The 105,910-nt window shown below is 63.0% G+C and carries 93 protein-coding genes and 2 pseudogenes; 43 read left to right on the top strand and 52 right to left on the bottom strand.

All coding sequences use genetic code 11. The features are described 5' to 3' along the window. The coding region (locus HDG32_RS29535; protein WP_184072713.1) for a LysR family transcriptional regulator at window positions 1-319 on the bottom strand (319 nt) is incomplete at its 3' end. Window positions 320-462: 143 nt separating this feature from the next. Between HDG32_RS29535 and HDG32_RS29530 the strand changes: the two genes are divergently transcribed. Further along, window positions 463-1,293, top strand: a complete 831-nt coding sequence (locus HDG32_RS29530) for a TerC family protein (protein ID WP_184072711.1) — start codon at window positions 463-465, stop codon at window positions 1,291-1,293. Between the two features lie 98 nt (window positions 1,294-1,391). Then, window positions 1,392-1,709 (top strand): zf-TFIIB domain-containing protein, encoded by a 318-nt coding sequence (locus HDG32_RS29525; RefSeq protein ID WP_184072709.1) that lies wholly within the window; start codon window positions 1,392-1,394, stop codon window positions 1,707-1,709. A 799-nt stretch (window positions 1,710-2,508) separates the two neighbouring features. On the opposite strand, the gene nhaR is transcribed toward HDG32_RS29525, so the two are convergent. Continuing rightward, on the bottom strand, window positions 2,509-3,405 hold the full coding sequence (gene nhaR, locus HDG32_RS29520; RefSeq protein WP_184072707.1) for a transcriptional activator NhaR: 897 nt from the start codon (window positions 3,403-3,405) through the stop codon (window positions 2,509-2,511). A gap of 146 nt (window positions 3,406-3,551) precedes the next feature. Between nhaR and HDG32_RS29515 the strand changes: the two genes are divergently transcribed. Both HDG32_RS29515 and HDG32_RS29510 read left to right on the top strand, forming a co-directional pair. Beyond that, window positions 3,552-4,043: a CBS domain-containing protein gene (locus tag HDG32_RS29515; RefSeq protein WP_184072705.1), complete on the top strand. Its 492-nt coding sequence runs from the start codon at window positions 3,552-3,554 to the stop codon at window positions 4,041-4,043. 82 nt (window positions 4,044-4,125) lie between these two features. Then, window positions 4,126-5,091, top strand: coding sequence for a Tim44 domain-containing protein (locus HDG32_RS29510; protein WP_184072722.1), 966 nt, complete (start codon window positions 4,126-4,128; stop codon window positions 5,089-5,091). A gap of 444 nt (window positions 5,092-5,535) precedes the next feature. Here the strand turns inward: HDG32_RS29510 and HDG32_RS29505 are convergent, their stop codons facing one another. The 4 genes from HDG32_RS29505 to HDG32_RS29490 are packed head-to-tail and all read right to left on the bottom strand — an operon-like array spanning window position 5,536 to window position 11,745. Further along, complete coding sequence (locus HDG32_RS29505) at window positions 5,536-8,235, bottom strand: CoA-binding protein (RefSeq protein WP_184072703.1); 2,700 nt, start codon at window positions 8,233-8,235, stop codon at window positions 5,536-5,538. Window positions 8,236-8,262: 27 nt separating this feature from the next. Further along, a complete protein-coding gene (locus HDG32_RS29500; protein WP_184072701.1) occupies window positions 8,263-9,549 on the bottom strand; it encodes an ATP citrate lyase citrate-binding domain-containing protein in 1,287 nt (428 codons plus the stop codon). Between the two features lie 7 nt (window positions 9,550-9,556). Then, window positions 9,557-10,444 (bottom strand): amidohydrolase, encoded by an 888-nt coding sequence (locus tag HDG32_RS29495; RefSeq protein ID WP_184072699.1) that lies wholly within the window; start codon window positions 10,442-10,444, stop codon window positions 9,557-9,559. After that, window positions 10,441-11,745 carry an MFS transporter gene (locus HDG32_RS29490; RefSeq protein ID WP_184072697.1) on the bottom strand — a complete coding sequence of 435 codons (1,305 nt, stop codon included), beginning with the start codon at window positions 11,743-11,745 and terminating at the stop codon, window positions 10,441-10,443. Before HDG32_RS29490 ends, HDG32_RS29495 begins: the two co-directional genes overlap by 4 nt. Before the next feature lie 143 nt (window positions 11,746-11,888). Here HDG32_RS29490 and HDG32_RS29485 point away from each other — a divergent pair, with 143 nt between their 5' ends. Continuing rightward, window positions 11,889-12,632 (top strand): GntR family transcriptional regulator, encoded by a 744-nt coding sequence (locus HDG32_RS29485; protein ID WP_184072695.1) that lies wholly within the window; start codon window positions 11,889-11,891, stop codon window positions 12,630-12,632. 308 nt (window positions 12,633-12,940) lie between these two features. Further along, complete coding sequence (locus tag HDG32_RS29480) at window positions 12,941-14,248, top strand: MFS transporter (RefSeq protein ID WP_184072693.1); 1,308 nt, start codon at window positions 12,941-12,943, stop codon at window positions 14,246-14,248. A 901-nt stretch (window positions 14,249-15,149) separates the two neighbouring features. Here the strand turns inward: HDG32_RS29480 and HDG32_RS29475 are convergent. Further along, the gene (locus HDG32_RS29475; RefSeq protein ID WP_184072691.1) at window positions 15,150-15,326 is read right to left on the bottom strand and encodes a hypothetical protein; all 177 of its coding nucleotides are present in this window, start codon (window positions 15,324-15,326) and stop codon (window positions 15,150-15,152) included. 159 nt (window positions 15,327-15,485) lie between these two features. On the opposite strand from HDG32_RS29475, the gene HDG32_RS29470 reads away from it, so the two are divergent. Further along, on the top strand, window positions 15,486-16,037 hold the full coding sequence (locus tag HDG32_RS29470) for a glycine zipper family protein (protein ID WP_184072689.1): 552 nt from the start codon (window positions 15,486-15,488) through the stop codon (window positions 16,035-16,037). Between the two features lie 121 nt (window positions 16,038-16,158). Here HDG32_RS29470 and HDG32_RS29465 read toward each other — a convergent pair whose 3' ends face one another. The 3 genes from HDG32_RS29465 to HDG32_RS29455 all read right to left on the bottom strand — a co-directional run bounded on the left by HDG32_RS29465 (window position 16,159) and on the right by HDG32_RS29455 (window position 18,758). Further along, window positions 16,159-17,709, bottom strand: a complete 1,551-nt coding sequence (locus HDG32_RS29465; protein ID WP_184072687.1) for an NYN domain-containing protein — start codon at window positions 17,707-17,709, stop codon at window positions 16,159-16,161. 164 nt (window positions 17,710-17,873) lie between these two features. Next, the gene (gene clpP / locus HDG32_RS29460) at window positions 17,874-18,521 is read right to left on the bottom strand and encodes an ATP-dependent Clp endopeptidase proteolytic subunit ClpP (protein ID WP_018421618.1); all 648 of its coding nucleotides are present in this window, start codon (window positions 18,519-18,521) and stop codon (window positions 17,874-17,876) included. 90 nt (window positions 18,522-18,611) lie between these two features. Further along, the gene (locus tag HDG32_RS29455) at window positions 18,612-18,758 is read right to left on the bottom strand and encodes a hypothetical protein (RefSeq protein ID WP_184072685.1); all 147 of its coding nucleotides are present in this window, start codon (window positions 18,756-18,758) and stop codon (window positions 18,612-18,614) included. 24 nt (window positions 18,759-18,782) lie between these two features. Between HDG32_RS29455 and HDG32_RS29450 the strand changes: the two genes are divergently transcribed. Continuing rightward, the gene (locus tag HDG32_RS29450) at window positions 18,783-19,838 is read left to right on the top strand and encodes a sigma-70 family RNA polymerase sigma factor (protein WP_184072683.1); all 1,056 of its coding nucleotides are present in this window, start codon (window positions 18,783-18,785) and stop codon (window positions 19,836-19,838) included. Here the strand turns inward: HDG32_RS29450 and HDG32_RS29445 are convergent. From HDG32_RS29445 to HDG32_RS29435, 3 genes are all read right to left on the bottom strand, one after another. Continuing rightward, window positions 19,794-21,068 (bottom strand): EAL domain-containing protein, encoded by a 1,275-nt coding sequence (locus HDG32_RS29445; RefSeq protein WP_184023079.1) that lies wholly within the window; start codon window positions 21,066-21,068, stop codon window positions 19,794-19,796. The two genes, HDG32_RS29450 and HDG32_RS29445, sit on opposite strands and share 45 nt — an antisense overlap. A gap of 320 nt (window positions 21,069-21,388) precedes the next feature. Further along, the gene (mdtD, locus tag HDG32_RS29440) at window positions 21,389-22,849 is read right to left on the bottom strand and encodes a multidrug transporter subunit MdtD (protein WP_184072681.1); all 1,461 of its coding nucleotides are present in this window, start codon (window positions 22,847-22,849) and stop codon (window positions 21,389-21,391) included. Between the two features lie 129 nt (window positions 22,850-22,978). Then, window positions 22,979-24,397 (bottom strand): PLP-dependent aminotransferase family protein, encoded by a 1,419-nt coding sequence (locus HDG32_RS29435; RefSeq protein ID WP_184072679.1) that lies wholly within the window; start codon window positions 24,395-24,397, stop codon window positions 22,979-22,981. A 182-nt stretch (window positions 24,398-24,579) separates the two neighbouring features. Here HDG32_RS29435 and HDG32_RS29430 point away from each other — a divergent pair, with 182 nt between their 5' ends. Continuing rightward, window positions 24,580-24,885: a DUF2917 domain-containing protein gene (locus HDG32_RS29430; protein ID WP_184023083.1), complete on the top strand. Its 306-nt coding sequence runs from the start codon at window positions 24,580-24,582 to the stop codon at window positions 24,883-24,885. 35 nt (window positions 24,886-24,920) lie between these two features. Here the strand turns inward: HDG32_RS29430 and HDG32_RS29425 are convergent, their stop codons facing one another. After that, the gene (locus HDG32_RS29425) at window positions 24,921-26,162 is read right to left on the bottom strand and encodes a citrate synthase family protein (protein ID WP_184072677.1); all 1,242 of its coding nucleotides are present in this window, start codon (window positions 26,160-26,162) and stop codon (window positions 24,921-24,923) included. A 126-nt stretch (window positions 26,163-26,288) separates the two neighbouring features. Between HDG32_RS29425 and HDG32_RS29420 the strand changes: the two genes are divergently transcribed. Next, window positions 26,289-27,698 carry a CoA transferase gene (locus HDG32_RS29420; protein ID WP_184072721.1) on the top strand — a complete coding sequence of 470 codons (1,410 nt, stop codon included), beginning with the start codon at window positions 26,289-26,291 and terminating at the stop codon, window positions 27,696-27,698. Window positions 27,699-27,764: 66 nt separating this feature from the next. Here the strand turns inward: HDG32_RS29420 and HDG32_RS29415 are convergent, their stop codons facing one another. Further along, the gene (locus tag HDG32_RS29415; RefSeq protein ID WP_013090333.1) at window positions 27,765-28,511 is read right to left on the bottom strand and encodes a GntR family transcriptional regulator; all 747 of its coding nucleotides are present in this window, start codon (window positions 28,509-28,511) and stop codon (window positions 27,765-27,767) included. 195 nt (window positions 28,512-28,706) lie between these two features. Here HDG32_RS29415 and HDG32_RS29410 point away from each other — a divergent pair, with 195 nt between their 5' ends. Then, entirely contained in the window at window positions 28,707-29,552 is an 846-nt protein-coding gene (locus tag HDG32_RS29410; RefSeq protein WP_184072674.1) for an aldo/keto reductase, read from the top strand. 93 nt (window positions 29,553-29,645) lie between these two features. On the opposite strand, the gene HDG32_RS29405 is transcribed toward HDG32_RS29410, so the two are convergent. The 12 genes from HDG32_RS29405 to HDG32_RS29350 all read right to left on the bottom strand — a co-directional run bounded on the left by HDG32_RS29405 (window position 29,646) and on the right by HDG32_RS29350 (window position 43,986). Then, window positions 29,646-30,107 (bottom strand): Rap1a/Tai family immunity protein, encoded by a 462-nt coding sequence (locus HDG32_RS29405; RefSeq protein ID WP_184023091.1) that lies wholly within the window; start codon window positions 30,105-30,107, stop codon window positions 29,646-29,648. Window positions 30,108-30,435: 328 nt separating this feature from the next. Beyond that, complete coding sequence (locus HDG32_RS29400) at window positions 30,436-31,233, bottom strand: hypothetical protein (protein WP_184072672.1); 798 nt, start codon at window positions 31,231-31,233, stop codon at window positions 30,436-30,438. 420 nt (window positions 31,234-31,653) lie between these two features. Continuing rightward, entirely contained in the window at window positions 31,654-33,843 is a 2,190-nt protein-coding gene (locus HDG32_RS29395; RefSeq protein ID WP_184072670.1) for an ABC transporter ATP-binding protein, read from the bottom strand. Next, on the bottom strand, window positions 33,840-34,736 hold the full coding sequence (locus HDG32_RS29390) for an ABC transporter permease (RefSeq protein WP_184051565.1): 897 nt from the start codon (window positions 34,734-34,736) through the stop codon (window positions 33,840-33,842). Before HDG32_RS29390 ends, HDG32_RS29395 begins: the two co-directional genes overlap by 4 nt. Further along, on the bottom strand, window positions 34,733-35,761 hold the full coding sequence (locus HDG32_RS29385; protein WP_184072667.1) for an ABC transporter permease: 1,029 nt from the start codon (window positions 35,759-35,761) through the stop codon (window positions 34,733-34,735). The genes HDG32_RS29390 and HDG32_RS29385 overlap by 4 nt, the downstream gene beginning before the upstream one ends. 41 nt (window positions 35,762-35,802) lie before the next feature. Next, complete coding sequence (locus HDG32_RS29380; RefSeq protein ID WP_184072665.1) at window positions 35,803-37,476, bottom strand: ABC transporter substrate-binding protein; 1,674 nt, start codon at window positions 37,474-37,476, stop codon at window positions 35,803-35,805. Between the two features lie 388 nt (window positions 37,477-37,864). Beyond that, the gene (locus tag HDG32_RS29375) at window positions 37,865-38,884 is read right to left on the bottom strand and encodes a HoxN/HupN/NixA family nickel/cobalt transporter (protein WP_184072663.1); all 1,020 of its coding nucleotides are present in this window, start codon (window positions 38,882-38,884) and stop codon (window positions 37,865-37,867) included. Window positions 38,885-38,922: 38 nt separating this feature from the next. Then, window positions 38,923-39,450, bottom strand: coding sequence for a cupin domain-containing protein (locus HDG32_RS29370; RefSeq protein ID WP_090801585.1), 528 nt, complete (start codon window positions 39,448-39,450; stop codon window positions 38,923-38,925). A 202-nt stretch (window positions 39,451-39,652) separates the two neighbouring features. Beyond that, complete coding sequence (gene fusA, locus HDG32_RS29365; protein ID WP_184072661.1) at window positions 39,653-41,758, bottom strand: elongation factor G; 2,106 nt, start codon at window positions 41,756-41,758, stop codon at window positions 39,653-39,655. 317 nt (window positions 41,759-42,075) lie between these two features. Next, window positions 42,076-42,591: a DUF192 domain-containing protein gene (locus HDG32_RS29360; protein ID WP_184072659.1), complete on the bottom strand. Its 516-nt coding sequence runs from the start codon at window positions 42,589-42,591 to the stop codon at window positions 42,076-42,078. A 144-nt stretch (window positions 42,592-42,735) separates the two neighbouring features. Beyond that, a complete protein-coding gene (locus tag HDG32_RS29355; RefSeq protein WP_090801582.1) occupies window positions 42,736-42,921 on the bottom strand; it encodes a hypothetical protein in 186 nt (61 codons plus the stop codon). Window positions 42,922-43,416: 495 nt separating this feature from the next. Then, window positions 43,417-43,986, bottom strand: coding sequence for a pseudouridine synthase (locus tag HDG32_RS29350; protein ID WP_184072657.1), 570 nt, complete (start codon window positions 43,984-43,986; stop codon window positions 43,417-43,419). Window positions 43,987-44,247: 261 nt separating this feature from the next. Here HDG32_RS29350 and icd point away from each other — a divergent pair, with 261 nt between their 5' ends. Further along, window positions 44,248-45,504, top strand: coding sequence for an NADP-dependent isocitrate dehydrogenase (gene icd / locus HDG32_RS29345; RefSeq protein ID WP_090801579.1), 1,257 nt, complete (start codon window positions 44,248-44,250; stop codon window positions 45,502-45,504). Window positions 45,505-45,686: 182 nt separating this feature from the next. On the opposite strand, the gene HDG32_RS29340 is transcribed toward icd, so the two are convergent. Further along, the gene (locus HDG32_RS29340) at window positions 45,687-45,893 is read right to left on the bottom strand and encodes a cold-shock protein (protein WP_007180614.1); all 207 of its coding nucleotides are present in this window, start codon (window positions 45,891-45,893) and stop codon (window positions 45,687-45,689) included. A 555-nt stretch (window positions 45,894-46,448) separates the two neighbouring features. Between HDG32_RS29340 and clpS the strand changes: the two genes are divergently transcribed. Continuing rightward, window positions 46,449-46,763: an ATP-dependent Clp protease adapter ClpS gene (gene clpS, locus HDG32_RS29335; protein ID WP_008919570.1), complete on the top strand. Its 315-nt coding sequence runs from the start codon at window positions 46,449-46,451 to the stop codon at window positions 46,761-46,763. Beyond that, window positions 46,760-49,057 carry an ATP-dependent Clp protease ATP-binding subunit ClpA gene (clpA, locus tag HDG32_RS29330; RefSeq protein WP_090801577.1) on the top strand — a complete coding sequence of 766 codons (2,298 nt, stop codon included), beginning with the start codon at window positions 46,760-46,762 and terminating at the stop codon, window positions 49,055-49,057. The genes clpS and clpA overlap by 4 nt, the downstream gene beginning before the upstream one ends. 142 nt (window positions 49,058-49,199) lie before the next feature. Here clpA and dut read toward each other — a convergent pair whose 3' ends face one another. The 6 genes from dut to HDG32_RS29300 all read right to left on the bottom strand — a co-directional run bounded on the left by dut (window position 49,200) and on the right by HDG32_RS29300 (window position 56,660). Beyond that, entirely contained in the window at window positions 49,200-49,646 is a 447-nt protein-coding gene (dut, locus tag HDG32_RS29325; RefSeq protein ID WP_018421593.1) for a dUTP diphosphatase, read from the bottom strand. Window positions 49,647-49,712: 66 nt separating this feature from the next. Next, the gene (locus HDG32_RS29320; protein WP_184072655.1) at window positions 49,713-50,729 is read right to left on the bottom strand and encodes an LLM class flavin-dependent oxidoreductase; all 1,017 of its coding nucleotides are present in this window, start codon (window positions 50,727-50,729) and stop codon (window positions 49,713-49,715) included. 81 nt (window positions 50,730-50,810) lie between these two features. After that, window positions 50,811-52,028 carry a bifunctional phosphopantothenoylcysteine decarboxylase/phosphopantothenate--cysteine ligase CoaBC gene (gene coaBC, locus HDG32_RS29315; protein WP_184072653.1) on the bottom strand — a complete coding sequence of 406 codons (1,218 nt, stop codon included), beginning with the start codon at window positions 52,026-52,028 and terminating at the stop codon, window positions 50,811-50,813. Between the two features lie 124 nt (window positions 52,029-52,152). Then, window positions 52,153-52,659: a signal peptidase II gene (gene lspA, locus HDG32_RS29310; RefSeq protein WP_090801573.1), complete on the bottom strand. Its 507-nt coding sequence runs from the start codon at window positions 52,657-52,659 to the stop codon at window positions 52,153-52,155. Beyond that, window positions 52,659-55,496: an isoleucine--tRNA ligase gene (gene ileS, locus HDG32_RS29305; protein ID WP_184072651.1), complete on the bottom strand. Its 2,838-nt coding sequence runs from the start codon at window positions 55,494-55,496 to the stop codon at window positions 52,659-52,661. The genes lspA and ileS overlap by 1 nt, the downstream gene beginning before the upstream one ends. A 168-nt stretch (window positions 55,497-55,664) precedes the next feature. Next, the gene (locus tag HDG32_RS29300; RefSeq protein ID WP_184051586.1) at window positions 55,665-56,660 is read right to left on the bottom strand and encodes a bifunctional riboflavin kinase/FAD synthetase; all 996 of its coding nucleotides are present in this window, start codon (window positions 56,658-56,660) and stop codon (window positions 55,665-55,667) included. A gap of 138 nt (window positions 56,661-56,798) precedes the next feature. Between HDG32_RS29300 and purN the strand changes: the two genes are divergently transcribed. From purN to nadC, 6 genes and pseudogenes are all read left to right on the top strand, one after another. Then, on the top strand, window positions 56,799-57,452 hold the full coding sequence (gene purN, locus HDG32_RS29295) for a phosphoribosylglycinamide formyltransferase (RefSeq protein ID WP_090801571.1): 654 nt from the start codon (window positions 56,799-56,801) through the stop codon (window positions 57,450-57,452). After that, window positions 57,449-58,708: an RsmB/NOP family class I SAM-dependent RNA methyltransferase gene (locus tag HDG32_RS29290; RefSeq protein ID WP_184023137.1), complete on the top strand. Its 1,260-nt coding sequence runs from the start codon at window positions 57,449-57,451 to the stop codon at window positions 58,706-58,708. The genes purN and HDG32_RS29290 overlap by 4 nt, the downstream gene beginning before the upstream one ends. Window positions 58,709-58,798: 90 nt before the next feature. Next, window positions 58,799-60,160, top strand: a pseudogene (locus HDG32_RS29285) (mechanosensitive ion channel family protein). Window positions 60,161-60,360: 200 nt separating this feature from the next. Continuing rightward, entirely contained in the window at window positions 60,361-61,557 is a 1,197-nt protein-coding gene (locus tag HDG32_RS29280; protein ID WP_184072649.1) for an acyl-CoA desaturase, read from the top strand. Between the two features lie 130 nt (window positions 61,558-61,687). Continuing rightward, entirely contained in the window at window positions 61,688-62,827 is a 1,140-nt protein-coding gene (nadA, locus tag HDG32_RS29275) for a quinolinate synthase NadA (protein WP_184072719.1), read from the top strand. Then, the gene (nadC, locus tag HDG32_RS29270; RefSeq protein ID WP_184072648.1) at window positions 62,827-63,750 is read left to right on the top strand and encodes a carboxylating nicotinate-nucleotide diphosphorylase; all 924 of its coding nucleotides are present in this window, start codon (window positions 62,827-62,829) and stop codon (window positions 63,748-63,750) included. The genes nadA and nadC overlap by 1 nt, the downstream gene beginning before the upstream one ends. Before the next feature lie 124 nt (window positions 63,751-63,874). Here the strand turns inward: nadC and nadB are convergent, their stop codons facing one another. From nadB to radC, 4 genes are all read right to left on the bottom strand, one after another. Continuing rightward, entirely contained in the window at window positions 63,875-65,473 is a 1,599-nt protein-coding gene (gene nadB / locus HDG32_RS29265) for an L-aspartate oxidase (RefSeq protein WP_184072646.1), read from the bottom strand. Window positions 65,474-65,699: 226 nt separating this feature from the next. Beyond that, the gene (rpmG, locus tag HDG32_RS29260) at window positions 65,700-65,867 is read right to left on the bottom strand and encodes a 50S ribosomal protein L33 (RefSeq protein ID WP_008919555.1); all 168 of its coding nucleotides are present in this window, start codon (window positions 65,865-65,867) and stop codon (window positions 65,700-65,702) included. A 10-nt stretch (window positions 65,868-65,877) separates the two neighbouring features. Beyond that, window positions 65,878-66,111, bottom strand: a complete 234-nt coding sequence (rpmB, locus tag HDG32_RS29255; RefSeq protein WP_007180631.1) for a 50S ribosomal protein L28 — start codon at window positions 66,109-66,111, stop codon at window positions 65,878-65,880. Between the two features lie 210 nt (window positions 66,112-66,321). Further along, on the bottom strand, window positions 66,322-67,236 hold the full coding sequence (radC, locus tag HDG32_RS29250; protein WP_184072717.1) for a RadC family protein: 915 nt from the start codon (window positions 67,234-67,236) through the stop codon (window positions 66,322-66,324). Window positions 67,237-67,442: 206 nt separating this feature from the next. On the opposite strand from radC, the gene HDG32_RS29245 reads away from it, so the two are divergent. The 7 genes from HDG32_RS29245 to HDG32_RS29215 all read left to right on the top strand — a co-directional run bounded on the left by HDG32_RS29245 (window position 67,443) and on the right by HDG32_RS29215 (window position 74,515). Next, window positions 67,443-67,898: a peptidylprolyl isomerase gene (locus tag HDG32_RS29245; protein WP_184072644.1), complete on the top strand. Its 456-nt coding sequence runs from the start codon at window positions 67,443-67,445 to the stop codon at window positions 67,896-67,898. A gap of 2 nt (window positions 67,899-67,900) precedes the next feature. Continuing rightward, entirely contained in the window at window positions 67,901-68,860 is a 960-nt protein-coding gene (gene ispH, locus HDG32_RS29240) for a 4-hydroxy-3-methylbut-2-enyl diphosphate reductase (protein WP_184006365.1), read from the top strand. Between the two features lie 543 nt (window positions 68,861-69,403). After that, on the top strand, window positions 69,404-70,606 hold the full coding sequence (locus HDG32_RS29235) for a branched-chain amino acid ABC transporter substrate-binding protein (protein WP_184072715.1): 1,203 nt from the start codon (window positions 69,404-69,406) through the stop codon (window positions 70,604-70,606). Between the two features lie 228 nt (window positions 70,607-70,834). Next, complete coding sequence (locus tag HDG32_RS29230; protein WP_184023147.1) at window positions 70,835-71,785, top strand: branched-chain amino acid ABC transporter permease; 951 nt, start codon at window positions 70,835-70,837, stop codon at window positions 71,783-71,785. Between the two features lie 26 nt (window positions 71,786-71,811). Continuing rightward, the gene (locus HDG32_RS29225) at window positions 71,812-72,981 is read left to right on the top strand and encodes an ABC transporter permease subunit (protein WP_184072642.1); all 1,170 of its coding nucleotides are present in this window, start codon (window positions 71,812-71,814) and stop codon (window positions 72,979-72,981) included. A 20-nt stretch (window positions 72,982-73,001) separates the two neighbouring features. Then, entirely contained in the window at window positions 73,002-73,793 is a 792-nt protein-coding gene (locus HDG32_RS29220; protein ID WP_184023151.1) for an ABC transporter ATP-binding protein, read from the top strand. 17 nt (window positions 73,794-73,810) lie between these two features. Beyond that, window positions 73,811-74,515 (top strand): ABC transporter ATP-binding protein, encoded by a 705-nt coding sequence (locus tag HDG32_RS29215; protein WP_026225995.1) that lies wholly within the window; start codon window positions 73,811-73,813, stop codon window positions 74,513-74,515. Between the two features lie 107 nt (window positions 74,516-74,622). Here the strand turns inward: HDG32_RS29215 and HDG32_RS29210 are convergent, their stop codons facing one another. From HDG32_RS29210 to HDG32_RS29195, 4 genes are all read right to left on the bottom strand, one after another. Further along, window positions 74,623-74,916, bottom strand: coding sequence for a GYD domain-containing protein (locus HDG32_RS29210; RefSeq protein WP_018421572.1), 294 nt, complete (start codon window positions 74,914-74,916; stop codon window positions 74,623-74,625). 263 nt (window positions 74,917-75,179) lie between these two features. Beyond that, complete coding sequence (locus tag HDG32_RS29205) at window positions 75,180-75,653, bottom strand: GNAT family acetyltransferase (protein ID WP_184072640.1); 474 nt, start codon at window positions 75,651-75,653, stop codon at window positions 75,180-75,182. Between the two features lie 19 nt (window positions 75,654-75,672). Beyond that, window positions 75,673-76,857, bottom strand: a complete 1,185-nt coding sequence (locus tag HDG32_RS29200) for an acetylornithine transaminase (protein WP_184072638.1) — start codon at window positions 76,855-76,857, stop codon at window positions 75,673-75,675. Between the two features lie 314 nt (window positions 76,858-77,171). Further along, window positions 77,172-78,203 (bottom strand): CDP-6-deoxy-delta-3,4-glucoseen reductase, encoded by a 1,032-nt coding sequence (locus HDG32_RS29195; RefSeq protein WP_184072636.1) that lies wholly within the window; start codon window positions 78,201-78,203, stop codon window positions 77,172-77,174. Between the two features lie 94 nt (window positions 78,204-78,297). Here HDG32_RS29195 and HDG32_RS29190 point away from each other — a divergent pair, with 94 nt between their 5' ends. Further along, the gene (locus HDG32_RS29190; RefSeq protein ID WP_184072634.1) at window positions 78,298-79,329 is read left to right on the top strand and encodes an SDR family NAD(P)-dependent oxidoreductase; all 1,032 of its coding nucleotides are present in this window, start codon (window positions 78,298-78,300) and stop codon (window positions 79,327-79,329) included. Window positions 79,330-79,441: 112 nt separating this feature from the next. Here the strand turns inward: HDG32_RS29190 and HDG32_RS29185 are convergent, their stop codons facing one another. Together HDG32_RS29185 and HDG32_RS29180 are read right to left on the bottom strand one after the other, a co-directional pair. Continuing rightward, window positions 79,442-79,630, bottom strand: coding sequence for a hypothetical protein (locus HDG32_RS29185; RefSeq protein WP_184072632.1), 189 nt, complete (start codon window positions 79,628-79,630; stop codon window positions 79,442-79,444). Window positions 79,631-79,797: 167 nt separating this feature from the next. Next, on the bottom strand, window positions 79,798-80,508 hold the full coding sequence (locus HDG32_RS29180; RefSeq protein WP_184072630.1) for a pseudouridine synthase: 711 nt from the start codon (window positions 80,506-80,508) through the stop codon (window positions 79,798-79,800). Window positions 80,509-80,601: 93 nt separating this feature from the next. On the opposite strand from HDG32_RS29180, the gene HDG32_RS29175 reads away from it, so the two are divergent. From HDG32_RS29175 to HDG32_RS29135, 9 genes are all read left to right on the top strand, one after another. Next, window positions 80,602-81,870 carry an MFS transporter gene (locus HDG32_RS29175; protein ID WP_184072628.1) on the top strand — a complete coding sequence of 423 codons (1,269 nt, stop codon included), beginning with the start codon at window positions 80,602-80,604 and terminating at the stop codon, window positions 81,868-81,870. Window positions 81,871-82,086: 216 nt separating this feature from the next. After that, entirely contained in the window at window positions 82,087-83,178 is a 1,092-nt protein-coding gene (locus tag HDG32_RS29170) for a MurR/RpiR family transcriptional regulator (RefSeq protein WP_184072626.1), read from the top strand. Continuing rightward, complete coding sequence (locus tag HDG32_RS29165) at window positions 83,175-84,164, top strand: isoaspartyl peptidase/L-asparaginase family protein (protein WP_184072624.1); 990 nt, start codon at window positions 83,175-83,177, stop codon at window positions 84,162-84,164. The genes HDG32_RS29170 and HDG32_RS29165 overlap by 4 nt, the downstream gene beginning before the upstream one ends. A gap of 70 nt (window positions 84,165-84,234) precedes the next feature. Then, window positions 84,235-86,157, top strand: a complete 1,923-nt coding sequence (locus tag HDG32_RS29160) for a dipeptide ABC transporter ATP-binding protein (protein ID WP_184072622.1) — start codon at window positions 84,235-84,237, stop codon at window positions 86,155-86,157. A 123-nt stretch (window positions 86,158-86,280) separates the two neighbouring features. Then, window positions 86,281-87,843 (top strand): glutathione ABC transporter substrate-binding protein GsiB, encoded by a 1,563-nt coding sequence (gsiB, locus tag HDG32_RS29155; RefSeq protein ID WP_184072620.1) that lies wholly within the window; start codon window positions 86,281-86,283, stop codon window positions 87,841-87,843. 127 nt (window positions 87,844-87,970) lie between these two features. Further along, window positions 87,971-88,891 carry a glutathione ABC transporter permease GsiC gene (gene gsiC / locus HDG32_RS29150; RefSeq protein WP_090801536.1) on the top strand — a complete coding sequence of 307 codons (921 nt, stop codon included), beginning with the start codon at window positions 87,971-87,973 and terminating at the stop codon, window positions 88,889-88,891. 7 nt (window positions 88,892-88,898) lie between these two features. Then, on the top strand, window positions 88,899-89,804 hold the full coding sequence (gene gsiD, locus HDG32_RS29145) for a glutathione ABC transporter permease GsiD (RefSeq protein ID WP_184072618.1): 906 nt from the start codon (window positions 88,899-88,901) through the stop codon (window positions 89,802-89,804). Further along, the gene (locus tag HDG32_RS29140; protein WP_184072617.1) at window positions 89,801-90,916 is read left to right on the top strand and encodes a P1 family peptidase; all 1,116 of its coding nucleotides are present in this window, start codon (window positions 89,801-89,803) and stop codon (window positions 90,914-90,916) included. Before gsiD ends, HDG32_RS29140 begins: the two co-directional genes overlap by 4 nt. Beyond that, window positions 90,913-91,746 (top strand): M55 family metallopeptidase, encoded by an 834-nt coding sequence (locus HDG32_RS29135; protein ID WP_184072615.1) that lies wholly within the window; start codon window positions 90,913-90,915, stop codon window positions 91,744-91,746. The genes HDG32_RS29140 and HDG32_RS29135 overlap by 4 nt, the downstream gene beginning before the upstream one ends. Before the next feature lie 24 nt (window positions 91,747-91,770). Here the strand turns inward: HDG32_RS29135 and HDG32_RS29130 are convergent, their stop codons facing one another. Further along, on the bottom strand, window positions 91,771-92,664 hold the full coding sequence (locus HDG32_RS29130; protein ID WP_184072613.1) for an alpha/beta fold hydrolase: 894 nt from the start codon (window positions 92,662-92,664) through the stop codon (window positions 91,771-91,773). A gap of 129 nt (window positions 92,665-92,793) precedes the next feature. Here HDG32_RS29130 and HDG32_RS29125 point away from each other — a divergent pair. Together HDG32_RS29125 and HDG32_RS29120 are read left to right on the top strand one after the other, a co-directional pair. After that, window positions 92,794-93,247 (top strand): annotated as a pseudogene (locus HDG32_RS29125) (aromatic amino acid transporter AroP); the annotation flags it as partial. A 298-nt stretch (window positions 93,248-93,545) separates the two neighbouring features. Beyond that, a complete protein-coding gene (locus tag HDG32_RS29120; RefSeq protein WP_184072611.1) occupies window positions 93,546-94,808 on the top strand; it encodes a glycosyltransferase family 87 protein in 1,263 nt (420 codons plus the stop codon). A gap of 338 nt (window positions 94,809-95,146) precedes the next feature. On the opposite strand, the gene HDG32_RS29115 is transcribed toward HDG32_RS29120, so the two are convergent. The 5 genes from HDG32_RS29115 to HDG32_RS29095 form a co-directional block, all read right to left on the bottom strand. Further along, the gene (locus HDG32_RS29115) at window positions 95,147-95,497 is read right to left on the bottom strand and encodes a VOC family protein (RefSeq protein ID WP_018421036.1); all 351 of its coding nucleotides are present in this window, start codon (window positions 95,495-95,497) and stop codon (window positions 95,147-95,149) included. Window positions 95,498-95,625: 128 nt separating this feature from the next. Then, window positions 95,626-96,135, bottom strand: a complete 510-nt coding sequence (locus tag HDG32_RS29110; protein ID WP_184072609.1) for a GNAT family N-acetyltransferase — start codon at window positions 96,133-96,135, stop codon at window positions 95,626-95,628. Window positions 96,136-96,376: 241 nt separating this feature from the next. Next, the gene (locus tag HDG32_RS29105; RefSeq protein ID WP_184072607.1) at window positions 96,377-96,886 is read right to left on the bottom strand and encodes a GNAT family N-acetyltransferase; all 510 of its coding nucleotides are present in this window, start codon (window positions 96,884-96,886) and stop codon (window positions 96,377-96,379) included. 100 nt (window positions 96,887-96,986) lie between these two features. Then, window positions 96,987-97,559 carry a GNAT family N-acetyltransferase gene (locus HDG32_RS29100; protein ID WP_018421033.1) on the bottom strand — a complete coding sequence of 191 codons (573 nt, stop codon included), beginning with the start codon at window positions 97,557-97,559 and terminating at the stop codon, window positions 96,987-96,989. A gap of 200 nt (window positions 97,560-97,759) precedes the next feature. Continuing rightward, window positions 97,760-98,140 carry a VOC family protein gene (locus HDG32_RS29095; RefSeq protein WP_184072605.1) on the bottom strand — a complete coding sequence of 127 codons (381 nt, stop codon included), beginning with the start codon at window positions 98,138-98,140 and terminating at the stop codon, window positions 97,760-97,762. 280 nt (window positions 98,141-98,420) lie between these two features. Between HDG32_RS29095 and HDG32_RS29090 the strand changes: the two genes are divergently transcribed. Then, window positions 98,421-98,972, top strand: a complete 552-nt coding sequence (locus HDG32_RS29090) for a GNAT family N-acetyltransferase (protein WP_184072603.1) — start codon at window positions 98,421-98,423, stop codon at window positions 98,970-98,972. Window positions 98,973-99,218: 246 nt separating this feature from the next. After that, window positions 99,219-99,860 (top strand): type B chloramphenicol O-acetyltransferase, encoded by a 642-nt coding sequence (gene catB, locus HDG32_RS29085; RefSeq protein ID WP_090801522.1) that lies wholly within the window; start codon window positions 99,219-99,221, stop codon window positions 99,858-99,860. A 97-nt stretch (window positions 99,861-99,957) separates the two neighbouring features. Here the strand turns inward: catB and HDG32_RS29080 are convergent, their stop codons facing one another. Further along, window positions 99,958-100,491 (bottom strand): GNAT family N-acetyltransferase, encoded by a 534-nt coding sequence (locus tag HDG32_RS29080; RefSeq protein ID WP_184023198.1) that lies wholly within the window; start codon window positions 100,489-100,491, stop codon window positions 99,958-99,960. Window positions 100,492-101,023: 532 nt separating this feature from the next. Here HDG32_RS29080 and HDG32_RS29075 point away from each other — a divergent pair. After that, a complete protein-coding gene (locus HDG32_RS29075) occupies window positions 101,024-102,787 on the top strand; it encodes a serine hydrolase (protein ID WP_184072601.1) in 1,764 nt (587 codons plus the stop codon). Window positions 102,788-103,038: 251 nt separating this feature from the next. Then, the gene (locus HDG32_RS29070; RefSeq protein WP_184072599.1) at window positions 103,039-104,040 is read left to right on the top strand and encodes a hypothetical protein; all 1,002 of its coding nucleotides are present in this window, start codon (window positions 103,039-103,041) and stop codon (window positions 104,038-104,040) included. A gap of 200 nt (window positions 104,041-104,240) precedes the next feature. Here HDG32_RS29070 and HDG32_RS29065 read toward each other — a convergent pair whose 3' ends face one another. Next, window positions 104,241-105,095, bottom strand: coding sequence for a PA4780 family RIO1-like protein kinase (locus HDG32_RS29065; RefSeq protein WP_184051664.1), 855 nt, complete (start codon window positions 105,093-105,095; stop codon window positions 104,241-104,243). Window positions 105,096-105,910 lie beyond the last annotated feature (815 nt).

Genomic DNA, 105,910 nt, shown 5'->3' with positions numbered 1-105,910 from the left:
CGGCCAGCTTCGAAATGCCATCCGTCAAGCCGACCGCGAAGCGCGCGACGGTCCCGCTGGCCGCTTCGCGCACTTCGTCGTGCAACGCGCGCCCGATCTGGAAGATTTCCTCCGCTCGCGCATACGCCGCCTGTCCCGCTTCCGTCATAGCGACGCCGCGTCCGGCGGGCTTCAGCAGTTGATGTCCGAGCGATTTTTCCAGTTCGCGCACCTGCGCGCTGATGGTTTGCACCGCCATGTCGAGCCGTTCGGCGGCGCGCGCAAACCCGCCTTCCTTCACGACGACCCAGAAATAGTGCAAGTGCCGGTAGTTGAGCATGTGTGGCCTCACTTCGAAAAAACCGAACCAACCGTCAGCTTATCACTGGTTTTTTCGAATGCGGCGCCAGGCGATCATGCTTTCCACAGGCTGTGACCCAGTAATCAGCCGTTTTCGTCTCAACCGGACAACGACGCTCGCAAATGGAATCCTTACTGACCCTGGCCGCCGATCCTGCTGCATGGGCTGCACTCGTGACGCTCGTCGTGATGGAGATCGTGCTTGGCATCGACAACCTGATCTTCATTTCGATTCTGAGCAACAAGCTCCCCGAAGCGCAACGCGCGCGCACGCAGCGTATCGGCATCATGCTGGCGCTGCTGATGCGGCTCGGCCTGCTGGGCACCGTCGCGTGGATCGCGCGTCTCACCGAGCCTGTGTTTTCCGTGTTCGATCACGCGTTTTCGTGGCGCGACCTGATCCTGCTCGCGGGCGGTCTGTTCCTTGTGTGGAAGGCCACGCGTGAAATGCACCATCACGTGAGCCGTGACACCGAGGCGCACACGAATCCTGCGATGGGCGTCGGCGGCCTGACGGTGACGGCTGCCATCGGCCAGATTCTGCTGCTCGACCTCGTGTTTTCCGTCGACAGCATCATCACCGCGGTCGGAATGACGGATCACCTGCCCATCATGTTCATTGCAGTGATCGCTGCTGTCACGGCGATGTTGTTCGCGGCTCGCCCGCTGTCGAAGTTCATCGAGCGCAATCCGACCATCGTCACGCTTGCGCTGAGCTTCCTGCTGGTGATCGCGATGACGCTGATTGCCGAAGGTTTTGGTTCGCACGTGCCGAAGGGCTACATCTATACGGCCATGGCGTTCGCAGGCTTCGTCGAAGGCATGAACATGATGGCGCGGCGCAGAAAGGACAAGCGCGAGCACGAGGCGGCAGTTTTGGAAGCGGAGCGTGAAGCCGGCTCCGAAGCAAGGTCTGAAAAGACGCAGACCAGCGGTTCGGCTTTCTCGAACTGAACGAAGCGGACTGAAGCGGACTGACAGAAGTATCGGGGCGGTTGAACGCCGCCCCGACCGGCAGCACAAAGGTTGAACGTTACGAAAGGAGCAACGCAATGAAGTGCCCCGTTTGCAAGACCCCCGATCTGCTGATGACCGAGCGTCAGAACATCGAGATCGACTATTGCCCGACATGCCGTGGCGTATGGCTCGATCGCGGCGAGTTGGACAAACTGCTGACCCAGATGCAGGACACGCCCGAACCGGACAACAGAAGCAATCAGGTCGAGCGCGACGAGCGCTACGGCGACCGCGACGGCCACCATGACCAGCAGCGGGGACGGCGCAACGATTCTTACCACGGCGATCAGCGCAAGCACAACGATCCGCGCCGCAAGAAGAAGTCACTGTTCGATATGTTCGACTTTGACTGACCTGCATGCGTCCTGCGCTCGAACTGTTCTGGCGGGAATTCCACAACCGGCGCCGTCTCGCAATTGCGTTGTGGCGCTATCTGAAGGACGGGGTGATACCCGAGGGGGCGCAACTGAAGTCAGTGATCCGCAAAGGCGTTCCGACAATATCAGCATGGAAAGCGCGGGACACGACGTATGGGCGGTTTGAAGTGAACATGCCCGTGGGGTGCCCGGGTTACTCACGTAACCGATTCTTGAGATGGGGCGTGCTCCCGAAAAGAAATTCCGGTGCAACGCGCAACAGATGAGGCTGGCTAGCCGCCAGCGGATAGAAGGTGGTGACTGCGACACGAAGTTGCTTGCAGGAGCTGTTCCCGCTTCAACATGAGGGAACCGCCCGTGTCACCGGGCGCGTCTAGGAGTCTGAATAAAGAGCGACTCTGACAACGTAACGAAGCATCGCAAGATGCGGGGTATCAATCGCGAGAGGCGTACCCTTCACATCGGAAACGGCCATAGCCTTCATCTGCCCGGCCGTTTGATCAGGCGAGCCGTCGGCCGCAAACTTTGGATAGATCGCGTATGGACGTCGACTCGATATAAAACGCATGCGTGCTTCTCGCGGACATTAGCAATCTGTTCATCGCTCTAATGGAATAGCGATAGTAGCTATTGTCATCATCGAATTGAACACGCGTGCGTTCGCATCGAGACCTTCGAGGTGATCGCCGCGTTCCCGCTACGTAAGGGGCCGCAAGCGCGCTCAAACCCGGGTGTTGCCGGCATCGCGAGGTCATCCTACACAGAAACGGCCCCGCTAAACGTTGAACAGTTCGCTACGCGCCGCGTCCATGATCATCGCGACAGCCGGGTGGCTGATGTGGCGCTCGATAGAGATTGCAAAAAATTCCTCGACGATCGAATTGATCTGCCCGACTATCGTCAGGTTGTGCTCTGTCTGCAACTGGCTTTCGAGCACGGTTGGCGCGAACAGCAGGCCGCGGCCTTCGCGGCCGAATGCCATGGTCATCGCTCCGTCGTCGAACTCGCCGACGATGCGCGGCGAAATGGCGTGCGAGGCGAGCCAGTGATCCAGCTTGCGCCGCACGGCGGATTCCGTGCCGGGCAGTAGCACAGGCAGCTTGTCGAGCGACATCGGGAAGCGTTTTTTGCTGCTTTGAATCAGCGCCTGGGTTGCGAAGCAGCTTAGCGTCGAACGTCCGAGGCGGTGATTGAACGCCTTGATGTTGACGTCGACGGGAATGGGGGCGTCCGCGATGATCAGATCGAGGCGGTGCACGGCCAGTTGCGCGAGCAGCGCGTGCAGTTTGCCTTCGTGGCAGATCATGCGCAGCGACGCCGACGCGCTCAGCGCGGGTTCCAGCAGCCGGTACGCAATCGCCTTGGGGACCGAATCCGCGATCCCGACGCGAAACCGCGTTTGCGCACCGGATTCGCTTTCGCGCCGCACAGCGCTTTCGAGTTCCGAACCTAACGAAAATATCTCGTCGGCGTAGTCGAGCGCGAGGCGCCCCGCATCGGTCAGTTCGAGCGTGCGGCCGGTTTTCCTGAACAGCTTCTTATCCAGCGCCTCTTCGAGAAGCTTGATCTGGCCACTGAGCGTTTGCGGCGTGATGTGCAACTGCTCGCCCGCGCGCACGATGCCGCCCGCGCGAGCCGCGACCCAAAAGTAATAGAGATGCTTGAAATTCACGAACCCTCCACCGATTACGGAAAGATATGTTTTTCTCGAAGTATCAACAATAAAAATACGAATTTTATGTTGGCGTGGGTTCAGTTAGATTGAGACCTCGCCCCGAAGCGTCGGCGGGCGTTTCATGAAGCTGACAGAGGTGACATATGGCATCGGTTGCAGAATTGCTGCGTGCGAAAGCTTCCCGGACAGTGTGGTCGATCGAGGCATCCGCTTCGGTTTGCAACGCGATATCGATCATGGCTCACAGGGAGGTTGGAGCGTTCATCGCCGTGCACGACGGGCGCATAGCCGGCATCGTGACGGAGCGCGATTACGCCCGGAAGATCGTTCTGATGGAACGCTCGTCAACGAATACGCCTGTGCGCGACATCATGTCGACGGCGGTGCGTTATGTCAGCCCGAAGCAGACGACGGACGAGTGCATGGCGATCATGACAGAACATCGGATTCGCCATCTGCCTGTGCTCAGCGCAGGGCAGGTGACAGGAATGGTGTCGATCGGCGACCTGATCAAGAACCTGATTTCCGAGCAGGAACACACCATCCGGCAACTGGTGCACTACATCCACGGCAACGGTTTTCACGCCGCTTTTGATGGATCGAAGGCACAACCGGCGGCGAGCTTGCGTAGCTAAAAATATTACTGTTCGTAATGTATTCGTGCGCGCAAATGGAGCGCGTTGCGGGCAGTTTCGCGACTCATCGAAAGAGGTTTTTATGTACACGCAAATCATCAACAAATTACGACGTGCTGCCGGTGCAGTCACGCGCGGGACGGCCGCGCTCGGTCTGGCGGGGCTGCTGGCGCTGGGCGCCGTGGCGTCGACCGACGCCGAGGCGAAGCGCGTAGGCGGGAGTCAAAGCATCGGGCGGCAGTCGCAGACGGCGTCGCCGTCTGGACCAGCGCAGCAAAGCCAACAGGCACAGCCGGCACAACAGGCCGCGCAGGCGCCAGCTGCGGCAGCGGGTAACCGCTGGATGGGCCCGCTGGCTGGTCTCGCTGCGGGCCTTGGGATTGCAGCATTACTGTCGTCGTTTGGCCTGGGCGAAGGGCTGGCGCAGATGCTGTCGAATGCGTTGCTGATCGGGGCGGTGATTTTCGCCGGCGTGATGCTATTCCGCTTTATCGCCAACCGGCGTCGTCCGGATCTTGCCTATGGACACGGTCCCGTGAACCGCCAGCAAACGAACGGCTCACGGTTTCTGAATCAGATCCCGCAAGCGCGGCCTGAAGCGAACTTGCGGGGCTGGCCGAACGCGGCGATGGGTTCGACCGGAGCAGCGGACACGGAGAGGACAACGGGACGACCACTCGAGCAGGATCAGGCGGCGTTTCTTGTATCGGCAAAGACCTTGTTCATGCGCCTTCAAGGCGCATGGGACCGGAACGAGCAGGGTGACCTGTTCGAATTGACGACACCGGAGATGTTCGCGCAAATCAAGCGGGATCTCGAAGCTCGGGGTCGCCAGGTGAGTCATACGGAAGTCACGCAACTTGACGCGGAAGTGCTTGGCACAGAACGCAATGCGGATGAAACGCTGGTTAGCGTTCGCTTTTACGGTCAAATGCGGGAAGACGATGCGCCGACTGCCCAGCCGTTCCAGGAAGTCTGGAACATGGTCAGCGACGCACGTGGCAACCAGGCGTGGCGACTGGCCGCCATTCAGCAAATTGACGGATGAGAGCGTAGTTGAAACCGGCAGCGGCCTGCTGCCGGTTACTCGTGAGGGTGGCGCGCGCCGCGGAACTACCTGAGACCAACCTTTCGCCAGCGACCGTGCGTGAGAAAGTCGAGCGCCACTTGCGGAGTGGCAAACGCTGGGCGCATGAGGCGATGGTCGGCCAGATTCGGTCATTCGCTAACAAGACCTGGATCGTCAACAATCGACGAGCCGAGACGATGGTCTTGACGCAGCTTCCTTTCCGCCAGGCAGAAGACGTCAATGATGAAATTGCTGACTGTTCGCGTTAAACCTCCCGTTCGGATTTGCGCATGTCCTTGGTCCGGGTACCGCACACATCAGAGGCAGTGAACCGGTTTGACCGCCGCAACTTAGGGACATCAGACAGATGTGAGCGTAAGCCCGGCAGCGTAGAAGGACGTCTAGCGCTGCCGGGTCATCCCCCTACGCGACGAAACGGCACTCCGACGCGGGTGTCCGCGTATCCATGTTCCTTCCGCGGTTCATATGGTCGTCGATTTCAGCCGCGCAACCGAGCATGCGGGGGTATAGAAATATAGTGAAGGCGGCCGTCTCCAAGGCGTTGCGGGAATAGGTTCCGTCACGATATGGCTGCCAGAGCATCTTGAGCAGCAACGCGGCAATCACCGCGTCGACGTTGACGCAGTAGACGTTTCGCGAAACCCCGGCGTCGAACAGACTTTGCACCAACGTCCGATAGAAGTCGTGGAAGATGTTATATTCGCCGCGCTCGGCGAACAACTGCCGAACGAACACTTCACGTGGATCGTGGTTGACCGGCTTGTCCTTAAACACCGGATGATTCACGCCGGGAATCTTCTGAATGTCGAGGCTGCCGCTCGTTTTCTTGCTCGATTTGTATTTGGCGTAACTTTCGACGTACGTCATCGCCAGTGCTTTCAGATCGAGCCCGTGAGCCGGGTCGCCCGGGTCAGTCAGTCCACTATCCCTGAACTGGTCGAGCAAAAATGCAATTCCCTCGAATCCATTTCCGCCGTGTGTATAACCGCTGTGCGTCAGGAAGCCGATTAACGCCTTGTTGAGCTGGACGCGTTCGGGGTCTTCGGGACCGTCAGCAGAGACCGCACCTTTTGCACCCTGCGCGGAAATCGTTCCGGGTCCATTTGACAGCAGCAGACCGACCAGCAATTGGAAGGGAAACAAGTCGCTCGTGCCTGGCGACAATCCAAACAACGCGCTGAAGGCGGTTTCACCAAGCGACCGCTGCTCCAGGATTGCTTTCGTTTCGACGCCGCAGAAGCTGTCCGGGCAGTGCTGATCCGACGGCACCGACGCTCCGATTAAAGAACCGAACAGCTGTATCCACCAGGGAAGGCTCTCGGCCGAAAGGCGCGAAATGCGTTTGCGCATTAGCGGTCCCCATGCGAGCGTCGCGCAAATGGCCGCCAGTACGGCGTCAGTAGTCGGTTCGCCAGGCAGGCTTTCGATATATCGCACGAACGTCGACTTGACGTCGCGGGCGTTGAGTCCGTCCAGGATTGCGCGAGCCCGCAAATCAGGTTCGCTGCCGACGAACAGGCTTAAGTCGCTGACTTGGGCGCGAGAAAAGTCGAAATTTTCGTCCGTCGCGTTCTCGAGCCTCACCGCAGCGAAGGCGTCGATTAGAGCGCGGACCGCCTGGCGGGGCCCGACTTGCCCGCGCGGCCCGATAATGCTCGCAGCGGCGGCAAGAACAGTGTTCGGTGCATTACCGGCATCCCGTGCAGCCTGCGCCGCCGCGAGTGCAGGATGTCCATACAGGTTCAGGAACGCACTCACAGCGACGTTGATTAGCGCTCGGTCGTTCATCCCGCCGGGTTCGTGGAGCAGCGCGAGGCTTACGTTTGTCTCAAGGGGGTACTGCGCCGCATCAAGCATCGAAACGCCGTACAGACTGGTCACCTGCGACTTCGGGTCCATCTGCGACGCGCCAGAAGCATCCTTCATCGACTGTCGCGGTGGTACAGCTCCAACCTGTTTGTCGAGCGCGGCAATCTGGGCATCGTATGGGGCCGCGGCCTGCACGACAGGCAAATCGAGCGCCTGCGGCAGGCTCAATCCGCGGTGACTGCTAAACCACGGTTTTAATGCGAGGTTACCTTCCGGCTCGAAATCTGGCCTGCAGGCGTTTTCACGCATCACAGCCGTGAGTGCTGCGGGTATGTGCGCGATGTTCGTGACAAGCGCACCCTTTGCCGACACGGCCGGATTGTCCGGTGTGAACACACTTGACACCCCGAATTTATCGAGAAACCATTGTTCTTTCGATGCGGCGTCGTCCGCGCCTCCGGACATAGCACCCGCGTGTCCGACAGCACGGGTCAGCTTTGACTTCCAGCGACCCACGACGCACGCAACCACCGGCTTCGTAAAGTTGGCGTCGAGCTCGTAGTAGCCGCCCGGTTCAACATAAAGAACGGCGGCCTTGCTTCGCGCGTCGTTTGCCAGCGCCGCAGCGAACTCGGGCGCCGCGAATTGAATGTAGACGTCTTTGCCACTTGAAATGGCTGTTGTCGTACCCCATCCGGCCATCCGCAGGTAGGTTGCAATGGTCGTTGTGAAGTTGCCCGAGTTCGAGAACAATGCAATTGAGCCGCGTCGCAATGCCTCTTCAGGATTGTCGCCGCCCAGCGCTCCGCCGATACGCACCTGGTTCCACGTGTCAGCTACGCCGAGGCTGTTGCCGCCAAAAATGTCGATGCCGTTGGACTGACCCATCGCGCGGATTTCGCGGGAGTCACTGACGGCCAGCTTTTCGGTGACGATGAAAATCTTCTTCAGTTCCGGGTTGACGCGGATAAGCTCGGCCACGCCATCTCGTGCAGCGGAAGGAGGGAGGTAGATGACGCCGCAGTTGAACCTGTGGCCATCGTTCAGTCCTTCGAGAACGTTGTTGTAGACCGGCACGCTTCCAAGTGCCGTTTCCAGTACCTGGCCGTGCTTTCCCGGAGCCGTGCCAAACACCACATTGCCACCGGAATAGGCATGACCGACGGGCGTGACATCGCTCGACTCGCCGCCCAGAATATTGAGCACGCAAACGCGGTCGTCCTTTGTTGCAACTTGGGATAACGAACTAATTCCTACGAAGTATTTAAAATCGCCAATGCCCTGCTTGTACATAATGATTCTCCTCAGTCGATGAGATGCTCAGGCAGCCTGTTTGACCGCAATTCCCAGCTTCGCGGCAATCTGCTCACGGCCGCCTGCTTTCATCCATTGGTCAACCTGCTTCGCATGCAGGACGACCTCGCTCATGTCCGAGTCAAACCCGAAGAAGGTGTACGGCAATCCCAGTGAATCGAGCGTGTCGCGCAATGCTCCCATTCCGCGAACCAGATTCGGACCGCCACGGCCGACCACCACATAGAGCGGCGTCGGGCCGTGCTGACTGAAGTGCTCGCGTAACGCGTCGGCCATTGCGCGAAATGTTTCGAAAATATCCGTGTTGTTCGACTTTCCACCAATGATGAACAGCACATTGCTCTGCTCAATCCAGTGCTTGAAGCAGATGCGGGCGACTTCCTTCATCTTTTCGTAGGGTGGGTTGCCGCCGAAGTCTGACGAGATGATGGCGTCGTCTCCGAGCATTTGCGTGACAAGGGAGTTCGCGCCGCCACCGAACGTCGGAGCGAGAATGCTGCCCTTCGCGTTAATGACGTAGACGTCGCTCTGCCCTTGATATGTGCGAAGCTGGTTGATTTCCTGTTCGAAGTCTGAATAGTCGACTGCGAAGAGATGCGCGGGCAGGTCAAGGCGCTGCCAGCGCGGGTCATCACGGTCGAAGCCGCATTTGAAGTCACAGGCGACGGGTGTCAGCCGTCCCTTGCTATCCTCACGCATCCGGATTGGATTGAGTTCGAGAGTCGTCATTCCGAACCCGTGGTAGAGCTCCCACAACTTGGGGAGGTGCTGCACAAGCGGCGAGATAATCTGTTTGGGTGCGCCCAGCGTCGAAAGCGCGTTCGCCACGACGAACGCCTTGAGCCCGGTGAGCGGGTCAAACGGAATCTGCACAACTTGCGACTTGTCCAGTTCCTCGATGTCGACGCCACCGTGATGTGTGAGCGTCATCGTCGGTGCGCGGAAGTGTGTCGAGTCGGTAATCGAGAAATAGACCTCGTACTCGGCCGGCACACCCGCCTCAAAGGTCACACCGTTGGCTTTCGACACAGTATTGGCAACGTGATGTTCGACGAAGTAAAGACGCTCCTTCTCCTTCAAGGCGGTCGTCAGGTCAGTCGCGCGGCCAATCAGACCGGCCTTGCCCTTCTTGCCAACACCGCCCTTGAAAACCGGCTTGATGAAAATCATCCCGTGTTTTTTCAGCATCGCTCGAATCTGCTCTTCGCTGGCGTCCGGACCCAGAATTTCGGGTGTCGGAAAGCCCACGAACTGCAGCAATCTGGCGCCGTGCAACATACCGGTGACTTGCATGATGACCTCAGGAAGTGAGTTGGGAAGTCGGTGTCGTCCGGACAATATCCCTCACGGGGTCTTTGTCGAACCCGTAAAACGAGTGCGGGGTTGAGCACAGGATTGCCTCGACAATCGCGGGCGCAAGATGTAAGTCCAGCAACGCGGTGAGCGTCCGGCTGTAGTTCGTCGCATGTTCAAACTGCGTGTGTGGCCAGTCGCTGCCCCACATCAGACGTTCGGCGCCAAATGCGTCTATGAGTTGGTCCGTGGCATCGCGCATGAAACTCGAGTCCGGCTCCGAGCACCGATAGGCGCCCGAAATCTTGACCCACACCCGGCCGGATGGGCCAAACTCCAACAGGTCGTGAAACCCCGGGTCGCGTGTGCCGCTGTCCGGGTCAGGGCGGCCAAAATGGTCAACGACGACTGGCAAGCCCTCATCCAGCAAAGTGTTGACGAGCGGCGCCAGGTCCGAGGCCTCCCTGTGCAACTCAACATGCCAGCCTAGTTTTGATAACTGCCGCCAAAGCGTTACATATGGCGCCGAGCCCAGCTTGGGGAGCGTCTGCCCGACAAGGTTCAGACGCACGCCCGTCACACCCTGGCAGTTCAGCCGCTGCAGGTCGTCTTCTGAAATTTCGGGGGACACGACTGCTACACCTCGCAGCCGGCTAATGTCGCTGGTCAGCGCCTTTAAAAGATGGCTGTTATCGGTGCCGAGAAAGCTGGGCTGCACAAGGACGGCATTGCCAATATCGTTCTCGTCCAGAAGCTTCAGGTAGGCGTCCAGCGTTGCGTCATAGTCGGGTGCGTAGCGCCGTCCGTCCGCCAGCGGCAGAGTCCGGGCAAACACGTGCGCGTGCGTGTCAACGCGCGGCAGCCGTGGCCGCGCGATGGATGGTGCCTGAGTCATCGCTGGCTCCGGGGATGGTCAAGCGCTAATTCGGCGTCGGCGACCGGTCGCGAAGCCTGTTCGACGCCGGACGGCCGCAACCGCTTGCCGCGCGTTTCGGGAAGCAGCAACACGGCAACCATCGCCAGCCCATACGCAATCGCGGCATCGATGCCAATCGCTGCTCCCAGCGACATCGAATGACTCATGTACCCGACCAGCACAGGGAAACCCGCCGAGGCGATGCGACCGAAGTTGTAGCAAAAGCCGACGCCTGTCCCGCGCATGTCCGCAGGATAGAGTTCGTTGAAAAGTGCGCCCAGGCTGGCCGGGATGCCGGCGGCGAAAAAGCCTAGCGGGAAGCCCAGAACAAGCATCTGCGCGTTGCTCAATGGAAGCATCACGTAGGCGAGCACGGTGACGATGCAAGAAAATGCAAAGAATGCGATGTTGCGCCGGCGTCCGATACGGTCGAGCAAGTAAGCGCTCGCCATACAGCCGCACCAGAAAGCCACGATAACAACCGCAAGATACCCACCGGTGTTGAGGACCGACAGATGTCTTTCCTTGGAGAGGAAGGTCGGCAGCCAGGTCATGATGGCGTAGTATCCGCCGTGTGCGCCTGTGCCCAGAATCGCCCCGATGACGGTGGTCTTGATGACGCGCGGCTGGAATACTTGCGCGATTTGCCCCCACACAGAAACAGCGGGTTCAGCGCGAGACGGCTCAACGCGCACGGGTTCGCGGAGATTGCGGCGGACGTAGAGGACGAGAAGCGCGGGCAGCAGGCCAACACCGAACATGACACGCCACGCCGTGTCTGACGGCAACCACGAAAAAGCTGCGGCATACAACAGCACTGCGCCGGCCCAGCCGACAGCCCAGGCGCTCTGTACCGCGCCCATGGCCTTGCCGCGGTGTTCCGTCCGGATGGTCTCAGCCATCAACACGGCGCCTGCAGCCCACTCTCCGCCGAACCCGAACCCTTGCAGGGCCTTCAGGACCAGTAGTTGAGGAAAACTCTGGGCGAAGGCGCAGAGGAACGTGAAGCTGGCAAACCAGAGAATCGTAATCTGCAGCGTCCGCACCCGACCAATCCTGTCGGACAAGGCGCCCGCCAACCAGCCGCCCATCGCCGATGACACCAGTGTCACGCCGCTGATTGCGCCCGCCTGCGTGTGGTCGATGCCGTACGCTGCGATGATTGCGGGGATTGCCAGGGTAAACATCTGCACATCGAGGGCATCGAGGCCCCAACCCGCGAAACATCCCCAGAAGGTGTTTCGTTCGAGAGGTGTGCCTTGCTTGTACCAGGTGAACATCGCCGTCTCCAAGGTAAATTCATATATTCATGTATATGACTATATGTTTAGTTTAGGCGCCTCGACGAAGAAGTCATTGGGGATTTACCCTTGTTCCTGCAGATGTTGTACAGTGACTATTCCTGTGAACAACTATATGAATCATGGATATGCAGTCGTTCTCGGCCAAGCCAGACGGTCGATTGCCCCGGTACCAGCAGCTACGCGATGACCTGGTGCGCCGCATCGCGGAGGGCGAGTGGGCGCCAGAAAAGGCAATCGACACAGAGGCGGAGCTCAGCCTGTTTTATAACGTGTCGACCGGCACACTTCGGAAAGCCATTGATTTGCTGGTGGCCGACGGGGTGCTCACCCGCACCCAGGGAAAGGGGACCTTTGTCCGGCGCCCGCGCTTTGATTCGTCGTTGTTCCGCTTCTTCCGATTCAAGTCAGCTGACGGGAAGCCGGTCCGACCGACGGCGAAGGTGCTCAGCCGCGAGGTCGTCAAGCCAAACGAGACGATTCGCTCAACCTTGCGGATGAAGGCGACGGAGAAGGCTGTTCATCTCTCGCGGGTACGACTGATTGACCGACAACCGGTTTTGTCGGAAGAAATATGGCTTCCACGAAGCCGTTTCGAAGCGCTGGCGACTCTGCCCCTTGGTGGCTTCGAAGATTTGCTTTATCCGCTCTACGAGCGGCTTTGCCGCCAAATCGTCGCATCCGCAACCGAGATTCTGAACGTCGAACAGGCGACGGACGCTGATGCAGCGCTCTTGCATATCGACGTTGGCAGCCCGGTAATCCTTGTGCACCGTGTGGCATCCGATTTCGCCGGGACGCCTATTGAATGGCGCACCACGCGTGGTGCTGCTGCAGCGTTCCAGTATCAGGTCGATATTCGCTGACAACGCGACTCCCTCGCCGCGTTCGGTGCCGTCATAGGACCGACAACGCGAACTGACTCTCTGTCACCCGGCAAGTCGCATTTTTCCCGCGACTTTCAGGGCTCTACACCTCGTTCGCCGAATACATCACTGGTCGCCAGCTGCGGCCGCGTGCTCGCTTGCGTGCGCTCGTCCGGGTTATACCTCATTGCAGCCCGACCTCAAACATACAAACATATACATGACTATATCAATCTGCTTGTTTTCGTGTGACTGACCGTTTTCGAAACGCCAGTCGAGCGGCAGCGGGCATGGAACTTGGAGCGAACATGTCTACGTCCGTAACACGTGAGCAGCAGGTAATGAAGAAAATGGCATGGCGGCTGATGCCGCTGCTGATTGTCATGTTTCTCATCGCATTCATCGACCGGCAGAACGTGGGCTTCGCGAAACTGGAAATGGTTCAGGCACTCGGCATGACGGAAGCCGCGTATGGCCTTGGAGCGTCGCTGTTTTTCATTGGCTACCTCCTGTTTGAGGTGCCCAGCACACTGGCGCTTCATCGTTTTGGGGCCCGGACGTGGCTCGCTCGCATCATGATTACGTGGGGCGTCGTTACAGTGCTAATGGCGTTCACCAGGTCCCTGCCAGCTTTTTACTCGTTTCGGTTTGCGCTGGGCGTTGCTGAAGCCGGCTTTTATCCAGGCGTCATTTACTACCTGACGCAGTGGTTTCCTCAAAGCTACCGGACACGTGTGCTTGGCCTTTTTACCCTCGGCAGTTCGCTGGCAAACATGCTTGGCGCGCTGGTCGGAGGGCTGCTCCTTTCCTTGGGCGGAACACTGGGACTGGCGGGTTGGCAATGGGTCTTCCTTGCCACCGGTCTTCCGGCAATACTGATTGCCTTCGTAGCGCTTAAATATCTACCGAGCTCCGTCAAGGAAGCGAACTTCCTTTCCCAGGACGAGAAGGACATTGTGGTCGCAGCGCTTGTGCGCGATGCGTCCCCGGAAGCAAAGGCGTCCCGGCCATGGGCGGCATTGCTTGACCCGAAGGTTCTCATGTTCGCAGCGACCTACATGCTGATGTCGACGTCGCTGTACGGTGTTACGTACTGGTTGCCTACGCTGGTCAAGAGCTGGGGCGTTTCGTCGAGCGTCAACGGCCTGCTCAACATGATTCCGTGGGCACTCGCGACACTTCTTCTGCTTTGGCTTCCCGGGAAGCTCAAACGTGAACAGGTGGTGTTAAAAGCAATGGTCGTGGTCGCAGGCATCGGCGTTGTATGTTTTGCCTCCAGCCTCGTATTGCCGACGGTCTCGTTGCGCTTCATCGCCCTGTGTGTGGGTGGCGCCTGTATTCCTCTGCTGTACCCTTGTTTCTGGTCGCTTCCCCCGCGCTTCTTTTCCGGCGCTCGAGCCGCGGCAAGTGTCGCCGCCATCAACTGCATCGGCAATCTCGGAGGGTTCTTCGCACAGAACCTGATGCCGTACGTCGGCAAAGTTAGTAATAGCCATGTCGCACCCATGCTTGTTCCGACTGCATGCCTGTTAGCTCTCGCAGTCGGCACCGCGATTGCGTGGACAGTCGGTGGGCATCGCAAGGCGGCGCTTGCATCGTCAACGGTTCGGCTTTGATGAGAGCGCTGACACGCCTGGGCTCTTTGCACAGATGCAACGTGCACTTATTCGAGCCGCACTTTTCGACTGGTTGCAGGCTGAGTGCGGTTCAACATCGCGAACGGTTAAAGCCATCCGGGCTGGCTGGAGGCAGTTCCGTAGCAAGGCTCAAATCGAGCGCGCGTCGCCCTTTGTGCTTCTTCGGATATATGACGGGTTGTACGCCTGTAACCCCATCGTTTGTACGAGGTGAACGACCGCTTACGAGCTAGCTGAATGTCTCTTCGGGGTCGACTAGCGACGATGAGGCGCAGAACTTGACAAGGTTCGCAGTTCAAGGGAGCTAGAGCGGCGAACGATAGATCGAAAACCTTTTGATCGCGCCAACGCTTTCTTGCGCTCGAGATGAGCGCAGTTACCCAACCACTGCTGCCGGCGTCGACGAACAATAAAGTCAAGAAATGTCCTTTCATGACGATTTCAACGCAGTCTAAACGCCCTAATAACGCGGGGGTCGTATGCAACTGGGTATGAATGGAGCGATTCCGATACGAAATTTGGTATAGCAGTCCGACGATTTGCCGCCCGTCTGCGACAACATGATACTTTTGCTTTCCAAACTTTATTGTCGCGGCACATGCCGGTTGCAGATCGCCGTCTGATGTCGTGATCCTGGCGGTCGCGATTGAAGATGGTAGCCAGAGACGAAAGCCCTCGATCGCGAGGGCTTTTTCTTTCTGGAGGCGATTGGAAGGGGAGGGATTGTATTGCTTACCACCGAGGGATGCCCTTCTTACGCGCTTCTGAAAGAAGTTTGTCACAGTTGGTAACTGCGGTTTGGCGGGGCGCGCGGCGCTAAGTCAAATTGCCCTGCGGCTAATCGTCGGGGCCAGAATTCCTGGATATCTGCCGATGCCGATCACCCCGATCCCCGCCCGTCGACTTCGCCGAACTGGCCGGGGGCGGGCACTGGCGGCGGATCGTTCATGTACTGGAAGTTCTGCGCGTTCGCGGCGCTCGGGAAGGTCGTCGTGCTCGGTTGCTGGAGTACGACGTTCGGCGCAGCCGGCGTCGTGTCAATTGATTGCCAACTCATCTACAAGCATTACTTGATATAACGTACCAATCGCCGCGGTGACTCGCAGCAAGGTCGAGGCCAGCCAGCCGGGCAAAAAACTTTCTGTAACTGAGCCGTAACCACGGAATTTCGCGATTAGCCTAACGTTTGAATTCCAATCCTCCGAAGTGCACCGCCATGATTTCCAGCAATAAAACGATCAGCCTGGCGATTCCCGCCGCCGTTATCGCGCTCGCGTTAGGCGGTTGCGCAGTGGCGCCACCGAGCGGCCCGAGCATAGCCGCGATGCCGCGCAGCGGCGAGCCGCTCAGCCAGTTCCAGCAGAACGACTACGCGTGCCGCGACTACGCAAATCAATCGACGAATCCGTCCGGCGCTGCGCAGGCGGCCACCACGAACAGCGTGAACAGCGCGGCGCTCGGCACGCTCGGCGGCGCGGCGATCGGCGCGCTGTTCGGCGCCGCGGCGGGCAACGCCGGCGCGGGCGCGGCGATCGGCGCCGGCAGCGGTCTGCTGATCGGGGGCGCGAACGGCGCGAATGGCGCCCAGTATTCGGCGACCGGCATGCAGGCGCGCTACGACACCGCCTACGCCCAGTGCATGACCTCGAAGGGCGAGACAATCGTTCAGCCGCAGCCTTACTATTCGACGCAGCCGGTGTACGTCGCGCCCCGTCCTTATTACGCGCCGCCTCCGCCCGTCATGTACGCGCCTTATCCGGCTTACTGAGCGGTGATAGCTGAGGCCGGCCGGCTTGCTTGTCTTGCATTGTCGGCCGGTACTGCATTTCAAGTCCGAAGGACGGTTGGGCGGTAGCTTTTAGTGACGATCGTCGAATCCGTGCCGCTCCTTATTCCGCGCTGTCGGTCGATGCCGCTTTGCGCGGGCGACGGCTCCGGGACGCCGTTTTACGGGCTGCCTTCCTGGCGGCCTCAGACCCTTCTTCCGAGTTGATTGCTGGAGCAGGGGGCGCGGCCGGCGCTGCGATCTCAGGTACTTCCTCGATCGTGCCTGGCGTGCTTTTCTTCACTTTCTTCGCGGCCGTTTTGCGCGATGCGCGCTTTTTGGCGCTTTGACGCAGCGCCGATTGGTCGCTGTCGGTGGAATGGTCGGTTCCTTGGCCGAAAACGACTTGTTCAGCGGCTGTATCCGCTTCCGCTGTTACAGCGCGAGCTTTGGACTCTTCAGCTATCGGTTCAGTGACGAACTCATGTGGGAGCGACGCGTGTTCACGCCGTTCCTGCCGCTCGACCTCTTCGGCGGGTTCCGCGTGTTCGGTGAGAGCCGGATCGGTAGCCGCATGCTCTTCATCAGCCATTTCGTGGTGACCGCGCTTGCCGTGCGCGGCCTCCTGCTGACCCCGCCCCGGCTTGCGGTTGTTGCGCTCCTTGCGCCGCGACTTGTGCTTGCCGCCCGACTCGGACGCGGCCGCTTGCGCAGCCTGCGCTTCATACGAATGTTCGGCCGCCTGTTCAGCCGATACCGCTTCAGCCGACCCCGTTTCGGCAGGCTCCGCCGCGGTTTCGCCGATGGTTTCACTTGCCGCTTCACTCGCGACGTTCACGGCTGAGCTTCGATAGACGTACGCGCCTGACTTTTCATCGCGGCCGAATTCGAGCAGCCCGCGCGCCTGCGCTTCTTCAAGCAGATTGCCGAAAGCACGAAACCCGTAATACGTCTCGTTGAAATCCGGCTTGCGCCGTTTGATCGCGTTCTTCAGCACGGACGCCCAGATCTTGCCGCTGTCGCCACGTTCGGAAGCGAGCGCGTCGAAGGTCTGCACCGCAATTTCAACGGCCTTGCTGCGGCGCTTTTCCAGATCCTCCTTGGGCGGGGCTTTCTCTTCGTCAGGCGCACGTTTGGCTGCCTGCTGCGCGCTTTGCTGCTGGCGCGACGATTCACGCCTCACGACTGTGCGCTGACTTTCGCGTACGAGATCGTCGTAAAAAAAGAACTCGTCGCAATTCGCAATCAGCAGATCCGAGGTGGACTGTTGCACACCGACGCCGATCACCTGTTTGGCGTTCTCGCGCAGCTTCGACACGAGCGGCGAGAAATCCGAATCACCACTGATGATGACGAACGTATTGACGTGCGATTTCGTATAACAGAGATCGAGCGCATCGACGACGAGCCGGATGTCGGCGGAATTCTTGCCCGATTGGCGCACGTGCGGAATTTCGATCAACTCGAAATTGGCCTCGTGCATCGCGCCTTTGAAGCTCTTGTAACGATCCCAGTCGCAATACGCTTTCTTGACGACGATGCTGCCCTTCAGCAGCAGGCGCTCGAGCACCAGCTTGATGTCGAACTTGTCGTACTTCGCGTCGCGCACGCCAAGCGCGACATTCTCGAAGTCGCAGAACAGCGCCATGCTGACGTTTTCGTTGGATGACGCCATGTGTATCTCCATTGAAGCGGTCGTCGAAGTCGACGAATCGCGACATGATAGCGATTCCAGCGAAGGTGAGCAGCTTTTGTGGTGCGCTCGCACCGATCGGTAGGTGGGAATTTGCAGCCAGCGGTCCAACCGGTGGTCCAGCGGGCGGCTCGATGTCAGTTCCGTTACAGGGTGTCGCGACGGCCTGCGTTGTTCCATGTCGCGCGAGCTTCCAGCACGTCATCGATCAATCCGTATTCCCTCGCTTCGAGCGCCGACATGAAGTTGTCGCGGTCGGTATCGCGCGCGATTTCTTCGATGCTGCGTCCGGTCCGCTCGGCCATCATCGCATTGAGACGCGCTCGTACATACAGCACCTCCTTGGCCTGGATTTCGATGTCCGCCGCGGTGCCCTGACCGCCGCCCGACGGCTGGTGAATCATGATGCGCGCATTGGGTAGCGCATACCGTTTGCCGCGTTGACCCGCGGTGAGCAGAAAAGTGCCCATGCTCGCGGCAAAACCCGTGCACAAGGTCGAGACCTCCGGCTTGATGAACTGCATGGTGTCGTAAATCGCGAGGCCGTCATACACGGAGCCGCCGGGCGAGTTGATGTAAAAAGAAATATCCTTGTCGGGGTTCTCCGATTCGAGAAACAGCAATTGCGCGACGATCAGACTGGCTGACTGCTCGTTCACGGGCCCGACAAGAAAGACGATGCGCTCGCGCAGCAGGCGGGAGTAGATGTCATAGGCACGTTCGCCCCGGCCGGATTGTTCGATCACCGTGGGCACAAGGCCGAGGCCGGAGACAGACGGGTAACTGGAAGGCATGGATTCCTCGTTCAGGATGGATGGCGCGGGCATTCCGGGATGCGCAGGCCGCCGCGGATCAGAAGCCGCGTGACATGCGCCGGTTGTTGCTCATTTGACGAAGCAGCCGCTGGCGTTGTGACAGCGAATTTTTTTGCGCCGCGCTGTCACATCACCGGTTGCCCATGCGTCAAGCTCAGAAATACCGAGTATGACGCGCGCCTGAGCCATGCCACCGGTATGCAGCCGCTTTTTCACCACGCACCATCGGGAGGTCTACGCATGACGGAACAGGGAATCGACAAGGCATCCAGTTTCGAGGCCGCGCGCGCCCGTCTGCTGGCACTCGCATATCGGATGCTCGGCAGTCGCGCGGAGGCCGAAGACGTGGTGCAGGATGTCTGGCTCAAATGGCACCTGGCCGATACGCAGGCGGTGCAAACGCCGGTCGCGTGGCTCACCACGCTCACCACGCGCACGGCGATCGACCGTCTGCGTCATGCACGGCGCGAGCGTGCGTCACAGGCTAGCGGCTGGTTGCCGGAGCCGTGGCTCGACGAGGTCGCACCATCGGCGGAGGAGTTGGCGTTGCGAGCGGCAGATATGTCGTACGGCGTGATGCTGCTTCTCGAACATCTGAAGCCAGACGAACGCGCGGCGCTCGTCCTGCATGAAGCGTTCGAGTGTGGTTATGCGGAAATCGCCTCGATTCTCGAGCGCACACCGGCCGCTTGCCGGCAAATGGTTCATCGCGCCAAGGAGCGTCTGAGACGTGCGGGGGCGCCGTTGGAGCGACCCGATCCGGCGGTGCATGGGCGAATCGTCGAGCGTTTGCGCGCGGCGCTCGAAGCGCAAGACCGGGCGGGCTTGCTACAGCTTTTCAGCGATGCGCCGCAACTGATCAGCGACGTACCTTTGTACGCTCCGCCCCCTCCGTTCCCCACAGCCAACCCGGCCCTTCGAGCACAAGGGCCAATGCCTGAAACCGAAGCGCAATGCGACCGCGAACCGGGTTCAGGTCCGAAGTGGATGGCTGTAGTCACATCGCTCGCGCAACAGGCGAGCCATGCCGAGGTGGTGTCGATGGCGGGTGCGGTGTGCATCGCACTGTTCTGCGACGGCGACATCGTCGGGTTAATCGACGTGGTGACGGATGGCAAAACGGACCTTTCGGCGAAAATCGTCTCGCTGCGCATCCTGACCAGCGCCGCGCATCTGCAGGCGACCAACCGGATGCTGGGCCGTGATGCGGTCACGGAACTGCTTGCCCGCATCAAGGACCATACGGGGGCGTCAGTTACGGTGAGCCGCGACTTCCCAGTTGATGTCGACGCATAGCACCTGCGTACCATGCGACGTGTGCGCGGCAATCGAGGCGGTCACGCACAGATGCGCTTCGTTGATCGACAGATACGGCGGCGTCAGATGAACCCGCCCCGGTTGACGCATCGCCTGAATGAAGTACGGGCGGCGCTCCCAACTCGCGCCTTCGGAATGCAGCAGCGGGCTGAAGCGCTTTGCGCGTTGCGATGTGCGGCCCGGCGGCAGCACGTTGTCGCCGATCTGCCGCCCCGAACCGTCCAAAACAAAGCAGCGCGCCGTTTCTCCGAGCGCGAGCAGAGGTGCGGTCGCCTGCGTGATCGATTCCCCGGCAACCAACTGCGCGGCGGCTGCCTCGAGCGCCGTGACATACGGCGCGAGCCGCGCGGATTGCGCTTTCTCTCGAGCGGCAACGCGTTCGCGCAGCGAAGCGGAGAGCGAATCCATCAGGCCAGCGGCAACTTGCGGCTTGACGGGTTCGACGCTCGGACCCGCGAAAAATGCGCCCTGGACGAAGTCGACATTGCATTCGAGCGCGATCAGCGCATCACGTTCGGTGCTCAGACCGCCCATCAGCACCAGTTGCCCAGACTCGTGCAACAGAGAGACGAGGCCCGGCAACACGCGCTCGATATGCGAGTGTTCACTCGCTTGCGCGAGGATGCAGCGGTCGAGCGTGACGATGTCCGGCCGCAGATTCCACACCCGGTCGATGTTCGAATGCTTGGCGCCAAAGCCGTCGAGCGCGATCAGGAAACCGGACTTGCGCAGCGAATCGACGATTTCGGCGAAGCGCGTGGTTTCGCCGCCAGCCTGTTCGGATACTTCGAGCACCACGCGCTGCGGCGGCAGGCCGAGCGCCTTCAGGCTGGCAAGCAGCGCGTCGCCGTAACTGGTGTCCATCAGTGCGGCCGGATGCAGGCTGAGGAAGAGCCATTCGTCGTGGCTGTCGAATGCGTTGAAGTTGCCGAGGTGCAGCGATTCGGCCAGCCGTCCGAGTTCCAGCAGATCGCCGCGTCGCGCGGCCTGCGTAAAGACTTCGTGCGAGGGCACTTGCCGCTCATGCTCGTCGTGCACGCGCAGCGACGCGTGATACCCGATCGCGCGCCGGTGCGATACCGAAAAGACCGGCTGAAACACGCTGAAAACGGTGTAGCCGCCATAGAGAACGGTACGCCGGGAGCCTTCGTCGCCGGCCATCGGGCGTGGTGGCTGGAAGCCGGGAGGATCGAGTTCGATCATGCTCATCGTGTCAGTCGTGTGGAAATGGCGGCGCTTGCTGGGCCAGGCAGGAGTTCGCGCGCGCAGACCAAGAGTTTACAGGATAGACGAGCAAGAACTATGCGCGTGTTTGAACACAGCTCGAGCGTCCACCAGCAATGCTCCGAGGAAATCATTGTGCGCCCGCCGCGGTACGAAGGCGACAACGCGCACTTCGCTGGTGCGGGACGCGCCCTGTTGCGGGTCGGCGACGCCGTGCAAGGGTGCTGCGTGCGGCGCGCGCGGAGCGATGCCCGGAAATCCGTTCGCGAGTGCACGAGGATGCGTCGTCCTGGCTCGTGCGGCTTTCAAGTACGTTCCGAAGGATCGGTCTTTTTCGCGGGCGTGCGAATCTCCGGCGACAACTGCGCAAAGATCCATGACGAGCATGCGGTGATGATGCCGACACAGAGGAACGTCGCATGAAACGCGGGCAGCGAATTGGCGCCGGTCACGCGTTGCATGATGCCGGTAAAGGTTGTCAGCAACGCACCGGCCACCGTCACGCCGAGACTCATCGAAAGCATCTGCACGAGCGAAAACAGGCTATTGCCGCTGCTGGCGCCGCCGGTGCCGAGGTCCTTCAACGTCAACGTATTCATCGCGGTGAACTGCATCGAGTTCACGCCGCCGAAGATCGCCAGTTGCACGAGCCGCAGCCACAGCGGCTGATGCGTGCTCGTGAGCGCGAAACTCGCCATCATCAGGCCGACCAGAATCGTGTTCGCCATCAGCACGCGCCGGTAGCTGTACTTCAGAATCAGCTTCGTCACGAGGCGCTTCGTCGCCATGCCCGTGGCCGCCACGGGCAGCATCATCAGCCCAGCTTCGAATGCGCTATACCCGAGGCTCACCTGCAACAGCAGAGGAATCAGGTAGGGCATCGAGCCGCTGCCGATCCGCGCGAACAGATTACCGAGCAGCCCAACGCTAAACGTGTGGATCTTGAACAGATCGAGCGGGAAGATCGGCGCGGGCTCGCGCACCGCGTGCAGCCCATATGCAACGAAGCACGCCATGCTCAGAATCAGCAGCACCAGCACCGTCGCATGTTGAATGCCGAACTCGGTGCGGCCATCGAGCGCGAACGAAATCGCCACCATGCCCACCACCAGCAACAGGTAGCCGCCAAGGTCGAATTTGCCCGTGTGTTCGTTGCGGCTATCCGGCATGAAGATAAACGTCGCGATGCAGCCCACGATGCCCACCGGCACGTTGATCAGAAAGATCCAGTGCCACGACGCGATCTTGACGAGCCAGCCACCGAGCGTCGGTCCGATCAACGGTCCGATCAGCCCCGGAATCGCCACGAACGACAACGCCGGCAGATAGCGCTCAGCCGGAAAGGTTCGCAGCACCGCGAGCCGCCCAACCGGCAGAAGCATCGCGCCGCCCACGCCTTGAAGAACGCGAAAGAGCACCAGTTGGTTCAGCGTATGCGCGTTTGCGCACAGCAACGAGCCCACCGCGAACACGAGGATCGCACTGAAGAACACGCGCCGCGTGCCGAGTCTGTCGGCGAGCCAGCCGGACACGGGGATCATCACCGCCATCGTCAGCGAGTAGGCGATCACCACCGATTGCATGCGCAGCGGCAACTCGCCGAGGCTTGTCGCCATCGCGGGCAGCGCGGTGTTGACGATCGTCGAATCGAGCGTCTGCATGAAGAAGCCGGTGGCGACCAGCCACAGCATCACGGTCAGCGAGCGGGGCGAAGGACCCGAGGGGATATCGGGAGCGAGGGCGGGCGGAGGCGGCGTCGTGGACATATGAGGTGGCTGGGCGCGCTCGGTCGGGCTGGGACTCGCTATTCTAGGGAAAAGCGGGTCCCGGCGCAGCGGGCGGCGCAGCGTTGCGCGGGTGTCGGCGCTGCGTCACGGCCGCGCTCCGCGCCGTGTTCACGCATCAGGCGGCAACTGCGCCGCCGCATGAAAAAACGCCTGCGCCCGTGGCTCGTTGCCAAACGCCACATGAATTCTGATCCACGGGCTCACCTCCCGGTTCGGCCTGAAGTACTGTCCAGGCAGCACCGTCACTCCGAGGGGCACGCCGCATTCAACGAGCCGCTCGGCGTCCGCGACATGCGGCACGCGTGCCCACACGAACTTGCCACCCGCTGGTTCTTCGAAGATCTCCCAGCCGGCATCTTCGAGTGTCTGGACGGTCGAGCCGAGCGCGCCGCGCATCTGGCGGCGCAGTCGCTCCAGATATTTGCGATATGCGCCGCGCTCCAGCATCGACACCGCCACCGCTTCGGCAAAGCGCGAACAGCCGATGCTCGTCAGCATCTTGATGTCGACCAGGTCCTTGATGATCGCGTGACTCGCAACCACGCAGCCGACCCGTAGCGAAGACGACAGCGTTTTCGACAATCCGCCGATGTAGATCACCTGTTCGAGTTGGTCGAGGGTGGCCAGGCGGTCGGTGAGCTCGGTCTGAAAATCCGCGTAGATATCGTCCTCGATGATCTGGAAGCCATGCTCTCGCGCCATTTGCAGCAAACGGAATGCGACCTGCGGTGCGACCGTGGTGCCGGTCGGATTGTGGAACACGGTGTTGATGAGCAGCAATCTGGGCCGGTGCAGCTTCAGTTGCGCCTGCATCGCGTCGAGGTCGGGACCATTGCCGGTGCGTGGAATGCCGATCAGCTTCATGCCGTGCAGGCGCAACAGGCCGTACAGGTTGTAGTAACCGGGGTCCTCGACAAAGATCGTGTCGCCTGGCTTGAGCATGTAGCGCACCAGCAGATCGAACGCCTGGCTCGCGCCATTGGTGATCAGAATCTGCGATGCGTCTGCCTGGATGCCCAACTGGCCAATGCGGCCGCGCAACTGTTCGCGCAAGACCGGGTTGCCGAGCGGCGTCGCGTACTCGACCATGCTAGCCGGATCGGTTCGCGACACGTGGCGGATCGCCTGCGCAATGCCATCGATGTCGCGCCAGCTTTCGGGGATGAAACCGGTGCTGAGCTTCAGCGTCTCGCCCGGAAAGTTGAATTGCTCGAGCAGATGGTCCGACTCGACATCGGCGCGGCGCGGGTCCGAAGTGCCCTGGCAGCGCATGTCTGTCGGTTGGCGATCGGCGACGTAAAAGCCGGAGCCGTGGCGCGAGTCGACATAGCCGAGCGACACCAACCGGTCGTATGCCTCGATCACCGGAAAGCGGCTTACGTCGAAGTCGGCGGCGAACTGGCGGATCGACGGCAGCTTTGAGCCAGGATGCGCATTGCGCGAGCGGATCCACGCCGAGACGCCCGCGACGATCTGCTCGGTCAGCGGCACGCCGTTGTCCCGATCGAGCCGGATTTCGAGTTTCATGCGCTTGCCTCTGTCGCCGGCCTGCGAACGCGAAAGTTTTAAACCTGCGCCGCGCGAGCCATGCCAACTGTTCGGTTTTTTGACTGAACAGTTCCGATGAAAGTGTTCGGAACTGTGCATGGGTCTCCGATCATCGCACGTCAATAATCGGTACAACAGAAAGTTCATCGAGGAGAACGGCGATGCGAGAAGTGCGAGTTTTCGAGCTGGAACATGGCGAGCCCGTCACGGCCTGGCGGGTTGCGCGTCCGACGATTTTCAAGGTGATCAGCGGCAACGTCTGGCTGACCGTCGAGGGCGAGCATGAGGATCACTGGCTGGCGGCGGGGCAGTCGATCGAGTTGGCGCGTGGATCGGTGGCATGGATCAGCGCCGGGCGGGCCGGGGCGCGTTTTGCGCTGGCGAGCGGCTCGGAACGCAGGTTGCCGACGCTGCTATTCGGCTGGCCGATGCCGGCTTGGCTGGCGCGTCGGCCGGGCGTGGTCTGATGCAGGGCGAACGGCGAGCCGCCTCTTCCTGGTCCCTAAGCAGCACCTCCCGCCTCATACTCCCCGATATACCGCGCCCGCGGCCGGATCAACCGGCCATCGCGCGCCTGCTCCATCGCGTGCGCGATCCAGCCGACCACCCGCCCGAGCGCGAACAGCGTGAACGCGGCCCCGCTCGGCAAGCCGAGCACGCGCTCGATCGCGGCAAGCGCGAAATCCACCGTCGGCTCCGCGCCGGTCGTGTCGCGCACCGCTCGCGCGACCTGCAGCACCTCGTTGAGCGGCGAGCGGGCTGGCGCGCAGTCGGCGAGCATCGTCAGCAACAACCGCGCGCGCGGATCACCGTCCGGATAGAGCGGATGACCGAAGCCCGACAGCACCGGACCTTGCGCGCCGTGCTCGTAGCGCGCGAGACGGTTCGCCAGATAACGGTCCAGCTCGGGCGAGCGCGACGCCTCATCGAGCAGCGCGGCGATGCGCACGGTTTCGCCGCCGTGACGCGGCCCGGAAAGCGCCGCGAGCCCGCCCGCGACCGCACCGAACAGGTGCGTGCCCGTCGACGTGATACAACGGACCGTGAACGTCGACGCGTTCAGCTCGTGATCCGCGCAGGCGACCAGGGCCGCGCGCAGCAGTCCGCTTTGCTGACGGCTGCGCACCCGCCAGGCCGTCGCGATCTGCCGATGCAGCGGTTCGTTCGACGGCGCCGCCGGCAGCATCGCGGCGGCCAGCAGCCGCATCACGGCGCACGCGGTGTCGAGCTGCGCATCGCGGCCGAGCGCCCACACGCGCGGCATCTGCGCGGCGGCGGCCGGCAGCAGCACCAGCGCGCGATCGAGCGGCGTGCTGTCACTCCACAGCTTGAGCCACGCGGCCCATTGCGCGGGGGCGAGCGGCACGACGGGCGCATCGGCGATGCGCCGCGCGCTGCATTCCCACAACAGCGCCGCGACGTCTTCGAGTGACGCACTGCGCGCGAGCTCGATCGCATCGTGCCCGCGATACAGCAGCCGACCGTCCGCGACCAGCGTGATCGACGATTCGAGCACCGGTACGCCCCAGTCGAGCACCTTCTGTGCGACCTTGCCGGCGCGTTTGCCGTCCGCCTTGCGACGCGCGAGGCGGCGCACCTCGGCGGCATCGTAGAGCCGATGCCTGCCTTGCGCATCCGGCGACGAGCCGAGCATGCCTCGGCTCACATACGCGTACAGCGTCGGCACGCTGACGCCGAGCGTTGCGGCCGCTTCGGCGGCGCTCAGGTAAATCGGGGCTGGCATAAAAGTGCGTATAAACCGAAGAAATCAATATATGTTGATTATCATAATCAAGATTGATTGCGGCAAGGCGCAAATTTAGACTCGGTGTACCTGCTTCCTATCCGCGCGGCCAGCGCGCCCGATCCCATGACGCCCGAACTCGCCCTCAAGCACATCTGGACCCTCGCCGGCGGCGATCCGGTCGCGCTGCACGCCGTGTCGCTCGCCGGCGCGGATCCCGGCTTGCCGTCGGTCTACCGTGTCGGCAGCCTCGCGGCGTCGACCATCGCCGCGACGGGCCTCGCCGCCGCCGAATACTGGCGCTTGCGCAGCGCTCGCCTGCAACAGGTGTCGGTGCAGATGCGTCGCGCGCTGGCGGCGTTTCGCAGCGAACGCTATTTGCGGATCGACGATGGGCCGCCGCCCGCGCTGCGCGATCCGGTCACCGGCTTCTATGAAACGGGCGACGGCCGCTGGATTCAGCTGCATACGAATTTCGCGCATCACCTGAAGGGCGTGCTCGAGGTGCTCGGTTGTGACAATGGGCGGCCCTCGGTGGCGGCCGCGATTCGTGGCTGGGAGGGCGCGACGCTCGATCAAACGCTCGCCGACGCGGGCCTGTGCGCCGCCTTGATTCGCACGCCCGACGAATGGGCCGCACTCGAGCAGGCCAAAGCGATCGCGCGCTTGCCGCTGTTCGAGATCGAGCGCATCGGCGACGCCCCGGCCGAGCCGCCGCGCCTCGCCGCCACTGACGCCGAGCCTGGTATCGACCGCCCGCTCGCGGGTGTGCGGGTGCTGGATCTGTCGCGGATCATCGCGGGACCGGTGGCCGGCCGCGCGCTCGCGCATCATGGCGCGGACGTGTTGACGATCAACGGGCCCCATCTGCCGAACATCGCGCCGCTCGTGATCGACAACGGCCGCGGCAAGCGTTCGGCAATCGTCGATCTGCGCGAGGCGGCAGGCTGCGACACGTTGCGCGGACTCGCGCGCGATGCCGACGTGTTCCTGCAGGCCTATCGTCCGGGCGCGCTCAAGGCGCGCGGCTTCGGGCCGGACGAGCTGGCGCGGCTGCGGCCCGGCATCGTCTATGTCTCGGTGTGCGCGTACGGGCACACAGGGCCGTGGGCGCAGCGACGCGGCTTCGATAGTCTGGTGCAGTCGGCGAGCGGCATCGCGTGGACCGAGCGCGCGGCGGCGGGTTCGGCCGAGCCGCGGCATCTGCCGTGTCAGGCGCTCGATCACGCGACCGGCTATCTGGCGGCGTTCGGCGCGATGGTCGCGCTCGCGCGGCGCGCTCGCGAGGGCGGCAGCTGGCATGTGAAGGTGTCTCTTGCGCAGACGGGGCGTTGGCTGCAGTCGTTCGGGCTGCTGGCCGATGGGCAGCAGGCGCCCGAGGTGTCGCTCGACGATGTGCGCGATTGCGTCGCGAGCGTGCAATCGGAGTTCGGGCGTGTGCTTGGCGTGCTGCCGGCGGAGGAACTGGAGCAGACGCCTGCGTTTTATGCGCTGCCGCCGGCGCGCATCGGCGCGCACGAAGCCCGCTGGACGTGACGGTTGGAGCGGGCGGCGCGTTCAGGTTGGGAACGCGGCGTACCTAATTGCCCACCGTGTCGCAGCTTACTTTCGCAACTCCGCCACGAAGTCGTAGTAATCGTTGCGGCAGTACGTGTCCGTCAGTTCGATCGCGCGTTGATCCGCCGTATAACCCACGCGCGTGATCAACAGCAACGCCTCGTTCGGCGCGATGCTCATCTGCTGCGCGATCTCGTCGCTCGCGTTCACCGCGCGGAAGTGCTGCAACGCGCGCACGATCGTCAGTCCGCGATTCTCCAGATACGTGTACAGCGAGTCGCCGATTGCCTGTGGATCGGGAATCACCGCGGCCGGGAACGTCGAATTCTCGACCGCCATCACGATGCCGTCGGCGAGCCGCAGCCGCCGCAGCCGCGTGACCGCTGCGGCCGGCGACAGCCCCAGCTGGATCACCTCGTCGCGATTGGCCGGCGAGATTTCGCGCGACAGCCACTTCGAACTCGGCGTGAAGCCGCGCCGCCGCAGCATTTCGCTGAAGCTCGACAGACGCGACAACGGATCTTCGTAGCGCGGCGTGATGAAGCTGCCCGCGCCTTGGGTGCGGCGGATCAAACCCTGCTCCACGAGCAGCGCGATCGCCTTGCGCGACGTGATGCGCGACACGCCGAGCGCCTCCGACAGCACGCGCTCCGAAGGCAGCGCCTCGCCGGCGTTCCAGCGGTTTTCGTGGATCGCGCTGCCGAGCTTGCGGGCAAGTTGCAGATAGAGCGGCGTGTCGTTTTCCGGGTCCGGGCGCAGGTCGCGCCAGCGGTCTTCCGAGGCAGAGGTCATGGGGCTCACGCAAGATGGGCAAGCGGCAATTTTAAAACATCGGCGCGTCCCGTTATAGCGGGCTTTTGCCAGGCGCGCCGTTGCGAGGCCGCGGAACCGCTAAACTCATCGCCAGGTTTTTCGTAGCATGCGTTGCGTGATGAGGCGGCGGGCCAGCGCATCGCATCTGGATCGAGCCACTTTCGAGGAGTCAGCATGACGAGCGAGATCGCAAGCGTGAGCCTGCCGGGCGGCGAGCGCATGCCGGCACTGGGGCAGGGCACGTGGGAAATGGGCGAGCAGCGGGCACGACGCGCGGCGGAAATCGATGCGCTGCGCTGCGGCATCGAACTCGGCATGACGCTGATCGATACCGCCGAAATGTACGGCGACGGCGCGACCGAGTCGCTGCTCGGCGAAGCGCTCGCGGGTTTGCGCGACAAGGTGTTTCTGGTCAGCAAGGTGTATCCGCACAACGCCAGCCGGCCCGGCGTGATCGCCGCGTGCGAGCAGAGCCTGAAGCGTCTGAAAACGGACCGGCTCGATCTGTATCTGCTGCACTGGCGTGGCTCGGTGCCGCTCGCGGACACCGTCGACGGCTTCGAGGCGCTGCGGCGCGCGGGCAAGATCCGTCACTGGGGCGTCAGCAACTTCGATACCGACGACATGGACGAACTCGTCGCGACGCCAGGCGGCGACGCGTGCGCGACCAACCAGATTCTGTACAACGTGGCGCGGCGCGGGCCGGAGTTCGATCTGTTGCCGTGGCTCGCCGCGCGCGGCATGCCGGCGATGGCGTACAGCCCGGTCGATCATGCGCGGCTGCCGAAACGCTCGCCGCTCGACGATATCGCCGACGCGCGCGGCGTCTCGGTGTTTCAGGTGGCGCTCGCGTGGGTGCTGGGCAAGCCCAATGTGTGCGCGATTCCGAAGGCGGCGCGCGTCGAGCATGTGCGGGACAACCATCGCGCGTCGCAACTGGTGCTGGAAGCCGGCGAACTCGCCGCGCTCGACGCGTACTTCAAGCCGCCGCGCGGCAAGCGTGCGCTGGAGATGTTGTAAGCGCCGGCGCGGCCGCCGTCCGTTGCGCAACGGCGGCGCGCGAGGCTCGAAGCGCTGTGGGCGTCGATGACGCCGCTCGCGCTGACGCGGCGCTCAGGTGCAGGGATGGTGCTGATGCACGGAGCCGAGCACGGCGACTTCGGCGGGGGTGTGCTGCAGCGCGTCGTCCGGCACCTGGGCGGCATCGGCGAGGAAGTCGTCGACGATCGACGACACCGCCACGTCGCGCAGGCATAGTGACACGCGCTGCGTTTCGTTGGCGGGGAGGGTTGCTCGTTGCGAGAGGAACAGCACGCCGTATTGATAACCGTGGATGATGCCGCGGATCGCGCCGACGCATTGCCCTTGCGCGACGTTGTCGTGGCGCTGTTTGCAGCTCTGGACGAGCGAGTAGGCCGAGAAGCTCGGGTCGACCGGTGGTGCCGCTTGCGACAAGGTTTGCGCCATTGGCTGCGCGGGTGTTTGCGCATTGGCGAGCGATGCGAGGCCCAGGGCGGCAGCGGTCAGCACGGCGGCTGCCGTGCGGGTCGCGGAGGGGGGGACGCTTCTATGCATGTTGTGGGCCCTCATATCGAACGATGAATTTGATATGAGGCGGTCGTCTCGGATTGGTTCCATAACACTCGCACGCAATGGAAGTTGTGTTCCCGCCGCTCGCGGTGCGGTTCGCGCGATGGCGCGAGGCGCGGCGCGCGCGCTCTCCGAGCCATTCCGTCAGCGCGCGCCGAAGGCGGGCGGGCCGCTCCGACCGGCCTCCGGCGGTGACGCCCGACCGGGGGATCGGGACATCACCGCCGTTGCCAGCGGATAGCGGACAGTATGCCGGGACATGTCGTCGGCGGGTAGGGCGCGGGGGCTCCCTACCCGGGGCAACGGGCGACGCCTAGTGCCCGTTCCCGCCACCGTTGCCGCTGCCGCCGCTGCCGCCACCCTTGCCTCCGTGACCGCCGCCGAAGCCTCCGCCAAAGCCTCCGCCGAACCCGCCACCGAAGCCACCACCGAAGCCACCACCATTCGCACCGCCGAAACCACCGCCAGGGCCACCGCCAAAGCCACCACCTGGGCCACCGCTGGAGCCTCCGCAACCGCAGCCGCCGCTCCCGCTGCCGCCGCTGCTTCCGCCGCCTCCGCCGCCTCCGCCGCCTCCGCCACCTCCGCCACCTCCGCCACCTCCGCCACCTCCGCCACCTCCGCCACCTCCGCCACCACCGCCACCACCACCGCTATTTCCCTTACCGCCCGTGCCCGCACCGCCACTCCCACTTCCGCTCCCTGAACCCGCCGCCCCGGCGCCGCTGTTGCCGCTTGCGCCAGCACCGCTATTGCTCGAACCCGCCGCGCCGCCATTACCGCTGCCGTTGCCACTGCCGCCGCCGAACCGCCCGCAGCCCGGACCGCCGAGCCCGCCGCAGCCGGCCGGCGCGAACACCGAGGCGGCGTCGTCGGCGGCTGTGGCCGTGCCAGCCTCGGCGCCGGTTGCCGCGCCGTCGTTCTGCGCGAGCAGCAGCGGCGTTGAATCGCCGGGTTGCGCCCGCGACGCGTCGGCCACCACAATCGAGCGAGGGATCACGTCCGTCGACGCCCCGTACGCGGTCCCGCCCGCCAACACCGCGACCCCCGCGAGGACCACCGCGCCGCGCATCGTTGCACAGTAGTACTGATCTGATTTTCCGGTCTTCATCGCGGGTCTCCAGAGCGAAGGACGGTACCTCGCTGCCGCCTTCGCGAGCTGCCCCAGCGCCGGCCGACCTGTCTGCACGTGGGGCTTGTCGAACCCCCGGTCCGTTGTGTCGAAGTTGTCCGTGCGTCGCTGCCGTGCTGATCGCGCGAGGTCGCGCCATCGCGTGGTGACGCTCGTCGTGCGGATATGCGCGGCGTTGCTCGCCCGGTTTGGCTTCGAATCTTTGGCCGCTAATTTAGCGATATCCATGCCACGCGTCGCAAAGCCTTGAAGCGACACGGGCGATATCGGGATGTGCGATGCGCACGCCGGAAAAACGCCTCAAAACGTTGCGACGATGAAACGCGCGGACGCAAAAGCGTGTTCCGACGCGGGATTCGTTAAGAGGGGCGGTGTGCGTCGATGAGGTTCGAGTCGACGCTAGCTGGCGTTTTCCGACGCATCGTCGGAGTTGCCGCCATTCGTCGGGTCGCTCGCGTTGTCGTCGCGCGGCTCGCTTTGCAGCTCGCGAAGTGTGGCGACCGGAATATGGCAGCGAATCCGGTGCGCGGAAGACGAATCGGCGGCGCCGTCCGCGTCGAGAAACGGCGGGTCCTGCTGCTCGCAGATCGCGCCGAGCTTGCGCGGACAGCGCGTGTGAAACACGCAGCCCGACGGCATCGCGCCGGGCCCGAGCAACTCGCCGGTGAGACGGATACGCGTACGTTGATGCACCTCGCCGCACGCGCCGTCGCCCGGCAGCGTCGGCACGGCGGACAGCAGCGCCTCGGTATAGGGATGCTGCGGTCCATCGAACACGGCCGCCGCCGGGCCGATTTCGAGCAGCCGGCCGAGGTAGAGCACCGCGATGCGATCCGACACATAGCGGACCACGTGCAGATCGTGCGAGATGAATACGTAGCTGACGCCGCGCTCGCGCTGCAGATCGGCGAGCAGGTTCAGAATCGCGGCCTGCACCGACACGTCGAGCGATGAAGTCGGCTCATCGCACACGACGACGCGTGGTTCGCCGGCGAACGCGCGCGCAATCGCGACGCGCTGCTTGAGCCCACCCGAAAGCTGGCGTGAACGTGCGTCCAGATAGCGCTCGGGCAGCCGCACGGCGTCCGTCAGCGTGGCGAGCCGTGCGTCGATCTCGGGCCCGCGCAGCGCGGTGAAGCGCGCGAGCGCACGGCCGATCAGCCGCTTGACGGAATGCGCGCGATTGAGCGCCGAGTCCGGATTCTGGAACACGATCTGCAGCGATTTCAGCTGCTCGTCGCTGCGTCGCGTGACGCGCGCGGCGAGCGGGGCGCCGTCGAGTTCGAGCGCGCTGCCGGCATCGGGTGCGAGCAGGCCGAGCAGCAGCCGCGCGAGCGTTGTCTTGCCGCTGCCCGATTCGCCGACGAGGCCGAGCGTCTCGCCGCTCGCGAGTTCGAGCGACACGTCGTCGACCGCGCGCAGCGGCGCGCCCGATACGTGGAATGTTTTCGACAGGTTCCGGGCGCGCAAGACCGGCGCAGAAGGCGCGCGCGGCGCCGCGTTGGATGATGCGGCCGCCACCGGCGCCGCGCTCGATGTCGCACGCGGCAGTTCGATCGCACGCTCGTGATAGTGGCAGCGCGCCATCTGATCGCCATGCCGGGCGCCGAGGCGATAGGGCGGCGGCGCGTCGCGGCGGCAGCGCTCGTCGGCGAGACGGCAGCGCTCCGCATAGATGCAGCCCTGCGTGACCGAGCCCGGCAGAGGCAGGCCGCCCGCGATCGTATCGAGCCGCTCGCTGTCCTTGCTGCGTCCGGCCGTCGGCAGGCAGCGCAGCAATCCGACCGTGTACGGATGACGCGGCCGCGCGAACACGTCCTGGGTCGCGCCTTCCTCGACCAGCTTGCCCGCGTACAGCACGCCGACGCGTTCGCACATGCGGCCGATCACCGCGAGGTTGTGGCTGATGAACAGCACCGCGGTGCCGAGTTCCTCGCGCAACCGTGCGACGAGGTCGAGCACTTCCGCTTCGACGGTCGCATCGAGGCCGGTAGTCGGTTCGTCGAGAATCAGCAGCGCGGGGTTCGACGCGAGCGCCATCGCGATCACGACGCGCTGCTGCATGCCGCCCGACAATTGATGCGGATAGCTGTTCATCACGCGCTCGGGCGCCGCGATGCGGACGCGTTTGAGTATCTCGAGCGTGCGTTGCAGCGCCTCGTCGCGCGCGACGCCGGCCGCCTCGAATGCTTCGGAAACCTGACGGGCGATCGTCAGCGATGGATTCAGTGCGCGCCCCGGGTCCTGGTAGACCATCGAGACGGTCGTCGCACGCATGCTGCGCAGCGCGTCGGCACCCAGCTTCTGCACGTCCTCTCCGGCGATTACGATCTTGCCGGCCTTCACCTTGCCATTGCGCGGCAGATAGCGCAGCGTCGCCATTGCCACGGTCGACTTGCCGCAACCGGATTCGCCGACGAGCCCATACGCCTCGCCGCGTCGCACGCGAAACGATACGTCCTGCAGCACTTCGCGATCGCGTCCGCGGATCCGGTAGGTGACCGTCAGGCCGACCACGGTCAGCGCATCGGTGCGATCGCTTTTCGACACGTCGAACGCGGCGAACGAGGAGGGCGGTGGGCCGTTCATTGGTCAAGCACTCCCTGCACGCCGTCGGCGATCAGATTGACGCCGACCACCAGTGACGCGATCGCGCCCGCCGCGAACACGACGGTCCACCACGCGCCGCCCGCCATCAACGTGTACGACTCGGACAGCGCGAGCCCCCAGTCGGCCGACGGCGGCTGGATGCCGAAGCCGAGGAACGACAGCGTCGCGACCGCGAAGATCGCATAGCCGAGCCGCACCGTTGCTTCGACGACGATCGGCGGCAGCACGTTCGGCAGGATCTCCGCGAACATGATGTACGGCGCGCGTTCGCCGCGCAGCTGCGCGGCGGCCACATAGTCGAGATGCCGCTCTGCGAACACGGCGGCGCGCACGGTGCGGGCTGTTATCGGCGTGAAGGTGGTGCCGATCACGAGAATCACCGTGAAGTTCGACGCACCGACCGCGGCGAGCGCGAGCAGCGCGACGATCACGAGCGGCAGCGCGAGCACCGCGTCGATCATGCGGCCGATCACGTCGTCGACCCAGCCGTCGAAGTAGCCGACCACCAGGCCGAGCGCGGTGCCCGCCGCGGTGCCGAGCAGTGTCGCGAGCGGCGCGATCGTCAGGATGTCGCGCGCGCCGACGATCACGCGCGAGAATACGTCGCGGCCGAGCTGATCGGTGCCGAACCAGTGCGTGCGATCGGGCGGCGTCAGCGAATTGAGCGGATCGGACGCGTACGGATCGAGATGCACGAACCACGGCCCGGCGATCGCGCAGACGATCCACCACGCGACGATCAGCGCGCCCACGATGAAGGTCGGCGAACCGAGGAGCAGGAGGAGGCGCGGGAAACGCGGCTCGGAGCCCGGTGCGCCTGGCGCGGGCGAGCCTGGTGGCGTCGATGAAGCCGGCGGCACGGTCGTATTCATTCGGCGGTCCTCACCCGCAGTCGCGGATTGAGCAGCACGTGCAGCGCATCTGCGACCAGATTCGCGAGCGTATAGACGACGCCGATCGTCAGTACGCCCGCTTCGAGCATTGGAAAGTCCTTCGCCTTGGCGGCGTTGTAGATCAGCGAGCCGATGCCCTGATAGTGGAACAGCGTCTCGACCACCACGAGTCCGCCGATCATGTAGCCGAGTTGGGTGGCGGCGACGGTGATCGTCGGCAGCAGTGCATTGCGCAGCACGTGCCGCCAGATCACGACGTGGCGCGGCAGGCCCTTGAGGATGGCGGTGCGCGTGTAGTCGGCGTCGAGCGCTTCGACGGTGCCCGCGCGTGCCATTCGCGCGATGTAGCCGAAGAACACGAGGACGAGCGGCAGCACCGGCAGCACCAGATGCCGCAGCTGTTCGAGCACGCTCGCATCGGGCGGAGCTGAGGCCTCGATCGGCAGCCAGCGCAGCCACACGCCGAACACGAGAATCAGCACGATCGACGACACGAACTCCGGCACCACGGTCGCCGACAAACCGGCGATGCTGATCGTGCGATCGAGCCAGCGCCCCGCATGCATCGCCGACCACACGCCGCCCGCGATGCCGAGCGGCACGACGACGATGAACGCGAGCAGACCGAGCTTCGCCGAATGCCCGAGCGCATCGGCGATGAACGGCCTGACCGGTTCGCGATACGCGTACGACAGCCCCATGTTGCCGCGCACGAAATGCGTGATCCAGTCGATGTATTGCGTGAGCAGCGGCCGGTCGGCGCCGAGCTGATGATCGAGCGCGGCGACCGCGCGCGCATCGGCGAGCGGCCCGAGCACCGCGCGGCCGATATCGCCGGGCAGCAGCTGGCCGCCCGCGAACACGATCACCGACAGCAGCCACAGCGTGATCAGCGAAAGACCCGCGCGCGTCGCGAGAAAACGCGCGACGCGGCCCGCGTTGCCGTTCGTCGCGCGCGGCGGACGCGATGTATTCGAGGCGGGAGAGGGCGCCGGAGCCGACATCGTGAGTTCTCCTGCGAAAAGCGAGACGGACAGCGCGCTGCTTACGCGCTGAGCGTCGCGCGATCGAAATACAGTTGCGCGAGCGCAGTGAAGCGCACGCCGTTCACGCCCTTGCGCATCGCGATCAACTGATCGTAGAAGAACGGAATGATCAGCGGCGTTTCGTCGAGCAATAGCGTCTGGATCTGCCCGGAGATTTTCTTTTGCGTGGCGAGATCGAGCGCCGCGACGAACTGCGCGACCAGTTGATCGTATTGCGGATTCTTGAAGTGCGCGGCGTTCCATGTGCCGTTGCTCGTCAGCGTCGCGTTGAGGAACACGTTCGGCACGCCGCGATGGCCGTAATCGGTGATGCCGAGCGGCGAGTCGAGCCAGTCGGATTTGCCCGGCGTGCCCGCGCCGTAGTAGAGCGATTGGCTCTCGACCTTCAGATTGATGCGCACGCCGATCGCCTTCGCGGCGTTCTGCACGACGACCGCGAGGTCGGGGATCTCCATGTATTTTTCAGTGGTCAGCGTGACGTCGAAACCGTTCGGCACGCCGGCCTGCGCGAGCAGCTGCTTCGCCTTCGCGACGTCGATCTTGCGTTGCGGCACGCCCGCATCCGACGATGGAAACACCGGCGCGAACGGGCTGTCGTTGCCGAGTTGTGCGCGACCCTTGAAGAGACCACGCACGATCACGTCGCGATCGAGCGACAACGCGAGTGCCTGACGCACGCGCTTGTCCTTGAAGAGCGGGCTGTCGTTGCGCATGTGAATCTGGCGGTGCGCGCTCGACTTGACGCCGACCGCCTTGTAGTCCGGATTGTTCAGGATGGCCGCGCCGCCCTGCACGGTGAACGTGCCCATCACGTCGGCCTGATGGCCTTGCAACGCGAGCAGTTGAGCCTGCTCGTCGGCGTAGAACGAAAACTGTACGCGTTGCGGTAACGCTTTCTCGCCCCAGTAGTCGGGATTGCGCACGAACGACGCGCCAACCTTCGGCTGATACTTTTCGAATTTGAACGGACCCGTGCCGATGAAACTCTTTTCGTAGTTGCCCGCGAAGTTCGCGGGCAGGATCACCGCGTTGTAATTATCCGAGGAAACGTAGTAAGGGAAATTGCCGGTCGGCGCGTCGAGATGAAACTCCACCGTGTGTTCATCGACGACCTTCGCGCCGCCTTTCGACAGCACGCCCTTTAGTACCGATAGCGCGGCCGAGCCGCTCGCGGGATCGGCGAGACGGTCGAAGGTCGCGACTACATCTTTCGCGCCGAAGCTCTGGCCGTCGTGGAATTTCACGTTGGGGCGCAACTTGAAGGTCCACACGTCGCCCTTGTCGTTCGGCTTCCACGACAGCGCGAGCGCGGGCTTCAGCATCAGCTTCTCGCCGTCGTCGTCGATCAGGAATTCGCCGGTCTGGTTCAGCAGCGCGAGACTCGCGGCGTCAGTCACCGTCAGCGGATCGACGGCGCCCGCCGGCGTCAGATGCGCGACGCGGATCGTCTGGTTCGACGTGGGCGGTGCACCTTGCGCCCGCGCTCGCGGCGCGCCGAGCAGGCCGCCACCCGCAAGCGACAGACCGATCACGCTCGCATGTCGTAGCAGCTCGCGGCGCGTGATGCGGCCGGCGACAAACTCGTCGAGAGCGTGGTTGCCGTAGGCGTCGGCTGTGAGGCGGGCTGCGTCCAATGCGTCAGGTGCGAGAAATCGGTCCGCTGGCGTTTTCATCGATGGCGTGTCCAACCCGTTCTGTTGCTGGTTCGGAGGCGTCGCGCGAGCCGCGCGACGGCGCGAGGGGCAGCGCGCCTTCCGATGGGCGATGGGATGTGGCGGGGCCGCTATCGCGAAAGGGCAACGCTGTGCAGAGCGGTCTCAGTGTAAGCGATTGCTCGCGGCTCTGGCGCACCGGGGGCGCGCCGCGCTAGTCGATCGGCCGATAAATGACGCGCGGTGTGTCGTCGTCACAACGGTTACCGGACGCGTGCTCGCGAGGGGCGGCCGCGATTGTGGACGGATTGGCGGAGCAACACGGCGCGAAATGCGGTTTCGAACTCAACAAGGTGGAACTCTCAAAGAAACCTACGGTGTAGATCGGTTTTCCGGTAGGCCAGGTCACTTATCGTGCCGCCGTATCCGGCCGTCTCCAGCGATGAAACAGCACCGAGCCGATCCAGCACGCCATGAAGGCCGCGACGATCGCATAGCCGAGTGCGCCGAAATGATCGTTGATTCCGACGATCGCATCCGACACTCCGCCGCTCCGGCCGAAGCGATCCGACAGCAGCCCCAGCGCCTCGACGCCGCCAATCACGATCGCGACCATCGCCGACACGAACGTGATGCTCGCGTTGTAGTAAAGCTTGCGCTTCGGGTCGTCCATCGCCCAGCCGTACGCGTGCACCATCAGCACGTTGTCGGTCGAATCGACAAGCGTCATGCCGGCCGTGAAGAGCGCCGGGAACACGAGGATCGAATAGAGCGGCAGGCCAGTGCTGGCCTGCGACGCAGCGATCGCGAGCAGGCCGACCTCGGTCGCGGTGTCGAAGCCGAGCCCGAACAGCACGCCGACCGGATACATGTGCCAGCTTTTCGTGACCAGCCGAAACAGCGGCCGCAATGCGCGCGACAGCAGCCCGGCTGGGGCGAGCGCATCGGCTGACGCTGTGGTCGCAGCGTCGCCGCGTTGCGTGTGCCGGTAGCGGCGCCACACGTCGCGCAGGACCACGAGATTGACCGCCGCGAGCACCAGCAGGAACGACGCGGAAACCAGTGTCCCGAGCGTGCCACCAACTTCCTTGAAGCTCTCGAAGCGCCCATTCAGCGAATGCGTGGTCCAGGCGATGCCGATCGTCGCCGCGATCACGATCGTCGAATGGCCGAGCGAAAACGCGAGCCCGATCCCGACCGGTCGCATGCCGGTTTGCATCAGCTTGCGCGTAACGGCGTCGATCGCCGCGATGTGGTCGGCGTCGACCGCATGACGCAGACCGAAGCCATACGCGAGCAGCGCGGTGCCGAGCAGCAGCGGGTAGTGGCGAAACGCGATTAGCGCCCACAGCCATGCGCCGAGGTTGGCGGCGAGCAGCACCGCGTAGAGCGCGACGAGGCGAGGGCGCAGCGAGGCGTTAGGCGTCATGTGGCACGAGCGGATGAATGGATGGGTTGATGAGCGGCTTAGTGATCGTGCGGATGCTTGTGGATCGGATCGACCCAGTAGACGGTTTCCGGCTGCTCCACCGCGTCGATGTTCAAATTGACGACGACCGCTTCATTGTCGCTGCGCACGAGCACGCATTCGAGCGGCTCGTCGGTGCTCGCGTTGATCTCCTGATGCGGCACATAGGGCGGCACGAAGATGAAGTCGCCGGGACCGGCCTCGGCGGTGAATTCCAGATGCTCGCCCCAGCGCATGCGCGCCTGGCCGCGCACAACGTAGATCACGCTTTCGAGCGCGCCATGATGATGCGCGCCGGTCTTCGCATTCGGATGGATCGTCACGGTGCCGGCCCAGATTTTCTGCGCGCCGACGCGCGCCGCGTTGATCGCGGCCGCGCGGTTCATGCCCGGCGTTTGCGCGGTGTTGGTGTCGAGCTGATCGCCGCGGATGACCTTCACGCCGTGTTCGCGCCAGTCGATCTGCTGGCTGGCTTCGGCGGCGTCGTGCTCGGCCCGGTAATGCGGATGTTCGTGATCGTGGCTCATCGTGTCTCCTCCTCGGCTGGCGTGCCGCGTTCGAGTCGTTCGCTTCGGTCTTACGATTCAGGGGCGTGCCACATGGCTGATCAACATTCTGGCACGTTCAAAAAACGGGTGCGTGGCTCGACGATGCAAACGGCGCCATAAAAAAAGCCCGCTCACAGGGAGCGGGCTTCGGCTTGTCGCGCTCAACGCCGCCGCGTCAGCGTCATTGCTTCTTCGCGTTGATCACGGCCTCGGCGACATTGCTCGGCGTCTCGGCGTAATGCTTGAACTCCATCGTGTAGGTCGCGCGGCCCTGGGTGGCCGAGCGCAGCGACGTCGAATAGCCGAACATCTCGGCGAGCGGCACCTCCGCGCGCACCAGCTTGCCGCCGCCGCCCGCGATGTCTTCCATGCCCTGCACCATGCCGCGTCGGCTCGACAGGTCGCCCATCACGTTGCCCATGAAGTCCTCGGGCGTTTCCACCTCCACGGCCATCATCGGTTCGAGCAGGATGGGCTTCGCCTTGCGCATCGCTTCCTTGAACGCTATCGAGCCGGCCATGCGGAACGCGTTTTCGTTCGAGTCGACGTCGTGGTACGAACCGAAAGTCAGCGTGACCTTCACATCGACGACCGGATAGCCCGCGAGCACGCCGGCTTTCAGCGTTTCCACGATGCCCTTGTCGACCGCGGGGATGAATTCGCGCGGAATCACGCCGCCCTTGATCGCGTCTACGAATTCGTAGCCCTTGCCCTGCTCGGACGGCTCCAGCGTAATCACCGCGTGGCCATACTGACCGCGGCCGCCCGACTGCTTGACGAACTTGCCTTCGACGTCCTCGACCTTGTTGCGCACGGTTTCGCGATACGCGACCTGCGGCTTGCCGACGGTCGCTTCCACGCCGAACTCGCGCTTCATCCGGTCGACCAGAATTTCGAGGTGCAGCTCGCCCATGCCGGAGATGATCGTCTGTCCGGATTCCTCATCGGTCTGCACGCGGAACGACGGGTCTTCCTGCGCGAGACGGTTCAGCGCGATGCCCATCTTTTCCTGGTCGGCCTTGGTCTTCGGTTCGACGGCCTGCGAGATCACCGGGTCCGGGAAGATCATCTTTTCAAGGATGATCACATGATCAGGATCGCAGAGCGTGTCGCCGGTGGTCGCTTCCTTCAGGCCGACGGCCGCGGCGATGTCGCCCGCGTAGACCTCCTTGATTTCCTTGCGCTCGTTCGCGTGCATCTGCAGGATCCGGCCGAGGCGTTCCTTCTTTTCCTTGACCGCGTTGTAGACCGTGTCACCCGAGTTGACGACGCCCGAGTACACGCGGAAGAAGATCAGCTGACCGACGAACGGGTCGGTCATGATCTTGAAGGCGAGCGCCGAGAACGGATCGTCGTCGTTGGGATGACGCTCGATTTCCTTGTCGTGCTCGTCGTGACCGGTGATCGCGGGCACGTCGACCGGCGACGGCAGATAGTCGATCACCGCGTCGAGCATCGCCTGCACGCCCTTGTTCTTGAACGCGCTGCCGCACAACATCGGCACGATCTCGTTGGCGATCGTGCGCGCGCGGATGCCGTGCTTGATTTCGGCTTCGCTCAGCGGTTCGCCGCCGAGGTACTTCTCGAGCAGTTCCTCGTTCGCCTCGGCCGCGGCCTCGACCATCTTGTCGTGCCATTCCTTCGCGGTGGCCGCGAGTTCAGCCGGGATGTCGCGGTACTCGAACTTGATGCCCTGGCTGTCGTCGTCCCAGTAGATCGCCTTCATCTTGACGAGGTCGACCACGCCCTGGAAGTGCTCTTCCGCGCCGATCGGAATCTGGATCGGCACGGCGACCCCCTTCAGACGATCGCCGATCTGCCGCTGCACGCGGAAGAAGTCCGCGCCGACGCGGTCCATCTTGTTGACGAACGCGATGCGCGGCACCTTGTACTTGTTCGCCTGGCGCCACACGGTTTCCGATTGCGGCTGCACGCCGCCGACCGAGTCGTACACCATGCAGGCGCCGTCGAGCACGCGCATCGAGCGCTCGACTTCGATCGTGAAGTCGACGTGCCCGGGGGTGTCGATGATGTTGATCCGATGCTCGGGATAGTTGCCGGCCATGCCTTTCCAGAACGCGGTCGTGGCCGCCGACGTGATCGTGATGCCGCGCTCCTGCTCCTGTTCCATCCAGTCCATCGTCGCCGCACCGTCGTGAACCTCGCCGATCTTGTGGGTCACGCCGGTGTAGAACAGGATCCGTTCGGTGGTGGTGGTTTTGCCGGCATCGATGTGAGCGCTGATGCCGATATTCCGGTAGCGCTCGATGGGAGTCTTGCGGGGCACGTGAATCTCCTTGTAATGGCGCGCCTGAAACGCATGTCGGGCGACCGCGTGGGCCGCCCGGGGAGTCTGAGTGGTGCTTTATCTGGCGTTACCTTATCGAGATTACAAGGATAGCGCGTCGATTGGTCTTTTGCATGAATCCTGCCAGCCGGCGCGAAGGCTGGTGGCGCGGGGCTGAGCGGGCGAAAAAAAGCCGGCGCCTCGGGTTGAGACGCCGGCTTTTCGCGGGACAGCGTGGCGGGACGGTGCCCCCGCTCAGAGGCCGCCCCGGGGCCATTTACGGGGCTGCACGAACACGCGGCCCGGCGGTGAGGGTCTTACTGCGTGACACCCGGCACCGGCGGTAAGCCCTGGACCTGCATGCCCGGCTTGATGCCCTTCGCCGAGAACCAGCCCTTGGGCATTTCCAGCGCGAACACGCCGTTGTGCGTCGGGCAGTGGTTGTTGGTGGTCTCGGCCTGCATTTCGTCGATGTCGGTGATCGTGCCGTCGGCGCGCATGAATGCGATCGACAGGGGGATCAGCGTGTTCTTCATCCAGAAGCAGTGGCCCGCGTTCTCGTTGAACACGAACAGCATCCCTTCGTTCGGCGCTAGCTTCGTGCGATACATCAAGCCCTGTTCGCGGTCCGCGTCGTTGGCGGCGACGGCCGCGTCGATCACGAACATGCCAGCGGTCAGCTTGACGCGCGGAAACTCGCTCGGCTGCTTGGCGCCCGGCGGCATCTGCTGCGCCTGGGCGGGAGCCGTGGTGACGACGAACGACAGCGCCGCGAGCGGCAGTGCTACGGCAATGGCGAAACGCGCCATCGACGAGCGCATGGAAAATCGCACGGCAAGACTCCTTGCTGAAATTGACTCGCGCATGTTACGCGAGCGCGTCAAAAACAAAAAGGCAGATCGCCTTGCGGTGATCTGCCTTACAACGCCGTAAGAACGGCAATGAAGCTAGTTCTTTACTGCGTTTTTACAAGCAACTTACTCCGAAGCTGCCGAAGCGGCCGCTGCTGCCTTCTTGTGCGACTTCTTGTGAGCGTGCTTGGTGGTCTTCTTTGCCGACGAAGCTGCTGCCGGAGCTGCCGGAGCTGCTTCCGGTGCCGATGCTTGTGCGAATGCTGCCGTTGCGAAGAGGCCAGCGACCAGAGCGGCGATCAGTTTGTTCATTTTGTGAATCCTCAGCTTGAGTTAATTAACCAAATGACCCGGCATATGTAGAGTCATGTCGGTAAACGTGCCATCCACCTTTCGGTTGACAGCCGCATCGAACAAATTTTTCGACGCGTCTGCTAGCGTTCGGACTTTCGTACTCGCCGCGAAAACGGCGTATGCAAATGTCTTTAAGGCTGAATGCCGGATAGCTTCGGCGGCATCTGCGTCGGATAACGCGTGGAGTTGTACGGCGGTTGACGCGAATTGCGCGGATATTTTGATCGTGATGACACGCGATCAAACCGCGTGGCGCAGGCTCGCGGCGAGCCCACTTGTGTCACGCATTTCGGGCCTGCGTTTCACGCATTATTTTGCGTGCTGCTACAACGAGTTAGCTTGATTGTCACAGCCGTGAAACGGGTTTGGAGTGAGCACGTGCAGGCTGATTCGCGCGTGCGTGAGTTCGGCACGCGGTGTTGCGGCGATGAACGAACAATCGTCAAATCATGTTCAGGCGACGCCATCCCATGGCGCGTTCGTTCGCAACTCCGTGCTCTGTCCAGGTTGCAGTCCGAGTGAAAAAATGTCAAGCGCACCGATGCCGACGCGAACGAGACGCAGCGTCGGAAAACCCACCGCCGCCGTCATGCGACGCACCTGACGGTTCTTGCCTTCGGTGATCGACAGCTCGATCCATGTGGTCGGGATCGCGGCGCGATAGCGGATCGGCGGCGTGCGCGCCCACAGCGAGCTGGACGGTTCAACATAGCTCGCCTGACATGGGCGTGTCACGTAGTCGCCGAGATCGACGCCGCGCGCGAGCTTTTTCAACGCGGCGTCGTCGAGCGCGCCTTCGACTTGCGCCCAATAGCGTTTGACGAGCTTGTGACGCGGCTCGGCGATGCGCGCCTGCAGCGCGCCGTCGTCGGTGAGCAGCAGCAGGCCTTCGCTATCGGAGTCGAGCCGGCCGGCCGGATAGACGCCGGGTAGCCTGACCCAGTCGGCAAGCGACGTCCGCGTCTCGTGTGGCGAAAATTGACAGATGGTGCCGAACGGCTTGTTGAGGGCGAGAAGGCGCATAGGAGAGCGATACGGCAGAGCGATACGGCGCGATGATAATGCATAAACCGGGACGCAGATTCTTCTATCTTATAGAGGAGCGTGGCGCGTTCGAGAGGCCGTCTATGTTGGAAAACCCGGAGCGAGGGGCGGCCGCGTCGCGCGTGGGACGTGGGCTAGAATAGCGGCCAGGCCGCTCGCGGCGGTTCGGCATTGCGCGGCGAGGGCGTCTCTTTCGCAGTCTCCCATCAGCTTTTGCACAGCTTTCACTGGAGTCCGATCATGCCGTATCAGCACATCAAGATTCCGACAGGTGGCGATAAGATCACCGTCAACGCCGACTTCTCGCTCAACGTTTCCGACGAGCCGATCATCCCGTACATCGAAGGCGACGGCACCGGTCTGGACATCACGCCGGTCATGCTCAAGGTCGTGGATGCGGCGGTCGAAAAGGCGTACGGCGGCAAGAAGAAAATCCACTGGATGGAAATCTACGCGGGCGAGAAGGCGACCCGGGTGTACGGCCCGGACGTATGGCTGCCGGACGAAACGCTGCAGGCGGTCAAGGAATACATCGTGTCGATCAAGGGGCCGCTCACCACGCCAGTCGGGGGCGGCATCCGCTCGCTGAACGTCGCGTTGCGCCAGGAACTGGACCTCTATGTGTGCCTGCGCCCGGTGCGATATTTGAAGGGCGTGCCCTCGCCGGTGCGCGAGCCCGAGAAGACCAACATGGTGATCTTCCGCGAGAACTCGGAAGACATCTACGCGGGCATCGAATGGCCGGCTGAATCCGAACAGGCGAAGAAGATCATCAAGTTCTTGCGCGAAGAAATGGGCGTGAAGAAGATCCGCTTTCCGGATTCGTCGGGTATCGGCATCAAGCCGGTGTCGCGCGAAGGTACCGAGCGTCTGGTGCGCAAGGCGATCCAGTACGCGATCGACAATGAACGCCGCTCGGTCACGCTGGTGCACAAGGGCAACATCATGAAGTACACCGAAGGCGCGTTTCGCGACTACGGCTACGCGCTCGCGCAGAAGGAGTTCAACGCGGAACTGATCGACGGCGGCCCCTGGATGAAAGTCAGGAATCCGAAGACCGGCGGCGATGTCGTCGTGAAGGACGTGATTGCCGACGCGTTCCTGCAGCAGATCCTGCTGCGCCCGGCCGAATACGACGTGATCGCCACGCTGAACCTGAACGGCGACTACATCTCGGACGCGCTCGCCGCGCAGGTCGGCGGAATCGGAATCGCGCCGGGCGCGAACCTGTCGGATTCGGTTGCGATGTTCGAAGCGACGCACGGCACGGCGCCGAAATACGCGGGCAAGGATTACGTGAATCCCGGCTCGGAAATCCTGTCAGCGGAAATGATGCTGCGCCACCTGGGCTGGTTCGAGGCGGCGGATCTGATAATCAGCTCGATGGAAAAATCGATCCTGCAAAAGCGCGTTACTTACGATTTTGCCCGCCTGATGGAAGGCGCGACCCAGGTGTCGTGCTCGGCATTTGGGCAAGTGATGATCGAAAATATGTAATTGACGCGCCGGGATTATGCGGTTCGCATAAAAACCCCGGCGCCAGCAAACGGCCAGGGTATTTTTTTACCCGGAATTTTCGCGCGGCTTTCCGGCCGGAAAATCCGTTGCAATAGAAAGCTGCCGCAAAAAAGAAACCCGGCGCGGAGCCGGGTTTCAAAAAGGACGGGTATCGAAACGTTTCAGGCTGGCGCCTGAATGTTCGATGCCTGCTTGCCTTTCGGGCCTTGCACGACTTCGAAGGTGACCTTCTGGCCTTCCTTCAGCGTCTTGAAGCCATTCATCTGGATGGCCGAGAAGTGTGCAAACAGATCCTCGCCGCCCTCGTCGGGCGTGATGAATCCGAAACCCTTTGCGTCGTTAAACCATTTGACCGTACCAGTTGCCATTCCAACTTCCCCTGTAACTCATGTCACTACCACGAGCCCTCGAAAAGCCACGACCACGCGAGGCAGTCGTTCCCTCCTCACAAGCTCACCATCGGCATTTTTTCGAGATTATGGCTTGGTGAAAAAAGTGCCAGCTTGATTGTTGGGGCTCTTTATTCGAGTGTCAAGAAAATTTTGAGACGTCGTTGTCGCGTTGCAAACAGGCCGCTTTCCAGGGTTTTTACCGCTTCCGTATGTGCGGTGGCGCAAGCGGCGTGGCTTGAAAAGTCGCATAATCCACTCACATGCTGACTGTGCCCGCGGCGCCGACGCCCAGCGCGGCGAGCGCTCGCAGCCAGTACCGGCAGGTTGTGCGATACTCGATCCGACCGCGGTGCAGCACGCGCCGCGCATGACAGGATCGGGGCCGGCACCGCAATCGGCCCGTCGAAAACGCGCAGGCCAGGCCGAACATGACAGCGTCGTGACCGCCGGGTGGCAGCGAACGGGCTCATCGGCCGGGCGGCCGGGTTCTGACAGGATTGCGGGCCTGTCCTAGTTGTTTAGAATGGGTGTATGGCGATTATCCCGGACAAGCAGGACGGCACCGTACTGGAGCGGCAGGAGCAGAAACTCAAGCCGCCGTCCATGTACAAGGTGGTGCTGCTGAATGACGACTTCACGCCGATGGAATTTGTCGTGATGATCGTGCAGGAATATTTCAATAAGGATCGTGAAACCGCAACGCAGGTCATGTTGAAGGTGCATCGCGAGGGCAGGGGAGTTTGTGGGGTCTATACGCGGGACATCGCGTCGACCAAAGTCGAGCAAGTCGTTACCCACGCACGGCAGGCCGGGCATCCGCTGCAGTGTGTGATGGAGGAAGCATGATTGCCCAGGAACTGGAAGTCAGCCTGCATATGGCGTTCATGGAAGCGCGCCAGGCAAGGCACGAGTTCATAACGGTCGAACATCTTTTGCTCGCGCTGTTGGATAACCCGACGGCGGCAGAGGTACTGCGCGCATGCGCGGCCAATATCGAGGATCTGCGCCAGAACCTGCGCAACTTCATTCATGACAACACGCCGACCGTGCCGGGCACGGACGACGTCGACACGCAGCCCACGCTCGGTTTCCAGCGGGTGATCCAGCGCGCGATCATGCATGTGCAGTCCACCTCGAACGGCAAGAAGGAAGTGACCGGCGCGAACGTGCTGGTCGCGATCTTCGGCGAGAAGGACTCGCATGCGGTGTACTACCTGCAGCAGCAGGGCGTCACGCGTCTGGACGTAGTCAATTTCATCTCGCACGGCATCGCCAAGACGAGCAGTTCGGACGCCGCGAAGGCGAGCGATGCGAATGCCGAGTCCGACGAAGCCGCCGCGCAGAAGGAAACGCCGCTCGCCCAGTTCACGCAGAACCTGAACCAGATGGCGAAGGACGGCCGCATCGATCCGCTGATCGGACGTGAGTCGGAAGTCGAGCGTGTGGTGCAGGTGCTGTGTCGCCGCCGCAAGAACAATCCGCTGCTGGTCGGCGAGGCCGGTGTCGGCAAGACCGCGATCGCCGAAGGGCTCGCATGGCGCATCACGCGCGGCGAAGTGCCGGACATCCTGGCCGATGCCCAGGTGTATTCGCTCGACATGGGCGCGCTGCTCGCGGGCACCAAGTATCGCGGCGACTTCGAGCAGCGTCTGAAGACGGTGCTGAAGGAACTGAAAGAGCGTCCGCACGCCATTCTCTTCATCGACGAAATCCATACGCTGATCGGCGCGGGCGCCGCGTCGGGCGGCACGCTGGACGCGTCGAACCTGCTGAAACCGGCGCTCTCGTCGGGCACGCTGAAGTGCATCGGCGCAACCACCTTCACCGAATATCGCGGCATCTTCGAAAAGGACGCGGCGCTGTCGCGTCGTTTCCAGAAGATCGACGTGACCGAGCCGACCGTCGAGCAGACGGTCGCGATCCTGCGCGGGCTGAAATCGCGCTTCGAAGAGCACCACGGCGTCAAGTATTCGTCGGGTGCGCTGTCGGCGGCGGCTGAGCTGTCGGCGCGCTTCATCACCGATCGTCATTTGCCGGACAAGGCGATCGACGTGATCGACGAAGCGGGCGCGGCGCAGCGCATTCTGCCGAAGTCGAAGCAGAAGAAGACGATCGGCAAGAACGAGATCGAGGAAATCATCTCGAAGATCGCGCGCGTGCCGGCGCAAAGCGTGTCGCAGGACGATCGCAGCAAGCTGCAGACGCTCGACCGCGATCTGAAGAGCGTCGTGTTTGGTCAAGATCCGGCTATCGACGCACTGTCGGCCGCGATCAAGATGGCGCGCGCGGGCCTCGGCAAGCTCGACAAGCCGATCGGCGCATTCCTGTTCTCGGGTCCGACCGGCGTCGGCAAGACCGAGGTCGCGAAGCAGCTCGCGTTCACGCTCGGCATCGAGCTGATCCGCTTCGACATGTCGGAGTACATGGAGCGTCACGCGGTGAGCCGGCTGATTGGCGCGCCGCCGGGCTACGTCGGTTTCGACCAGGGTGGCCTGCTGACCGAGGCGATCACGAAGAAGCCGCATTGCGTGCTGCTGCTCGATGAAATCGAAAAGGCGCATCCGGACATCTTCAACGTGCTGCTGCAGGTGATGGACCACGGCACGCTGACGGACAACAACGGGCGTAAGGCGGACTTCCGCAACGTCATCATCATCATGACGACGAACGCGGGCGCCGAGGCGATGGGCAAGTCGGTGATCGGCTTCACGAACCGCCGCGAGGCGGGCGACGAGATGGTCGACATCAAGCGCATGTTCACGCCGGAGTTTCGCAACCGTCTGGACGCGACGATCAGCTTCCGTTCGCTCGATGAGGAAATCATCATGCGCGTGGTCGACAAATTCCTGATGCAGCTGGAAGATCAGCTGCACGAGAAGAAGGTCGATGCGCTGTTCACCGATGCGCTGCGCAAGCATCTGGCGAAGCACGGTTTCGATCCGCTGATGGGCGCGCGGCCAATGCAGCGCCTGATCCAGGACACGATCCGTCGTGCGCTCGCCGACGAGCTGCTGTTCGGCAAGCTGATGAACGGCGGCCGCGTGACGGTCGACGTCGATGCCGACGACAAGGTGCAGTTGACCTTCGACGAGCATCCGGCGCCGCGCAATCCGAATCCGGAGGCGGTGGAAGTCGAGTGATGTCAGTCAGGTCGGCGTTGCGTTGAGCTGGCCTGACACCAAAGGCAGAACGGCGCGGGTTTTATCCCGCGCCGTTTTTTATGCTCTGGTTTTTTCTCACGGCGTGCGCTGAAGGCGCCAGCCGCCGCGTCGCAGCAATCGATCAATGCTTGCCGGTGCTACCAAACCCGCCCGCGCCGCGCACGCTTTCCTCGAAGTCATCGACGATATTGAACCCGGCCTGCACGACGGGCACGATCACCAGTTGCGCGAGGCGTTCCATCGGATTCAGCACGAATGTCGTCTCGCCGCGATTCCACGTCGAAATCATCAGTTGGCCCTGGTAATCGGAATCGATCAGGCCGACCAGATTGCCGAGCACGATCCCATGCTTATGGCCGAGACCCGAGCGCGGCAGAATCAACGCCGCATAACCGGGGTCGCCGACGTGGATCGCGAGTCCGGTCGGCACCAGCGCGGTTTCGCCGGGTTTCAGCGTCAGCGGTTCGTCGAGGCAGGCGCGCAGATCGAGGCCGGCGCTACCGGTCGTCGCGTAAGCGGGGAGCTGTTCGCGCATGCGCTGATCGAGAATCTTCAGGTCGAGTTTCATTCAGGTTCGATAGTTGGGGGTGAGGTTGGTGAAGGGGCACGCGGCTGACTGGCAACGCCTTTGCGATCAAGCCGCCTGGTTCGAGCCGAGCTGAAACGCGTCGGCGAGCAGTTCGTAGGAGCGCAAGCGCGCACGATAGCTGCCGGCGACGGTCAGCACCATCAGCTCGTCGGCCTGGAACTGCTGCTGTAAATCCGTGAGCCGTTCGGTCACGCGCTCAGGCGTGCCGATGATGCTGCGCGGCTTTTCGCGGTCGATCACGAGCTGTTCGCGCTCGCCATATTCCTGCGCGATGCCTTGCTCGATCGAGGGTATCGGTTCGTTCAGACCATACGCCATCTGCACGCGACGCAGATCGACGGCTTTTTCGAGGTCCGCGGCTTCCTGCTCGGTATCCGCGCAGATCACGAAGACCGCGGCCGCCAGATACGGCCGCGACGCGTCGTTGCCAGGCTGGAAGCGCTCGCGATACGCCAGCGCGACCTGTTTGCCGAAATGCGCGTTGATGAAATGCGCGAACGAAAAGCGGATGCCGAGCTGCGCCGCGAGCAAACCGCCGAAGTCGCTCGAGCCGAGCATCCACAGCTGCGGGCGCGTATCGATCTGCGGCTGCAGCAGCACGCCCTGCGCGAGATGATCGTCGGGCAGGGCGCCGTGCATGAGGCCGAGCAACTCGGCGACCTGCTGCGGAAAATGCTCGCCGCGATTGTAAGCGCCGGCGGCGACCGCCTGCGCGGTGCGCATGTCGCCGCCCGGCGCGCGTCCGACGCCGAGATCGACGCGATTCGGAAACAGCGCCTCGAGCATCATGAACTGCTCGGCGACCTTGAACGGGCTGTAGTACGGCAGCATGATGCCGCCCGAGCCGATGCGAATGCGTTTGGTCACGCTGCCGAGGCGCGCCAGCATCACTTCAGGGCAGGGATTCGACACGCCGCGCAGGCCGTGGTGCTCGGCGCACCAGTAGCGCGTGTAGCCGAGGTCGTCGGCGAGTTGCGCGAGTTCGACGGTCGCGGCGATCGCGTCCGCCACCGAATGGCCGGCGATCACCGGTGTTTGATCGAGCACGGAGAGTAGCGTCATGGCAGTAGTGCTCCAGGTGATTCCGGTCGGCTAACCGGGCAAAGATGGCCGGGCCACACGGGCCCACTGCCGCTCGCTCGTTCAGCCAACCGGACTGATGCCGGGCGGCAGACGCTTCGCGATTTCCGCGATCAGCGCGCGCGCCAGCGTCTGCTTGTCGGCGCGTGGCAGCTTCGTCGCGCGGCCTGCTTCGAACAGAATCACTTCGTTGTCGTCGAGCCCGAACGTTTGCGGCCCCAGATTGCCGATCAGCAGCGGCACGTTCTTGCGGGCGCGCTTTTCCTCGCCGTGGACTTCGAGGTTGTCGCTTTCGGCGGCGAAGCCGACCGCGAACGGCGGCTTCGGCAGCCCGGCGACCGCGGCGAGGATGTCTGGATTCTCGACGAATGAAAAGCTCGGCAGCGCGTGCTCGGCGGTCTTCTTGATCTTCTGACCGCTGACGTGATCGACGCGCCAGTCGGCCACCGCCGCGACGCCGATGAAAATGTCCGCCTCCGTGACCGCGCGCATCACCGCGTCGTGCATCTGCTGCGCGGTCTGCACGTCCTCGCGCAAGACGCCCCACGGCGTTTCCAACGCGACCGGACCGGCCACCAGATGCACGTCGGCGCCGGCCTGCTGCGCGGCGCGCGCGAGCGCGAAGCCCATCTTGCCGCTCGAACGATTGGTGATGCCGCGCACCGGGTCGAGCGGTTCGAAGGTCGGCCCGGCGGTCAGCAGCACGCGCCGGCCGGACAGGATTTTCGGCGCGAAGAACGACGCGACCGCCTCGTAGGTCGCGGCCGCTTCGAGCATGCGCCCATCGCCGATTTCGCCGCAGGCCTGCGGGCCCGAATCGGGGCCGAGCACCTCGACGCCGTCCGCGCGCAGTTGCGCGACGTTGCGTTGCGTGGCCGGGTTCTGCCACATCTGCCGGTTCATCGCCGGCACGACGAGCAGCGGGCAGTCGCGTGCGATGCACAGCGTCGACAGCAGATCGTCGGCCATGCCGTGCGCGAGCTTGGCGAGGAAGTCGGTCGACGCCGGCGCGATCACGATCACATCGGCTTCGCGCGATAGATCGATGTGCGCCATGTTGTTCGGCACGCGACCGTCCCACTGGCTCGTGAAGACCGGCCGCCCCGACAGCGCCTGCATCGTGACGGGGGTGATGAACTGGGTGGCCGCTTCGGTCATGACGACCTGCACGGTCGCGCCTGCCTTGGTCAGCAGACGCGTGAGTTCGGCGATCTTGTAGCAGGCGATGCCGCCCGTCATGCCGAGGACGAGGTGTTTGCCTGCGAGTTCTGCGGTTGCCAACGAAAGCCTCCGACAAAGCGTGATCGCGCGGCGGCGCGAGGGCGTTGCCCGTCGTCGCCGCGCGCTTCAAACCGGACCTGAGGCACGGCTCGCGCAGCCGCGACCGTGCCTCACGTCGGCGACGTTAGCGTGTGCCGCGTACCCGCCGCAGCTCGTCGATCACGAGCAGGATCGCGCCGATCGTGATCGCGCTGTCGGCGAGATTGAACGCCGGCCAGTGCCAGCCGCCCACGTGGAAATCGAGGAAGTCGATCACGTGGCCGTACGCGAGCCGGTCGATCACATTGCCGAGCGCGCCGCCGAGAATCAGCGCGAGCGCCGTGCAGAACATTTTCTGCCCGCTATGCCGCTTGAGCAGATAGCAGATCACGAGCGCCGCGACCACGCCGAGCGCGGTGAATGCCCAGCGCTGCCAGCCGCCCGCCATCGCGAGGAAGCTGAACGCGGCGCCGCGGTTGAACACGAGAATCAGGTTGAAGAACGGCGTGACCTCGTGCGGCACACCGTAGGCGAACACCTTGCGCACGGCGATTTTCGTCAGCTGGTCGAACAGGATGACGATCAGCGCAATGCCGAGCCAGGGTGCGAGCGAACTGCTTCCGGTGCGCGTTTTCGACATGGTTCTCGCCATTATGCCGCGCTCCTCGATTCGCCACTGCCGAACAGGTTGCTGAAGCAGCGGCCGCACAGCGACGGATGCTCGGCGTTCGCGCCGACGTCCGCCCGATAGTGCCAGCAGCGCTCGCACTTCAGGTACTTCGACGCGATCACTTCGACGCCTTCATCGGCTTCGCTGTCAACCTTGACGACGTTCGCCGCCGACGTGATCAGCACGAACTTCAGGTCGTCGCCGAGGCTCGCGAGTGCGTCGTAACGCGCCCCGCTCGCGCGGATTTCGACTTCCGCCTGCAGCGACGAGCCGATCAGGTTCGCGACCCGCGCCTCTTCGAGCGCCTTGGTCACGTCGCCGCGCACCGCGCGCAGCAGCGTCCACTTGTCGAGCAGCGCGCCCGCGTCCGGCACGGCCGGGTACGCGTGGTACGTCTCGGTGAAGATCGTCTCGCTGTTGGGCTGGAACACCTTCCACGCTTCTTCCGCGGTGAACGACAGGAACGGCGCCATCACGCGCAGGAGGCCGTGCGCGATGTGGTAGAGCGCGGTCTGCGCCGAGCGGCGGGCGACCGAATCCGCCGCGGTCGTGTAGAGGCGGTCCTTCAGCACGTCGAGGTAGAAGCCGCCCAGGTCTTCCGAGCAGAACGTCTGCAACTTGGCGACGACCGGGTGGAACTCGTACTTCTCGTAGTGCGCGAGGATGTCGTTCTGCAGATTCGCCGACAGCGTCACCGCGTAACGGTCGATTTCGAGCCAGTCTTCGACCGGACGCGCGTGCTGCGCGAAGTCGAAGTCCGACAGGTTCGCGAGCAGGAAGCGCAGCGTATTGCGGATGCGGCGATAGCCTTCCGTCACGCGCTTCAGGATTTCCTCGGAGATCGCGAGCTCGCCCGAGTAGTCGGTCGACGCGATCCACAGGCGGATGATTTCCGCGCCGAGGCGGTTTGCGACTTCATGCGGATCGATGCCGTTGCCGAGCGACTTGCTCATCTTGCGGCCTTCGCCGTCGACGGTGAAGCCGTGCGTGAGCAGCGCGTTGTAGGGCGGGCGGCCGTCCAGCATCGACGCGGTCAACAGCGACGAATGGAACCAGCCGCGATGCTGGTCCGAGCCTTCGAGGTACAGGTCGGCCGGAAACTGCAGCTCGTCCTTGTGCGAGCCGCGCAGCACGTGCCAGTGCGTGGTGCCCGAATCGAACCACACGTCGAGCGTGTCGCGGTTCTTTTCGTACAGGTTGGCGTCGTCGCCGATCAGCTCTCGCGGATCGACCGTCTGCCATGCCTCGATGCCTTCCTTCTCGACGCGCTGCGCGACCTGTTCGAGCAACTCCAGCGTGCGCGGATGCAGCTCGCCGGTTTCCTTGTGCACGAAGAACGCCATCGGCACGCCCCACTGGCGCTGCCGCGACAGCGTCCAGTCCGGGCGGTTCGCGATCATGCTGAAGAGGCGCTGCTTGCCCCACGACGGATAGAACGCCGTGTTCTCGATGCCTTCGAGTGCGGTCTCGCGCAGCGTCTTGTCGCCGTCGTTGGGCTTCACGTCCATGCCGGCGAACCACTGCGAAGTGGCGCGGTAGATGATCGGCGTCTTGTGGCGCCAGCAGTGCATGTAGCTGTGCGTGTACTTCTCGGTGCGCAGCAGCGAGCCGGCGCCTTGCAGCGCCTCGACGATCTGCGGATTGGCAGCCCAGATCGACAGGCCGCCGAACAGCGCGAGCGATTCGATGTAGCGGCCGTCGCCCATCACCGGGTTGATGATGTCCGAGTCGGCCATGCCGTGCGCCTTGCACGACACGAAGTCTTCCACGCCGTACGCCGGCGACGAGTGCACGATGCCGGTGCCGGTTTCGGTCGTCACGTAGTCGCCGAGGTAGACCGGCGCGGTGCGCTTGTAGCCCGGATGCGCGGACGCGAGCGGGTGGTTGAAGCGCAGGTTCACGAGCTTTTCGCCCGGCGTCGTCGCGACGACCGTGCCTTCGAGGCCGTACAGCTTCAGGCACGCCTCGACGCGTTCCTCGGCGAGGATCAGGAGGCCGCGCGGCGTGTCGACGAGCGCGTAGACGAGTTCCGGATGCAGGTTCAGCGCCTGGTTGGCGGGGATGGTCCACGGCGTGGTGGTCCAGATCACGATGCCGCCTTCGTTGCGCGGCAGCGCGGCGAGGCCGAACGCCTGCGCGGTCTTTTCCGGCTCGGCGAAGCTGAACAGCACGTCGATGGTCGGATCGGTCTTGTCCTTGTACTCGACTTCCGCTTCGGCGAGCGCCGAGCCGCAGTCGAAACACCAGTTGACCGGCTTCAGGCCGCGGAATACGTAGCCTTTTTCCATGATTTTCGCGAGCGCGCGGATTTCGCCGGCTTCATTCGCGAAGTTCATCGTCTTGTACGGATTGTCCCAGTCGCCGAGCACGCCCAGACGGCGGAAGCCCGCCTTCTGCTTCTCGATCTGCTCGGTCGCGTAGGCGCGCGCCTTCTGCATCACTTCGGCCGCCGGCAGCGACTTGCCGAACTGCTTTTCGATCTGGATTTCGATCGGCATGCCGTGACAGTCCCAGCCCGGCACGTAGACCGCGTCGAAGCCCGCCAGATTGCGCGCCTTGACGATCATGTCCTTCAGGATTTTGTTCACCGCGTGACCGAGGTGGATGTCGCCGTTCGCATACGGCGGGCCGTCGTGCAGGATGAACTTCGTGCGGCCCCTGGAGGCGGCGCGGATCTTGTCGTACACCTTGCGTTCCTGCCAGTCCTTGACCCATTGCGGCTCGCGCTTGGGCAGGTCGCCGCGCATCGGGAACGGTGTGTCGAGCAGGTTGACCGGGTAGCGGGACTGCGGTTTCGAATCAGCTTTCTTGTTGCTCATGATGTGGGTGGCGGTGAATTCGTTTCTATGCGTAGCGGCGCGCGGATTGCGCGCTGCGCGAGGAGCGTGGGACGCGCCCGGCAGGCGGCTCCGCGTGAAGCCCGGACGCCCTTCGATGCGCGCGGCGACGGTTCGTGCGGCACGGCGCGCCGGCCCGAACCGCGGTGGTTATCTAATTCGGTCGGTGGCCGAGGTGGCGAAACCGGTGGAACGGCTGCCCGGCGTGCCGGCGCCGACCGCAGCGAACCATGCGCGCGCATTGGCGACGTCGCGCGCGATCGCGGCGGTCAGCGTTTCGAGATCGACGAACTTCTCCTCGTCGCGCAGCTTCTTCAGAAATTCGACGCGCACGAGTTTGCCATACGCGTCGCCGTGCCAATCGAGCAGGTGCACTTCGAGCAGCACACGGCCGGAATCGTCGACGGTGGGGCGCAGGCCGAGGCTCGCGACGCCCGGCAGCGGTTGCTCGGCGATGCCGTGCACCTGTACGACGAAGATGCCGGCCAGTGCCGGACGCTTGTGCGCGATCGGCAGATTGAGCGTCGGAAAGCCGAGATCGCGGCCGAGCTTCATGCCATGGGTGACGTGGCCGCTGATCAGATAGTCGCGGCCGAGCGCTGCGCGCGCCGAGTCGAGGTCGCCCGCGACCAGCGCCGCGCGCACGCCCGAGCTCGAGATGCGCGCGCCCGACGGATCGGCGACCGTCGCCATCTGTTCGACTTCGAAACCGTACTGCTTGCCGGCCGTCCGCAGCGACGCGAAATCGCCGGCGCGCTTCGCGCCGTAGCGGAAATCGTCGCCGATCATGATCCAGCGCGCGTGCAAGCCGTTGACGATGATCCGCTCGACGAACGCATCTGGCGACTGGCTCGCGAACGTGTGATTGAAGTGCTCGACGACGACCCGGTCGACCCCGTTGGTGCGCAGCGCCTCGAGCTTGTCACGCAGCATCGCGATGCGCGGCGGCGCGCCGGCCGGGTTGAAGAACTCGCGCGGGTGCGGCTCGAAGGTCATCACGCAGACGGGCAGGCCACGCGCGTTCGCGGCCGCGCGCACGTGGGCGAGCAGAGCTTGGTGGCCGCGGTGGACACCGTCGAAGTTGCCGATGGTCAGCGCGCACGGCGCGCGGCTCTCGGCATTGGGAAGGCCGCGGAAGACTCTCACGATAGTGGGTTGCAGGCGTTGCTGCGATTGCAATAGGGGCGCGGGCGGGGTGCCGCAAAACAATCGATTATAAACGCTTGGCGCAACAGACGGCTGCGCGGTCGCGGTCCGGCGATTGCCGAATGATAAAATCCGCGCATGAAAAAACTCGTCATCCTGATTTCCGGGCGGGGTAGCAACATGGAAGCCATCGTGCGCGCCTGCGCGAGCGAGGGCTGGCCGGCGCGGGTCGCCGCCGTGATTGCTAACCGTCCCGATGCCGCGGGGCTCGCGTTCGCGGCGTCGCATGGCATCGCCACGGCGGTGGTCGACCACCGCCAGTTTCCGGATCGCGACAGCTTCGACGCGGCACTCGCCGAGCAGATCGACGCCATCGCGCCGGACCTCGTCGTGCTCGCGGGCTTCATGCGCGTGCTGACCGAGCGCTTCGTCGACCACTACGCAGCGCGCATGCTGAACGTGCACCCGTCATTGCTGCCGAGCTTTCCGGGTCTGAAGACCCATCAGCAGGCGCTCGACGCCGGCGTGCGGTTCCACGGCGCGTCGGTGCATTTTGTCACATCAAAGCTGGATCACGGGCCGATCGTTTTGCAGTCGGCGGTGCCTGTCGAGGCGGGCGATACCGCACAGACGCTCGCCGCACGCGTGCTCGCCACCGAGCACATCATTTATCCACGCGCGGTGCGCTGGTTCGTCGAAGGGCGTCTCGCTCTGGACGGCTCGCGCGTCACGCTTACGCCGTCGGAGCCGCAATGGCTCTTTGCCGGTCACACCGCCGGAGAGGGCGCATGAGATTGCATGGTTTCCTGATTGGACAAACTGAAACGCTGCTGGCCGAAGTGCTGCGGCTGAACGGCCCCGCCGACGCCACCACGAGCCGCTTCTTCCGCGCGCATCCGAAGCTCGGGCACGCCGAGCGCGGCGTGATCGCCGAGGCGGTGTTCGCCGTGCTGCGCCGCCGGATGGAGTTCGCGCATCTGGCCGAAAGCGGCACTGGCAGCCCCGCGCGCCGCATGGCGCTGCTGGGCCTGATGCAGACGGCCGGACGCTCGGCGCTCAAGCCGTTCGTCACCGAGGCCGAGGCGACTTGGCTCGAACACGTGGCGAAGATCGACCCGGAAAGCCTGCCGCTGCGGATTCGCCTGAACCTGCCCGACTGGATCAGCCAGGCGCTCAGCTCGCGCTTCGAGGCCGCCGAGCTCGCGCAGCTGGCCGCCGCGCTGAACTACCCGGCGCCGCTCGATCTGCGCGCGAACCCGATCAAGGCGAGCCGCGACGACGTGCTGGGTGCGCTGTCGAAGGCGGGCATCGAGGCGGGCGCGACGCCGTTCGCGCCGCTCGGGGTGCGCGTGGTCGGCAAGCCGGCGCTCACCAAGCTCGACGCGTTCCAGCAGGGCTGGCTCGAAGTGCAGGACGAGGGCAGCCAGCTGCTGTGCTCGGTGGTCGCACCTCGGCGCGGCGAGATGATCGTCGATTTCTGTGCTGGCGCGGGCGGCAAGACGCTGGCGCTCGGCGCGGCAATGCGCTCGACCGGCCGGCTCTACGCGTTCGATATCTCCGAGCGGCGTCTCGCGAAGCTGAAGCCGCGTCTCGCGCGCAGCGGCCTGTCGAACGTGAACCCGGTGCTGATCGACAGCGAACACGACGCGAAGATCAAGCGTCTGGCTGGCAAGATCGACCGCGTGCTCGTCGATGCACCGTGCAGCGGCCTCGGCACGCTGCGCCGCAACCCGGATCTGAAGTGGCGCCAGTCGCCGGAGTCGATCGCCGAGCTGGCGCCGAAGCAGGCGTCGATTCTCACGAGCGCGGCGCGTCTCGTGAAGAAGGGCGGCCGGCTCGTCTATGCTACGTGCTCGATTCTCGAAGCCGAAAACGAGGCGGTGGTGCAGCGGTTCCTCGCCGATCACCCTGATTTCGCGCTGGTGCCGGTGCGCGACGTCCTTGCCGAGCAGCGTATCGAGCTGGAGATGGGCGACTACCTGTCGCTGTGGCCGCACCGCCACGCGACCGACGGCTTTTTCGCCGCCGTGCTCGAGCGCCAGAGCTAGGCAAGCGGCTGCAGGCCGGCGCGCGGATTGGCGGATGAATCCGCGCGCGCCGGCCATTCCGGCGACATCCATGCATACGACTTTACCCACATGCTCAGCGACATCGCGCGCGACTTCGGTCAGCGCGTGATGCTGTGGCAGGTCGCGATCCTGCTTGCGACGCTGCTCGTCGCGTGGCTGCTCGCGCGGACGCTGCGCCGCCGCATCAAGCGGCCGCAATCGACGCGCTACGAGAGCCTGCGTTTCGGCATGGAAAGCCTCGACCGGGCGGCTTTTCCGCTGATCGGCGCGGCACTGGTGTGGCTCGCGCGGGCGATCGCCGGCCAGTTCATGGACACCGCGCTGCTCGATCTGGCGCTGGTGCCGCTCGCCGGCATTGGGCTGATCTACATCGCGTTCTTCTTCGGCGGGTGTTCAAGCGCGAAGGTGGCGAGCATCCGTGGCTGTTTCTCGTCGAGAAGATCGTGTCGGTGGTCGTGTGGATCGGCATGGTACTCATGCTGTTGGGCATTCAGAACGCCGTGATCGCGTGGATGGACAGCGTGAGCTTTGGCGTCGGTAATGCGCATATGACGCTGCTGTCGCTGATCACGGGGCTGTTGTGGGTCGCCGTCACGTTGATCGTCGCGATGTGGCTCGGCTCGTCGTTCGAAGATCGCCTGATGCGCACGAAGACGCTCGACGGGAATCTGAAGGTCGTGGTCGCGCGCGTCGGCCGAGCGGCCTTCGTGCTGGCGGCGATCCTGATCAGCCTGTCGATCGTCGGCATCGACATCACGGTGCTCGGCGTGTTCGGCGGCGCGCTTGGCGTCGGGCTCGGCTTCGGCATGCAGAAGATCGCGAGCAACTATGTATCGGGCTTCATCATCCTTCTCGATCGCTCGTTGCGGATCGGCGACACGATCAACGTGAGCGGCCTGCAGGGCCGCGTCACGCAGATCCGCACACGCTATACCGTGGTGCGCGAACTCGACGGCATCGAGACGCTGATTCCGAACGAAAAGCTGATCACCGACGTCGTGCAGAACCAGTCGTCGTATCTGACCCGCGGCTACGCGCGGGCGGCCGTGCAGATCGCCTACACATCCGACGTCGAGCCGGCGATGACGCTGCTCGCCCAGGCCGCCGCCGACGTGCCGCGGGTGCTGCGCGAACTGGCGCCGACGCCATTTCTGGTCGGCTTTGGCCGGGACGGCATCAATCTCGGGTTGGGTTTCTGGATCGAAGATGCGGTGAGCGGCACGTGGCGTGCTCTCAACCGTCAACTGCAATATCTGGCGTCTCTTTTCCGAGCACGGCATCACTATTGCGCTCCCGCAACGCGAGGTGCGCATCGTCGGTCAGGCAAGCGGCCCAATGCCGCACCCGGTGGCGATGACCGATCCGATTTCCGACACCACGTCCGATCCCGCGCTCAGGCCCGCCAACCGTGCCGCCAACGACGGCCGTTAAGCCCCATTTCGCGCCGCGGCAAGGCATGCGCCAGTGCCCAGGCAATCGCTATCGACTTGATTGCGCACAAAAAATCCCTATTTGTTACAAACACTTGGAACCGTTCAAGTAGAATATCGTCCTATCCCGCTGTATGCTTTCACTTTCATGACACGCGCGCCGCGTGTGCTTCGTATCTCTCGTTCTGCAGGTAACTTACCTTGTTGAATTCTTTGCTCGATTTCCTTGCCCACGGGCTGCTGCGTTTCTCGTGGTGGCAACTCGTCGTGTACACGCTGATCGTGACGCACATCACGATTATCGGCGTGACCGTCTATCTGCATCGCTGCCAGGCGCATCGCGCGCTGGATCTGCACCCGATCGCCAGTCATTTTTTCCGCTTCTGGCTGTGGATGACCACCGGCATGCTGACCGGCCAGTGGGCCGCGATTCACCGCAAGCACCACGCGAAATGCGAGACCGAAGAGGATCCGCACAGCCCGCAGACGCGCGGCATCTGGAAGGTACTGCTCCAAGGCGCCGAGCTCTATCGCACCGAAGCGAAAAACGAAGAAACGATGCGCAAGTTCAGTCACGGTACACCGAACGACTGGATGGAGCGCAACGTCTACACGAAGTACCCGATTCTTGGCGTGAGCCTCATGATGGTGATCAACGTCGCGCTGTTCGGCGTCGTCGGCCTGACCATCTGGGCCGTGCAGATGGTGTGGATCCCTTTCTGGGCCGCGGGCGTGGTCAACGGCCTCGCGCACTTCTGGGGCTATCGCAACTTCAATTCGTCGGATGCGAGCACCAACATTTTCCCGTGGGGCATCATCATCGGTGGCGAAGAGCTGCATAACAATCACCACACGTATGCGACGTCGGCGAAGCTGTCGAACAAGTGGTACGAGTTCGACATTGGCTGGATGTACATCCGCATCATGCAGGCGTTTCGTCTGGCCAAAGTGAAGAAGGTCGCACCGACGCCGCGCCTGACCACCGGCAAGCTCGTGCTCGATCAGGACACGCTGCAGGCCGTGCTCGCGAACCGCTACGAAGTGATGGCGCGTTACGCGAAAGCGATCAAGCGCGCATACCGCCAGGAGCTCGCGCATCTGAAGGAAGTCGGCGCGCGCGAAAAGTATCAGGTGATGCGTGGTGCGCGCAGCTGGTTCCACAAGGAAGAGGCGGGCCTGAACGAGCCGCAGAAGCTCCAGCTGCCGCAGATTTTCGCGAACAGCCAGAAGCTGAAGACCTACATCGACATGCGCAACGAACTGGCGGCAATGTGGGAGCGCTCCAACGCGTCGCGCGAGCAATTGCTGGTGCAATTGCAGGACTGGTGCCATCGCGCAGAGCAGAGCGGTATCAAGGCGCTGCAAGACTTCGCGATGCGACTGCGTCGCTATGCCTGAAATCCATTAAAATTTTAGGACGTCACAAAACCCCGCGTTGGCGGGGTTTTGCATTTTTGGGCCGTGGAAATGCATTGCGCGTGTAGCGCGATCGGCAAGCCGCGGCGGCCAGGTGAGGGCAGAGGAGATGATGAAGCAGCAGGCGATCAGGACCGTCGAATTCGATCGGCCTCAGGCGCAGGGCACGACCTGCGGGATCGGGCAGGCGTGGGCGAAGGTGCCCGAGACGCCGTCGGCGGAAGAAAAGCGGGTGCTGAAGGCGCGCATTCGCGAATTACTCAAGCGCGAGAAAGCGGTGCTGGTCGCGCACTATTATGTCGACGCCGAATTGCAGGAACTCGCCGACGAAACCGGCGGTTGCGTGGCCGATTCGCTGGAAATGGCGCGCTTCGGCCGCGATCATGAGGCGCAGACGCTGGTGGTTGCGGGCGTGCGCTTCATGGGCGAGACCGCAAAAATCCTCAGTCCAGACAAGCGCATTCTGATGCCGGATCTGGATGCGACCTGTTCGCTCGACCTCGGTTGTCCGGTCGACGAGTTCTCGGCGTTCTGCGACGCACACCCGGACCGCACGGTGGTCGTGTACGCGAACACGAGCGCGGCCGTGAAGGCGCGCGCGGACTGGATGGTGACGTCGTCGATCGGGTTGGAGATCGTCGCCGATCTGCATGCGCGCGGCGAGAAGATCATCTGGGCGCCGGACCGTCATCTCGGCAGCTTCATCCAGGGCAAGACCGGCGCGGACATGCTGATGTGGCAGGGCTCGTGCCTCGTGCACGACGAATTCAAGGGCATCGAACTCGATCTGCTGCGCGCCGATTATCCGCACGCGAAGGTGCTCGTGCATCCGGAGTCGCCGGCCAACGTGGTCGCCCAGGCGGACGTGGTCGGCTCGACCACGCAGTTGATCGACGCCGCGCAGAAGCTCGACGCGACGCACTTCATCGTCGCGACCGACCTCGGCATCCTGCACAAGATGCAACTCGCCGCGCCCGGCAAGACGCTGATTGCCGCGCCGACGGCCGGCAACAGCGCGACCTGCAAGAGCTGCGCGCATTGCCCGTGGATGGCGATGAACGGACTCGCCAATCTGGCCGATGTGCTCGAGCGCGGCCACAACGAAATCTTCGTCGAGCGTGGGATCGGCGAGCGTGCGCGTCTGCCTATCGATCGCATGCTCGATTTCGCGGCGCGTCACAAGAAGCGCGTGCAGGCGAGCGGCGATCTCGCGCGCGACGCGCAACTGTATTCGAATGTGGGGGCAGCGTAATGAAGGTGGTGGAGAAGGCGCCTGAGCAGGTAGTGGCGCGCGAAGGGGCCGACGCAGTGTCGCCGCTTTTCGCGGCGATTCACGCGCAATATGGCGTGGCGTTCGACGCGGCGCTCGCACGCAATGTCGCCGAGGCACTCGCCGAAGATATCGGCACCGGCGATCAGACCGGCCGCCTCGTGCCTGCCGATGACGTTCGCGACGCGCGCATCATCGTGCGCGAGGAAGCGGTACTGTGCGGCGTGCCGTGGTTCGACGCGGTGATGCGCGCGGTCGATCCTCGCATCGTAGTTCAATGGCGTTACCGCGAGGGCGACCGCATGAGCGCCGACACGACGGTCTGCGATCTTCGCGGGCCGGTGCGCGCGCTGCTGACCGCCGAGCGCAACGCGATGAATTTCCTGCAGCTGCTGTCGGGCGTGGCGAGCGCGACGCGCCGCTATGTCGACGCGATTGCTCACACGCACGCGCGCGTTCTCGATACGCGCAAGACGCTCCCGGGCTTGCGGCTCGCGCAGAAGTACGCGGTGCGCATCGGCGGCGGTGCGAACCAGCGGCTCGCGCTGTACGACGGCATTCTGATCAAGGAAAACCATATCGCCGCGGCCGGCGGCTTGGGCGCGGCGATGGACGCGGCGCTCGCGTTGAATGCGGGCGTGCCGATCCAGATCGAAGTCGAAACGCTCGAACAACTGGAAACTGCGCTCGCGCATGGCGCGCAGTCGATCCTGCTCGACAACTTCTCGTTCGACATGATGCGCGACGCGGTTCGCATCACGGCCGGGCGCGCGGTGCTCGAAGTGTCCGGCGGCGTGAATTTCGAGACCGTGCGCACGATCGCGGAGACTGGCGTGGACCGCGTGTCGATTGGCGCACTGACCAAAGACGTGCGCGCGACCGACTACTCGATGCGGATCGTTTGAGCGCCGCGCGTTTTAGCGCGACAGTCGACGCTCGTGACGACTCAACAAGGCCATTGCCGGAGCTTACCGGCAATGGCCTTGTCGTTTGTGGCGTCGTTTCAGCGTGTATTTCGGCCCAAGGCTGTCAGGGATTCGGCCTGCGTACATACTTCGGCGTGAGCACCGTCGGTAGCGCCTTGGGTAATGTGGACGGCCAGTCGCGGCTGAAATGCAGGCCGCGGCTTTCGCGCCGCGAGCGCGCGCTGTCCACGATCAGCGACGCCACATCGACCAGATTGCGCAGTTCCAGCAGATCGCGGCTCACCTTGAAGTTCGCGTAGTACTCGTGGATCTCGTCGCGCAGCAACGCGAGCCGATGCTTCGCGCGCTCGAGTCGCTTGTCGGTGCGCACGATACCGACGTAGTTCCACATCAGCCGGCGCAGTTCGTCCCAGTTGTGCGCGACCACGACCTCCTCGTCCGGATCGGACACGCGGCTTTCGTCCCAGGCCGGCAGCGGCGCGTGAACGGCGGCAGCGAAGCCTTCCTCTTCGATCGCCTTGGCGGCGGAGCGGCCGGTCACGAGGCATTCGAGCAGCGAATTGCTGGCAAGTCGGTTCGCGCCGTGCAGGCCGGTGCAGGACGTTTCGCCGACTGCGTAGAGACCCGCGAGATCGGTGCGGCCCGCCAGATCGGTGACGACGCCGCCGCACGTGTAATGCGCGGCCGGTACCACTGGAATCGGCTCTTTCGTGATGTCGATGCCGAACTCGCGGCAGCGTGCCAGGATCGTCGGGAAATGCTCGTGCAGGAACGCGGCCGGCTGGTGGCTGATGTCGAGGTACACGCAATCGATGCCGCGTTTCTTGATCTCGAAGTCGATCGCCCGCGCGACGATGTCGCGCGGCGCAAGCTCCGCGCGCTCGTCGTGATTGGGCATGAAGCGCGTGCCATCCGGCAGTTTCAGAATGCCGCCTTCGCCGCGCACTGCTTCCGAAATCAGGAACGACTTCGCGTACGGGTGAAACAGGCACGTCGGGTGGAACTGAATGAATTCCATGTTCGACACGCGGCAGCCGGCGCGCCATGCCATCGCGATGCCGTCGCCGGTCGCGGTGTCGGGGTTGGTCGTGTACAGGTAGACCTTGCCGGCGCCGCCGGTCGCGAGCACCGTATGCGGCGCTTCGATCGTAACGGTGCGGCCGCTTTGCAGATCGAGCGCATACAGACCATGGCAGCGGCGGCCGGGCAGGCCGAGGCGTTCGGACGTGATCAGGTCGATTGCGTGATGGTCTTCGAACAGCGTGATGTTCGGATGCTGGCGCACCTGCTCGCTGAGCGTGGCGACGACCGCATGGCCGGTCGCGTCGGCCGCGTGAATGATCCGGCGATGGCTATGGCCGCCTTCGCGCGTCAAATGAAAGCCCAGTTCGGCGGCCTCGTCTTTCGTGAACGGCACGCCCTGTCCGATCAGCCATTCGATCGCGGCGCGCCCATGCTCGACGATAAAGCGTGTCGCCGCCTCGTCGCACAGGCCGCCGCCTGCGGTCAGCGTATCGCGCACGTGATTCTCGACGCTGTCCGCCGAATCGAGCACCGCGGCGATGCCGCCTTGCGCCCAGTCGCTCGCGCCTTCGGTCAGCGATCGCTTGGCGATCACAGCAACGCGCCGTGTCTGCGCGAGATTGAGCGCGACGCTCAAACCAGCCAGACCGCTACCGACAATCGCCACATCGAATTCCATTGCCCATATCTCCGTCTTTCGTTTTGCGATGACGGCGCGCGAACCGCACGCCGCGAAAACGACAAAGGATACGCGCCGCATCGCCCTGGCGAAAGCTGGCCAAACGGAATAGGGCGATTCGCGCGCGCCTTGCGGAGCTATCGCGAGGTCCGCGCAAAAACAAAAAAGCCTCGCACGAATGCGAGGCCTTTCATGTTTTTGCCTTCGTCAGGCTGGAGAGCCAAGATTACTTGATCTTGGTTTCCTTGTAGTCAACGTGCTTGCGGATGACCGGATCAAATTTCTTGATCAGCATCTTTTCCGGCATGTTGCGTTTGTTCTTCGTGGTCGTGTAGAAGTGACCCGTGCCTGCGGTCGATTCCAGCTTGATCTTGTCGCGTGCGCCTTTCGCCATGATTTACTCCTTAGGCTTCACCGCGTGCGCGCAAATCTGCGAGCACAGCGTCGATACCGTTCTTGTCGATCAGGCGCAGACCGGCGTTCGAAACGCGCAGACGCACCCAACGGTTTTCGCTTTCCACCCAGATACGGCGGTTTTGCAGGTTCGGCAGGAACCGGCGCTTGGTCTTGTTGTTCGCGTGGGAAACGTTGTTGCCGCTCATCGGCGCTTTCCCAGTTACTTGGCATACGCGTGCCATGAGAGCACTCCTAATACGCTAATTCTGAGTTCGAACGCCGTGAAAGTTTCCCGAAAAGAGCCGCGCTGAAAGTGTGCGAAGTTGCGCCGAATTTGCATCGAGACACTTCGCTACCACAGCTGCCTGACCTTTGCGGAACGCCTTGATGGCTTCGGAACAGGGGGTTGGAAATAGGCAAACCGGAATTCTAGCAGAAAAAAAGCCGCAAAATCAAACCTTATTTGCGATGCGGGACGCTGCGCCGTACGGCGGCCATTCCGCCTCCCGCGCTCGGGCGGGCTTGCGCGCGAGCCCCGGCCAGCCGGCGCGGGCGAACGAATATACGGTGTCCGCGCCGATCACCAGATGATCGATCAACTGCACATCGACGAGCGCGAGCGCGTCGCGCAGCGTCTGCGTGAGGCGGCAGTCGCTGGCACTCGGCTCGACGGCGCCGGACGGATGATTATGCGCGACGATCAGGCTGGCCGCGTTCGCGGCGAGCGCCCGCCGCACGATCTCGCGCGGATACACGGCCATGCGCGTGAGCGAGCCGCGCGCGCTTTCCTCGCAGCGGATCAGCCGATGCCGGGCGTCGAGAAACAGCGACACGAACACCTCCTGCGGCTGTCCGCCGATCAGAAGGCGCAGATAACTTTCGACCGCTTCGGGCGAATTCATTAGCGGGCGCTTGCGCATCTTGTCGACCAGCGAGCGACGCGCCATTTCCATGATCGCGAGTAATTGCGCTTTTTTCGCGGGGCCGATGCCGCGAATGCCGTCGAAGTCCGCATAAGTCGCGTCGAGCATCGCGCGCAGGGAGCCGAAGCGATCCAGCAGCGCCCGCGCGACGCTGAACACGTCGTGACCGGGCAGGCCAGAGCCGAGCACGAGCGCGATCATTTCGGTGTCCGACAGCACGTCGGGGCCCTGCTCGATCAGTCGCTCGCGCGGCATGTCGCGCCGGAGCCATTTACCCCGAAACAGTTGCCGCCGGCAGCGGGCGGTGGAGTCGGCGGCTTCTGACGGGGCCTCGGCCGACCGATTCGCGGCGGCTTTCACGCCACCTCCGGCGCGTGCCGGCGCCTTCGGTCGTCGCAGCGTTGGCGCAGGTGTTTCGTCGATTGTGCTGGCGAAATCAGCCATATATATAGAGTCCTCCGCGTAAGGTTGACGGCGCACGCGGCGCAATGCGCCGCCGGGCCGTGCCGCCCTCGCGCGCGACGGACTCAAGCCGGCGCCCGCTAGGTGGCTTACAATAGACACTTTGCGCACGGCACGCCGACGGTTTGCCACACGCGTCGACTGCCCCGCGGCGCACGCGTGCAGCGCTTCGACTGAGCGAGCATTGCATGAGCATCATCGATATTTCCGAGGTGAAACCCGGTTCACACGTCACGCTGCATTACCGGCTTTCCCTTGCCGATGGCGCCGAAGTGATCAACACGTTCAACGACAAGCCGGCCACGCTGCTGCTCGGCGCCGGTCAACTGGCGCCGCCGCTGGAAGATATTTTGCTGGGTTTGAAGGTGGGCCGCCATTCGACCTTTCAGCTAGCGCCGGGCCAGGCGTTCGGCCCACGCAATCCGGATCTGATCCAGCGCGTGTCCCTCGCCACGCTGCGGGAGAACAGCATGATCGGCGAGGATTTTTCCCCGGGTGACCTGATCGAATTCAACGCGCCGGGCGGCGGGCGCTATGCCGGCGTACTGAAGGAAGTTGGCGAAACGTCGGCCCTATTCGATTTCAATCACCCGCTTGCCGGCCAGGCGCTGGCGTTTGAAGTGAAAATCATCGGGATTCTGTAAACATGAGCATCACGGATACGACTCTTGCCGAAGCGGAGATCCTGCTGGCCCAGCCACGCGGGTTCTGCGCCGGCGTCGACCGGGCGATCGAGATCGTCGAGCGGGCCATCAAGCTGTATGGCTCGCCGATCTACGTGCGTCACGAAATCGTCCATAACGCCTATGTGGTCGAAGACCTGCGCAAGAAGGGAGCGATCTTCATCGAGAACCTGGACGAAGTGCCGGCGGGCAACACGGTGATCTTCAGCGCGCATGGCGTGTCGAAGGCCGTGCGCTCGGAGGCGGAGTCGCGCGGGCTGCGGGTGTACGACGCCACCTGTCCGCTCGTGACCAAGGTGCATATCGAAGTCGCGAAGATGCGCCAGGACGGTTTCGACATCGTGATGATCGGCCACAAGGGCCATCCGGAAGTCGAAGGCACGATGGGCCAGGCGGCCGAGGGCATGCATCTGGTCGAGGACATCGAGGATGTGCAGGCGTTGCAGCTCGCCGATCCGGAGCGGATCGCCTTCGTCACGCAAACCACGCTGTCGGTCGACGACGCCGCCGAAATCATCGGCGCGCTGAAGGCCAAGTACCCGTCCATCCGTGAGCCGAAGAAGCAGGACATCTGCTACGCCACGCAGAATCGCCAGGACGCAGTGAAGTTCATGGCGCCGCAGTGCGACGTCGTGATCGTCGTCGGCAGTCCGAACAGCTCGAATTCGAACCGCTTGCGCGAGCTCGCCGAGAAGCTCGGCGTGCCAGCCTATATGGTCGATTCGCCCGATCAGATCGATCCGGTTTGGGTCGAGGGCAAGCGCCGCATTGGCGTGACCGCCGGTGCGTCGGCGCCGGAGGTACTGGCGCAGGCGGTGATCGCGCGTTTGCGCGAACTGGGTGTGCGCAACGTGCGCGCGCTCGAGGGCATCGAGGAAAACATCGCGTTTCCGCTGCCACGCGGGCTCGGTCTGCCAGCCTGACAATCCGTTAGCTACACTGAAAGGAAAGCGCGCCCGTGGGCGCGCTTTTTTTATGCCCGTGCCCGACGAACCTCTGATTAAATTAAGTGCCACATCGAATGACCGGTCAACTTTCGGTGGTCTCGCGCACAAATTATTTTGAATGGTGATCGGGGCTTTTATCGATTTTGGCGCGATGCGTCCCCGTTTTAAGCTCGCCAAAGCTTTAAGACGGATTGAGAATGCACTGAATTGGTGCAATTTGCCGAGCGCGCGCTAAATGGTCATACCCGACGCAAAGCCCGGCCTATCCGGGATTCGCGCCGATCGCCCGCAACACTTGATGCCAGCGGGTTCGGCGCCGGTGCAACTGGTGCACGAAAACGGATCGCAACCAGGTTGCGCCTTTTGACGGATTTCGCTCTCAAAATCAGGTTGCAATGCAGGAAAACCCCACCGGTTCAACAATATTGCCACCCGCATAATTGGAGTTACAATGCGCGCGTTCTCAAGGCCTTGAGGTCCTGGACAGTGGATTTTGCAAGGCGCAGGAGACCTTACTTGATGCGAGTCAAATTTGCTTACGCCGTGTCCATCGCGGCCACGGTTGCGATGCTGACCGCGTGCGGCAAGAAACAGGATGGCGAAGCGGGAACGGGCACATCGGGGGCCTCGGCCGCGGCGGTTGCCGCCGCGAGCGAAGCGACTATCGTGAAGATCGGTCATGCGGCTCCGTTGACGGGCGGCATCGCGCACCTGGGCAAGGACAACGAAAATGGGGCGCGCCTCGCGGTCGAAGAAATCAATGCGCAGGGTTTGACGATCGACGGTCGCAAGATCCAGCTGCAACTCGACGCGCAGGACGATGCAGCGGACCCGAAAACCGGCACCGCCGTCGCGCAGAAGCTGGTCGACGATCACGTGGTCGCGGTGATCGGACACCTGAACTCCGGGGTCTCGATTCCGGCGTCGAAGATCTATAGCGACGCGAGCATCGTCGAGATCTCGCCGTCGTCGACGAATCCGGCCTATACGCAGCAAGGGTTCAAGACGACCTATCGGGTGGTCGCGACCGACGCGCAGCAGGGTCCGGCGCTCGCCAATTACGCGACGAAGGCGCTGGGCGCCAAACGCATCGCGGTCGTGGACGATGCGACCGCCTACGGCAAAGGTCTCGCGGACGAGTTCACGAAGACCGCCGAGGCGAGCGGCGCGAAGATCGTCGCGCGGGAGGCGACGAGCGACAAGGCCACGGATTTCCGGGCCATTCTCACGAAGATCAAGAGTGTTCAGCCGGACGCCATCATGTTCGGCGGCATGGACGCGACGGGCGGGCCGTTTACGAAGCAGGCGGCGGCGCTCGGTATCAGGGCAAAAATCCTTGGCGGCGACGGTGTGTGTACCGACAAGGTAGGTGAGCTGGCGGGTACCGCCGTGCAAAACCTGGTCTGTTCGGAAGCAGGACTCGCGCTTTCGAAAATGACCAATGGAGCGGACTTCGAAAAGAAGTACGAGGACCGCTTCCACACGCCGGTGCAGATTTACGCGCCGTTCACGTATGACGCTGCGTACGTGATCGTCGATGCAATGAAGCGCGCTAATTCTATCGAGGCGCCCAAGGTGCTGGCTGCGATGCCTTCGACCGATTACAACGGGGTAATCGGCCACATCGCGTTCGACGACAAGGGTGATTTGAAAGAGGGCGCCATTACGCTTTACGACTTCAAGGACGGCAAGAAAGCAGTGCTCGACGTCGTAAAGATGTGATGACGGGAAGTTCGGCCTGACGGCACCGACACCATCCAACGGTGCCGTTTTTGCATCCGCCCGAGGTGAGCTCGCGACCGCGTCACGGTCGTCAGGGCAAGCCGGCAACGGATAACCCTTACCGGTCTTTTACATCAGTACCCGCAGTGCCGTTGAGATTCGTAGCGCATCACCGCCCACCGGCAGATGAAAAACGCGAATCCAGTCGCACGGGCTAAGGAGCATTAAATGGATATCTTCATCCAGCAGATCCTGAATGGACTGGTGCTTGGCAGTGTCTACGCCATCATCGCACTGGGCTATACGATGGTTTACGGCATTCTGGGCATCATCAACTTCGCCCACGGCGACGTGTTGATGGTGGGCGCGATGGTTGCGCTTTCCGCCATAGGTGTGCTGCAGAACCACTTCCCCGGCCTCGGCAATGTGCTGACGCTCGTGATCGCGTTGATCATCGCGGCGGCGGTCTGCGCGGTGGTCGGCTACACGATCGAGCGGGTCGCCTACCGGCCGTTGCGGCGTGCGCCGCGTCTCGCGCCGCTGATCACCGCGATCGGTGTATCGATTCTGCTGCAGACGCTCGCGATGATGATCTGGTCGCGCAATCCGCTGCCGTTCCCGCAGTTGTTGCCTACCGACCCGCTCAACGTGATCAAGGCCACCGACACGACGCCCGGCGCCGTGATCTCGATGACTGAAATCGTGATCATCGTGGCGGCGTTCCTCGTGATGGGCGGCCTCCTGCTGCTCGTGCACAAGACCAGGCTCGGCCGTGCGATGCGCGCGATCGCCGAGAACCCGAACGTCGCGAGTCTGATGGGTGTGAACCCGAACTTCGTGATTTCGGCGACCTTCATGATCGGCTCGGCGCTGGCTGCGCTCGCCGGCGTGATGATCGCGTCCGAATACGGCAACGCGCACTTCTACATGGGCTTCATCCCTGGCCTGAAGGCCTTTACCGCGGCGGTGCTCGGCGGTATCGGCAATCTCGGCGGCGCGATGGTCGGCGGCGTGCTCCTCGGCCTGATCGAGCAGTTGGGTGCCGGCTATATCGGCGACCTCACGGGCGGCGTGTTCGGCAGTAACTACCAGGACGTGTTCGCGTTCATCGTGCTGATCGTCGTGCTGGTGTTCCGTCCGTCGGGCCTGCTCGGCGAACGTGTCGCGGATCGCGCCTGATCCCGGGCCACAAGGAGTCAACAATCATGACCTCAATTCAACCGATCGAGCCGTCCACGACGCTCATCCCCGAGAAGAACCGCACGAAGACGCTGACTATCGGTATTCTCACGGCGATCTTCGTGATCGCGGCGCCGATGGTCATCGGTGCCGCGGGCGGCAACTACTGGGTCCGCGTGCTCGACTTCGCGATGCTGTACGTGATGCTCGCGCTGGGCCTGAACGTGGTGGTCGGCTTTGCCGGCCTGCTGGACCTGGGCTACATCGCGTTCTACGCGATCGGCGCCTACACGGCCGCGCTGCTGAGCTCACCGCACCTCGCGACGCAATTCGCGTGGATCGCGCATCTCGCGCCGAACGGCATCCACGTGCCGATCTGGATCATCGCGCCGATCGCGATGGCGCTCGCCGCGATGTTCGGGATTCTGCTCGGTGCGCCGACACTGCGTCTGCGTGGCGACTACCTCGCGATCGTGACCCTCGGCTTCGGGGAAATCGTGCGGATCTTCATGAACAACCTCGACCGTCCGGTGAACATCACCAACGGCCCGAAGGGGATCACCGGGATCGATCCGGTGTCCATCGGCGGCTTCAGCCTCGCGCAGACACACTCGCTGTTCGGCATGCAGTTTCCGTCGGTGTACCTGTACTACTACCTGTTCGTGCTGTGCGCGCTGTTCGTGATCTGGACCTGTACGCGTCTGCAGCATTCGCGGATCGGCCGCGCGTGGGCCGCAATCCGCGAAGACGAAATCGCGGCCAAGGCGATGGGCATCAATACCCGTAACGTGAAGCTGCTTGCGTTCGCGATGGGCGCGTCGTTCGGCGGCCTGTCGGGCGCCATGTTCGGCTCGTTCCAGGGTTTCGTGTCGCCGGAATCGTTCACGTTCTGGGAATCGGTCGTGGTGCTCGCCTGCGTGGTGCTCGGCGGCATGGGCCACATTCCGGGCGTGATCCTCGGCGCGGTGCTGCTCGCGGTGTTCCCCGAGTTCCTGCGCTCGACGATGGGTCCGCTGCAGAACATGATCTTCGGCCATGAAATCGTCGATACCGAAGTGATCCGTCAGTTGCTGTACGGCCTCGCGATGGTCGTGATCATGCTGTACCGCTCGGAAGGCCTGTGGCCCGCGCCGAAGCACGAAGACAGGATTGCGAAGCTGGCGAAGCGTGGCGGCAAGAAGCCGGTGCGCGCATAAGGTCCGGTGGAGAAAAAGACATGAGCGATAACGTAAGCAACAACGCGACGACCCGGCTGTCGGTGAAGGGCGTCAACAAGCGCTTCGGCGGCCTTCAGGCGCTTTCCGAGGTCGGCCTGCAGATCCGCGCGGGCGAGATCTACGGCCTGATCGGCCCGAACGGCGCCGGCAAGACCACCTTCTTCAATGTGATCACGGGTCTGTACACGCCGGATTCAGGCGAGTTCAAGCTCGACGGCGAGAGCTACACGCCGACCGCGGTCTATCAGGTCGCGAAGGCGGGCATTGCGCGCACGTTCCAGAACATCCGTCTGTTCGGCGGCATGACCGCGCTCGAAAACGTGATGGTCGGCCGTCATGTGCGCACGAAGCACGGTCTGCTCGGCGCGGTGTTCCAGACGCCGGCCGAACGCCAGGAAGAGCGCGAGATCAAGGAGCGCGCGCTCGAACTGCTCGACTACGTCGGCATTACGCAGTACGCGGACTATACGTCGCGCAACCTGTCGTATGGCCACCAGCGGCGGCTCGAAATCGCGCGTGCGCTGGCGACCGATCCGAAGCTGCTCGCGCTCGACGAACCGGCGGCCGGCATGAACGCCACCGAGAAGGTCGAGCTGACCAGGCTGCTCGACAAGATCCGTGCGGACGGCAAGACGATTCTGCTGATCGAACACGACGTGAAGCTCGTGATGGGTCTGTGCAATCAGATGACGGTGCTCGACTACGGCAAGGTGATTGCGCAAGGTTTGCCGCAGGACGTGCAGAAGGATGCGAAGGTGATCGAAGCTTATCTGGGTGCGGGGGTCCACTGATGTCCACGACGCAAGCAATGTTGAAAATCAAGGGCCTGCAGGTCAACTACGGTGGCATCCAGGCGGTCAAGGGTGTCGACCTCGAGGTCGGGCAGGGCGAACTCGTCACGCTGATCGGCGCGAACGGCGCGGGCAAAACCACGACGATGAAGGCGATCACCGGCCTGAAGGCGTATGCGGCCGGCGACATCGAGTACATGGGTCAGTCGATCAAGGGGTTGCCCGCGCATGAGCTTCTGAAGCGCGGTCTCGCGATGGTGCCGGAAGGGCGCGGCATTTTCGCGCGCATGTCGATCGTCGAGAACATGCAGATGGGTGCGTATCTGCGCAACGATGACGATGGCATCAAGTCGGACGTCGAGCGCATGTTCGGCTTCTTTCCGCGTCTGAAGGAGCGTGCATCGCAATACGCGGGCACGCTGTCGGGCGGCGAGCAGCAGATGCTCGCGATGGCACGCGCGATCATCTCGCGGCCCAAACTGCTGCTGCTCGACGAACCGTCGATGGGTCTGTCGCCGATCATGGTCGAGAAGATCTTCGAAGTGGTGCGCCTGATTTCCTCTGAAGGCATGACCGTGCTGCTCGTCGAGCAGAACGCGCGGCTCGCGCTGCAGGCGGCGAATCGCGGCTACGTGATGGACTCCGGTCTGATCACGATGTCGGGCGACGCGAAGCAGATGCTTGACGATCCGAAGGTTCGGGCCGCCTATCTGGGTGAATGAGTGGGTGAATAGTTGGACGTATGCCCTTTGCGCACACGTCCGGCTTGCAACGCGCCCAGCGATGCAATGTCGCGGGGCGCGTTTTATTTTTCTGGTTGGGACGTGAATTAAGGGAGTCGCCCGATAACCGAACTGATTTCGTCTTTTGTGAACGCACGCAGCGTTTGCGAGCGGACATTGCCGGCCGAGCCGAGTGCGAAGCCGAAGGCGAGGAAGCTCTGCTCGTCTGCCGCTTCGACGACCGAGACAACGTCGTATGCCCCTAACGTCCAGTAGATCTGCTTCATCTCGCAGCCAAAAGATTTCGCCATTTCCGCCGCCTGCCCGGCTCGCTCTGCACTGTTCTTGATCGTGCGGATACCCTGATCCGTAAATTGCAGGAGCACCACATAAGTCGCCATGAAGATTCCCCTTAGGATTCCAACGCGTTGGGACTCAGACGCATGAGCCGCCCCCGGGGGGGAAGGGTCGCGATTCGCCGCAAACCTGTCTTTCCAGCGCCGGCGTCGTCTCGTGCGTAAACGATTCTAGGCAATCCAACTGCTCGCCATCTGCTATTTGTCCGAATCCGCCGATACGTGCGCTGCTTGCGGGAGAACCATTGAAAAAGTCGCATGCGTCAAGCAACGCATGCGGCTTTCTTTAATCAGGCGTACGACGCGAATCAACTGGCCGGGGCCGCGTCGGCGTATTGGCCGAGCCGCTTGCCGAGGCTGATCACCGCATCGGTGCGATACCCGAGCGCATCGTAGAACGCCCGTATCTCAGCCGTTGCCGACGACAGTATCTGCAGGTTCAGCTTCGGACAACCAAGCTTCGTCAACTCGCTCTCGACGTGCGCGACGAGCCGCGTGCCGATGCCATGACGTCGCAGCGATGCGTCGACCGCGAGCGAATACAACCAGCCGCGGTGTCCATCATAGCCGCCCATTACGGTGCCGACGATGCGTCCATCGAGCACCGCGACGAAGAACAGCTCCGGTTGCGTCGCGAGCTTGTTGGCGATCGACTGACGCGGGTTGCGCTGCGGTCGCGTCACGTCGCGATACTCGGGAAACACGTCCTGCCATAGCGCAATCACGGCTTCGGTATCGGTCGCGTCGAAGCGGCGGATCGACAGCGTCGTGTTCGTCGTCATCGGTGCGCTCCGTGGTTGATTACAGCGAGTCGAGAACCGAGCGCAGCATCGCCAGCATCTGGTCGATTTCTCCGGTCGTCACGTTAAGCGCCGGCATGAAGCGCAGCAGGTTCGGACGCGCGGCGTTCAGCAGCACGCCGTCGGGTTGCATGTCGCGCGCCTTCTCGACAATCTGGTTGCCGATGTCCTTGCCGAGCAGCAGCGCGCGCAGCAGACCCTCGCCGCGCTCGCCCTTGAAGCCGCGCTCCTCGGACAGCTCGAGCAGCTTCGTGCGCAGATATTCGCCGCGCGAGCGCACGCCTTCGAGGAAGCCCGGCGCCGTCAGCTGCGAGATCACCGAGTAGCCGACCGCGGTCATCAGCGGATTGCCGTTGTAGGTGCCGCCCTGATCGCCCGCTTCGAACACGGCGATTTCCGCCTTCGACAGCAGCGCCGCGAGCGGCACGCCGCCGCCGATGCCTTTGCCGAGCGTCATGATGTCCGGCTCGATACCCGACAGCTGATACGCGAACAGCGTGCCGGCGCGACCACAGCCGCTTTGCACTTCGTCGACAATCATCAAGATGTTGTGTTTTTTCGTCAGCTCGCGCAGTTGCTGCATGAACTCGCGGGTTGCGGGGATCACGCCGCCTTCGCCCTGGATCGGCTCGAGCATCACCGCGACGGTCTTCGCGTTGATCAGCTTTTCCACCGACGCGATGTCGTTCAGGTCCGCCTTCGGGAAGCCCGGCACCTGCGGCGCGTAGATCGTGTCCCAGCCCGGCTTGCCGCTGGCCGACATCGTCGCGAGCGTGCGGCCGTGGAAGCTGTGGTCGAACGTGATGATCTCGAACGCGCCGTCCTTGAACTTTCTGCCCCACTTGCGCGCGAGCTTGATCGCGCCTTCGTTCGCCTCGGCGCCGCTGTTCGCGAAGAACACCTTGTCGAAGCAGCTGTGCTGCGTGAGCAGGTCCGCTAGCTTCGCCATCGGCTCGTTGTAGAACGCGGGCGACGGGTTGATCAGCAGCTTGGCCTGCTGGTTCAGCGCTTCGATCATGCCGTCGTTGCAGTGGCCGAGACAATTGACCGCCCAGCCCTGAATGAAATCCAGGTAGCGCTTGCCATTGTTGTCGTAAATCCACGAGCCTTTGCCGTGCGTGAAAACGATTTCAGGCCGGTTCGTGATGTACATCAGCGAATCGATTGGATACTCATTGAAATTCATGACGGCAGGCTCCAGGCAAAAGGGTAAGAGCAGGGTGAAGAAACGGTGACGGTTTGGCCAATAAAAACGGCGGCCGGAAAAACAGAAAAGCCACGGCATGCCGTGGCTTTCATGATTCGAACAGCTTGCGCCCAGATTTTGTGTGGCGCGAGTCCGTGACGAAGCCAGCGGCGTCCCTAAGGGAGCGGCGAGCGGCGACGTCGGAATTCGGACTGGATGCGGTTCATGCGCGAAAGAATACGATAAGAAAAGCGCTGGTGTAAACCATGAATTTGCACTGGCGCTGCATTGGGGGGGAATTTGCCGCCGTGCAATCAGACCGCGTTCGCGAGATCGGCCGCGCTGGTGAACGAGTCCGCGTAGAACTCGTCTTCCGGCAGCTGGTGATGCTGCGTGAAGTCGCGCAGCGCCGATTCGACCATCACCGGCGCGCCGCATGCATACACCTGGTAGGCCGACAGATCGGGCAGATCCTCGATCACCGCCCGATGCACGAAGCCCGTGCGGCCCGTCCATGCGTCGCCCGCATCGGGCTCGGAGAGCACCGGCACGAACTTGAAGTTCGGAATCTCGCGCGCCCATTGCTCGGCGAGTTCGAGCAGATACAGGTCTTTCTTGCGGCGCGCGCCCCAGTAGAGCGTCATGGGGCGCGTCATGCTCTTGAACACCGCATGCTCGACGATCGCCTTCAGCGGCGCGAAACCGGTGCCCGACGCGAGCAGCACGATCGGCTTGTCCGAGTCTTCGCGCAGGAAGAACGTGCCGAGCGGCGCTTCGAAGCGCAGGATGTCGCGCTCCTTCATCGTGTTGAACACATGGTCGGTGAACGCACCGCCGGGCATGTGGCGGATGTGCAGTTCGACCGGGCCTTCGACGTGCGGCGCGCTCGCCATCGAATAGCTGCGGCGCTTGCCGTCCTTCAGGGTGAATTCGAGGTACTGGCCGGCCAGATATTGCAGACGTTCGTTGGCGGGCAGTTGCAGCTTCACGACGATCACGTCGTCGGCCTTGCGCTCGATCGCGTTCACGCGGCACGGCAGCTTCTTGACCTGCACATCGCCGACGCCGGCCACTTCGCGGATGTCGACTTCGAGATCGGAGCACGCGGTCGCGCAGCACAGGAGCGCCATGCCGCGCGTCTTTTCGTCGTTCGACAGCGCCGACGACGAGTGCGCGCGCTGTTCGACCTCGCCGCTCACGACCGTGCCTTTGCACGAACCGCACGCGCCGTTCTTGCAGCCGTACGGCAGGCCGATGCCTTGACGCAGCGCTGCGGAGAGCACCGGTTCGTCCTGTTCTACCTGAAACTGCCGGCCGGTTTGCCGGAGCGTGACGTTAAATGCCATAAAGTGTTCGGAATCGAAAATTCGGAATCGTAATGGGACCCGCCGGATCAACCGCGCGGTACCTGTTGCGTGTGACCGCTACAATGCGCCCACCATGAAAGCGACACGAAACTTCCGCCGGCCGCGCGTGCTGATCGTAGGATGCGGCGACGTCGGCATGCGCTGCGTGCCCCTGTTGCGGCCGCGCGCGCGTATCTTCGCGTTGACGAGCCATGCCGCGCGCTGCGATGGGTTGCGCGCCGCGGGCGCGACGCCGCTGGTCGGCGATCTCGACGCGCGCGGCAGCCTCAAACGGCTCGCGCGCCTCGCGCCGACGGTGCTGCATCTCGCGCCGCCGCAGAAGTCCGGCGACGACGATCGACGCACTCGCGCGCTGCTTGCGACGTTAGGTGCCGCGGGCCGCATGAACGCTTGCGCGGCGAGGTCGTCCGTCGCGCCGATCGCGCGGTTGCGCCGTGCGCGCGCTTCAGGTCTGGACGCTGAAACACCCGATATTGTACCCGACGGGGTGCGCCGGACCGGCGCTTCGCGCGCACCGGTGCGCATCGTTTACGCGAGCACGACGGGCGTCTACGGCGATTGCGGCGGCGCGTGGATCGACGAAACGCGCGCGCCGCGGCCCGCGAATGCGCGCGCCAAACGTCGCGCGTCGGCCGAGCGGCAGTTGCGGCGCGCGACGGCGCGCGGCAGCGTCGCCACGAGCATCGCGCGGATCCCGGGCATCTATGCACGCAACCGTCTGCCGCTCGCGCGGCTCGAAAGAGGCACGCCGGCGCTCGTCGATGCCGACGACGTCTACACGAATCACATCCACGCCGACGACCTCGCCGCGATCCTCGTGCGTCTCGCCACGCATGGCCGGCCCGCGCGCGCACTGCACGCGTCCGACGATTCGTCGCTGAAAATGGGGGAGTATTTCGATGCGGTCGCCGATGCGTTCGGGCTCGCGCGCCCGCCGCGCATCACGAGAGAGCAGGCGGAGCAGCAGATCGATCCGATGCTGCTGTCGTTCATGCGCGAGTCGCGCCGGCTCGTGAACCGGCGTCTGAAGGAGGAATTGCGGGTACGTCTGCGCTATCCGAGCGTCGAGGATTTTTTGCGCGAGGCGAACGGGAAACGCGGCTAGGCCGGCAGCAGAAACAAAATACCGCCCCGCGAGGGCCGGGTTGCCCCGCAAAGCGTATCCGCCGCACCGCATCAATGCGCCGCGCAAAACGAGCTGCGCGGTCCAACCGGCATCAGCTCAGCGCAGGCAGCACTTCCAGCAACAGGAAGCACAGCATGCCGCCGATCAATGCGCCGATCAGATTCGGATGGTACTTGTGCCGCAGCCGCATGATGACCAGCAATCCGCCGACCAGCAGCAGCGCAAGGCAGATGAACACGATCATTGCGTGCGAAAACGCCATCGTGCCGTCGATTTGCATGACGCCCCTCCTTGAAACCTTTGTAGTCGTTTGTTTAGACGAGTATAGGGCGACATGTAAGCAACGGCATGCTGCAACGCAACGGCCTATGTTCGGTGCACCGCAATGCGCGCGGGCTTTCTCCGGCGCATCAAGGGCTTAGGCGGGCGCTCGTTGGGGCTAGTCGTTTACCCGGCCCGCAGCGCGGCAAGCCCCGCTGCGTCGAGCCATTGCCATGCGCCGGGCGCGAGCGCCGCGGGAAGCGCGAGCCCACCGATCCGTTCGCGATGCAGCGCCTCGCAGCGGTTGCCCGAGGCCGCGATCATCCGCTTGACCTGGTGGTATTTGCCTTCGAGCACGGTGAGCGCGAGCGTGTGAGTGTCGCGCGCCTGGGCGTCGAGCGCGGCGCTCGGTTTCGTTTCGCCGTGCAGCAGCACGCCGTCGCGCAGCGCGGCGAGCTGCGCGTCGTCGAGCGGATGGCGCGTGGTCGCGACGTAGAGCTTCGGCACCTTGCGTTTCGGCGACGTGAACTGATGCACGAACTTGCCGTCGTCGGAGAGCAGCAGGAGGCCCGTGGTGTCCTGATCGAGACGGCCGACGCACTGCACGCCGCGCTCGGCGAACTGCGGCGGCAGCAGGCTGAACACGCTCAGATGATGCTGCGGATCGCGCGAGCATTCGTAGCCGATGGGCTTGTTCAGCAGCAGATACGCGTGCTCGCGATACGGCCATTCGACGTTGTCGACGCTAAAGCGCAACGCGCCGCCATCAATAGCGAAATCGGCGTCGGCATCGGTGCAAATCGCACCGTCGACGCTGACGCGGCCGTCGCCGATCAGCGCACGGCATTGGCGGCGCGAACCGAAACCTTGAGTAAAGAGAATGCTTTCGAGATTCATGGCGAGCGAAGAATAACACCGCAAGAAGCGGAGCGCCCCGCAAGTCCCAAGCGCCGACGATGAATGCCTCACGTCAAACTCGGGAGTGCATCGATGTCCGCCACGTCTTCCCCTTCGTCGTCTTCGCCGTCCAATGCGCGACGTCTGCCCCGCGCATTCCAGCGCCTCGCCTGGTCGAACCTGTGCGCGCAATCGGCCGAGCAGATCAGCCTCGCCGCCGCACCGCTCGTCGCGGTGTTCGCGCTCGGCGCCGACGCGCGCGATACCGGTCTGCTGCAAACCGCGCAGACGCTGCCGTTCCTGTTGCTGTCGATGCCGCTCGGCGTCTGGGCCGACCGCCGCTCGCGCCGCGTGCTGATGACGCTCGCCGAGAGCGTGCGGGTCTGCGCGATGCTGTGCGTGCTGCTGCTGGTGCTCACGCATGCGCTGAACCTGCCGCTGCTCGCCGCGCTCGGCTTCGTCGCCGCGACGGGTACGGTCGCCTACAACGTTGCGGCGCCGTCGCTGGTGTCGTCGATCGTGCCGCGCGACGCCTATGCGAGCGCGAACGGCCGGCTCGAACTCGCGCGCAGCGTCGCGTATTCGGCGGGGCCGGCGCTGGGCGGCGTGCTGGTCGGCTGGATCGGCGCGGGCTGGGCGTATGGCGGCGCGGCGATGTTGTCGGCGTTCGCGGTCGCGTTGCTGGCGGGATTGCGCGAGCCGCCGCGCGCGGCCGCGCCGCGGCGGCACTTCATGCTGGAGCTGCGCGACGGCACGCGCTTCGTGCTGCGCGATCCGTTGCTGCTGCCGATGCTGCTGACCGCCGTGTTCTTCAATCTCGGCTTCTTCATCCTGCAGGCGGTCTATGTGCCTTACGCGGTGCATCGGCTGGGGCTCAATGCCTCGGCGGTCGGCGTGACGCTCGGCGCGTACGGGGTCGGCATGGTCTGCGGCGCGCTCGCCGCGCCCGCGGTCGTGCGGCGTCTCGCATTCGGCCGTCTGTTGATCGTCGGACCGTCGTGCGGCCTGCTCGCGTCGCTCGTGATGGTGGCGACGCTGATCGTCCCATCGTTCTGGCTCGCGCTCGCGAGCTTCTTCCTGCTCGGCGCGGGACCAATCCTGTGGGTCGTCGGCTCGACCACGCTGCGTCAGGCGATCACGCCCGAACGGATGATCGGCCGCGTGTCCGCGCTGATCAGCACCGCCACCTACGGCGCGCGGCCGGTGGGCGCGCTGCTCGGCGCCGCGCTCAGCGCGCGCTGGAGCATCGACGTGTGTCTGGTCGCGGCGTCGCTCGCGTTCGTCGTGCAGGCGCTGATCATCGTGATGTCGCCGGCGGCGCGGCTCCTGGGCATTCCCGAACAGAGCGCGGCGGCGTGCTGAGCGGCGGAGCGCGGCACGCGGTGAAGCCACCCATCGCCCCGATGAAAATGGATTTTCACCGGGGTGCGGCATGGCGTGGATGCTGAACTCCATTGTCTGAAGACCTTCGGTCGGTGAAAACCCTCGAAATAATGAAAATGAATTTTTTTCGGCGCGAGTTTCATGTAAATATAATTTCATCTCCTTCACCCGGAACAATCGCGCTTTTCCGTTCGCATGATCCATCACCCGTCCGCTGTGTCGAACCCCGCCGAGCAGGCCATTGCCACGCGCATCACCGCTGCGATGCCGACGCTCACGCCGATCCACCAGCGCATGGGCGAGTACGTGCTGGCCCATCTGTTCCGCGCGGCGACGATGCGTATCGACGAGCTCGCGAGCGTGGTCGGCGCGTCGGTCGCGAGCGCGAATCGCTTTGCGCGCGCGCTCGGCTTCGACGGTTATCCGCAGTTTCGCGAGGCGCTCGTGCGTGGCTTCGAGGCGACGCTCGCGCCGGTCGAGCGGCTGCGCAGCGCGCAGGAAACGCTCGCGGCCGGTGACGATCTGATCGACGCGTCGCTCGAGCAGGCCGCCAACAATCTGCATGCGACGCGTACGTCGATCGATCGCGCGACCGCCGACGCCGCCGTCGACGCAATCATCGCCGCGCGTCGCGTATTCGTGATCGGCTTCGGCGCCAGCGCGTTTCTCGCGAGCCTGATGGAGCACGGGCTGCTGCCGTATCACGACAACGTGCATTCGCTGGCACTGAGCGGCGGGCCGTCGCATGCGGCGCGGCACCTCGTGGGTTCGGGCCCGGGCGATCTCGTGATCGGCATCGCGTTTCCGCGCTATGTCGAGGACACGATCGAACTCGCGCGCCGCGCCTCCGAACGCGGCGCGCGCGTGCTCGCGCTCACCGACGGTCCGCGCTCGCCGCTCGTGCGGTTCGCGGACCTGGCGCTGTATGTCCGCACCGACCGGCGTCTCGCGTCGAATGCCGATTCGGCCGTGCTCGCGGTCATCGAGGCCTTGTGCGACGCGGTCGCGTATAGCGCGCAACGCTCGGTCAAGGCGGCCGCCGAGGTCAGCGAGTTCGTGCTGCCGTGGCTGTTCGATCCGCAGTCGGGCGCGGCCGGCGCCGCGCAGGAGCCGGCGCGCGCCCTGAGCAAAGCCGCGCGCGCGAGGGCTGCAAGGCTAAAACACAGCGACGGCGCAAAGGCCGACAGCACCCAAGCCAGAAGCACGAAAGCCAGGGATGCCGAAGCAAAAGCCATCACAGCACCCCGCACTCCCCGAACCACCCGCACTCCACGATCCAAACGATGAACTCCAACGCAGTCATTGCCATTCACGGCGGGGCCGGGACGATCCTGCGCACGTCGATGTCGGCCAGCGCCGAAACCGGATATCACGCGGCGCTCAACGCGGTGCTGAGCGCTGGCCAGCGCGTGCTCGCCGACGGCGGCAGCGCGCTCGACGCGGTCAGCGAAGCGGTGCGGCTGCTCGAAGACTGCGGGCTCTTCAATGCGGGCCACGGCGCGGTCTACACGGCAGCCGGCACGCACGAGCTCGACGCCGCGATCATGGACGGCCGCACGCTCGACGCGGGCGCGATCTGTTGCGTGAAGCGCGTGCGCAATCCGATTCTCGCCGCGCGCCGCGTGCTCGAACGCAGCGACCACGTGCTGTTCACCGGTGACGGCGCGGAAGCGTTCGCGGCCGCGCAGGGGCTCGAGTTCGTCGACAACAGCTACTTCGATACCGACGCGCGCTATCGCCAATGGCAACTGGCGCGTAAGCAGCAGCGTCCGATGCTCGATCACGACGCCGCGACGCTCGCGTCCACGGCTTCGAGCAACGACGACCCGACGCCGCACGAGCCGATCGATCCGAATCGCAAGTTCGGCACCGTCGGCGCAGTCGCGCTCGACCGCCACGGGCATCTCGCCGCGGCGACCTCGACGGGCGGCGTGACCAACAAGCAGGTGGGCCGCGTCGGCGATACGCCGCTGATCGGCGCGGGCTGCTACGCGGACGACGCGACCTGCGCGGTATCGACCACCGGCGCGGGCGAAATGTTCATGCGCATGGTCGCCGCCTACGACGTCGCCGCGCAGATGGCCTATCGCCAGGTCTCGCTCGAAGAAGCCGCGCACGACGTCGTGATGAACCGCTTGCCGAAGATCGACGGACGCGGTGGCCTCGTCGCCGTCGACGCGCGGGGCAATGTCACGCTGCCGTTCAATACCGAGGGTATGTACCGCGGTTTCGCGCGGCTCGGCGAAACGCCGGTGACGGCGATCTATCGCTAGCCGCTGGCGCGTGTCGCCGCCTGCCTGAGGCCCCGTTAGCCGCGTTCGAATTCAAAGCAAAGGAACCACCGTGCCGACTTCCTCGCACACCGCCAGCCCGCTTATCGAGACCCTGCCGCCGCAGCGCGTGCTCGCGGTCGACGATCTGACGGTCGCGTTCCGCCGCGGCGATTCGACCTTCAACGCGGTGCGCAATCTGTCGTTCACGGTCGAGCGCGGCGAGACGCTCGCGATCGTCGGCGAATCGGGCTCGGGCAAGTCGGTCACGTCGCTGGCGCTGATGCGGCTGATCGAGCATGGCGGCGGCCGTCTTGCCGGCGGCAGCATCGCATTCCGGGGGCGCGACGGCAGCGTGCTCGATCTCGCGAAGGCGTCGTCCGGCACGATGCGCACAGTTCGCGGCGCCGACATCGCGATGATCTTCCAGGAGCCGATGACCTCGCTCAATCCGGTCTTCACGGTCGGCGATCAGATCAGCGAGGCGATCGCGCTGCACCAGAGCAAGAGCCGCGAGGCCGCGCGCGCCGAAACCTTGCGTCTGCTCGAGATCGTGCGGATTCCCGAGGCAAGGCGCGTCGCGGCGCGTTACCCGCATCAGCTGTCGGGCGGCATGCGCCAGCGCGTGATGATCGCGATGGCGTTGTCGTGCAAGCCCGCGCTGCTGATCGCCGATGAACCGACCACCGCGCTCGACGTGACGATCCAGGCGCAGATCCTGCAACTGATTCGCGGCTTGCAGGACGAGATGAACATGGGCGTGATCTTCATCACGCACGACATGGGCGTGGTTGCCGAAGTGGCCGACCGCGTGCTCGTCATGTATCGCGGCGAGAAGGTCGAGGAGGGCGGGTCGGACGCGCTGTTCGCCGCGCCGTCGCATCCGTACACGAAGGCGCTGCTCGCGGCGGTGCCGCGGCTCGGCTCGATGCAGGGCACCGATCAGCCCGCGCGCTTTCCGATCCTGAGCGTCGAGCAGGCCGGCGCGAACGGCGCCGATGCCGCGGTGCAGCCGGCGGCGGCTGTCGCCGAAGAAGCGCAGCCGCTGGTGCGCGACGACACGCCGCCGATCCTGCGCGTGCGCGATCTGGTCACGCGCTTTGCGGTCCGTAGCGGCCTGTTCGGCCGTATGACGGGCCGTGTGCATGCGGTCGAAAAAGTCAGCTTCGATCTGCGGCCCGGCGAAACGCTCGCGCTGGTCGGCGAGTCGGGCTGCGGCAAGTCGACCACGGGCCGCTCGCTGCTGAGGCTCGTCGAAAGTCAGAGTGGCTCGATCGAATTCGCTGGCAAGGAAATCAGCTCGCTGACCGGGCCCGCGTTGCAGGCGCTGCGCCGCGATATCCAGTTTATTTTCCAGGATCCGTTCGCGTCGTTGAATCCGCGCTTGACCGTCGGCTTCTCGATCATGGAGCCGCTGCTCGTGCATGGCGTCGCGCAGGGTGGGCAAGCGCAGGCGCGCGTCGCGTGGCTGCTCGAGAAAGTCGGTTTGCCGGCCGAGGCTGCGCGCCGCTATCCGCATGAGTTTTCGGGCGGGCAGCGTCAGCGTATCGCGATTGCTCGCGCGCTCGCGCTGAATCCGAAGGTCGTGATCGCCGACGAATCGGTGTCCGCGCTCGACGTCTCCGTGCAGGCGCAGATCGTCAATCTGATGCTCGACCTGCAGCGCGAGCTCGGCGTCGCGTATCTGTTCATTTCGCACGACATGGCGGTGGTCGAGCGGGTCAGCCATCGCGTCGCGGTGATGTATCTCGGCCAGATCGTCGAGATCGGTCCGCGTCGCGCGGTGTTCGAGGCGCCCCAGCATCCGTACACGAAGAAGCTGATGAGCGCGGTGCCGGTCGCCGATCCCGCGCGCCGTCACGCGCAACGCATGCTCGCCGCCGACGATATTCCGAGCCCGATCCGCGCGCTGCACGACGAGCCGGTCGTCGCGCCGCTCGTCGCGGTGGGCCCGGATCATTTCGTCGCGCAGCATCGCGTCGGCGGCGCTTATTGAGCGAAGCGCCGCATCGCGTTAAAGCAAAAAGACCCGAAGCAAAACCCGCAGCACCCGCAGCCGAAGCACAAGCCAACCATAACGACCCTGTCACACCCTTAACTCGCAGCCTGGAGCAACCTCATGAACCTGCTGTTCCCGTCCTCTCCGTTTCGTTTGCGCGCGCTCGTCAGCGGCGGCGCGGTGGTGTTCGCGACGCTCGCGGGCAATCTGGCGCACGCCGAAACGACGGCCGTGATGGCCGTCGCGTCGACCTTCACGTCGCTCGATCCGTACGACGCGAACGACACGCTGTCGCAGGCGGTCGCGAAATCGTTCTATCAGGGGCTGTTCGGCTTCGACAAGGACATGAAGCTCGTCAACGTGCTCGCCGACAGCTATGAGGCGAGCCCCGACGCGCGCGTCTATACGATCAAGCTGCGCCATGGCGTGAAGTTCCAGGACGGCACCGACTTCAATGCGGCCGCCGTGAAGGCGAACTTCGACCGCGTGACCGATCCGGCCAACAAGCTGAAGCGCTACAACATGTTCAGCCGCATCGAGAAAACGGAAGTGGTCGATCCGTACACGGTGCGCGTCACGCTGAAAACGCCGTTCTCGGCGTTCATCAACGTGCTCGCGCATCCGTCTGCGGTGATGATCTCGCCGGACGCGCTGAAGAAGTACGGCAAGGACATCGCGTTTCATCCGGTCGGCACGGGCCCGTTCGAACTCGTGAAGTGGGACCCGGCCGGCGACCTGACCGTGAAGAAGTTCGCCGGCTACTGGAAGAAGGGTTATCCGAAGATCGATGCGATCGACTGGAAGCCGGTCGTCGACAACAACACGCGCGCCGCGCTGATGCGCACCGGCGAAGCGGACTTCGCGTTCCAGGTGCCGTTCGAGCAGGCCGCGCAACTGCAGTCGAGCCCGAAGGTCGATCTGATCGCGGCGCCGTCGATCATCCAGCGCTACATCAGCCTGAACATGAATCAGAAGCCCTTCGACAACCCGAAGGTGCGTGAGGCGCTGAATTACGCGGTCAACAAGGAAGCGCTGACGAAGGTCGCGTTCGCCGGTTACGCGACGCCGGCCGACGGCGTGGTGCCGCAGGGCGTCGACTATGCGGTCAAGCTCGGACCCTGGCCGTACGATCCCGCGAAGGCGCGCGAACTGCTGAAGGAAGCGGGCTATCCGAACGGCTTCGAAACGACGCTGTGGTCCGCGTATAACTACTCGACCGCGCAGAAGGTGATCCAGTTCGTGCAGCAGCAGCTCGCGCAGGTCGGCATCAAGGCCAGCGTCGAGGCGCTCGAAGCGGGTCAGCGCGTCGCCAAGGTCGAAAGCGCGCAGGACCCGGCGACCGCGCCGGTGCGGATGTACTACGCGGGCTGGTCGTCGTCGACCGGCGAGGCGGACTGGGCGATCAGCCCGCTGCTCGCGGGCTACTCGATTCCGCCGAAGATGGTCAATACGTCGTATTACAAGAACGACGCGGTCGACAACGATCTGAAGCAGGCGCTCGAAACGACCGACCGCACGCAGAAGGCCGCGCTCTACACCGACGCGCAGAAGCGCATCTGGGCCGACGCGCCGTGGATCTTCCTCGTCAAGGAGAAGGTCGTGTATGCGCGCAGCAAGCGTCTGTCGGGCGCTTACGTCGCGCCGGACGGCTCGTTCAACTTCGACGAGATCGCGATTAAGTGATGAGCTGACGAGGCGGCATGCGCAGGCGGCGGTTCAGCCAGCCCGCCGCCGCGCCGCCGCCGCACACGAGTCCTCGTTGCCCGCCTGATTTGCCGCTCATTTGCCGCTCATTTGCCGGACTGGTTTCATGCTGAACTTCCTCGTCAAACGTCTGCTAGGCCTGCTGCCGACGCTCTTCATCGTCGCCGTGCTGGTGTTCCTGTTCGTGCATCTGCTGCCGGGCGATCCGGCGCGGCTCGCTGCCGGTCCTGAGGCGGACGAGGCGACCGTGGCCCTCGTGCGCTCCGACCTCGGGCTCGACAAGCCGCTGCCGCAGCAGTTCGTCCGTTTTTTCTGGCGGATGGCGCATGGCGACTTCGGCGTTTCGACGCGCAGCAAGCGGCCGGTGAGCCAGGAGATCGCGGAACGCTTCTTCCCGACGTTGTGGCTGACGATCGCGAGCATGGTGTGGGCGGTCGTGATCGGCATGGCGATCGGCATCGCCTCTGCGGTGTGGCGCAACCGCTGGCCGGACCGCCTGGGCATGACGCTCGCGGTGTCGGGCATTTCGTTTCCGGCGTTCGCGCTCGGCATGCTGCTGATGCAGATTTTCTCGGTGCAGCTCGGCTGGCTGCCGATCGTCGGCGATGGTTCGTGGCGCAGCTACGTGCTGCCGTCGCTGACGCTCGGCGCGGCGGTCGCGGCCGTGATGGCGCGCTTCACGCGGGCCTCGTTCGTCGAAGTGCTGCACGAGGACTTCGTGCGCACCGCGCGTGCGAAGGGCGTGCCCGAGCGGCTCGTGATCATCAAGCACTGCCTGCGCAACGCGCTGATTCCCGTCGTCACGATGATGGGTCTGCAGTTCGGCTTCCTGCTCGGCGGCTCGATCGTCGTCGAGGTGGTGTTCAACTGGCCGGGCCTCGGCCGTTTGCTCGTCGATGCCGTGTCGATGCGCGACTATCCGATCATTCAGGCCGAGGTGCTGTTGTTCTCGCTCGAATTCATCATCATCAACCTGATCGTCGACGTGCTGTACGCGGTGATCAACCCGACCATCCGTTTCAAGTGAGGCCCGCATGAGCACCACTGCCACCGGGCCGAATGCGGCCACTCCCGTTGCCTCCGAACGCGCGATCCGCACACCGTGGAGCGAATTCTGGCGCAAGTTCCGCAAGCAGCATGTCGCGCTGGCCGCCGGCGTGTTCGTGCTGCTCCTGATCGTGGTCGCGATCATCGCGCCGCATATCGTGCGGTACGACCCCGAGAACTTCTTCGACTACGACGCGCTGAACGCGGGGCCGTCGGCCGCGCACTGGTTCGGCGTCGATTCGCTGGGCCGCGATATCTTCAGCCGCATCCTCGTCGGCTCGCGCATTTCGCTCGAGGCAGGCTTTCTGTCCGTTGCGATCGGCGCGGTGATCGGCACGTTCTTCGGTCTGCTTGCCGGTTACTACGAGGGCTGGTGGGATCGCATCACGATGCGCGTGGCCGACGTGCTGTTCGCGTTCCCCGGCATTCTGCTCGCGATCGGCGTGGTCGCGATTCTCGGCAACGGCATGATCAACGTGATCTGCGCCGTGGCGATCTTCAGCATTCCGGCATTCGCGCGGCTCGTGCGCGGCAATACGCTGATGCTCAAGCAGCTCACCTATATCGAGGCGGCGCGCAGCATCGGCGCGTCGGACTGGACGATCATGGCGCGGCACATTCTGCCGGGCACGATTTCGTCGGTCGTCGTGTACCTGACGATGCGCATCGGCACGTCGATCATCACGGCGGCGAGCCTGTCGTTTCTCGGCTTGGGCGCGCAGCCGCCGACGCCCGAGTGGGGCGCGATGCTCAACGAAGCTCGCGCCGACATGGTGACCGCGCCACATATCGCGCTGTTTCCGAGCCTCGCTATCTTCCTGACCGTGCTCGCGTTCAATCTGCTCGGCGACGGTCTGCGCGATGCGCTCGATCCGAAGCTGGATCGGCCATGAGCATGAGCAACCATCATTCGGCTGAGCGCGCGCCGCATCTCGGCACGTTGCCGGCCGGAGCGCTCGGCACGATCGCCGACGTGGACGGCGTCAGCGTCGGTCATTGCACGCTTGCCGAAGGCGCGCTGCAAACCGGCGTGACCGTGATCCGGCCGCATCGCGGCGATCCGTTCGTCGACAAGGTGCCGGCCGCCGCGTCGGTGATCAACGGCTTCGGCAAGAGTGTCGGGCTCGTGCAGCTCGACGAACTCGGCACGCTGGAGACGCCGATCGCGCTGACCAACACCTTCGGCGTCGGTACGGTCGCGCAGGCACAGATCCGCGCGGCGATTCGCGCGAATCCGCTCATCGGCCGCGAATGGTCGACGCTCAATCCGCTCGTGTTCGAGTGCAACGATGGCTATGTGAACGACATTCAGGCGCTTGCCGTGACCGAACAGCACTTCAACGAAGCATTCGACGCGGCAAGTGCCGATGTCGCGAGCGGTGCGCTCGGCGCGGGGCGCGGCATGTCGTGTTTCGATCTGAAGGGCGGCATCGGCACTGCGTCGCGCGTGTTCAGTGCGGCGGGCCCTGACTACACCGTTGGCGCGCTCGTGCTTGCCAACTTCGGCCGTCTGCCGATGCTGACGATCGACGGCGCGCCGCTCGGCCGCATGCTGGCCGAACGCGCGGCCGTCGCTGAGGCGGCGAATGCTGCCAGTGCCGCTGCTCACGCGACCCCCGAGCAACCCGAGCAAGGCTCGATCATCATGATCGTCGCGACCGATGCGCCACTCGACGCGCGCCAGCTGAAACGCCTGTCGTTGCGCGCGGCGGCCGGTCTCGCGCGCACCGGCTCGGTGTACGGCCACGGCAGCGGCGATATCGCGCTGGCGTTTTCGACCGCGTACACGGTGCCGCACGGCGCGGACTTCGTCGCGCTGCCGCCGCTGGTCGCGGATCACTGTATGGACCCGCTGTTTCGCGCCTGCGCCGACAGCGTCGAGCAGGCGATCGTCGATGCATTGTGGAGCGCCGAGTCGGTCACCGGTCGCGACGGCCATCGGCGGCTGTCGCTGCGCGACAGCGTGCCGGACCTTGCCCACCTGCTGCGGAATTCCGCGCGATGAAAGTCCTGATCTCCACCGACATCGAAGGCATCGCCGGCGTGTTCCATGCCGAGCAGACGCGCGCGGGCAACGGCGAATACGAAGCCGCGCGACGCTGGATGACGCTCGAAGCCAACGCGGCCGTCGAAGGCGCGTTCGCGGGCGGCGCGACCGACGTGTGGGTCAATGATTCGCACGGCGGCTTTCGCAACCTGCTGCCCGATCTGCTCGATCCGCGCGCCCAGCTCGTACTCGGCAAGCCGCGCACGCTCGGCATGATGGCCGGGCTCGAATACGGTGCGGCGCTGGTCTTCATGCTCGGCTATCACGCGAAGGCGCAAACGCGCGGCATCCTCGCGCACACGATCAACAGCTTCGCGTTCGCGCGCGTGGCGTTCAACGGCGTGGAGCTGGGCGAAGCGGGGCTGTACGGTGCGCTCGCCGAAGAATATGGCGCGCGCGTGGTGCTTTTATCGGGTGACGACGTGTTCGCCGAGGAAACCGCGTCGCATTTTCCCGGCGCGCGTTTCGTCGTCACGAAGACCGCAACCGGGCAAGCAAGCGGCGTCACGCAGTCGCCCGCGAGCGTGCGCGAGGCGCTGCGGGTCGCCGCGCGCGACGTGGTCCGTCAGCATGTCGAAGCGGGCCGCGCGCCTGCCGCGACGCGCGCGGAGCCGCGAACGATCGACTGCGAACTGCGCGTGCAAACGAGCGGGCTCGCCGATCTGTTCTGCCAATGGCCGACGCTTACGCGCGTCGATGGCGTGAGGTTGCGCTTCAGTGCGGCGTCGGCCGAGCATGCGGTGCGGATGCTGAACTGTCTGTCGGCGATGTCGTTCATGCTGCGCTGAGCCGCGCGGCGTCGAGCCGCCGGCTTACTGCTGCTGCCGGCTCAACTCGCGCGCCGCGTGATCGATCGCCTCCGCCACCGCCCCGGCGTGCGACACCGGCGCGAGATGGCTCGACGCGACCGGCACCACCTTCGCGCCGATGCGCGCGGCGATCATTCTCTGCAGATCGGGCGACACCGCGTGGTCTTTCGTCGTCAGCACGTACCACGACGGTTTGTCCTTCCAGCCGACCTGATCGACCGGTTCGTCGAATGCGCTCGCGGCGATCGGCACCTGCGCGGCGGCGAGCACGCGTGTGACGGTCTCGGGCACGTCGGCGGCGAGATCGGCGTGATAGCGCGCGCGGTCGATCCACAAAAACCCGTTCGCGTCCTTGCTGATGCTCTGGCCGGCCGGCATCGGCCCGCCGGCCTTCATCACGTCCATCGCCGATTCGTGCAGTTGCGGCGCAAGCGCGGCGACATACACGAGCCCGGCGACGTTCGGCGCATTCGCGGCGACCTCGGTGATCACGACGCCGCCCCACGAGTGCCCGACCAGCAGCACCGGACCGTTCTCGCGATCGAGCACGCGGCGGGTCGCGGCGACGTCGTCGGCGAGCGAGGTCAGCGGGTTCTGCACCGAGCTCACGTGATAACCCTTTTGCTGCAGCTTCGCGACCACGCCGTTCCAGCTCGATCCGTCGACAAACGCGCCATGCACGAGCACGATGTTGCGCACCGGGCCGCCGAGCGCGGCGGCAGGCGGCTTGCTGGCAGTAGCGGGGGCAGGCGCTGGCGCAGGCTGGCCGCTTGCCTGCGACGCGGCGTCATCGGCCGTTTGCTGGGCGGCGGGCACCGTCTGCGCGAGCGCGGACGTACTGACGCCCGCGAAGCAGAGGCACAACACGGCGGCGCAAAGCAGACGTTTGGGCAACATATTGAAGCTCCGCGGCATGAAAAGTGGACTTCGGCAACATACCCAGGCGCCATCCCCGTGACAATCACAATCCGCGCGCTTAAGTGCGGCGCAGAACGAAGCGGGCGGCTCCGAATGTCAGAGGAATAGGGCCTCGCCGAACAGGGCAACGCGCCGCGCGCGCTGCTGAAGCTCGACCGGCGAGGCGTGCCGTAATCTGGCGATCGGTCTGTCGGCGCTCGCGACGTTCGCGTGCGTGATCATCAACTACGTGATCCCGCCGGAAGCGCTCGGACTGCTGATGTCGCTCGTGGTCGCGGCGCTGGTGCTGAACTGGGCGCTGATCAGCCTCACGCATCTGAAGTCGCGCAAGGCGATGGTAGCCGCGGGCGAAACGCTGGTGTTCCGCTCGTTCTGGCTCCCGGTCAGCAACTGGATCTGCCTGGCATTCATGGCGCTGATCCTCGTGATTCTGGCGCTGACGCCGGGCTTGTCGATCTCGGTGTGGCTGGTGCCGGCATGGCTCGTGCTGATGTGGGGCGGCTACGTGATCAAGCGACGCCGTGAGGTTGCGCGCGCTGGCATGGGGGCCGCGAGCCGATAAGCGCCGATCGGCGCGACGTGCGTGGCATTCCGCAGCGAACACGGCGATTCGCCGCCAACGAACGATCTTCACGAGCCGAAGTTCCCGACATAGGTCGGTCTCGTGTGGGCGAGCGCACAGATCGATTTTTGCGAATCGGTAATCTCTGTCCGGTCGTCCGGCACGAAGCCGGCATGGCTGGCCATGCCGGCTATCCCCGGACCGTACCGGCGACACGGTCTGCTGGTACGCCCCCGCTAGCGCGGGTCTCATGGGCGCAGCACCTCCCACGTTGATTGACGTACCGCGGAGAGACACCATGTTCAACGCAGGCGCCGTACGAACCAGGTCGAACTTCGGCGCGGGTGCCGCGCTCCTTTTGCTGATTGCGGTAGCCTGCCTCGCGCTGCGTATCCTGCACGTCGTCGCGAAGTTTCGTGGCAACGTCCCTGACGCCTTCGGCGATTTCAATTTCTACCTGTACGCCTTCAACGTCGTGCTGCATGACCCGGCGCGCCTGTACGACCACGACGCGCTCATCGCGTTTTTGCAGGGCATCGGCGCGCGCTCGACGGGCGACGACATCTTCTACGCCTACCCGCCGCAGTTCGCGCTGGTGTTTGCGCCGCTCGCGCTGCTGACGCCGCTCGCCGCGAAAATCGTCTGGGTGAGTGCGTCGATCTTGTTGTTCTCGGTGGCTTTGTATCTCGTCGTCACGATGGCGTACCGCGGCACGGAGCGCAGCGTGAACCTGCTGCTGGTGGCGGTCGCGCTGCTGAGCTTTCCGCTCGTCGAAGATACCTACGACGGCCAATCGAACGAACTGCTGTTCTTCCTGTTGATTGCGACTTTCGCGCTGATCGAGCGTGGCAAAGGTTATGCCGCTGGACTCTTTCTTGGCTTTGCGATCGCGATCAAGCTCACGCCCCTGGCCGTCGCCGGCCTGCTGTTGCTGCGTCGCGAATGGCGGACGTTCGTGATGGCGAGCGTCGTTGCGATTGCGTTGACGTTGATCACCGGAGCGCGCCTCGGCTTCGACGTTTTGTGGCACTACTTCGTGTCGGACATGCCGCGCCTGAACGGCATGGCACTGGCGATGAGCGGTGGCGGCGCGCCGATGAACAATGCCGTGAGGGGCGCGCTGCAGACGCTATCGGCGACGATCGGCATGCCGGTGTCCGGTACGTTGCTGTCGATTGCTTCGCATGCGTTGGTGCTGGCTGCTTGCCTGCTGTCCGCGTATCTGGTGTTTCGCCGCCATCGGGACAGCCGCATCGACTACGCGCTCGCTTCGATGACGATGCTCGTGGCTTATCCGATCCTCGAGCCGATCCACATGGTGCTCGCGTTGATCCCGTTGCTGATTTTGCTGGGGACCGCCTTCGAAGCGCGCGGCGGGCAGTTGTCGGCGCTCGGTCCGAGACTGGAGATGCTGCTGGCCGCGATCGTCGTAGTCTTGCTGTTCTTTGCGGCGCGATTCGTGTCCTACACGGTCGCGGCGCTGCTCATTTACGGGCTCTGTGTCGCAAGGTACTTTCCACCGTCGGTGAGGCGGCGAGGGCGTGCTTACCAGCCTGGATGAATGATCCCGGTGTGGCTAAAGGGTTTTTGATGGGAGATGCGACTGGCGACGTCTTCCGGACGATTGGGAATCGGGAAGACTGTTTGATGGCAGGGCCGGAATGAAAAACCCCCTGCTATCGCTTTGCTTGAGCGGGTTTGAGGAATTTTGCCGGTACGGATACCACCAAAAATACCACCAGGCGTGCGTATTTGCCAGAATGAGCGAGCGAAAGCTTATCGGCGAACCGGGCATATTACAGTCGGCCGAGTTCGACCCACAAGAGCCCGTTGACGCCCTTAGGAACGGACACTCGCGACGGGCAACGCGGGCCTAGATTTTCGGGGTAGAACAACCGATTAGTCGTGACATGCGCAAAGTTCGAACTCATGGCCATCAGGGCTAACCAACACAATGCTCTTCATGGCTTCATTGTTTAGCCCGTCGAGAGCGACTGTTGCTCCAAAAGCCTTGGCGCGATCCAGAAATATATGCAAGGCGGATACGTCAAATTCGAACACAGGAACGCATCCGCTCCCGACGAACTCATCGCCAAAATCATTTAGCAGCAACCCGAAGCGGACTTCACCGAGCGAGAATTCGGTCCACTTATCCGACCTGCGGTTCGGCGCGCGTTCCAACAGGTTTTCCCAGAAAGCAGAACTGCGTTCCATGTCCGACACTTTCAAATAGGTGGTTCTAATCCGCATTGAATGCTCCAAGAACGTTTTCGGAAAGACGCAACAGATAATAGAGGTTTCAAAAGTTTCACGTGAACAATTAATTGTCCACGATCTATGCACGAATATAGACTGACCGTTCGTGGCCGAGCATCGCCTCATGCGACTGGCATATCCCCAGCAATAGGCAGTTGCTTTCCCATCTCGAACGCACGAAGCTCGTAGCCAAGTTCCTGATACAAATCGACCGCCTGTTCATTAAACGCCCAAACGGTCAGCCTCATGTCGTTGGCACCGTTTTTTCGTGCCCACTTTTCAGCAAGTTTCATCAGCGTGCTCCCAACGCCGCGTCCCCGCAGTCGTTCCAAAACAGCGACTGAGCCAATGCGGCCAACGGTCAACGGTTGCAACAGTGGACTTGTCGGCTGCATCACTTGAACGGTGATAAAGCCGACCGCCGTGCTGCCATGCTCGGCGAGAAACATGGCTCGATCTTCTCCCTGAAGGCTAGTTAGCCAGTGCGGCTTGTCTCGAGCGAACTCTTCAGTGGCGTTTGCATAGACGTCAGGACGTGCCTGATGGTGGATCGCGTTCAAGATTTGACCCAACTCGCAAATTTTCAAAATGTCGTCCACGGTTGCGCGGCGATAGCTTATCGAGTCGGTCATCTTCAGCTCTTGATGGTGGGGAAATAAAAAAAGGCGCCTTAAGCGCCTTGGTCGTTTGCACATGAAATGGACCGTGAGGTCGAATTCCTTGCTATGGACGTAACTACCCACGGCGCAGCGGATAGCGACCGTGATGATGGTGGTGAGCCTTGCTCGGGACGTTACGAAGTTCCATGCTGTTAATATTGGCACAAAAACAATTTCTGCGTGAGCACATTATTTTTTTGAGTGGCGGCTGTGTCTAACCGGGCATATCGGCCAGCAACGCCCATCGCTCGTGGTCGCGCCATTCGCCATTTACGCGGAGATAGCGAGGAGAAAAACCTTCCTGTTTAAAACCCAACCGCCGCACAAGTGCGATCGACGCGATATTCCCTGGTTGAATATTTGCCTCCACCCGATGCAATCCAAGTTCGCTGAAAGCATAGATCACAGCTGCCCGTACCGCGTCCGTCATCAACCCTGCCCGGGCGAAGTTCGACATTCCGTAATACCCGAGATAGGCGCTGCGAAAAGCACCCATTACTATTTCGTTAATGTTCACCACACCGACAATTTGAATCGATGCCACTTCACGCGCAATGAGGCCGACGTTCGACCCGGTGAGACCACCTGAAAACCAGTTATCGAAGCCCGTTTGATCGGTAAAGGATGTGACCCAAGGCAGGTGATAGTCCTGACTTGCTGAGTTTGCGGCGATCAAATCGGCGGCGTCGGCACGGATCACTCGGCTTAGCTGAATGCCACTCATGATGCTCCATCGTATAGGCGTGTGCAGGGCTTGAATTGTCGCCGATCCAACAGAGATGGATCAATCTCCGGAGTTGGCCGAACAGGGTCCGACAGGTTTCTCAGTCGTCTAGCTCAATGCGATAACGAAGAGTTTCCGCGAATCCATAGGCGGCGGTCTTTTTGAACCGGTCAATCAGGACACCACTGCATGCTGCGATCACCCGCTGTGAGGCTATATTTTCAGGATCAACCGTTAGTTCCACGTAGGGCAAGCCTTGCAGCCTCGCTTCGCCAAGCATCAAATTGAGCGCCTGCTTGGCGTAGCCGTTGCCTCGCTTCCACGGCACGACTGAGAAGCCGATATGTCCGAGCACATACGGCGGCAATTCGGCAGATCCAGCCTGCCAACGAAATCCGATCGCACCGCTAACATCGCCATCCCAAATCCATCGGATGATGCTTGGAAGACGGGCAACGGTCGAGCCATCGGGCAAAGGAATCGGGCCGCCTGATGCGGTCGGATCATCCAGCCCGTCGACGAATGCCTCTGCGTTCAACTCGATAGCATTCAACTGTTCGCGCGCAGCGACCTCCTTACGAACATTGTCAGGTGACCATCCCGCCTCAAGGGCCGAAACGTAGCTTGCCAGCAACGCAGTCGTAGGCCTCAAGAGTTCGATCTCAGTTGTCATTTTCTTCGCCTCAGGAGGAATGATTGACAACAGTTTAAGCGGCGGGGTCGAGTGTCTCAAAGTGGCTGGGCTGTGCCCCACGCGGCGGCGGCCACCAATTGCGCTTCATGCAGTCGGCATAGCGCAAGAAAATTTGTGCGAGCTAGCCGTGAAGCCAACAACAATCAGCATTGTGTCGTCGCTTCCTTTTATGCGCGGAGTCACGACAGGTCTTGACCAAACATCATTCGATGACCATCCGGAGTCCCGACAAGGAACTCGCGCATGCCGTGCGGTCTGTCGGTCGGAGGTTGCAGGATGATGGCGCGTCGACCGACAAGTTCTCCATGAAGTGCGTCAGCGTTCGCCACTTGGAGGTAGCCGAAATAACTGTGGTCCCCGGTTGCCGAAGGCAACATGGCATCGGGGCAATGGCCGATCATGACGCGCACACCCCCTCTCGTGGCCAACTTCCAACCTGTGCCGTCGGGCCAGTCCAGCCGAAAACCGAGCGCGTCCCGAAAGTATGAGGCACTGGCTTCGAGGTTTGGAACCGCGAGGACGAAAGAAAAGGAACTAAGATCCGTCAGCGCTTCGGCCATCACGTCACTCCCTGAGTAGCTTCGGCCGCGAACGGCCACCGATTGTTGCCGATTGTATTCTCCGAGTCGAATGACCCTTCATGGCCGAACCTTGCCAATCGTTGTGCGATCGACAAGTGTCGTGTCATGACCGGCAGCACGCGACCCGTAAGCGACAGAGGTAAATCGCGAAAGTGGCCGCACAAAGGCTGTGCTGCCACGCGGTTCGATGCGTGCGGTTGTTGGCTCTCGGCCCACATGTTCTAATGGGGTCATCTATTTCCGGCGCCCTGCCCCCGTCATGCCATTATTCGAGCCCGTCACGCTGACTACCCCACGCCTCGTTCTGCGGCCGCTTCGTCATGAAGACGCGCAACCACTGTTCGCGATCTGGTCGGACGCGGATGCGATGCGCTATTTTTCGTTTCCGGCGATGACTTCCCTGGATCAGGCAACGGATCGAGTCGCACGTAAATTGAAGACGTCAGCTGGCGGCCAAGACTTCATCTGTGCAGTCGAGTTGCAGACAACCGGCGAAGTGCTCGGTGATTGCGCTCTCTTTCATGCAGACGAGCAATGCCGACGCGCGGAGATAGGCTTTGGTCTGCAACGCAAGCATTGGGGAAACGGATATATGAGTGAGGCGGTTTCCGCGCTGATCGAGCACGCGTTCGGCACGCTGAATTTACGCCGGATTGAGGCGGATATCGACCCACGAAATGTAGCCTCGGCGCTTCTTCTCGAACGGCTCGGATTTGTCCGCGAAGGGTTGTTGCGTGATCGCTGGATAGTTGGCGATGAGGTGTCGGATAGCGCGCTGTACGGGCTGCTCGAATGTGATCGCCGGGCGTAGATGGCCACTGGCTGACGCCAGGATGTGAACTTGACGCTGCGCCGTGAGCGATCGGAATTCTCTCTGATTGTCGCGAATTTACGCGGCAGCGTCGACTGACCGGAGTTGGCTGAAACCGGCGAGACTGGTCCCGACCGTCATTGACGAAAGATTCTGCCGCACGGCTCAGGTTTGCCGCTACCGGATTTCCTCGTAACCTGCGTGCTCGAACGATAAACGCAGCCCAGACTACAGCGTGGTCCCTTTATGAAGAATTACTTCGACAGCCCCTTCAAGGGGAAGCCGCTTTCAGAGCAGGTAACCAATCCCAACATCATCGTGGGGCGTTACAGCTACTACTCTGGCTACTATCACGGACACTCCTTTGATGACTGTGCACGCTACCTGTTGCCAGACCGCACAGGTGTCGACCGGCTGATCATCGGTAGCTTCTGCTCTATCGGAAGTGGTGCGACGTTCATGATGGCGGGCAACCAGGGGCACCGGAACGATTGGGTAACCACATTTCCCTTCTTCTACATGACGGAAGAACCGGCGTTTGCTGACGCCTGCGATGCATTCGAACCCGCCGGCGATACGGTTGTCGGGAATGACGTCTGGATCGGTTCCGAAGCGATGATCATGCCAGGTGTTCACATCGGTCACGGTGCCGTGATCGGGAGTTGCGCCGTTGTCACGAAGGACGTTGAACCCTATACGATCATCGGCGGGAATCCGGCAAAGCCGATCCGAAAGCGCTTTTCGGACGATGAGATCGGAATGCTCCTCGAGATGAACTGGTGGGACTGGCCGCTGGACGAGATCGGCAAGTCGATGAAGTTGCTCTGTGCCACGGATATCGCAGCATTGTATGAACGCTGGAGCAGTTCATCGTTATCGGGTCGCTAACACTCGCGTCGACCGACACGCACGCAGTTGACGATCTGGGCGTTGACCTTGACTGGCCGATCTTGCCCGACGGAAGCCAGTCCACAGGCAGAATCGCCTATACCTCGCTTGCGACTGGCTGGCGAGGAATTCTGTAAACCACAGACTTGTACTTTGGCGTCGCGCGGCTTTCCACAATGACGCCGCCTAGCGATTCGGCGATGCGCCGGCTGGGACGGTTCTCTTCGGCAACCGGATAGGTAAAGCTTTCACAACCAATGGTTCGCGTTGCCCAGTGTGCAACAAGGGTCACAGCTTCACAACCAAACCCATTTCGATGACGATCTTCACGAATCCAGATACCGAGTTCCGGGCTCTCGGTGCGTACGCGGTGAAGCCCGGCTAACCCAAGGAAACTCCCGTCGGCGCGTTGACGTATCGCGAACACATAGTCTGACCCATCGTCAATCGACGGTACCCAGGACCGCCAAACACCATCAAAATCCTGCCGGGATGCTGGCGGCTCCCACGCCATGTGACGGGTGAGCGAAGGGGTGATGAACGAGAACGCAGCATCCGCGTCGTTGGCCGAGAACGGTTTGATCAAGAGCCGGGTTGATTCAATTTGGATTTCTGTCGGCCGCAGCATCATCTCAAGTCTTCCGTCGAGGTTTGTCTATATTCACCGATTGTCGACGAATCAGAAACGTGTGTCGAATGTCTCATCCTGACCGGACAGCGTCCGATTGCTGTCCGGCGATCACCACTCAGTCTTCCGTCTGTTCGGCCATCTCAAGATCGCGTCCATTTCGACTCTCCTTTCAAGTGAAGAGAAAATCAGTCTGCGCCAACCTCGATGGGCGATACCCGACCCGCAAAAGTCGTTCAATTTTCTCCATAACGGCCGTTCGTTCAGGAACGCAGTCGTGGCATTAGCGTTCACTAATCGAATACTTTTTTATTTTTCCCTGTAGAATTTCTTGCGGTTTTTGACTTGCTCCAGTCTTCACTGCTTCACATCAAAAAGCCATACCGTTCAAGGCAGGGTGAGTGCCTCCAAAGAGGCTTCCTGAGTATCCTTTGGCAAATGAGCGCGACGGATTTTCCTCTGTATTTAGCGATCGGGCAAGAGCATGAGAGCAACCTCTCTCTCGACAATTGACCTTCGAATCAAAGGACGGTAGATGCTAAGCGATCTGGGCGATTTCGACGATTACATAAAAGCACAGGTGCATGAATGGAACGCGCCCGGCATAGGCGTCAGTATTGTAAAAGACGAAAAAGTCATCTTCACGAGAGGCTACGGTTATCGTGACTATGCAAACAGACTGCCGTTTTTATCGTCAACTTTGTTTCCTATCGCGTCGAACACCAAGTTATTTACGGCCATTGCCGCCGGCATTTTGGTCGAAAAGGGCGCGCTGACCTTCGATCAGCCGATCCGCGATGTTGTCCCGAGTTTGCGTTTTTACGACAAGTCGCTCGATGCCGCGGTGACACTACGCGATATGCTCGGCCATCGTACCGGCGTGCCCCGGTACGACATGATCCTGCATAGAGCCGAGTTCTCAAAGAAGGAACTATTCGACCGGATCCGATTCATGAAGCCTATCGCTCCATTTCGATCGAAGCTTATCTACAACAATATGATGTACGAGGCTGTGGGCCACATCATCGAGTTGCTAAGCGGCAAGTCGTGGGATCAATTCGTCCGCGACGAGGTTCTGAGTCCTGTGGGTATGCCCCAGACTGCTTTCACCATTGCCGGCATGCTGGCTCATCCGAATCACGCGGTACCGTTCACGGAGAGGCGCGATAGTGAGGCGCTCTGGCAGACACCGTATCCGGAGTTGAACTGGTCGAGTCCAGCGGGGAGCATCGTCTCTAGCCTCGATGATATGAGTCGCTGGCTGGCCGTGTTGATGAACAACGGGGTGATGGCTGGAAAGAAGGTGATTCCGGAGCAGATACTGCAGGCTACTTTGGCGCCTGGGCTCGCATTTCCGGACCCGCTGGGCGACGTCCTTGGTTTTGAGCCGGAGATTAATTCAATCTATGGGATGGGCCGGCAAACCTCTTCGTATCGGGGACATCTGCTTGCGAGTCATGGCGGCGATCTCCGCGCCTTCCATTCGCAGGTCTCGTATTTGCCGCGCGAGAAATTGGGCGTAGTCGTGTTCGTGATCGGGGACCACTGCTCGATGCTGCGAAATGCCGTCGGCTACAACGTCTACGACCGCCTGCTGGGACTGGGTGAGTCGAGTTCGATGGATGCATTGCGCGAGTTCCATTTGAAAGCAAAGCAGAACATGCGCGAGTCGCGCGAACGGGTAAGGCCAAGCGCAATTCCAGACACGCGGTTCTCACACGATCTCGCAGACTACGTCGGTCGCTACGAGCATCCTGCCTACGGGCAACTACATATCTCACTCAACGATTTCCAGCTTCAGTTTCGTTTCCGTCAAACGAAGCTGCCATTGCATCATTACCACTACGACCGGTTCGATACCGACGATGACGAGGCCGAAGGCGCGTGGTCCATGTCGTTTCTGACCAGTCCACTCGGCGATATCGACCGCGTCAGTTTGTGGCTCGACGCGACGGATGCCGTGTTCGTCCGGATTCCGGACGCGCCTGCGCCAGGTGTGCTCAAGCAGCTTACCGGCACGTACCAGGCTGCTTTCGGCGCCAAGTGCGCGATCAAGCTGCGGCGCGACAACCAACTCATGCTGCACTTTCCAGAGGCTCCTGCGGAAGTTTTAACTCCGCTCAAGGGTCTTCAGTTTCGCAACCCGAAATGGCCACAAAGGACATTCGAGTTCGTGATGGAAAACGGGCGCGTGGTCGCATTGAGGCACTGGAACTCGGTTGCCGAGTTCGTTTTGACTCGGGTCGAGAATGCTGATTCCGCCGATACGATGGAGCATGAAGAGCCGATCGCCGATTAAACCGGGCGGCCCATCATCATCGACAGGAACTGTATTGGGGAATGCACTGGCGGGTGAGATCGGGAGGGCGCGTTCGAGCTGACTTCCGCTTAAGGCATCCGGCTCATGTCGACCCACAAGGGAAGGTCGCGTTGATTGGACCCAGACACCCAACCAGATGCATCACGCAGAACCCTGCCGCCTGTCCGACCGTCATAAATGCTTGGTCAACGATTCGTAACGTTCGCCGCCAGAGTGATGGAGCCCACACGATGACAATAGCTGCAAGTCCGATTGATCCGATCGCCGCTATTCTTGACGCTTTCAAATCCCACAATGTCGTCGCGCTTTGCGACGGCGGCCACGGCTGTGAGCAAGCATATGCTTTTCGGGTTTCGCTGATCCGGGACCCCCGATTTGCTTACATCGTGAACGACATCGTAGTTGAAAGTGGCAATTCTCTTTATCAGGAGATGATGGACCGGTTCGTTGCGGGGGATGACGTACCCGAAAATCAACTCCGCCAAGCTTGGCAAAACACTACGCAGCCCCACGATGTGTGGGATCGTCCTGTCTTTGAAGGGCTTTTTCGTGAAGTCCGCGATGTGAATGCCTCGCTCCCTAAAGACCGTCAGATTCGCATCTTGTTAGGCGATCCGCCGATAGATTGGTCGAAAATCAATAGCGCCGACGATCTCGATAAGGCTTGGAAAGCCATGGGCGACCGCAACACCTGTGCGGTTGAAATTATCCAACGTGAAGTGCTGGCCAGGCGGCGCCGCGCTTTGGTCGTCTATGGCGGCATGCACCTTTTGCGCAAGAACCTGTACTGGCAATTGAAATTCCCAGAGAAGGCAGAGCAACGATTCGACCCGTTGCCGAATACCATCGTTTCGTTGCTGGAAAGCCAAGGCGTCAAAGTCTATTCTGTTTGGACCCCGGTGTTTGGTGATCCGGCGACTTTACAGTCCGACGTCAGCTCCTGGCTGACGCCAAGTCTTGCGCTCATTCTCGGCACTCCGCTCGGAGAGGCGAGCTTTCGATCGTATTATCCGCACGCCATGTTCACTAGGCACGACGACGTCATGGTGGAGATATATGTCGATCCTGTCCGCTCTCCTGTGATGCAGGAGCAGTTCGACGCCATCCTTTATCTTGGGCCGCCTTCCGAGTTAACCTGGAGTGAACTCTCTCCCGCGCTGTCCTCTGATCCGGCATACATCAAAATGCGGTCAGACAGGCTCGCATGGGCCCGCATTGGCGACGGTCGCTAACGCGCCGATGGCTGTTTAATTAGATTCGGGACGAATCATGGACGGATTTGCGGTGGCGCGGCAACCGAACGCGACGCTCGGTCCAGCGACGGAAACTGGCCGAACTCGACTATTCTGACGGTGCGCAACCGGTTCCCGGTGCAACATTCGTCGAAGACCTTGTTTCGGGGCACCTTTCGGGGTACATCGAGCACGGGTTATCAGTTCGCGCTCAGTTCCTGCTGTCGCCGCACTCGCGCGTCTTCGTCAAGACGTGTCTCTTCGAGTTCCTGCAGCACGCTATCGAGGTCGACTGGTCGCGTGTCGAGCTCGATGCGGCCGGTCAATTTGACATCGACTTTCAGCTCGCCTGCTTCGAACAGCGCCCAGATCTCCGTTCCGTAGTCCGCGCCGAGAATTTGCGGTGCAAACCGTCCGAAGTACGCCGCCAGGTTGTCGACGTCACGCTTGAGCATCGAGGCGGCTTCGTTGTTGGCGGCGGCGTCGATGGCCTGAGGCAGATCGATGATCACCGGTCCATCAGCCGCCAGCAGGATGTTGTATTCGGACAGGTCGCCGTGAATCACACCCGCGCAGAGCATGCGGACAACCTGGTTGAGCAGCAGGGCGTGCAGTTCAAGGGCGCGCGCTTCAGTCAGATGGACGTCGTTGAGGCGTGGCGCGACGTCACCCGTTGCGTCGACCACCAGTTCCATCAGTAACACCCCATCGGTACAGATATAGGGTTGCGGCACTCTCACGCCCCCGTCGGCAAGTCGGAACAGTGCGTCGACTTCGGCGTTTTGCCACAACTCCTCCTGCATCTGGCGCCCATAGCGAGTACCTTTTTCCATCGCACGCGCCTGCCGGCTGTTCTTGACCTTGCGGCCGTCCCGATACGATGCGGCTTGCCGGAAACTGCGCTGCTTCGCGTCCTTGTAGACCTTTGCACACCGCATCGAGTCGCCGCTGCGCACGACGTAGACGGTTGCTTCCTTGCCGCTCATCAACTGACCGATCACTTCGTCGATGAGTCCTTCGTCAAGAAGCGGTGCAAGCCGTTTGGGTATTTTCATACGACCGACCAGTGCGGCTCGTGGCGCGTGCGTTCGAAATGCGTGGAAGGCGAATGGGTCGCTGAGGTGTGCGGAATCGGCGAACCGATGAATCGCGTGGGCGGTTCCGCTCGTCGGGTTGCAGCATGGGGAGTGAAGGAAGTCATGCCGGATTATAAAGGGATCGAGGGGGAGGCGACTCAAATCAAATCTACTGGCGACTGCGCAGATGCATTGCCGCCGCTCCTGGCCGCTGGCTACTCGCCACGACGGGCAGCGCCCGACCCACAACAAGCATTCGACTTTCTCCAAAGCGGCAACGGTTGCGCAGGTGTCGATTTTTGGTCTCTTCGAGGATGCGCTCGCGGACGTACGCGCCGTATTGGCGCGAACAGCGGCTTCGGGCGAATGATCTGCTACGCGAGTGCCGCCGGCGGCTGGAAAGGTCATAGACCAGTGGTACGGTCGCTGCCCGCGAGCATCCGCGCTACGGGCGCGAAAAACCGCAATGTTCCTGCGGGCGCTTTTTTCCGTTTCATCGAGAGCCGTGGAGATTTTGGGCTGTCGCCCATGTATGGACTGCCTGTCGCACGGTAATTATCTGACTGCTGTCAACCCCGGCAGCGACTTCAGATAGACCATCGACACACCCATGTCCCTGTCCGTATTTGAAATGCACTCCGTGGAGCTGTTCTGCCAGCGGCCACCGGGTGCCTGTTATGTCATCTGCGACGAAAGGCACGGCGGTTTCAAGAGTGAAGCGCAACGGCGGGATTAATGTTTAGAGCTTTGAGGTTGACTTGCTGATGCGAGGGTCGCGGCGAAGACCTCGAATG

This window comes from Paraburkholderia sp. CI2 (assembly GCF_014201055.1).
GTDB classification, from domain to species: domain Bacteria; phylum Pseudomonadota; class Gammaproteobacteria; order Burkholderiales; family Burkholderiaceae; genus Paraburkholderia; species Paraburkholderia tuberum.
Note: the sequence above shows the minus strand (reverse complement) of the source record. Positions and strands in the feature narration are given on the sequence as shown.

Coding starts and splice junctions, on each gene's coding strand:
- HDG32_RS29110 (WP_184072609.1), bottom strand. CDS start 96,135: ATGACCGACTCGATAAGCTATCGCCGCGCAACCGTGGACGACATTTTG.
- HDG32_RS29435 (WP_184072679.1), bottom strand. CDS start 24,397: ATGAAACTCGAAATCCGGCTCGATCGGGACAACGGCGTGCCGCTGACC.
- catB (WP_090801522.1), top strand. CDS start 99,219: ATGAAGAATTACTTCGACAGCCCCTTCAAGGGGAAGCCGCTTTCAGAG.
- HDG32_RS29470 (WP_184072689.1), top strand. CDS start 15,486: ATGATTTCCAGCAATAAAACGATCAGCCTGGCGATTCCCGCCGCCGTT.
- nadB (WP_184072646.1), bottom strand. CDS start 65,473: ATGGAATTCGATGTGGCGATTGTCGGTAGCGGTCTGGCTGGTTTGAGC.
- rpmB (WP_007180631.1), bottom strand. CDS start 66,111: ATGGCACGCGTATGCCAAGTAACTGGGAAAGCGCCGATGAGCGGCAAC.
- HDG32_RS29100 (WP_018421033.1), bottom strand. CDS start 97,559: ATGACAACTGAGATCGAACTCTTGAGGCCTACGACTGCGTTGCTGGCA.
- HDG32_RS29200 (WP_184072638.1), bottom strand. CDS start 76,857: ATGAATTTCAATGAGTATCCAATCGATTCGCTGATGTACATCACGAAC.
- HDG32_RS29450 (WP_184072683.1), top strand. CDS start 18,783: ATGACGGAACAGGGAATCGACAAGGCATCCAGTTTCGAGGCCGCGCGC.
- HDG32_RS29515 (WP_184072705.1), top strand. CDS start 3,552: ATGGCATCGGTTGCAGAATTGCTGCGTGCGAAAGCTTCCCGGACAGTG.
- HDG32_RS29320 (WP_184072655.1), bottom strand. CDS start 50,729: ATGACGCTACTCTCCGTGCTCGATCAAACACCGGTGATCGCCGGCCAT.
- gsiC (WP_090801536.1), top strand. CDS start 87,971: ATGCTGAACTTCCTCGTCAAACGTCTGCTAGGCCTGCTGCCGACGCTC.
- HDG32_RS29350 (WP_184072657.1), bottom strand. CDS start 43,986: ATGCGCCTTCTCGCCCTCAACAAGCCGTTCGGCACCATCTGTCAATTT.
- HDG32_RS29095 (WP_184072605.1), bottom strand. CDS start 98,140: ATGGCCGAAGCGCTGACGGATCTTAGTTCCTTTTCTTTCGTCCTCGCG.
- nadA (WP_184072719.1), top strand. CDS start 61,688: ATGAAGCAGCAGGCGATCAGGACCGTCGAATTCGATCGGCCTCAGGCG.
- HDG32_RS29290 (WP_184023137.1), top strand. CDS start 57,449: ATGAGATTGCATGGTTTCCTGATTGGACAAACTGAAACGCTGCTGGCC.
- clpS (WP_008919570.1), top strand. CDS start 46,449: ATGGCGATTATCCCGGACAAGCAGGACGGCACCGTACTGGAGCGGCAG.
- HDG32_RS29415 (WP_013090333.1), bottom strand. CDS start 28,511: ATGACCTCTGCCTCGGAAGACCGCTGGCGCGACCTGCGCCCGGACCCG.
- HDG32_RS29205 (WP_184072640.1), bottom strand. CDS start 75,653: ATGACGACGAACACGACGCTGTCGATCCGCCGCTTCGACGCGACCGAT.
- HDG32_RS29105 (WP_184072607.1), bottom strand. CDS start 96,886: ATGAGTGGCATTCAGCTAAGCCGAGTGATCCGTGCCGACGCCGCCGAT.
- HDG32_RS29420 (WP_184072721.1), top strand. CDS start 26,289: ATGACGCCCGAACTCGCCCTCAAGCACATCTGGACCCTCGCCGGCGGC.
- icd (WP_090801579.1), top strand. CDS start 44,248: ATGCCGTATCAGCACATCAAGATTCCGACAGGTGGCGATAAGATCACC.
- mdtD (WP_184072681.1), bottom strand. CDS start 22,849: ATGTCCACGACGCCGCCTCCGCCCGCCCTCGCTCCCGATATCCCCTCG.
- gsiB (WP_184072620.1), top strand. CDS start 86,281: ATGAACCTGCTGTTCCCGTCCTCTCCGTTTCGTTTGCGCGCGCTCGTC.
- HDG32_RS29190 (WP_184072634.1), top strand. CDS start 78,298: ATGAAAGCGACACGAAACTTCCGCCGGCCGCGCGTGCTGATCGTAGGA.
- HDG32_RS29210 (WP_018421572.1), bottom strand. CDS start 74,916: ATGGCGACTTATGTGGTGCTCCTGCAATTTACGGATCAGGGTATCCGC.
- HDG32_RS29395 (WP_184072670.1), bottom strand. CDS start 33,843: ATGAACGGCCCACCGCCCTCCTCGTTCGCCGCGTTCGACGTGTCGAAA.
- HDG32_RS29115 (WP_018421036.1), bottom strand. CDS start 95,497: ATGCGGATTAGAACCACCTATTTGAAAGTGTCGGACATGGAACGCAGT.
- HDG32_RS29375 (WP_184072663.1), bottom strand. CDS start 38,884: ATGACGCCTAACGCCTCGCTGCGCCCTCGCCTCGTCGCGCTCTACGCG.
- HDG32_RS29355 (WP_090801582.1), bottom strand. CDS start 42,921: ATGAACAAACTGATCGCCGCTCTGGTCGCTGGCCTCTTCGCAACGGCA.
- HDG32_RS29480 (WP_184072693.1), top strand. CDS start 12,941: ATGTCTACGTCCGTAACACGTGAGCAGCAGGTAATGAAGAAAATGGCA.
- HDG32_RS29400 (WP_184072672.1), bottom strand. CDS start 31,233: ATGAAGACCGGAAAATCAGATCAGTACTACTGTGCAACGATGCGCGGC.
- HDG32_RS29510 (WP_184072722.1), top strand. CDS start 4,126: ATGTACACGCAAATCATCAACAAATTACGACGTGCTGCCGGTGCAGTC.
- HDG32_RS29425 (WP_184072677.1), bottom strand. CDS start 26,162: ATGCCAGCCCCGATTTACCTGAGCGCCGCCGAAGCGGCCGCAACGCTC.
- HDG32_RS29130 (WP_184072613.1), bottom strand. CDS start 92,664: ATGTTGCCCAAACGTCTGCTTTGCGCCGCCGTGTTGTGCCTCTGCTTC.
- HDG32_RS29385 (WP_184072667.1), bottom strand. CDS start 35,761: ATGTCGGCTCCGGCGCCCTCTCCCGCCTCGAATACATCGCGTCCGCCG.
- HDG32_RS29505 (WP_184072703.1), bottom strand. CDS start 8,235: ATGTACAAGCAGGGCATTGGCGATTTTAAATACTTCGTAGGAATTAGT.
- HDG32_RS29380 (WP_184072665.1), bottom strand. CDS start 37,476: ATGAAAACGCCAGCGGACCGATTTCTCGCACCTGACGCATTGGACGCA.
- HDG32_RS29185 (WP_184072632.1), bottom strand. CDS start 79,630: ATGCAAATCGACGGCACGATGGCGTTTTCGCACGCAATGATCGTGTTC.
- HDG32_RS29490 (WP_184072697.1), bottom strand. CDS start 11,745: ATGTTCACCTGGTACAAGCAAGGCACACCTCTCGAACGAAACACCTTC.
- HDG32_RS29165 (WP_184072624.1), top strand. CDS start 83,175: ATGAACTCCAACGCAGTCATTGCCATTCACGGCGGGGCCGGGACGATC.
- gsiD (WP_184072618.1), top strand. CDS start 88,899: ATGAGCACCACTGCCACCGGGCCGAATGCGGCCACTCCCGTTGCCTCC.
- HDG32_RS29065 (WP_184051664.1), bottom strand. CDS start 105,095: ATGAAAATACCCAAACGGCTTGCACCGCTTCTTGACGAAGGACTCATC.
- HDG32_RS29370 (WP_090801585.1), bottom strand. CDS start 39,450: ATGAGCCACGATCACGAACATCCGCATTACCGGGCCGAGCACGACGCC.
- HDG32_RS29195 (WP_184072636.1), bottom strand. CDS start 78,203: ATGGCATTTAACGTCACGCTCCGGCAAACCGGCCGGCAGTTTCAGGTA.
- HDG32_RS29180 (WP_184072630.1), bottom strand. CDS start 80,508: ATGAATCTCGAAAGCATTCTCTTTACTCAAGGTTTCGGTTCGCGCCGC.
- HDG32_RS29080 (WP_184023198.1), bottom strand. CDS start 100,491: ATGATGCTGCGGCCGACAGAAATCCAAATTGAATCAACCCGGCTCTTG.
- purN (WP_090801571.1), top strand. CDS start 56,799: ATGAAAAAACTCGTCATCCTGATTTCCGGGCGGGGTAGCAACATGGAA.
- HDG32_RS29465 (WP_184072687.1), bottom strand. CDS start 17,709: ATGGCGTCATCCAACGAAAACGTCAGCATGGCGCTGTTCTGCGACTTC.
- nadC (WP_184072648.1), top strand. CDS start 62,827: ATGAAGGTGGTGGAGAAGGCGCCTGAGCAGGTAGTGGCGCGCGAAGGG.
- HDG32_RS29120 (WP_184072611.1), top strand. CDS start 93,546: ATGTTCAACGCAGGCGCCGTACGAACCAGGTCGAACTTCGGCGCGGGT.
- rpmG (WP_008919555.1), bottom strand. CDS start 65,867: ATGGCGAAAGGCGCACGCGACAAGATCAAGCTGGAATCGACCGCAGGC.
- HDG32_RS29530 (WP_184072711.1), top strand. CDS start 463: ATGGAATCCTTACTGACCCTGGCCGCCGATCCTGCTGCATGGGCTGCA.
- HDG32_RS29245 (WP_184072644.1), top strand. CDS start 67,443: ATGAGCATCATCGATATTTCCGAGGTGAAACCCGGTTCACACGTCACG.
- HDG32_RS29230 (WP_184023147.1), top strand. CDS start 70,835: ATGGATATCTTCATCCAGCAGATCCTGAATGGACTGGTGCTTGGCAGT.
- HDG32_RS29340 (WP_007180614.1), bottom strand. CDS start 45,893: ATGGCAACTGGTACGGTCAAATGGTTTAACGACGCAAAGGGTTTCGGA.
- HDG32_RS29215 (WP_026225995.1), top strand. CDS start 73,811: ATGTTGAAAATCAAGGGCCTGCAGGTCAACTACGGTGGCATCCAGGCG.
- HDG32_RS29235 (WP_184072715.1), top strand. CDS start 69,404: ATGCGAGTCAAATTTGCTTACGCCGTGTCCATCGCGGCCACGGTTGCG.
- HDG32_RS29475 (WP_184072691.1), bottom strand. CDS start 15,326: ATGAGTTGGCAATCAATTGACACGACGCCGGCTGCGCCGAACGTCGTA.
- HDG32_RS29405 (WP_184023091.1), bottom strand. CDS start 30,107: ATGCATAGAAGCGTCCCCCCCTCCGCGACCCGCACGGCAGCCGCCGTG.
- radC (WP_184072717.1), bottom strand. CDS start 67,236: ATGGCTGATTTCGCCAGCACAATCGACGAAACACCTGCGCCAACGCTG.
- ileS (WP_184072651.1), bottom strand. CDS start 55,496: ATGAGCAACAAGAAAGCTGATTCGAAACCGCAGTCCCGCTACCCGGTC.
- HDG32_RS29090 (WP_184072603.1), top strand. CDS start 98,421: ATGCCATTATTCGAGCCCGTCACGCTGACTACCCCACGCCTCGTTCTG.
- clpP (WP_018421618.1), bottom strand. CDS start 18,521: ATGCCTTCCAGTTACCCGTCTGTCTCCGGCCTCGGCCTTGTGCCCACG.
- lspA (WP_090801573.1), bottom strand. CDS start 52,659: ATGGCGAGAACCATGTCGAAAACGCGCACCGGAAGCAGTTCGCTCGCA.
- HDG32_RS29495 (WP_184072699.1), bottom strand. CDS start 10,444: ATGACTCAGGCACCATCCATCGCGCGGCCACGGCTGCCGCGCGTTGAC.
- HDG32_RS29390 (WP_184051565.1), bottom strand. CDS start 34,736: ATGAATACGACCGTGCCGCCGGCTTCATCGACGCCACCAGGCTCGCCC.
- HDG32_RS29175 (WP_184072628.1), top strand. CDS start 80,602: ATGTCCGCCACGTCTTCCCCTTCGTCGTCTTCGCCGTCCAATGCGCGA.
- HDG32_RS29430 (WP_184023083.1), top strand. CDS start 24,580: ATGCGAGAAGTGCGAGTTTTCGAGCTGGAACATGGCGAGCCCGTCACG.
- HDG32_RS29525 (WP_184072709.1), top strand. CDS start 1,392: ATGAAGTGCCCCGTTTGCAAGACCCCCGATCTGCTGATGACCGAGCGT.
- HDG32_RS29170 (WP_184072626.1), top strand. CDS start 82,087: ATGATCCATCACCCGTCCGCTGTGTCGAACCCCGCCGAGCAGGCCATT.
- HDG32_RS29225 (WP_184072642.1), top strand. CDS start 71,812: ATGACCTCAATTCAACCGATCGAGCCGTCCACGACGCTCATCCCCGAG.
- ispH (WP_184006365.1), top strand. CDS start 67,901: ATGAGCATCACGGATACGACTCTTGCCGAAGCGGAGATCCTGCTGGCC.
- HDG32_RS29070 (WP_184072599.1), top strand. CDS start 103,039: ATGACAATAGCTGCAAGTCCGATTGATCCGATCGCCGCTATTCTTGAC.
- HDG32_RS29410 (WP_184072674.1), top strand. CDS start 28,707: ATGACGAGCGAGATCGCAAGCGTGAGCCTGCCGGGCGGCGAGCGCATG.
- HDG32_RS29140 (WP_184072617.1), top strand. CDS start 89,801: ATGAGCATGAGCAACCATCATTCGGCTGAGCGCGCGCCGCATCTCGGC.
- HDG32_RS29220 (WP_184023151.1), top strand. CDS start 73,002: ATGAGCGATAACGTAAGCAACAACGCGACGACCCGGCTGTCGGTGAAG.
- HDG32_RS29135 (WP_184072615.1), top strand. CDS start 90,913: ATGAAAGTCCTGATCTCCACCGACATCGAAGGCATCGCCGGCGTGTTC.
- HDG32_RS29500 (WP_184072701.1), bottom strand. CDS start 9,549: ATGCAAGTCACCGGTATGTTGCACGGCGCCAGATTGCTGCAGTTCGTG.
- dut (WP_018421593.1), bottom strand. CDS start 49,646: ATGAAACTCGACCTGAAGATTCTCGATCAGCGCATGCGCGAACAGCTC.
- HDG32_RS29075 (WP_184072601.1), top strand. CDS start 101,024: ATGCTAAGCGATCTGGGCGATTTCGACGATTACATAAAAGCACAGGTG.
- HDG32_RS29485 (WP_184072695.1), top strand. CDS start 11,889: ATGGATATGCAGTCGTTCTCGGCCAAGCCAGACGGTCGATTGCCCCGG.
- clpA (WP_090801577.1), top strand. CDS start 46,760: ATGATTGCCCAGGAACTGGAAGTCAGCCTGCATATGGCGTTCATGGAA.
- HDG32_RS29445 (WP_184023079.1), bottom strand. CDS start 21,068: ATGAGCATGATCGAACTCGATCCTCCCGGCTTCCAGCCACCACGCCCG.